The 115,343-nt window shown below is 40.9% G+C and carries 109 protein-coding genes, 1 tRNA gene and 1 other RNA gene; 47 read left to right on the top strand and 64 right to left on the bottom strand.

Annotated elements, in window-relative coordinates; all coding sequences use genetic code 11:
- Positions 1-137: 137 nt before the first annotated feature.
- Complete coding sequence (locus EHS11_RS06405) at positions 138-1,262, bottom strand: fatty acid desaturase (protein ID WP_135763566.1); 1,125 nt, start codon at positions 1,260-1,262, stop codon at positions 138-140.
- 190 nt (positions 1,263-1,452) lie between these two features.
- On the opposite strand from EHS11_RS06405, the gene EHS11_RS06400 reads away from it, so the two are divergent.
- Complete coding sequence (locus tag EHS11_RS06400; RefSeq protein WP_135763565.1) at positions 1,453-1,884, top strand: CBS domain-containing protein; 432 nt, start codon at positions 1,453-1,455, stop codon at positions 1,882-1,884.
- 36 nt (positions 1,885-1,920) lie between these two features.
- Here the strand turns inward: EHS11_RS06400 and EHS11_RS06395 are convergent, their stop codons facing one another.
- Entirely contained in the window at positions 1,921-2,682 is a 762-nt protein-coding gene (locus tag EHS11_RS06395; protein ID WP_135763564.1) for a ribonuclease H-like domain-containing protein, read from the bottom strand.
- On the bottom strand, positions 2,679-3,767 hold the full coding sequence (locus EHS11_RS06390) for a pyridoxal phosphate-dependent aminotransferase (protein ID WP_135763563.1): 1,089 nt from the start codon (positions 3,765-3,767) through the stop codon (positions 2,679-2,681). The genes EHS11_RS06395 and EHS11_RS06390 overlap by 4 nt, the downstream gene beginning before the upstream one ends.
- Positions 3,768-3,813: 46 nt before the next feature.
- Here EHS11_RS06390 and EHS11_RS06385 point away from each other — a divergent pair, with 46 nt between their 5' ends.
- From EHS11_RS06385 to EHS11_RS06370, 4 genes are read left to right on the top strand one after another with little or no spacing between them, the layout of a single operon-like run.
- Complete coding sequence (locus tag EHS11_RS06385; RefSeq protein ID WP_135763562.1) at positions 3,814-5,577, top strand: phospho-sugar mutase; 1,764 nt, start codon at positions 3,814-3,816, stop codon at positions 5,575-5,577.
- Positions 5,565-6,782: an aspartate aminotransferase family protein gene (locus EHS11_RS06380; RefSeq protein ID WP_425460552.1), complete on the top strand. Its 1,218-nt coding sequence runs from the start codon at positions 5,565-5,567 to the stop codon at positions 6,780-6,782. Before EHS11_RS06385 ends, EHS11_RS06380 begins: the two co-directional genes overlap by 13 nt.
- A 2-nt stretch (positions 6,783-6,784) precedes the next feature.
- On the top strand, positions 6,785-7,861 hold the full coding sequence (gene leuB / locus EHS11_RS06375) for a 3-isopropylmalate dehydrogenase (RefSeq protein ID WP_135763560.1): 1,077 nt from the start codon (positions 6,785-6,787) through the stop codon (positions 7,859-7,861).
- A gap of 21 nt (positions 7,862-7,882) precedes the next feature.
- Positions 7,883-8,293: a response regulator gene (locus tag EHS11_RS06370; protein WP_135763559.1), complete on the top strand. Its 411-nt coding sequence runs from the start codon at positions 7,883-7,885 to the stop codon at positions 8,291-8,293.
- Here EHS11_RS06370 and EHS11_RS06365 read toward each other — a convergent pair.
- Genes EHS11_RS06365 through EHS11_RS06350 form a run of 4 tightly spaced genes read right to left on the bottom strand, consistent with a single transcriptional unit; the run spans position 8,274 to position 13,568 of the window.
- On the bottom strand, positions 8,274-9,059 hold the full coding sequence (locus EHS11_RS06365) for a purine nucleoside phosphorylase YfiH/LACC1 family protein (protein WP_135763558.1): 786 nt from the start codon (positions 9,057-9,059) through the stop codon (positions 8,274-8,276). The two genes, EHS11_RS06370 and EHS11_RS06365, sit on opposite strands and share 20 nt — an antisense overlap.
- Positions 9,056-10,621, bottom strand: coding sequence for a hypothetical protein (locus EHS11_RS06360; RefSeq protein ID WP_135763557.1), 1,566 nt, complete (start codon positions 10,619-10,621; stop codon positions 9,056-9,058). The genes EHS11_RS06365 and EHS11_RS06360 overlap by 4 nt, the downstream gene beginning before the upstream one ends.
- A 34-nt stretch (positions 10,622-10,655) precedes the next feature.
- On the bottom strand, positions 10,656-11,741 hold the full coding sequence (locus tag EHS11_RS06355; RefSeq protein ID WP_135763556.1) for a hypothetical protein: 1,086 nt from the start codon (positions 11,739-11,741) through the stop codon (positions 10,656-10,658).
- Complete coding sequence (locus tag EHS11_RS06350; RefSeq protein WP_135763555.1) at positions 11,742-13,568, bottom strand: extracellular solute-binding protein; 1,827 nt, start codon at positions 13,566-13,568, stop codon at positions 11,742-11,744.
- Positions 13,569-13,687: 119 nt separating this feature from the next.
- Here EHS11_RS06350 and EHS11_RS06345 point away from each other — a divergent pair, with 119 nt between their 5' ends.
- Positions 13,688-15,004 carry an alpha-amylase family protein gene (locus EHS11_RS06345; protein ID WP_135763554.1) on the top strand — a complete coding sequence of 439 codons (1,317 nt, stop codon included), beginning with the start codon at positions 13,688-13,690 and terminating at the stop codon, positions 15,002-15,004.
- Here EHS11_RS06345 and EHS11_RS06340 read toward each other — a convergent pair.
- The 7 genes from EHS11_RS06340 to EHS11_RS06310 form a co-directional block, all read right to left on the bottom strand.
- On the bottom strand, positions 14,994-17,054 hold the full coding sequence (locus EHS11_RS06340) for a RelA/SpoT family protein (RefSeq protein ID WP_135763553.1): 2,061 nt from the start codon (positions 17,052-17,054) through the stop codon (positions 14,994-14,996). The genes EHS11_RS06345 and EHS11_RS06340 overlap by 11 nt on opposite strands.
- Positions 17,054-17,920: a carboxylating nicotinate-nucleotide diphosphorylase gene (gene nadC / locus EHS11_RS06335; RefSeq protein WP_135763552.1), complete on the bottom strand. Its 867-nt coding sequence runs from the start codon at positions 17,918-17,920 to the stop codon at positions 17,054-17,056. Before nadC ends, EHS11_RS06340 begins: the two co-directional genes overlap by 1 nt.
- Before the next feature lie 72 nt (positions 17,921-17,992).
- Positions 17,993-19,444, bottom strand: a complete 1,452-nt coding sequence (locus tag EHS11_RS06330; protein WP_135763551.1) for a LysM peptidoglycan-binding domain-containing protein — start codon at positions 19,442-19,444, stop codon at positions 17,993-17,995.
- Between the two features lie 58 nt (positions 19,445-19,502).
- Positions 19,503-19,838: an STAS domain-containing protein gene (locus EHS11_RS06325; RefSeq protein ID WP_109019137.1), complete on the bottom strand. Its 336-nt coding sequence runs from the start codon at positions 19,836-19,838 to the stop codon at positions 19,503-19,505.
- A 93-nt stretch (positions 19,839-19,931) separates the two neighbouring features.
- Complete coding sequence (tgt, locus tag EHS11_RS06320; protein ID WP_135763550.1) at positions 19,932-21,047, bottom strand: tRNA guanosine(34) transglycosylase Tgt; 1,116 nt, start codon at positions 21,045-21,047, stop codon at positions 19,932-19,934.
- Positions 21,047-21,481 (bottom strand): Fur family transcriptional regulator, encoded by a 435-nt coding sequence (locus tag EHS11_RS06315; protein ID WP_109019135.1) that lies wholly within the window; start codon positions 21,479-21,481, stop codon positions 21,047-21,049. The genes tgt and EHS11_RS06315 overlap by 1 nt, the downstream gene beginning before the upstream one ends.
- A gap of 60 nt (positions 21,482-21,541) precedes the next feature.
- A complete protein-coding gene (locus tag EHS11_RS06310; protein WP_135763614.1) occupies positions 21,542-22,093 on the bottom strand; it encodes an LPS assembly lipoprotein LptE in 552 nt (183 codons plus the stop codon).
- Between the two features lie 161 nt (positions 22,094-22,254).
- Between EHS11_RS06310 and EHS11_RS06305 the strand changes: the two genes are divergently transcribed.
- Positions 22,255-24,069: a M23 family metallopeptidase gene (locus EHS11_RS06305; RefSeq protein WP_135763549.1), complete on the top strand. Its 1,815-nt coding sequence runs from the start codon at positions 22,255-22,257 to the stop codon at positions 24,067-24,069.
- Here the strand turns inward: EHS11_RS06305 and greA are convergent.
- The 5 genes from greA to EHS11_RS06280 form a co-directional block, all read right to left on the bottom strand.
- Positions 24,042-26,807: a transcription elongation factor GreA gene (gene greA / locus EHS11_RS06300; RefSeq protein ID WP_135763548.1), complete on the bottom strand. Its 2,766-nt coding sequence runs from the start codon at positions 26,805-26,807 to the stop codon at positions 24,042-24,044. The genes EHS11_RS06305 and greA overlap by 28 nt on opposite strands.
- A gap of 190 nt (positions 26,808-26,997) precedes the next feature.
- A complete protein-coding gene (flaA1, locus tag EHS11_RS06295; RefSeq protein ID WP_135763613.1) occupies positions 26,998-27,975 on the bottom strand; it encodes a flagellar filament outer layer protein FlaA1 in 978 nt (325 codons plus the stop codon).
- A gap of 15 nt (positions 27,976-27,990) precedes the next feature.
- Positions 27,991-28,704: a flagellar filament outer layer protein FlaA2 gene (gene flaA2, locus EHS11_RS06290; protein ID WP_135763547.1), complete on the bottom strand. Its 714-nt coding sequence runs from the start codon at positions 28,702-28,704 to the stop codon at positions 27,991-27,993.
- Between the two features lie 42 nt (positions 28,705-28,746).
- A complete protein-coding gene (locus EHS11_RS06285) occupies positions 28,747-28,956 on the bottom strand; it encodes a DNA-binding protein (protein ID WP_246047628.1) in 210 nt (69 codons plus the stop codon).
- 87 nt (positions 28,957-29,043) lie between these two features.
- Positions 29,044-29,514, bottom strand: coding sequence for a cyclic nucleotide-binding domain-containing protein (locus tag EHS11_RS06280; RefSeq protein ID WP_135763546.1), 471 nt, complete (start codon positions 29,512-29,514; stop codon positions 29,044-29,046).
- 237 nt (positions 29,515-29,751) lie between these two features.
- Here EHS11_RS06280 and EHS11_RS06275 point away from each other — a divergent pair, with 237 nt between their 5' ends.
- Complete coding sequence (locus tag EHS11_RS06275) at positions 29,752-30,420, top strand: response regulator (RefSeq protein WP_246047626.1); 669 nt, start codon at positions 29,752-29,754, stop codon at positions 30,418-30,420.
- Here the strand turns inward: EHS11_RS06275 and EHS11_RS06270 are convergent.
- The 3 genes from EHS11_RS06270 to EHS11_RS06260 form a co-directional block, all read right to left on the bottom strand.
- Positions 30,412-32,835 carry a hybrid sensor histidine kinase/response regulator gene (locus EHS11_RS06270; RefSeq protein ID WP_246047624.1) on the bottom strand — a complete coding sequence of 808 codons (2,424 nt, stop codon included), beginning with the start codon at positions 32,833-32,835 and terminating at the stop codon, positions 30,412-30,414. The genes EHS11_RS06275 and EHS11_RS06270 overlap by 9 nt on opposite strands.
- The gene (locus tag EHS11_RS20095; RefSeq protein ID WP_135763544.1) at positions 32,813-33,100 is read right to left on the bottom strand and encodes a hypothetical protein; all 288 of its coding nucleotides are present in this window, start codon (positions 33,098-33,100) and stop codon (positions 32,813-32,815) included. Before EHS11_RS20095 ends, EHS11_RS06270 begins: the two co-directional genes overlap by 23 nt.
- Before the next feature lie 240 nt (positions 33,101-33,340).
- Positions 33,341-33,775: a hypothetical protein gene (locus tag EHS11_RS06260; protein WP_210413642.1), complete on the bottom strand. Its 435-nt coding sequence runs from the start codon at positions 33,773-33,775 to the stop codon at positions 33,341-33,343.
- A 126-nt stretch (positions 33,776-33,901) separates the two neighbouring features.
- Between EHS11_RS06260 and EHS11_RS06255 the strand changes: the two genes are divergently transcribed.
- The 4 genes from EHS11_RS06255 (at position 33,902) to groL (ending at position 38,496) form a co-directional block, all read left to right on the top strand.
- Positions 33,902-35,497, top strand: a complete 1,596-nt coding sequence (locus tag EHS11_RS06255) for a helicase HerA-like domain-containing protein (protein WP_135763542.1) — start codon at positions 33,902-33,904, stop codon at positions 35,495-35,497.
- Positions 35,498-35,543: 46 nt separating this feature from the next.
- Positions 35,544-36,362, top strand: coding sequence for a GGDEF domain-containing protein (locus EHS11_RS06250; protein ID WP_135763541.1), 819 nt, complete (start codon positions 35,544-35,546; stop codon positions 36,360-36,362).
- A gap of 180 nt (positions 36,363-36,542) precedes the next feature.
- Positions 36,543-36,830 (top strand): co-chaperone GroES, encoded by a 288-nt coding sequence (gene groES, locus EHS11_RS06245; protein ID WP_109019124.1) that lies wholly within the window; start codon positions 36,543-36,545, stop codon positions 36,828-36,830.
- A gap of 22 nt (positions 36,831-36,852) precedes the next feature.
- Positions 36,853-38,496, top strand: a complete 1,644-nt coding sequence (gene groL / locus EHS11_RS06240) for a chaperonin GroEL (RefSeq protein ID WP_135763540.1) — start codon at positions 36,853-36,855, stop codon at positions 38,494-38,496.
- A 53-nt stretch (positions 38,497-38,549) separates the two neighbouring features.
- Here the strand turns inward: groL and EHS11_RS06235 are convergent, their stop codons facing one another.
- From EHS11_RS06235 to EHS11_RS06195, 9 genes are all read right to left on the bottom strand, one after another.
- Positions 38,550-38,963, bottom strand: coding sequence for a DUF1564 family protein (locus EHS11_RS06235; RefSeq protein ID WP_167884372.1), 414 nt, complete (start codon positions 38,961-38,963; stop codon positions 38,550-38,552).
- Between the two features lie 133 nt (positions 38,964-39,096).
- On the bottom strand, positions 39,097-39,711 hold the full coding sequence (locus tag EHS11_RS06230; RefSeq protein ID WP_210413641.1) for a PP2C family protein-serine/threonine phosphatase: 615 nt from the start codon (positions 39,709-39,711) through the stop codon (positions 39,097-39,099).
- 92 nt (positions 39,712-39,803) lie between these two features.
- Positions 39,804-40,127, bottom strand: coding sequence for a hypothetical protein (locus EHS11_RS06225; RefSeq protein ID WP_135763537.1), 324 nt, complete (start codon positions 40,125-40,127; stop codon positions 39,804-39,806).
- Positions 40,128-40,229: 102 nt separating this feature from the next.
- Positions 40,230-40,619: a hypothetical protein gene (locus EHS11_RS06220; protein WP_135763536.1), complete on the bottom strand. Its 390-nt coding sequence runs from the start codon at positions 40,617-40,619 to the stop codon at positions 40,230-40,232.
- Between the two features lie 13 nt (positions 40,620-40,632).
- The gene (locus EHS11_RS06215) at positions 40,633-41,055 is read right to left on the bottom strand and encodes a peptide chain release factor family protein (protein ID WP_135763535.1); all 423 of its coding nucleotides are present in this window, start codon (positions 41,053-41,055) and stop codon (positions 40,633-40,635) included.
- Between the two features lie 56 nt (positions 41,056-41,111).
- Positions 41,112-41,807 (bottom strand): hypothetical protein, encoded by a 696-nt coding sequence (locus EHS11_RS06210; RefSeq protein WP_135763534.1) that lies wholly within the window; start codon positions 41,805-41,807, stop codon positions 41,112-41,114.
- Between the two features lie 50 nt (positions 41,808-41,857).
- Positions 41,858-42,910 (bottom strand): Mrp/NBP35 family ATP-binding protein, encoded by a 1,053-nt coding sequence (locus EHS11_RS06205; protein WP_135763533.1) that lies wholly within the window; start codon positions 42,908-42,910, stop codon positions 41,858-41,860.
- A 33-nt stretch (positions 42,911-42,943) separates the two neighbouring features.
- On the bottom strand, positions 42,944-43,819 hold the full coding sequence (locus tag EHS11_RS06200; protein ID WP_135763532.1) for a metallophosphoesterase family protein: 876 nt from the start codon (positions 43,817-43,819) through the stop codon (positions 42,944-42,946).
- Positions 43,816-44,064, bottom strand: coding sequence for a lipoyl domain-containing protein (locus tag EHS11_RS06195; RefSeq protein WP_109019116.1), 249 nt, complete (start codon positions 44,062-44,064; stop codon positions 43,816-43,818). Before EHS11_RS06195 ends, EHS11_RS06200 begins: the two co-directional genes overlap by 4 nt.
- A 78-nt stretch (positions 44,065-44,142) precedes the next feature.
- On the opposite strand from EHS11_RS06195, the gene EHS11_RS06190 reads away from it, so the two are divergent.
- Together EHS11_RS06190 and EHS11_RS06185 are read left to right on the top strand one after the other, a co-directional pair.
- On the top strand, positions 44,143-44,979 hold the full coding sequence (locus EHS11_RS06190) for a hypothetical protein (RefSeq protein WP_135763531.1): 837 nt from the start codon (positions 44,143-44,145) through the stop codon (positions 44,977-44,979).
- Between the two features lie 224 nt (positions 44,980-45,203).
- A complete protein-coding gene (locus EHS11_RS06185; RefSeq protein WP_135763530.1) occupies positions 45,204-46,844 on the top strand; it encodes a bifunctional chorismate-binding protein/class IV aminotransferase in 1,641 nt (546 codons plus the stop codon).
- A 31-nt stretch (positions 46,845-46,875) separates the two neighbouring features.
- Here EHS11_RS06185 and hslU read toward each other — a convergent pair whose 3' ends face one another.
- From hslU to xerD, 5 genes are all read right to left on the bottom strand, one after another.
- Positions 46,876-48,303 (bottom strand): ATP-dependent protease ATPase subunit HslU, encoded by a 1,428-nt coding sequence (gene hslU / locus EHS11_RS06180; RefSeq protein WP_135763529.1) that lies wholly within the window; start codon positions 48,301-48,303, stop codon positions 46,876-46,878.
- A 7-nt stretch (positions 48,304-48,310) separates the two neighbouring features.
- Positions 48,311-48,844, bottom strand: coding sequence for an ATP-dependent protease subunit HslV (hslV, locus tag EHS11_RS06175; RefSeq protein ID WP_135763528.1), 534 nt, complete (start codon positions 48,842-48,844; stop codon positions 48,311-48,313).
- A 58-nt stretch (positions 48,845-48,902) separates the two neighbouring features.
- On the bottom strand, positions 48,903-49,124 hold the full coding sequence (locus EHS11_RS06170; protein ID WP_135763527.1) for a DUF167 domain-containing protein: 222 nt from the start codon (positions 49,122-49,124) through the stop codon (positions 48,903-48,905).
- A gap of 262 nt (positions 49,125-49,386) precedes the next feature.
- Positions 49,387-49,821: an ATP-binding protein gene (locus tag EHS11_RS06165; RefSeq protein WP_135763610.1), complete on the bottom strand. Its 435-nt coding sequence runs from the start codon at positions 49,819-49,821 to the stop codon at positions 49,387-49,389.
- A complete protein-coding gene (gene xerD, locus EHS11_RS06160) occupies positions 49,821-50,717 on the bottom strand; it encodes a site-specific tyrosine recombinase XerD (RefSeq protein WP_135763609.1) in 897 nt (298 codons plus the stop codon). The genes EHS11_RS06165 and xerD overlap by 1 nt, the downstream gene beginning before the upstream one ends.
- A gap of 124 nt (positions 50,718-50,841) precedes the next feature.
- On the opposite strand from xerD, the gene EHS11_RS06155 reads away from it, so the two are divergent.
- Together EHS11_RS06155 and trxB are read left to right on the top strand one after the other, a co-directional pair.
- Positions 50,842-51,351 carry a tetratricopeptide repeat protein gene (locus EHS11_RS06155; RefSeq protein WP_167884369.1) on the top strand — a complete coding sequence of 170 codons (510 nt, stop codon included), beginning with the start codon at positions 50,842-50,844 and terminating at the stop codon, positions 51,349-51,351.
- A gap of 71 nt (positions 51,352-51,422) precedes the next feature.
- Positions 51,423-52,364: a thioredoxin-disulfide reductase gene (gene trxB, locus EHS11_RS06150; RefSeq protein WP_135763526.1), complete on the top strand. Its 942-nt coding sequence runs from the start codon at positions 51,423-51,425 to the stop codon at positions 52,362-52,364.
- A 93-nt stretch (positions 52,365-52,457) separates the two neighbouring features.
- Here the strand turns inward: trxB and EHS11_RS06145 are convergent, their stop codons facing one another.
- Genes EHS11_RS06145 through ilvB form a run of 3 tightly spaced genes read right to left on the bottom strand, consistent with a single transcriptional unit; the run spans position 52,458 to position 56,485 of the window.
- On the bottom strand, positions 52,458-54,233 hold the full coding sequence (locus tag EHS11_RS06145) for a peptidase MA family protein (protein ID WP_135763525.1): 1,776 nt from the start codon (positions 54,231-54,233) through the stop codon (positions 52,458-52,460).
- 60 nt (positions 54,234-54,293) lie between these two features.
- Positions 54,294-54,782, bottom strand: coding sequence for an acetolactate synthase small subunit (gene ilvN / locus EHS11_RS06140; protein WP_135763524.1), 489 nt, complete (start codon positions 54,780-54,782; stop codon positions 54,294-54,296).
- Entirely contained in the window at positions 54,779-56,485 is a 1,707-nt protein-coding gene (ilvB, locus tag EHS11_RS06135) for a biosynthetic-type acetolactate synthase large subunit (RefSeq protein WP_135763523.1), read from the bottom strand. Before ilvB ends, ilvN begins: the two co-directional genes overlap by 4 nt.
- Before the next feature lie 109 nt (positions 56,486-56,594).
- Between ilvB and EHS11_RS06130 the strand changes: the two genes are divergently transcribed.
- From EHS11_RS06130 to EHS11_RS06120, 3 genes are all read left to right on the top strand, one after another.
- Positions 56,595-57,701 carry a tetratricopeptide repeat protein gene (locus EHS11_RS06130; RefSeq protein WP_135763522.1) on the top strand — a complete coding sequence of 369 codons (1,107 nt, stop codon included), beginning with the start codon at positions 56,595-56,597 and terminating at the stop codon, positions 57,699-57,701.
- An 85-nt stretch (positions 57,702-57,786) separates the two neighbouring features.
- Positions 57,787-59,316, top strand: coding sequence for an Omp85 family outer membrane protein (gene omp85 / locus EHS11_RS06125; protein ID WP_167884368.1), 1,530 nt, complete (start codon positions 57,787-57,789; stop codon positions 59,314-59,316).
- Between the two features lie 139 nt (positions 59,317-59,455).
- Positions 59,456-59,860, top strand: a complete 405-nt coding sequence (locus EHS11_RS06120; protein ID WP_135763521.1) for a hypothetical protein — start codon at positions 59,456-59,458, stop codon at positions 59,858-59,860.
- 6 nt (positions 59,861-59,866) lie between these two features.
- Here EHS11_RS06120 and EHS11_RS06115 read toward each other — a convergent pair whose 3' ends face one another.
- The 3 genes from EHS11_RS06115 to EHS11_RS06105 form a co-directional block, all read right to left on the bottom strand.
- Positions 59,867-60,652, bottom strand: a complete 786-nt coding sequence (locus EHS11_RS06115) for a helix-turn-helix domain-containing protein (RefSeq protein ID WP_135763520.1) — start codon at positions 60,650-60,652, stop codon at positions 59,867-59,869.
- A 298-nt stretch (positions 60,653-60,950) separates the two neighbouring features.
- Positions 60,951-61,133 carry a hypothetical protein gene (locus EHS11_RS06110; RefSeq protein WP_135763519.1) on the bottom strand — a complete coding sequence of 61 codons (183 nt, stop codon included), beginning with the start codon at positions 61,131-61,133 and terminating at the stop codon, positions 60,951-60,953.
- A 12-nt stretch (positions 61,134-61,145) separates the two neighbouring features.
- On the bottom strand, positions 61,146-61,466 hold the full coding sequence (locus tag EHS11_RS06105) for a transposase (protein WP_167884367.1): 321 nt from the start codon (positions 61,464-61,466) through the stop codon (positions 61,146-61,148).
- 506 nt (positions 61,467-61,972) lie between these two features.
- Between EHS11_RS06105 and EHS11_RS06100 the strand changes: the two genes are divergently transcribed.
- From EHS11_RS06100 to EHS11_RS06055, 10 genes are all read left to right on the top strand, one after another.
- A complete protein-coding gene (locus EHS11_RS06100) occupies positions 61,973-63,025 on the top strand; it encodes a sulfate ABC transporter substrate-binding protein (RefSeq protein ID WP_135763517.1) in 1,053 nt (350 codons plus the stop codon).
- Positions 63,026-63,047: 22 nt separating this feature from the next.
- The gene (cysT, locus tag EHS11_RS06095; protein WP_135763516.1) at positions 63,048-63,875 is read left to right on the top strand and encodes a sulfate ABC transporter permease subunit CysT; all 828 of its coding nucleotides are present in this window, start codon (positions 63,048-63,050) and stop codon (positions 63,873-63,875) included.
- The gene (gene cysW, locus EHS11_RS06090) at positions 63,872-64,684 is read left to right on the top strand and encodes a sulfate ABC transporter permease subunit CysW (protein WP_135763515.1); all 813 of its coding nucleotides are present in this window, start codon (positions 63,872-63,874) and stop codon (positions 64,682-64,684) included. The genes cysT and cysW overlap by 4 nt, the downstream gene beginning before the upstream one ends.
- Before the next feature lie 6 nt (positions 64,685-64,690).
- Entirely contained in the window at positions 64,691-65,755 is a 1,065-nt protein-coding gene (locus EHS11_RS06085; protein WP_135763514.1) for a sulfate/molybdate ABC transporter ATP-binding protein, read from the top strand.
- 116 nt (positions 65,756-65,871) lie between these two features.
- A complete protein-coding gene (locus EHS11_RS06080) occupies positions 65,872-66,594 on the top strand; it encodes a phosphoadenylyl-sulfate reductase (RefSeq protein ID WP_135763606.1) in 723 nt (240 codons plus the stop codon).
- Positions 66,595-66,599: 5 nt separating this feature from the next.
- Positions 66,600-67,508: a sulfate adenylyltransferase subunit CysD gene (cysD, locus tag EHS11_RS06075; protein WP_135763513.1), complete on the top strand. Its 909-nt coding sequence runs from the start codon at positions 66,600-66,602 to the stop codon at positions 67,506-67,508.
- Positions 67,508-68,740 carry a sulfate adenylyltransferase subunit 1 gene (locus tag EHS11_RS06070; RefSeq protein WP_135763512.1) on the top strand — a complete coding sequence of 411 codons (1,233 nt, stop codon included), beginning with the start codon at positions 67,508-67,510 and terminating at the stop codon, positions 68,738-68,740. The genes cysD and EHS11_RS06070 overlap by 1 nt, the downstream gene beginning before the upstream one ends.
- Positions 68,741-69,063: 323 nt before the next feature.
- A complete protein-coding gene (locus EHS11_RS06065; RefSeq protein ID WP_135763511.1) occupies positions 69,064-69,471 on the top strand; it encodes a thiol-disulfide oxidoreductase DCC family protein in 408 nt (135 codons plus the stop codon).
- Between the two features lie 88 nt (positions 69,472-69,559).
- Positions 69,560-70,630, top strand: a complete 1,071-nt coding sequence (locus tag EHS11_RS06060; RefSeq protein WP_135763510.1) for a TauD/TfdA family dioxygenase — start codon at positions 69,560-69,562, stop codon at positions 70,628-70,630.
- A gap of 1 nt (position 70,631) precedes the next feature.
- On the top strand, positions 70,632-71,543 hold the full coding sequence (locus EHS11_RS06055) for a bile acid:sodium symporter family protein (RefSeq protein WP_135763509.1): 912 nt from the start codon (positions 70,632-70,634) through the stop codon (positions 71,541-71,543).
- 172 nt (positions 71,544-71,715) lie between these two features.
- Here EHS11_RS06055 and EHS11_RS06050 read toward each other — a convergent pair whose 3' ends face one another.
- Both EHS11_RS06050 and EHS11_RS06045 read right to left on the bottom strand, forming a co-directional pair.
- Positions 71,716-73,386, bottom strand: a complete 1,671-nt coding sequence (locus EHS11_RS06050) for an NADPH-dependent assimilatory sulfite reductase hemoprotein subunit (RefSeq protein ID WP_135763508.1) — start codon at positions 73,384-73,386, stop codon at positions 71,716-71,718.
- A gap of 12 nt (positions 73,387-73,398) precedes the next feature.
- Entirely contained in the window at positions 73,399-75,168 is a 1,770-nt protein-coding gene (locus EHS11_RS06045; RefSeq protein ID WP_135763507.1) for a diflavin oxidoreductase, read from the bottom strand.
- 314 nt (positions 75,169-75,482) lie between these two features.
- Between EHS11_RS06045 and cobA the strand changes: the two genes are divergently transcribed.
- Both cobA and EHS11_RS06035 read left to right on the top strand, forming a co-directional pair.
- Positions 75,483-76,277: a uroporphyrinogen-III C-methyltransferase gene (gene cobA / locus EHS11_RS06040; RefSeq protein ID WP_135763506.1), complete on the top strand. Its 795-nt coding sequence runs from the start codon at positions 75,483-75,485 to the stop codon at positions 76,275-76,277.
- A gap of 4 nt (positions 76,278-76,281) precedes the next feature.
- The gene (locus tag EHS11_RS06035) at positions 76,282-76,878 is read left to right on the top strand and encodes a precorrin-2 dehydrogenase/sirohydrochlorin ferrochelatase family protein (RefSeq protein WP_135763505.1); all 597 of its coding nucleotides are present in this window, start codon (positions 76,282-76,284) and stop codon (positions 76,876-76,878) included.
- Positions 76,879-77,050: 172 nt separating this feature from the next.
- Here the strand turns inward: EHS11_RS06035 and EHS11_RS06030 are convergent, their stop codons facing one another.
- Together EHS11_RS06030 and rnpB are read right to left on the bottom strand one after the other, a co-directional pair.
- Entirely contained in the window at positions 77,051-77,662 is a 612-nt protein-coding gene (locus tag EHS11_RS06030) for an LBF_1134 family protein (protein ID WP_135763504.1), read from the bottom strand.
- Positions 77,663-77,704: 42 nt separating this feature from the next.
- Positions 77,705-78,056: RNase P RNA component class A (gene rnpB, locus EHS11_RS06025), an RNA gene on the bottom strand.
- 83 nt (positions 78,057-78,139) lie between these two features.
- On the opposite strand from rnpB, the gene EHS11_RS06020 reads away from it, so the two are divergent.
- On the top strand, positions 78,140-78,628 hold the full coding sequence (locus tag EHS11_RS06020; RefSeq protein WP_135763503.1) for a hypothetical protein: 489 nt from the start codon (positions 78,140-78,142) through the stop codon (positions 78,626-78,628).
- A 14-nt stretch (positions 78,629-78,642) separates the two neighbouring features.
- Here the strand turns inward: EHS11_RS06020 and msrB are convergent, their stop codons facing one another.
- Positions 78,643-79,041, bottom strand: coding sequence for a peptide-methionine (R)-S-oxide reductase MsrB (msrB, locus tag EHS11_RS06015; protein ID WP_135763605.1), 399 nt, complete (start codon positions 79,039-79,041; stop codon positions 78,643-78,645).
- A 178-nt stretch (positions 79,042-79,219) separates the two neighbouring features.
- Between msrB and EHS11_RS06010 the strand changes: the two genes are divergently transcribed.
- The 7 genes from EHS11_RS06010 to EHS11_RS05980 are packed head-to-tail and all read left to right on the top strand — an operon-like array spanning position 79,220 to position 87,527.
- The gene (locus EHS11_RS06010) at positions 79,220-80,098 is read left to right on the top strand and encodes an NAD(P)-binding domain-containing protein (protein ID WP_135763502.1); all 879 of its coding nucleotides are present in this window, start codon (positions 79,220-79,222) and stop codon (positions 80,096-80,098) included.
- Positions 80,083-81,615, top strand: coding sequence for a type 2 periplasmic-binding domain-containing protein (locus EHS11_RS06005; RefSeq protein WP_135763501.1), 1,533 nt, complete (start codon positions 80,083-80,085; stop codon positions 81,613-81,615). Before EHS11_RS06010 ends, EHS11_RS06005 begins: the two co-directional genes overlap by 16 nt.
- 14 nt (positions 81,616-81,629) lie before the next feature.
- Positions 81,630-82,580, top strand: a complete 951-nt coding sequence (gene hemB, locus EHS11_RS06000) for a porphobilinogen synthase (protein ID WP_135763500.1) — start codon at positions 81,630-81,632, stop codon at positions 82,578-82,580.
- Entirely contained in the window at positions 82,577-83,866 is a 1,290-nt protein-coding gene (hemL, locus tag EHS11_RS05995; RefSeq protein WP_135763499.1) for a glutamate-1-semialdehyde 2,1-aminomutase, read from the top strand. Before hemB ends, hemL begins: the two co-directional genes overlap by 4 nt.
- A gap of 20 nt (positions 83,867-83,886) precedes the next feature.
- A complete protein-coding gene (locus tag EHS11_RS05990; protein WP_167884376.1) occupies positions 83,887-84,921 on the top strand; it encodes a uroporphyrinogen decarboxylase family protein in 1,035 nt (344 codons plus the stop codon).
- On the top strand, positions 84,908-86,257 hold the full coding sequence (hemN, locus tag EHS11_RS05985) for an oxygen-independent coproporphyrinogen III oxidase (protein WP_135763497.1): 1,350 nt from the start codon (positions 84,908-84,910) through the stop codon (positions 86,255-86,257). Before EHS11_RS05990 ends, hemN begins: the two co-directional genes overlap by 14 nt.
- 1 nt (position 86,258) lies before the next feature.
- Complete coding sequence (locus tag EHS11_RS05980; RefSeq protein WP_167884365.1) at positions 86,259-87,527, top strand: protoporphyrinogen/coproporphyrinogen oxidase; 1,269 nt, start codon at positions 86,259-86,261, stop codon at positions 87,525-87,527.
- 51 nt (positions 87,528-87,578) lie between these two features.
- On the opposite strand, the gene hemH is transcribed toward EHS11_RS05980, so the two are convergent.
- The 5 genes from hemH to EHS11_RS05955 form a co-directional block, all read right to left on the bottom strand.
- Positions 87,579-88,571, bottom strand: coding sequence for a ferrochelatase (gene hemH, locus EHS11_RS05975; RefSeq protein ID WP_167884364.1), 993 nt, complete (start codon positions 88,569-88,571; stop codon positions 87,579-87,581).
- Positions 88,572-88,607: 36 nt separating this feature from the next.
- A complete protein-coding gene (gene topA, locus EHS11_RS05970) occupies positions 88,608-90,455 on the bottom strand; it encodes a type I DNA topoisomerase (RefSeq protein WP_135763494.1) in 1,848 nt (615 codons plus the stop codon).
- A 32-nt stretch (positions 90,456-90,487) separates the two neighbouring features.
- Positions 90,488-91,402, bottom strand: coding sequence for a cysteine synthase A (gene cysK, locus EHS11_RS05965; RefSeq protein ID WP_109018484.1), 915 nt, complete (start codon positions 91,400-91,402; stop codon positions 90,488-90,490).
- Positions 91,403-91,570: 168 nt separating this feature from the next.
- Entirely contained in the window at positions 91,571-92,491 is a 921-nt protein-coding gene (locus tag EHS11_RS05960) for a HEAT repeat domain-containing protein (RefSeq protein ID WP_246047622.1), read from the bottom strand.
- Between the two features lie 46 nt (positions 92,492-92,537).
- The gene (locus EHS11_RS05955) at positions 92,538-93,086 is read right to left on the bottom strand and encodes a polyhydroxyalkanoate synthesis regulator DNA-binding domain-containing protein (RefSeq protein ID WP_109018434.1); all 549 of its coding nucleotides are present in this window, start codon (positions 93,084-93,086) and stop codon (positions 92,538-92,540) included.
- Between the two features lie 60 nt (positions 93,087-93,146).
- Between EHS11_RS05955 and EHS11_RS05950 the strand changes: the two genes are divergently transcribed.
- Complete coding sequence (locus EHS11_RS05950; RefSeq protein ID WP_135763493.1) at positions 93,147-94,031, top strand: hypothetical protein; 885 nt, start codon at positions 93,147-93,149, stop codon at positions 94,029-94,031.
- Here the strand turns inward: EHS11_RS05950 and EHS11_RS05945 are convergent.
- Genes EHS11_RS05945 through EHS11_RS05925 form a run of 5 tightly spaced genes read right to left on the bottom strand, consistent with a single transcriptional unit; the run spans position 94,020 to position 98,819 of the window.
- Positions 94,020-94,793: a hypothetical protein gene (locus EHS11_RS05945; protein ID WP_135763492.1), complete on the bottom strand. Its 774-nt coding sequence runs from the start codon at positions 94,791-94,793 to the stop codon at positions 94,020-94,022. The genes EHS11_RS05950 and EHS11_RS05945 overlap by 12 nt on opposite strands.
- Positions 94,794-94,811: 18 nt before the next feature.
- A complete protein-coding gene (locus EHS11_RS05940; protein WP_135763491.1) occupies positions 94,812-95,327 on the bottom strand; it encodes a redoxin domain-containing protein in 516 nt (171 codons plus the stop codon).
- Between the two features lie 10 nt (positions 95,328-95,337).
- Positions 95,338-96,237: a decaprenyl-phosphate phosphoribosyltransferase gene (locus tag EHS11_RS05935; protein ID WP_135763490.1), complete on the bottom strand. Its 900-nt coding sequence runs from the start codon at positions 96,235-96,237 to the stop codon at positions 95,338-95,340.
- Positions 96,238-96,245: 8 nt separating this feature from the next.
- Positions 96,246-97,271, bottom strand: coding sequence for a hypothetical protein (locus EHS11_RS05930; RefSeq protein WP_135763489.1), 1,026 nt, complete (start codon positions 97,269-97,271; stop codon positions 96,246-96,248).
- A 57-nt stretch (positions 97,272-97,328) separates the two neighbouring features.
- Entirely contained in the window at positions 97,329-98,819 is a 1,491-nt protein-coding gene (locus tag EHS11_RS05925) for a TrkH family potassium uptake protein (protein WP_246047620.1), read from the bottom strand.
- 166 nt (positions 98,820-98,985) lie between these two features.
- Between EHS11_RS05925 and fusA the strand changes: the two genes are divergently transcribed.
- The 7 genes from fusA to prmC all read left to right on the top strand — a co-directional run bounded on the left by fusA (position 98,986) and on the right by prmC (position 106,227).
- Positions 98,986-101,103: an elongation factor G gene (gene fusA, locus EHS11_RS05920; RefSeq protein ID WP_135763487.1), complete on the top strand. Its 2,118-nt coding sequence runs from the start codon at positions 98,986-98,988 to the stop codon at positions 101,101-101,103.
- 567 nt (positions 101,104-101,670) lie between these two features.
- Entirely contained in the window at positions 101,671-102,312 is a 642-nt protein-coding gene (locus EHS11_RS05915) for an LIC_10271 family cell wall hydrolase (protein WP_135763486.1), read from the top strand.
- A gap of 1 nt (position 102,313) precedes the next feature.
- On the top strand, positions 102,314-103,549 hold the full coding sequence (locus EHS11_RS05910; RefSeq protein WP_135763485.1) for an amidohydrolase family protein: 1,236 nt from the start codon (positions 102,314-102,316) through the stop codon (positions 103,547-103,549).
- Between the two features lie 24 nt (positions 103,550-103,573).
- A complete protein-coding gene (locus EHS11_RS05905; protein ID WP_135763484.1) occupies positions 103,574-104,629 on the top strand; it encodes a tetratricopeptide repeat protein in 1,056 nt (351 codons plus the stop codon).
- Positions 104,629-105,273: a Crp/Fnr family transcriptional regulator gene (locus EHS11_RS05900; protein ID WP_109018424.1), complete on the top strand. Its 645-nt coding sequence runs from the start codon at positions 104,629-104,631 to the stop codon at positions 105,271-105,273. Before EHS11_RS05905 ends, EHS11_RS05900 begins: the two co-directional genes overlap by 1 nt.
- Position 105,274: 1 nt before the next feature.
- Positions 105,275-105,347 (top strand) — tRNA-Arg (locus tag EHS11_RS05895).
- A 7-nt stretch (positions 105,348-105,354) separates the two neighbouring features.
- Positions 105,355-106,227, top strand: coding sequence for a peptide chain release factor N(5)-glutamine methyltransferase (gene prmC / locus EHS11_RS05890; protein ID WP_135763483.1), 873 nt, complete (start codon positions 105,355-105,357; stop codon positions 106,225-106,227).
- An 84-nt stretch (positions 106,228-106,311) separates the two neighbouring features.
- Here the strand turns inward: prmC and EHS11_RS05885 are convergent, their stop codons facing one another.
- The 7 genes from EHS11_RS05885 to EHS11_RS19990 form a co-directional block, all read right to left on the bottom strand.
- Positions 106,312-107,373, bottom strand: coding sequence for a glycerophosphodiester phosphodiesterase family protein (locus tag EHS11_RS05885; protein ID WP_135763482.1), 1,062 nt, complete (start codon positions 107,371-107,373; stop codon positions 106,312-106,314).
- Positions 107,374-107,659: 286 nt separating this feature from the next.
- The gene (locus EHS11_RS05880) at positions 107,660-109,024 is read right to left on the bottom strand and encodes a HAMP domain-containing sensor histidine kinase (RefSeq protein ID WP_135763481.1); all 1,365 of its coding nucleotides are present in this window, start codon (positions 109,022-109,024) and stop codon (positions 107,660-107,662) included.
- The gene (locus tag EHS11_RS05875) at positions 109,021-109,701 is read right to left on the bottom strand and encodes a response regulator transcription factor (RefSeq protein ID WP_135763480.1); all 681 of its coding nucleotides are present in this window, start codon (positions 109,699-109,701) and stop codon (positions 109,021-109,023) included. Before EHS11_RS05875 ends, EHS11_RS05880 begins: the two co-directional genes overlap by 4 nt.
- Positions 109,701-112,811: an efflux RND transporter permease subunit gene (locus tag EHS11_RS05870; protein ID WP_135763479.1), complete on the bottom strand. Its 3,111-nt coding sequence runs from the start codon at positions 112,809-112,811 to the stop codon at positions 109,701-109,703. Before EHS11_RS05870 ends, EHS11_RS05875 begins: the two co-directional genes overlap by 1 nt.
- Positions 112,798-113,616, bottom strand: a complete 819-nt coding sequence (locus EHS11_RS05865) for an efflux RND transporter periplasmic adaptor subunit (protein WP_135763478.1) — start codon at positions 113,614-113,616, stop codon at positions 112,798-112,800. Before EHS11_RS05865 ends, EHS11_RS05870 begins: the two co-directional genes overlap by 14 nt.
- Positions 113,617-113,621: 5 nt before the next feature.
- Complete coding sequence (locus EHS11_RS05860) at positions 113,622-114,962, bottom strand: TolC family protein (RefSeq protein WP_167884363.1); 1,341 nt, start codon at positions 114,960-114,962, stop codon at positions 113,622-113,624.
- A gap of 196 nt (positions 114,963-115,158) precedes the next feature.
- On the bottom strand, positions 115,159-115,343 hold a 185-nt coding region (locus EHS11_RS19990), incomplete at its 5' end, for a hypothetical protein (RefSeq protein ID WP_210413640.1).

Here is a 115,343-nt window from a genome sequence, read left to right as displayed (position 1 = left end):
TGGGATAGATACGCTCCAAAATCCTACCCCTTTTTTACATCTATTTTCCATTGGCATCTGTCACACTGTTTGGCGGGATCTTCCTAGTATAAGAAAAAAACCGGGAAGGGTTCCCGGTTTCGAAGGGTATTATTTTTTTAAGCGTGAACTTCCCGAAAACTTTTGTATCTGTTTTCTTTTTCGTCCCAAACATGGCACTGTTTCCACTGTTTATAGATATAAGAAATACTGAACTTACCTTCTTTGACATCGTTCGCATATTCGGATTTTAAGAGCTCCCGATAGGCTTCTTTCAAATGATAACATGGAATCGCGGTAGAGAGATGATGGGGAGTGTGAATATCAATATGAAAGTGCAAAAAAGAAATGATCTTCGGATTTAAAAAATTATAGGTGGAATGGATCTGCCCCTTATACGGGTTCCAATCTTCGGATCTATAAAAATGGATCTCATCTGAAGTATGATGGAGATAAGTATAATAACTCATCCAAAATTGAAACACAATGCCCGGTGCTATGAAGAAATGAAAGATGGAACTCAGTTTGCCTGTCAAAAGATAAGCTGAAACAAAAAGAACCGCAAGTCCCGAAAACAAAACTATGTAAGATAGATAGAGTTTTTTTCTATGTGTAGCAATGTATTTACCCGGATAAGCATGATTGATTAGATTATGCAATAGAGAACCAAAGGGTGGCAAGTATCTGGTCCATCTGTATATTGCAGCACGTATCGGCAGTTTTTTGCGTAGAATCAGATATTGATTCACTGTAAACGGCAGCCAGGCGTTGTCATAATAGACATCTTTATCATTCGAATCCAGATTATTCGTATGCGCATGATGCGCGTTATGTGAAAATTTCCATCCATAGTACGGATAAAAGGAAAACAGAAAGAAAAAGTGACCAAGTGTATCATTTATCCGATTGTTTTTTAGAAAAGAAGCATGGGCACAGTCATGTCCCAAAACAAAAAGAGAAGTGACGGAAGTGCCTGCGAGAATCCATCCCAAAGGCAAAAGGTATGTATAATCGTTTTGAATGAAAAAATAGAGCAACCCCAAACTCAAAGAGTGAAAAACAATTCCAACCATCATAAATAGAATCGCTTTTTTTGCGTTGGGGCGGTACAACTCGGGTCGAATGGATTTCACAGGCCCTGTTAAATTGACAGGTTCCCTCCTTTCTTTCGTTTCTATTTCCGAAATAGGAGTGGGTTTTTCCAAAATAGGAATCATGCAGAGGTCCTCAGGTGTTCCAATCATAATGAACACCGCTAAATATTTTTGTCTGAGATTAAAAATCTGCCCCTATCTGTCAAGAAAGCTTAGTTTCGAAGGAAATTGCCATTTCCCGAAATTGTCATCCCAACGCCATTCTTATGAAATAAGATGGGGTTTCCCTAGAAAAAAGGTCTTGCCTACTAGTGAATTTCGTTAGAAACCTGACGAAGCCATGTCAGTAAGAGATATTCTGAAAGAAAAACAAACCTCTCTTCTCACCATCGAAGAAGATCACAACGTTTTGGAAGCCACAAAGCTGATGGTTGCTTCCAAAGTAGGTTCCATTATGGTCACTTTCCAAGGAAAGTTGGCAGGGATTTTCACTGAGAGAGATTTAATGAGGATTGTGGCGGAAAAGCACGAAAGTCTGCACAAGATAAAACTGAAAGAAGTGATGACCACTCAACTGACAGTTGCTAGTCCGAACGACGAAGTGGATGATGTGCTCAATACAATGCTTTCCAAAAGATTCAGGCATATGCCCGTTATGGAAGACGATCTGATCATCGGACTCATCTCCATCGGGGACGCAGTCAAAGTGAAATTGAGTAAAACCGAAAAAGAAATGCATATACTCCGCGAATATATGTATGGCTCTCACTGAATCGATTTTCGCTCCGTAAATTTCATATCTTTTCGATTATAAATAAAAATTATCAAAACTCTTTTTTTTGCGGGATACTACTTCCCGCAAAATGGCTTCCAGGTTTTTCGTATCTTCCCTGTTGTAAGCAATGAGAAGATTCAGTTTTTCCAAATCATCATATTCCACATAATCTTTCCAAAGGAGAGGCGCCATCTTTCCATCCACAGATTGAATTTCTTCGGGGCGGACGAGGCCCAGTTGAATTTCCGATTTTTTAAGTCCTCCTTTGATTCCCATATCATGAAGTACATTCATCATATCCAGGTGCACATTGGGGATCTTTTGATTGAATTCCTTTTCTAAGAAAGGTATATCAAATCTTTTTCCGTTGTAAGTGACTAAAATCAGATCACCGGAAAGATCATCTAACATGAATTCCAGATTTTTTCCCCTTTCGAATGTAAACATTTCTCCATTCAAATAAAAACTGGCTACAGTGACAAAAGAAGATTCGTCAATTCCGGTAGTTTCTATATCCAGATAACAAAACTTATGTGAAAAATCCTCCCATAATCTCCAAAGTTCCTTATTGGGAAGTTTGGATACGAAATATGAAAAATCTTTTTCTTTCCATTTTGAATTCAGAAACCCGGCCTCTTCATGCAAAAAAGAAATGGACGGCAAAAACTGAATCTTCTCCCAATTTTCCACGCTTAAAGAAAACAAATCATCCCAATCCAAAATTCCGTTTTCCCAAAGTCTGGATTGAAGAACAGGCCCTATCCCAGAGATGATTTCAAAACAGGAACGTATCATAGAATCGGAGTGTTTTGGATCCAGCGCAAAATCCCTTCCCTAAAAACGGAAGATCTTTCTCCGAATCCGATTCGCAAATATCCTTCTTCCTCGAAGTTGATTCCGGGAAGCACAAAAACACCTGTTTTGTGAAGAAGGGAGTCGCAATATCTTTCGGAAGAGATGCCCGATTTTAATTTTGCCCAGCCAACAAGTCCCCCTCCTACTTCTCCGAAAGATATAATATCCCCAAGTTCGGACAAATGAGAATTCCAGAATGTCAAATTTTCCTTTAATTCGGATTGGATACTTGGTAAAAACAAATTTCGATTTTGCAAAAGCCCCAAGGCAATCCGTTCGGACACAGGGGAAACCGTATGAGTAAGATAATCTTTGAACGAACGTGCCCTTTCTATAACTTCTCTCTTTGCGATAAGCCAGCCCACCCGAAGCCCTGTTACACCGAAACATTTGGTAAAAGAACCTGTTCCCAAAAAACTATCTTTCGGAGAAACTCCTGTTTCGCCCAAACTAGAATTCAAATCGAGAAACCGGTAATGTTCGTCAAATAACATCGGTTTGTTTTTTAATAAAAGCACTTGTTTTAGATTTGCCCATTCTTCACGGGGAACACAAGCACCTGTCGGGTTATGCGGTTGGTTGAGTATGTAAAAATCAGCGGTGATAGACTCCCAATCCGATGAAAGGAGAAATCTGCCAACCGGAACTTTGATGATTTCCGCCCCCAACATTTTGGGAATCTCATACAGTGCCTGAAACGCAGGCCAGTAAAGAGCCACTTTCATCCCAGGTTTAAGGAAGAGATGAAATAACAAATAAAGCGCCTCACCCGTACCAGTTGTTACAAGCACCTCATCGGGAGAAACGCCGGGGTAGAGTTTGGCAATCTCTTGTCTAAGATCGACTCTCCCCCGATTGGGAGAGTCATTTAAGGGAATGGACAACATTTCTTCCTGCCTGAGTCCCGCATAGGACATCGCCTGGCCCAAATCCATTGGGTGAAATCCGCTTTCTCCCAAATTGCAAAAACAATTTGTCCGGTAAGATTCCAACCTTTCTTCTATGAAAAATTCTCTAGGTTCCAATTTTGATTTCCAGCTTTTCCAGTTTCAAAAGGATAGTATGTAAACTATGTTGAAACCAGAAGACCACATCCTTGCTTGGACGAAATCTCCTTTTTCTTCCGAAATCATAAACGAAGCCAAACTTGCTTTGTTGGAATTCGAAAGAGGAATTTCCACTCCTCTTACCGATGCATTTTCGATCCCCCTTGAATTCGGAACGGGAGGAATGCGCGGCAAAATAGGAAACGGTGTAGGACTTATGAATACCTACACTGTAGGCCGGGCGGCTCTGGGATTTGTACGTCATCTGGTTAAAACAAATAAAAAAGCATCCATTGTCATTGCCTACGATTCCAGAAGGATGTCCAAAGAATTTGCGGAAGTATCAGCCGGGATTGCCGCAAGCCTAGGTGTGAGTGTAAAAGTTTTTCCTGTAGTGACACCCACTCCCCTTCTTTCCTATGCAGTTCGTTATTATAAAGCGAGCGGCGGAATTGTTATCACCGCTTCTCACAACCCTCCTGCCTATAACGGTTTCAAAGCCTACCTTGCAGACGGAGGACAAATCGTACCCCCTGATGATGCAGAGATCATAGGAAATATAGTATCCGTTACCGATTGGAATCAAATCCAATTTGTAGATCCCAAGTCAAAACTTTATAAACAATATGTAACCTCCGTCGGAAAAGATTGTTTTGCGTCTTACTTAAAAGAATTAAAGAAAGCGAATATTCAATCCAAGGCAAAAGCCTCCGATAGAAAAAATCTGAAAATCGTATACTCTCCGTTACATGGAACCGGAGGAGAATCGATGAAAGCTACACTAAACTACTTCGGATATAAATCCGTATTCCTCGTTCCCGAACAAAAAAAACCGGACGGTGAATTTCCCACAGTCAAATATCCTAATCCTGAAGAAAAAGACGCACTCGCGTTATGTGAAAAACATGCCAAGATCAAAAAAGCAGCTGTCTTTATCGCAACAGACCCGGATGCTGACAGATTGGGAGTCGGGATCAGAAGAAAAGACGGAGAATACGAATATCTGAATGGAAACCAAATCGGTTCCATTATGGCCGCATACTTATGCGAAAAAGTATCCTCCAAAAAATCAAAAACCCGATTTCATCTGATCAAAACGATCGTGACTACAGACCTGCAGGAATCCATTGCAAAAAAAAATAAAATCAAAATGGCAAATGTGCTCACAGGATTCAAATACATTGCGGAAGAAATGAAAACATTGGACAAAAAAAAGTCCGACAAGTTTTTGTTTGGTGGAGAAGAGTCTTACGGCTATCTTCCCGTTCCTTTTGTAAGAGACAAAGATTCCCTCTCCAGTGCTCTTCTCTTTATTGAAATACTCGCGGAGAAAAAAGACCTGCTCTCCTATCTGAATGAAATTTATTTGAAATACGGACTTTATCGGGAGAGTTTGTATTCTCTCACTCTGGAAGGAAGTTCAGGTCAGGCAAAAATCAAAGAGTCAATAGAAAATCTGCGCAAGACCGACTTACTTGGATTAAAGATCGGAGATAGAAAGGTTGTTTCCGTGATGGATTACGGGAAACAGACAGCGGCAGGCATTGCCAAAGCAAGTATTTTCAAAGGAATGCCGAAATCAAATGTGATTCAATTGGAATTGTCAGGAAATGCAAAACTTACTATCCGCCCTTCGGGCACGGAACCAAAAGTAAAAGTTTACTCTTCCTTTCGCTCCCTTTCCTCTCCCAAAACGGAAGAACAGATTTCTCCTCTTTGGGATGAACTTGGGAAAGAGATTAACGTCGCTGAAAAAGAATTTTTAAAACTGGCAGGATTAACCAAATGAACGAAATAAAAAACAAATTTCAAGAAACCAAAGAACTCACCGAAAAATACTTACTCAATACATACAACAGATACCCGGTAGCTTTCAAATACGGAGTGGGTGAATTGTTGTTCGACCAGGACAACAAGGAATACATTGATTTTCAATCGGGTATCTCGGTTACAAACCTTGGACACGGAGAAGCCGATATTATAGAAGCCCTTAGAGAACAGTCGGATCGAATTTTCCATTCATCTAACCTGTATTACTCGGAAGAGCAGGCAAAACTGGCACAAGTGATCATAGAAAACAGTTTTCCCGGAAAAGTATTTTTGTGCAATTCGGGAACGGAAGCGAATGAAGCCGCCTTCAAACTGATACGAAGACATGGAATAAATAAAAACTTGGAAAAACCGGTGGTATTGGCACTTCATTCCAGTTTTCACGGAAGAACTTTCTCTTCCATGACAATGACCGGAAATTCCTCCATCAGAGAAGGGTTTGGCGAACTCGCAGCGGATGTTCATTTTGTTACTCCCAATGACGAACAGTCTCTGATTTCTGCATTTGATAAATACGGAGAAAACATAGCCGGTCTGATGATGGAACTTATCATTGGTGAAGGCGGAATCATTCCTATGAGCCAAGGTTTTGTAAACCTTGCACGAAAATTAACGGAAGAAACAAACTCGCTTTTAGTCTTTGATGAGATTCAAACGGGAATGGGAAGAACTGGAAAAATGTTTTGTTTCGAACATTACGGCTTTGCTCCCGATGCATTCACATTGGCAAAAGCATTGGGATCCGGATTTCCAATCGGAGCCATGATCGTATCCGACGAGTATGCTCCTCTCATAGGAAGAGGTATGCACGGAACAACGTTTGGCGGAAATCATCTGGCATGCGCTGTGGCGTATGAAACTTTCAAAATCATACTCAGCAGAAATTTATTGGAACATGTGGAAACTCTTTCCGTAAATATGTTTCAAAGATTGGAAAATATAAAGGCAAATTCGCCTCTTATCAAAGAAATAAGAGGAAGAGGACTTCATATCGGTTTGGAATTAACGCAAAGCTCAAGGCCGATTGTGGAAGAATGTTTGAAGAGAGGTCTTGTTGTAAACAGCACAGCGAACAACGTGATCAGAATCATGCCTCCTCTTACCATCTCAAACGAAAAAGCCTCGGAAGGTTTGGATATTTTAGAATCGGTATTAAAAGGATAAAAATGAAAAAGATAACAGTACTCGCAGGTGATGGGATCGGACCGGAAGTTATGGAAGTTGCTTTGGAAGTTGTTAACAAAGCACTAGGTTCTAAAAAAAACGACTTTTCCTTTGAACCGGCATTAGTTGGTGGAGCGGCGATCGACGCAACAGGATCTCCTTTACCTCCCGAAACTTTAAAATTATGCGAAGAATCGGCAGCGATTTTTTTCGGTTCCGTAGGCGGACCAAAATGGGAAGGTCTACCTCCCGACAGACAACCGGAAAGAGGCGCCTTACTTCCATTACGCAAACATTTTGATTTGTTTGCCAATTTACGCCCTGCAATTATCTATTCCGAATTGAAAAATGCATCCCCTCTTCGTGCCGATATCATCGGGGACGGATTGGATATTTTAATCTTAAGAGAACTTACCTCCGGAATTTATTTCGGAAAACCGAAAGGCAGAGAGGGTTCAGGCCCGGAAGAATTTGCCTATGATACGATGAAATATTCCAGAAGAGAGATCGAAAGGATTGCAAGAAAAGCATTCGAAGCCGCCCGCAAAAGAAATAAAAAAGTAACCAGTATCGACAAAGCAAACGTACTTACAACTTCCGTTCTTTGGAGGGAAGTTGTGATTGATTTGCACAAAAGGGAATTTTCCGATTGTTCCCTTGATCATCTCTATGTGGACAACGCGGCGATGCAGCTCATTGTAAAACCGAAACAATTTGATGTGATGCTTTGTGAAAATATGTTTGGTGATATTCTATCTGATGAAGCATCCATCATCACAGGTTCCATTGGAATGTTGCCATCGGCTTCCATTTCCGAATCGGGATTCGGACTTTACGAACCATCCGGCGGATCGGCACCGGATATTGCCGGAAAAGGAATCGCAAATCCGATTGCTCAGATTCTTTCCGGAGCTTTGTTATTACGTTACTCTTTCGGTCTGGAAGAAGAAGCTGTGAAAATCGAAAATGCGATCAGAACTGTTTTAAAAAAAGGCCTTCGAACCGGAGATATTGCGGAACAAGGCGCAAAAATTCTGGGAACCAAAGAAATTGGGAAAGAAATCCAAAACGCCATCTAAAGAATTAGGACAGAGGGACATATGCAAGCAGGAATAGCGCCAACGGGTAGACCGTATAATATACTTATCGCGGAAAACTCAAAGTTTCAGTCCAAACAATTGCAACAAATCTTGGAATCGGAAGGTTTCAAGATCATTGGAATTGCAGAAACCGGCAAAGAACTTTTACAATTGTACAAAGAACACAAACAGCAAATTGATTTGATTACCGTCGAAATCTTTTTACCTGAAGTAGACGGTTATGCTGCTTTCTGGGATATAAAAGATATGGGGATATTGCCTCGTATCATGTTTATCTCGGAAGAAAATACTCCCAGCGTAGTGAAAACTCTATTGGAGCACGGTGCAATGGAATATATCATCAAACCGATCAAAAGAGAAAAGATTCTGGAAAAGATAAAAGAAACTCTGGTTAAGATTCCCAAAATATAACATTAAAATTTCTTCCCTCTTCTTTCGAACGATGACTAAAGTACTTAGGAGAGAGGAACACTTCATTGTTTTGCGGATCCAACGCTAAATTGTGAAATTCCTTTCTCAGTCTAACGAGAATTGCCTCTTTCACACCAAGTAAGTATCCCATTCCGGGAGCTTCTATCACAACACCGGGCGGCATGCTCATGAAATGTTTTGCTACATCCCATTGGACGATATAATTCTTTTTGGAAATGGAAGGACCGGCAAACACTTGTAACTCTTCTTCCGTAAATCCCTGGCTCTTTAGCCAATGAATCAGTTTTTCAGAGATTCCAAGCAAAGCCCCTTTCCAACCGGAATGTAAGGCTGCAATCATAGGTTTTGTTTTGGAATAACAGAAGATCGGGACACAATCTGCAGACCGAATCACCAAACCGGTATTTGGCTGCAAAGTAACCAGTCCGTCTCCCGCCTTATCCGATTCATTCGGAAAATGATCTTCCATGATCGCGTCAAAATGGGACGGGTCTGGAATCCAATCCGATATCCGACCGGATTCCACCAATGCAATCTCTCTTTTGTGAACCTGATGCAGGGAAAAGATTTTATCCGTAGGAAGTTTTGTATATTTGGAAACGATGATATTTGTCGCAGACTGCCAGCCTGCATCTTCTTTTGGAAAAGAACCTCCGGGGAATGTATCCTTCCACGCATCTTTGCCGAGCGTTAAACAATGAATCTTGCCATAGGGAACTTCAATGGTGCGAGAATCTTCTATCATTGTAAAAAATCAATATCCTTTGATGTGTCCATTTTTCTCCGAGCGATCTCTTTGTAAAGCGGGGAACAATCCCAATGTTCCCGTTCGCATAAATTAGAAAACTTGAATGGAGTGTAATGAGTCACCATAATTTTCCAAGAAAAGTCCCGCCACTGGTATGTAATATAAGGCAACGAAGCGGAAGGGAAACGATCGTCCAAGACCAAATCCAATCTTCGTTCTTTCATTTCAAGAAGACTGGCGTTTTTTTCATGTCCAACCCGCCCGCGAGTACTAGTAGATTTACGAGCAAGCCTTTTGTCTGTTAGGCCGGTCTCCGCTTCCCATGCATAATCGGGGCGCATCCAGTATATAAAATGAGCCTGTGCTCCGAAAAATGCAACTCGAAAGCCATTCAAAGAATTTCGATCATAACCGTTATCGAATGTAAGTTTGTTCCCGTAAAATCTTCTCTCTTCCCCGATTCCATTCCATGTAGACTCTAATGAATTTTGTTTCCCAAAAGGATCTATGTACACCGCAAGAGAGATCAGAAACAAAAATAAAAAAAGATAAGCCGAGATCTTCTTTTGTTTCGGAAGAATTTGATTCTTTGCTGCCGAAGAATTTATCAATTTCAAATATTCATTCGTATGAGTGTATACGATCCAGGACAAATATGGGATAACGGGAATCCAAAATCGCATTCCCATAAAATCGCCGCCTATATAAATCACATAAGCAATGTACAAAAGCACTGCGGTCGATAAAAAACTTTTTCTCCTACGATAGAAAAGATTTCTACCGAGTAAACAAATAACCAAAGGAAAAATCAAAGTATAAATAGGATAAGCCCGAAACCAATAGAGAAGATAGCCTATCCCTTGCGTGAAATAACCGGAATGATTTGCCTTTGCATAAAAAGTATTCGGCAAAATCTCTCCGTAATAATCAATACGCAAGAGCTCCATCCCGACCAAGACTCCAAGTGGTAACAAGAGATAGTTGGACAATGTCTGTTTGAGATGGCTAATGGATTTGATCTGATCGAATTTAGATAAAAAATGAATTCCGAAAAACAAAACTCCTTCCGGGCGAATCAAGCTGACGACAGCAAGCAGAGCTCCTGTATATTTGGAATCTTTCTCCCATTCCCGCAAAGCAACACTTAAGAAAAATGTAAAACACATGGTTTCCAAACCGGACGTTGCAAAAATCCAATTATGGTAAAATAAAGAAAGATGGAGAGTGAAAATAGGAAGGAGAAGAGCAGGATATTTATTTTTCTCTTGGAAGGAAAAATAAACCAATAGTCCGAAAAAAGACAGGATACCGAAGAGAACGGAAATGTTTAATGAAGAGAAGGAAAATTTGATTCCCAAAGAAAGTAAAATCGTCCAGAGAAAATTGCTATATCCTTCGACTCTCTCTCCCGATTGAAATACAAGCCCTGCCCCTTCCGCCAAGTTTCTTGCATATACGAAACTGATAAATGCATCATCACAAAGCCAACGCAAAGAATACGATTTATAAATGGCAAACCCAATGCCAATTGCGGATAAAATAAAAAATGAATATCTCACAAAAAAGTTTTTCAATTTTATCATAACAAAAAAACTATTTATCCAATTCAAAAGAACGAATGAACTCTTCGATAAGTTTGATATGATCCATTTCCGGATTCGGATTTTCTTCGGAAGGTTCGTAAAGAAAGTCGTCAAACAAATGAAAATCGAATATTTTCAGTTCAAAGTCGGGAAGTGTGATGATTATATTTTCGGCATGTACGTCAAATATCAGTTTTTCTTCTTCTGCGAGAAACTTTGTCACTTCAATCACCCGGTTAAAATCCACGGCAATCTTTTTCAATTTGGAACGGGAAATGATTCCGAAACGATGCGTATCAAAATTCAATTTCCATTTGGGAAAAAATTTATCCAAAATCGCGTTTTGATCCAGTTTTTCATTTCTGATAGTGAACTCTTTCAGATGTTTTCCGGGCAACAAAGTCTGCTGGTCGCAAGGAGTGAGAGTGATAGACGGGACTTTCCATGGAGTATTTCGAATGCGAAGCCCCATAAAAAAACGGGTAGGAATTACCAAGTCGGGGATTAAAGATTTTAATTTCCAGTAATGCAATCTTTCCAATCCCAATCGTTTGAATTTGAATTCGATCTCATCCCTGTTGGATTCGAAAATGGTTTGTTTTTGAAGATAGTTTTTTAAATCTATTTCTTCTTTCTTCAAAAACTGATCCATATTTCTTCCCACTTGTTTGAAAAGGGAGCCGAACAAAGCGTCCGAAGGAAGTTTAGATTTGCCGATTTTGACTACCTGATTCCAGGGAAGTTTATAAACAAATTTATAAGAACCTCTTCCTATATAATCTTGCTGAGACAGAGGAAGAAAATTGTCCAAATACTCTCTGTTATATCGGTGCGTGATTCGGAATACATGGGATACAGGAAAGGCCCACTCGTAAAATTTTCTGAGAGAGCCGGATTGCCGTAAGACTTCGTCAACAGGAAGGTCTTCGATGGGAATCGGAATCGCCTGTTTTTCGTGGTCATGGAAAAGTTCCTTATCCAGTCCCTTTTCCAATAATTCCAAAAACTGAGGAATCTTTCCCCACCTGGGGTATTGATTCCAAAGGGAGAAGACCTTATCCTTAATCGTTTTGAAACGGCTTTCTCCCTCCGGCATCTACTTAGTCCAAGGAACGACTGCTTTGTATTCTCCCAAAGCTTTTTGAGATGCGATTGCTTCTTTCAATTGGGAATCCGCAGCTTCGTCAAACCACCAGTAGTCGGTGACGAAATCTTCCGTTCCGTATTTTCCAAGAGGAAGACTCGGAGCGGAAAACTTTCTCCAATACAAAATCCGTGTGCTCGGTAAATGCCATAAAAGAACATAAGGATATTCTTTATAAATGATCTTATCGATTTCTTTTACAATAAAGTTTCTTTTGTTCAAATCGAATTCGGACTTTTGTTTTTCAATCAACACATCCACAGCAGGAATTTTCAAGCCGGGTAGATTGGGTTGCCCTTCTTCGCTCGCATACTTGGAATGCCATTGTGCTTCAGGATCTTTGAAAACTCCCGAACCCCAAGCCGCCCAGGTCATATCAAAATCGTATTTATCTACACGAGCGCTCCATGCAGCCAAGTCAGTAGTTTCAATATTAGCATCTATACCTACTTCCTTTGCTTTTTCCAAAAAGACTGTAAAATATTTTTCCGTACTTTTGTCTCTGTCCAAGATCGTAAACTTGAAAGGTTTTCCGTTTTTTTCCAACAAACCTTGTGCATTCGGTTTCCATCCGGCTTCAGCAAGCAGCTTTCTCGCTTTTTCCACATTGAATTCGACAGGAGTGTTTGGATTTTTTTCTCCTCCGAAATAATAATCTGGATAATAACTGTTTGTAGGATCATATTCACCATATGCAAGTTTGTCGATCATGAGTTTGCGATCTACAAGAACCGCCATCGCTTCTCTTACCCGTTTGTCACTAAAGATCTCTCTCCTGGTATTCATTGCCCAACCCTGAAAACCGATCGGCTTTAAATTGAAAAAACGTTGTTTTGCGATCCAATTTTTATCAAATATCTCGCCCTTGGCCTCCTCTACCCAAACGGAAGCTTTATATACGGGATATACGTCAATATCTCCTTTCTTGAATGCTTGTAAGGCGACGGCTTCTTCGTTATAAACCTTATAAACTACCTGGTCAAAGTTATTGGTGGTTTTATGAAACGGATACGCTCTTTTCCACCAATCCGGCCTTCTTTCCAATTTGACATATCTTCCTTTCTTAGACTCAATCAATTTATAAGGACCTGATACGACGGGAAACTCGAAGTTCTCCTTATTAAAATCTTTTCCATCGAAATGATGTTTTGGTAAAATCAGGATGGAAGATGCCAAATCATTAAAATTGTTCCAATGCACTTCTTTAGCTTCAAAGCTAACTGTAAACTGATCTTCCTTTACCGGTTTTACAAATCGGGATAAGGAAATGCGAAACACTGCTGTGGCATTTGCAGGGTTCATGATCGTATCATAAGTAAATATCACATCATCCGCAGTGATGGATTTTCCATCCGACCATTTTGCATTTTGATCCAAGTAGAATGTAAACTTACGCTTGTCAGCTGATATCTTCCAGGATTTCGCCAAATTGGGATAAGGTTCAAGTGTTAAAGGATGATAGATCACCAAAGATTCGAACATGGAAGTAAATATTCTGGCGGTGGTAGTGAATTGATCCAAATAATAATTCAAAGACTTCGGGAATTGATGGGAATAGATGCTAATCCTTCCCCCTTTTTTAGCATCTTCGCTTGCGGCAGGATTGGCTGCCCGAAGAAGCGCTGGGATGGAATTTAGATCTCCGGTCCAAGGAATTTCCGGGAGTTTGGAAATCTTTCCGCCAGGGAAATCGGAGTCAGAGTCGGAACAATGGACAAAAACGGTAGCGAACAGAAACGCCGCTGCGAATATTTTTGAAACCAAAAGGGGCTTGCGCATTTATTTTCCTTCTAGAAGAATTTAGGTCGTCTCTTATGAAACACCCCTTCCATCAAACCTGGTTGTACGAGTTCCACTCAAGGATTTTTTGTAGAAGGCACCGATGTAAACTGGACCAAATGCCCAATTCTTTTTGGGAAAATCCTTCCGTTCTCACTGCGGACGAGATCTGGCCGATGGGTATTTGGAAAAAAAGCCCCGCATCCGAAAGAATTGCGAGCACTCATCCCGGTTTACAAAAAGAATACCGGAAAGCATTGGATGACTTCCAGGATTACGATGTCATCGGATCTCCTTATGCGGTTTTTTCTTATGAGCCGAACCCCGAAGTAAGTTCTAAACAAGGACTCATTGCATTTAGGAAAGAGCTTCATTCGAAAAATAAAAAACTGATTTTGGATTTTGTTCCCAACCATCTTTCCATCGATTCGCCTTATATAGACCGTTTTCCCGACTGCTTTTTAAAAACGGAAAAAAACGATCATAACTCGTTTCTCCATACAAACGGAAACAGGTATGTTCACGGAAGAGATCCTTTTTTTGACGGTTGGACGGATACAGTCCAATGGGATTTTTCAAAGGAAGAAACGATAAGGTTGCATAAGAATATTCTAATAGAGATCGCCTCTTTATGTGACGGAGTGAGATGCGATATGGCGATGTTAGCTCTGCCGGATGTTTTCGAAAGAACTCATGGGATCCGATCGCTCCCCTACTGGCAGACAATGATTGATAAAATAAAATCCATCCATCCTGGTTTCAAATTCTATGCAGAAGCCTATTGGGATAAGGAGTATGAATTGCAATGTTTGGGATTTGAAGGCACCTACGATAAAACTCTGTATGACAGATTTTCGGAAAGTTCCGGTGCCGGAGTTTTAAAACATTTGCAGGCTGACAGGAACTACCAAAACAAATCCATCCGTTTCCTGGAGAACCACGATGAAAAAAGAGCGTTCGCTCATTTCGGAAATTCATCATGTGATTATTTTGCCGTATTGAGTTTTCTACCGGGAATCATCCTTTATTACGCAGAACAGGAACTAGGTTATCTAAAAAAAAATCCAGTGCAAATGGGTAGAATGGAAAAAGAAACCGGTTCGATTTTTGTAGAACAATTTTACAAAAGAGCTTTTGAAATCATTCAAAAAAGAAAAGGGAAAATAGAAAGAACGATACCAACCTTACAAACGTTTGTTTCAGATTTGATACTTTGTTATATCCTGGAACATGAAGCCGCAAAAGAATTGTTGATCTGGAATCCGGAAACCTTTCCCGTCTCAGGTAGAATCGGAATCCCCATGAAAGAGTATTATAGGGAAAGCCTAACTGACCAAGTGAGCGGTGAAACATTCCAAATACCGGATTCGGAAAAAGAACAGGAAGGAATGTTTTTCAGCTTAAATGCAAAACAATCCCAATGGTTTATTTTTTAACTCTTTCTGCAAACACAACGCCTTGGATCATTCTGAGGTTTTCCAAAATTTCTTTCAATTGATCCAAGTGATCAACCTCTAACATAAACTTGGCGGTAAGCGTCCCATTCGGATGGGAACTCGCACCTGCTTCCAGAATATTCGTTTCTGTATTGGAAATGGACTCAACCATAGAAAGATAAATCCCTTGTACATCTTTGGCACGCACCTCGATCTGAAGTGGAATCGGTTCACCCGGACCGTCCCAGCGAACTGGAATCGTTTTCATCCATTCCTTTTGTTTTTCCGCAGTCGAACAATCTTTCTTATGAACGCTCACACCTCTACCGCGGGTGATAAATCCGATAATTTCATCACCCGGGATGGGAGTACAACAACTGGCAATCCGAACGGGAACATCATTCCAACCGGCAACAGAAACACCGAATTCTTTCGATTCCGGTTTGTTTGTGCCTGTTGTTTTGGAAACGGGCTTTTTGATTTTAACTTTTTTAATTTCTTTTAAAGTATTTTCATCAATGACCGGAGCACTGTTTTCCAATACGGAAGCAATTGTTTCCTTTTGAGATTCTTCCTGGATTCTTCTGAAATAGGCACGTAACTTCTGTCTGGCGGAAGATGTTTTTACAATCCGAAGCCAAATAGGGGAAGGTTTTGAATTCTTTTCCGTAATGATCTCGACTTGATCACCTGACTTAAGTTCGGTGCGAAGAGTCACCATTCTTCCGTTGATTTTACCGCCGCGGGCATGAAGCCCCACATCCGTGTGAATTCGAAAGGCGTAATCCAGAACCGTTGCACCTTTCGGCATTTCAACGATTTCTCCCTTGGGAGTGAAAACAAATACTTCGTCTTCGTGCAAATCATATTGAAGCTCTTCCATAAACTCTTTCGAATCCAAATTCGGATCCTGCCAGGATTTAAGAACTTCGAGCCATTTCATTCGGAATGCGTTTTCAACCCCTTGTTGCAAAATCGCACTAGTTCGGCTGATATTTGCGGATTCTTTGTAAGCCCAATGCGCTGCGATTCCGTTCTCTGCAATTGCATTCATATCTTTCGTACGAATCTGGACTTCCATAGGTCTACCGTCAGGACCAAAGACGGTCGTATGCAAGGATTGGTATAAGTTCGTTTTGGGAGTGGCTATATAATCTTTAAATCTACCGGGAATGGGAGTCCAGAGAGTATGCACGATTCCGAGTACACCGTAACAATCTTTGATTTCATTCGTTATGATCCGAACCGCTCGTAAATCGAAGATTTCAGAAAAGGTTTTTTCTTTTGTAACCATCTTCCTGTAGATGGAATAAAAATGTTTTGCCCTGCCGTCGATTTTGGCATCTATATTGATTTCAGCTAACCTTTGTTTGAGAATGATTTTGATCTTTTCAATATACTCGTCTCTTTCCGATTTTTTAGCAGCTACCCTTTTTTTTATTTCCTGATACTCGTCAGGATGAAGCGACTGAAAGGACAAATCTTCCAATTCAAACTTTACCTTATAGACTCCCAATCTTCCGGCAATCGGAGCATAAAGAGACAATACTTCTTTTGCAATTCGTTTCTGTTTTTCTAAGGGTTGAAATTTAAGAGTGCGGACATTATGAGTTTTGTCTGCAAGTTTGATCAGCATTACCCGCACGTCTTTAATGGTAGCAAGTAACATCTTTCTGATGTTATCGGCAGCTTCCGTTTCTTTGGATTGGGATTTGATTTCGGAGATTTTTGTAACACCTTCCACAAGATCGGCGATATCGTCTCCGAATTCACCCGCCATATCGTCTTTTGAGTATTCAGTATCTTCCACTACATCATGAAGAAGACCCGCTGCAATCGCCCTTTCATCTAACCCCAGTTCGTCTAGAATGGAAGCAACATTCAAAGGATGAATGATATAAGGCTCACCTGACAATCTTTTTTGTCCATCGTGCATCCTATCGGCAACATTAAACGCTTTTTTAATCAAGCCTGCTTTGTCAGGGCCCAACCTTCTGTCGACAGCTTCGAATAACTCGGACTTGTCTTTGATGTCTTGGTAGATTCCCATTACTCAATCTCCAGGCTGATATCCAGAAAGCGGACCGTATGAGTGAGATAACCCATACTCACTCCTATCCCTTCGAAAGAGGAAAGGAATTCCAGTTTTTCAGGAGTGATTCCTCCCGAACATTCTATCAAAATTTGCGGAGCCTCTTTTTTCAATAGAGAGATCGCGGTTTTCGTATCTTCATCGGAAAAATTATCCAACAGGATGATATCAGGCATTGCCTTAATAGCCTCGTTAAGCTGTGTTAAATGATCAATTTCCAATTCGATGCGATGATTAGGGCGCTGGTTTCGAATTAAAGAAACTGCAGTTTCTATGGAGCCGGCCTTGGCAATATGATTGTCTTTTAACATTGCCATATCGGAAAGATTGATTCTATGATTCCAACCTCCTCCGGTGTGAACCGCGTATTTTGCTAATTTTCGATAACCGGGCAAAGTTTTCCTAGTATCCAAGATCACCAAATTCGGATATTTGTTCACAACCAAATCTGCATTAGTTGCTATTCCGGAAAGGTATTGAATAAAGTTCAATAAAATCCTTTCCGTTTTTAAAATGGAGGAAAGATTACCGTAAAGCTCTCCGATCTTACTTCCTTTCCCCAAGCGGGCACCGTCTTTCAAAAAAGGGGAGTATTGGATTGTATGATTTGTTTTTTTTAGAAGGCAAGCGATTACATCTGTTCCGCAGAGAATTCCTGCATCTTTGGCAAGTAAGATGGCTTTCGTTTTTTCCGAATTGCGAAACAAAGAGTCCGTAGTAATATCTCCCGAAGGAAGATCCTCTTCCCAGGCAAGATCTACAAGGGAAGAAAAATCATCCGGTTCTACCGAAACAACCGGTTCTGTATAGCCTCTGTGCGTCATATCACCTTCTAAAAAGGCAAAAAAAAAGCTGCCTTAACGACAGCTTTTCCTTTCTTTCAAAAAACAAAAGACCTATTTCTTAGGTGGTTTTCCCAGTTTTCCTTCTTTCGGAGGAATGTTTATTTTTTGTTTCGGGAAGATCAAATCTTTGTTTTTGATCTTTCCTTTGTTTGCTTGGAAAATTCGTGGCCAAAGTTTTGAGTCATTATAGATTTCTTTGTTTTTCGCAATTCTCCAAAGACAATCAGCAGGGACACGTTTTTCCACTGTGTATTGTTTCCAACCTTTCCCTAAAGAAATAATACCGGAACCTGCACCAGTTTCATCCCCTTCATTTTCAGATGTTGATTTGGTAGAATCGGTAGTTTTTGTTGCAGTTTCAGAATCTCCATCGGTTTTAACGCTTGTTCCGCGATCTTTACCTTTGTCTGCAAGATTCGTTTTGGGAGATTTTAAATTTGCCACTTGGTCGATGGAAATTTCAGCCAAACGAATGGCTTCTTCCGATTGTCCGATGGAATCTTCGTATTTTTCCTGTTCCAACAAAGTGGAAGAGGCTCTCAAGGATTCATTGGCAGCACCCAAGTTTTCTTGCGCGCTTCCGTAAGCATCTTTGGATTGAGAAGACTTGATCAAACTATCGGAGTTTAACTCTGAAAAACGGGAATTTGCATCTTCAACAACATCGCGTGCCTGGCTGTTTCTTGCTTTGGCATGGTCTTTCACAACACCTGCGAGTAACGCAGACGATGCTGCTTTTGAAGTTTTGATTTTTTCGTCAGCGGATTTCAATTTTCCCGCGTCGATATCTTCCAATGCAGATGCAACTCTTGCTTTCTCTTCTTCGACGGCAGGATTGGTTCCGTTTGTATACTTGGAAGCTTTGTCCAAATTGGATTCGATCTCTTCGGCAGATTGTTTGAGTACATCCGATTTTTCAAGAGCAACCACTTTAGCATCTGAGCCAGCTTGTTTTGCATCTTTGAATAGATTATAAGACGCTTCGTATTCACTCAAAGCGAGAGTACGTTTTGTTTCTTTGCTGGATCCGTCTTTTTCTTCTCTCAAATAAGAAGCTAGAGAGGAATCGGCAGAAGCCAATTTTGCATCCCCTTCTTCTTTCAGAGCATTTGCCTTTTTAAATTCTTCCGAAGAATATTCGGCAGCGTTCGCTTCATCGGCAGCATCAATCAGAGTTACTGCTTCTTCACGGGTCTTAGCTACTAGTTTCGGAAGCGTTTTTTCCAAAGCATCATATGCTTTTGAAATTGCATAATCGGCATTCTTTTTGGAATCGGAAGCTTTCTCTTCCGCAGCAAAATCATTTGCAGCATTCAAACTTCTTTTTGCTTCCGCAAATTCTTCCGGAGCATAACTTTCGGCCTGTAAATTTTCTGCACGACTCACTTGCTCTTTGGCAAGGGCTAGTTCTTTTAGAGGCAATTCCTGACCGCAGTTGATAAAACCGGGTAGAGAAAATAGCACCGCCAAAAGAAAGACTATCGTCTTTTCCTTTTGCACCATTTGGGACTCCTTAATTCTTGGGAATTTTGATAGAAAAGAAAGCAAATTGCTTCCTTTTCTATTTAAATGCAGCTGTGGCTTCGTCTTCGCTATCGAAGATTTCGAAGAAAGAGGTCAGTTTAGTTAACTCGAAAACTTTACGAACAGAACCTGCAACATTGATGATTTTCAATCCACCTTGGTACTTTTTCAAGTTGGATAAACTTGAAATCAAAGCTCCGATTCCAGAAGAATCGATGTAAGAAACTTTCTCTAGGTTAATAACGATGCAGTATTTTTGCTCTTCAATCAATTTTGCTATCACATCCTTGATTTCTGGCGCGTTGTAAAGGTCGATTTCCCCGTTAATGTCGAGGATTACGATTTTATCTTTTTCCCTTCTAGTGATTTCCATGTGTGTCTAGAGACTCCTCAGTGAAGCTACAATCAATGTAGAAATGACGGTACAATTGCATGAAAAAAAATCAGATACGTCAACCTAATAATTTTAGGGAGTAAATAATTTTTTCCAATGGTCGTAATAAGTTTGAAACTCTCCTTTTTCAATGGATTTCCGAAGATTGTCCATGAATTGTTTCATAAAATATAAGTTGTGATAGGTGGAGAGTGTGAAAGCCAAGATTTCCTTCACCTTGTGAAGATGCCTTAGGTAGCCTAAACTATAGGTCTTGCATACCTTACATTCGCAGAGGGGATCTATCGGCTCCGTGGAGAGTCTGTGAGATTCGTTTCTCAAATTGATCTTACCTTTTGAGGTAAAAACCTGGCCATTTCGAGCATTTCTTGTGGGCAAAACGCAATCAAACATATCAATCCCATTCTTAACTCCGTCCAAGATGTCCACTACCGTCCCTACACCCATAAGATAGCGGGGTCTTTTGGTATCCAGATGAGGAGATAGGGCTTCCAGTATCCTTACATACTCTTCTCTCGGTTCTCCGACGGAAAGCCCGCCTAGTGCAATCCCTGGAAAGTCCATATTTTGCAATGTTTGTAAGCTTTCTAGGCGAAGTGCCTCATTCACACCACCTTGCACGATGCAGAATAAATTTTGGTTGTTCGGATTGTTTTGCCAATAGGCAACGGATTGTTTTGCCCAACGATGAGTGCGTTCCAAGGATTCTTTCAATCTTTCCGTCGAACTTCCATAAGGTGCACAATCGTCGAGTACCATCATAATATCGGATCCGATCGCTCTTTGCATATCGATCACAGACTCAGGCGTGAATTTATGATGACTTCCGTCGATATGAGATTGAAACCTTACCCCGTCTTCCTCGAATTTGAATAAACCGGAAAGACTGAATACCTGAAATCCGCCCGAATCGGTGAGCAAGGCGTTCGGATAAGCCATAAAATTTTTTAAACCGCCAAAGGTTTCCATTACCTCTTTGCCTGGTTTCAAATAGAGATGATAAGTATTTCCGAGAATTAATTTATAACCAAGTTCTAATATATCTTCGGAGGAGAGTGCTTTGACAGATCCCCTGGTGCCTACCGGCATAAACACAGGGGTTTCCACTTCTATGTCACCCAAACTGAGAATTCCTCCGCGCGCGAAGGAGTTCGGGTCTTTAGAAGTTTGAATGAAGGAAAGAGGCACTATTTCTTTTTATTTTGGCAAGCTTCGCAAATTCCGAAAATATTCAAACTATGGCCGGTGATGACAAATCCGTTTTGTTTGGCAGCGTTGGTTTGCAATTCTTCAATTCGATCATCCACAAACTCTACGATCTTTCCGCATTGGATGCAGATGATATGATCGTGATGCGCATGCCCGATGATATGTTCGTAATATTTGTAATCTTTCCCGAAATCATGCTCTTCCAAAAGGCCTGCTTCCACCATAATGGAAAGGATTCGGTAGATAGTTGCTTTGGAAATGCGATCCCGATTGTCCTTTAGTTCATCCAAAAGACCTTCCGCGGTAAAATGATTATGCGATGAAAAAATCTTCTGAGCAACGAGCAAACGTTGGTTCGTAATTTTTAAACCCTTCTCCTTCAAATATTCTTCGAAGGCCTGCATTTCTTTCATTGTGTCTTCTGTAAGCGATTCTTCCTCAGACAATGTCGTTCTCCCTACTTATAGTAAATATCAATTGATTTTTCCGGAAAGTGAATAGTACCAGGACCTTTCCGCTTCCTCAGCAATCCGCAAAGCCATGACTCTAAGGAGCCGATTCTGGGCTTCCACTTCCGATTCCCTGTATCCGATCTGAGTAGAATAAAACGCTCTACCCGGAATTTCATTTCTTTCCATAGGTAATTTCCGACCGGACTCAGCCTCTACAAGCTCAATTCTTGTGACTACAAATAGCTCCGTGGTAATCTGCTGGTCGGCTAGATCCATCAAATCCCCTACTGCCTGGTAGTGGACGATTTCAGAATAAAGCCGATAAGTTGCCTTGGATTTGTCTCTGGTTCCAAGAAATCTTCCTCTGCGGTCTATCTCTTCGACAATCATCTGTGTCAAACGGGTGTGAGTGCCTGCCGAATATGTATTGTTTCTGACGTTTTGGATGTAAAGAGTTCGTTTTATATCTGGTATGGGAACTCCGTCAATCTTTGGCGGTCTTCCCGGTTCCGTAGCACAGCCCATCACTAAGGGAATCATCAGTGCCAAAAGAAAGAATGGGAAAAATCGCATCATATTCAAATTTAAGGAGAACCCCCTACCATTTTAGGTCAGTTTCTTTTTCTGTCAAAGGTTTTGGGAATGGAATCGAATTTTGTGAATGCTTGAGACAGGATTTCTTCTTTTTCCTTGCGAGAACCATAGTATTTCCGCATTCTGCGGAGAGCCCTTCTATGATTCGCATTTTGTTTTTACTTATCTCCGGAATTTTATTTTTACAGCCGGATTTGTCTCTAGGTTCCGAACCTCATCCGATCCCGGAGATCCCCAAAGAAGATGTAGGTTTCCCACTTCCTTATTATTCCCCGGTCACCGGGACTTTCGCCGAAATCAGAAATCACAACTTACACCTTGGTTCCGATTTTAAGTCTTACGGGCTCAATGGACATAGCATTCTTGCAACTTTCGACGGTTATGTGGATGAAATCAGTTATTCCAAATTGGGATACGGGCTCTCTTTGAATTTTTATAGCCCTAAATATAAAATCAAATCCAAATACGCCCATTTACATTCGTTCGGTGGAGGATTTTCCGATTTGGAAAATTTGAGAATAGCACTTCTTATGATGGGAGAAAAGGAAGGTTTTCAGATCAAACTTCCCCAAGGGCTTTTTCAGTCCAAAAAAGGAAACCCGATCGGAAAAACGGGGGAATCAGGATCGGGGATTTCCCATTTACATTTGGAATTCAGAACCGAAAAAGGAATCATCAATCCTCTTTTTTTCCCAGACCTCCATCAAAAAGACAACACACCTCCTACCATAAGCTCCCTATTTATAGAAGGAGGCGGACTTCCCAAACCTTTGATTTTGGAAGCAAAAGAATCGGAAAAAGGAATCTATTTTTTGTTTGATGAAATGGGAAATCAAATCAAAGAACTTTCCTTAACAGGAAAAGTCAAAGTCAGATTGAGCGGATACGATATCATCCGTTCCCGCAATAAGAACAATGTGTACGGTATGGATTTATTTTTAAACGGAAAAGAAATCTTCCGAAGGGATTTTTCCTATCTCTCTTTTGAAGACGGCGCAAAAAAACATCAATTCTATGATATCAATAGATCTTCCCTTTCCCCTCCCGTTTATTTTTATCATATGTATGAACAACCCAAAGACTGGAAAGAAGAAGGATTTTCTTTCGATCTGGACAAGGAACCTTCTTCAGTAGGACAGATTCTTGAGGCGGGACTAAGGGATGCATCATCCAACAGATCCTATATCAAGATCATAATTAAAAACGAATCCCCTAACGGTTTCATTGTTTCAGGGACTTCCGGTTTCGGTAAAAAAGTAAGCTCTTCCGACAAACACTTCAGCTTTGACGTCTCCAAAAACGAATCCACAGGAAACGGAAAAATAGAAATCGAAGACAAAAAAGACGCTACGGATCTTCCCTTTTCCATTCCCAAAGGACTTATTTTAAAGAGTAAGATTTATAAAATAGAATCAGTCAATTTCACCTGGAAAGGAGATGGACAAGGGGAACTGATTTTGCCGGTTTCACCAACTAACAAAGATTCACTTTTCTTCTGGGATTCCTCCATTAAAAAATTCAGCTCGGTTGCCGGGAAAAGAAAAGCAAACGGTTTTTCTTTCTCTCTGTCCAAGTTGGGTTACCTTATGGTTTTGGAAGATATGTCTCCACCTTCCATCACTCCTATGACAAGTCTTGCCCGCCATATAGAATTGCCTGAAATCCGTTCCGGTTGTTTTGAAAACAGATATTATGCTTTGAATGATGTAGGAACGGGCTTCAAAACTACAGTAAATCTTTTGTTAGATGGACAAACATACCCCTACGAATACGACCCCGATCGAAAGGCAATCAAAGTGACTCTTCCGAAAAGCCTGTACAAAGAAAAGCCCTACCTTCTTTTGGAAGTTAGGGCTTTCGACTTTGCAGAAAATATTTCCCAGCCTTTTACCGATCTGATCGTTACCTCAGGCTGGAAAAACGATGTTTATGCTTCTTGTCCCGAAAGCGAATAACGGGAGATTTCCAAAACTTCATAAGTAGTTTCTGTAGACCCGAACACAAGAGTCGCTTCGCTGCCTACATGTTTTCCAAATAAAGATTTTGCAAGAGGAGACTGGTAAGAAATGATATTCTTTTCCGTATCCGCGTCCCAAGCACCTAAGATGGAATAAGTGACGACTTCGCCTGATTTTTTGTTCTTGAGTTTAACCGTATTTCCAATTCCTACTTTTTCCGATTTTACTTCGGAAATATCCAGAATTCGGGCACTCTTAAGTTCTGCTTCCAGTTTTTTAATGGCAGCTTGCAACTGAACTTGTTTTTCCATCGCAGCTTTGTATTCCGCGTTTTCCCGAAGATCCCCTTTCTCCTGCGCCTCTCCGATATCACGGGAATTTTCCAACATCTCTACGTTCACAAGATGTTCGAATTCTCCTTTTTTGGCGTTGAATGCCTGACGGGTTACGAGCACCACATCGGATGGAAGATTGGAGAGAGGATCATCATCCACTTCGTCTTGACCTTCATACTCATCCCAAACTACGTTCGGTTTGACTTCATTGATAAGAGAGAACAATTGATCTTTTTCCAAATCGGTAACATAAGTTACTTCTCTGAAAAGTGCGTAAAGTTTGCGAACATACTCATCATCCGCATTTTGCAGAATATCTTTCAAAAGAGTATTGTCTTTTCCGAAAAGAATATCCATTGCTTGATTTTTGAGTTTGGTTCCCTTGTCTTCGATTTTAGTCAAAGGTTTCAAGATACGGAAAACTCGGATGACCAAACCTTCTTCGGAAACATTCATCCAATCGAACTTCCAAGTATGAGATAAGATGGATTTTGCCACCCAAAGGAAAACTTCCGGATGTTCTTTCGACTTATTGGAAACAGTTTCAATGAATAGATTCAATTCTGCGTATTTTTCATCCGAGACAAGGTTCTGGAAAACAGAACGGTTTACCTTTACCGGAACTTCGAATAACAGGCCGATCAGAATATTGATCGATTCCGGGTGATGCGCTCGGATTAAATCTTTGAATCCTTTTTTGATATCCGTGTTTTCCAATGACTTGGAAATTTTGAGAGCTTCTTCTTTGGAAAGCCCCTGGATCAATGATTGCAATTCGGATTCTCTTATCTTATGGGAGAACTCTTCCGTAGGCCAGGCTTTCGCAGCTTCTTCCAAATAAAGATAAGCGGAAAGTCTGCGAACGGAATCTCTTGCATTTTCTTCATCCACATAATGGGAGATAAAAAATTCACCTGCTTCGTTGGCTTCATCCGCATCACGTACGGCTTCCATTGCAATTTCCAATTTTTTGTTCACGTCACTGGTTGCTTGGAATTTTTGAGTCAACGTTTCGGAATGAGTGATCGCCTTTTCATGGTAAACCACTTCATCCTTCTTTTTAGGATTCATACCGATATTAGCTTCTTTTTTCAGAACGGATTTTACTTTTGCCCACCATTTGGACCAGTCTTCCGCTTTTAGAAAAGTGCCGATGAGTTCGTTCTTCATATCGGCAACTAACATCTTATTATCATAAGATTTCAACAATTGAGTCAGGAACTCGGCCAAGTTGTCTTGGAAAAGCGAAATCACTCCCGCTTTGTTTTCGTAATGTTGCACCCAAATATGATCTTTCTTCAAAGGTTTGAGAGAAGTGATCGCCATCTGAATGGAAAGTTTGTGTTCTTTCTTTTCGGCAAAATCAACAAAGATGGAATCGCCTGTTTGGGAAATGGAAGTGATCTTACCGACTCCCCAATTTCGGTGCATTACGTAATTGTCGGTATCAAATACGATATTTCTCTCAAAGTTGGTGATACAAACCTTAACAGGCTTACGGTTGTTACCGAGCTCACTCATCTTGAGGAAGTCTTCAAGCAACGAGTGATTTGCGTATTTTTGTTTATAAGAACGGATCAGTTCGTTTCTTGCTTTTTGAGAAGCAGCTTCGTGTTCCAGGATCTTTTTAAGGAAGTAGATAACCTTGTCCCATTCTTCCATTTGTTTGAATGGTTCGACGATAGGATACAAAAGACCGACTAACCTTGTTTTTTCACGTTGAGATAATAAAATTCGTTCGATTTTGTCGAAGAAAGAAACATCTTCGTAATTGTTGGTAACGAGTATCGGCCAGATCTCTTCCATTTGCGCATAATCTTTGTTTTTTGCAAAGATCTCTGCTGCCTGTTTGAGATAGGAAATCGCCTTAGGTCTGTCCTCTTCCATAATGGTGAGGGCGTATTTTTTTGCGATCTCCGGATTCTTTTTGTCTTGTTTTGCTAATTTTTCCAGAACCACTTTGAGTTCTTTATTCTTTTTCAGTTTGTCAAGGGCTTCCGCTTTCACACGAAGAGCAAGTCTATGATCACCAAACTTCAAGATAGAATCAGTGATGTATTCGATGATGGTCCATTTTCCATGAGCCTTAAAGGAATCTAAAATATTCTTAACTAGGTTCGCATCGCCCATGGGATCTTCCATGAACGACAAAATCATCAGCATATATTTTGCTGAAATGGATTCCGGATGTTCTTTGAAATGGTCTTCTATCTTTTGTTTTGCTGCTGCTAGCTTATCTTCGGCTTTGTACGCCTCAATAATATCATCATAGATTTTGAATTTGGAAGCAGGAACAGAACTAGCGTCGGCGCGTACATAAATTTCTTCGTTGAATAGCGCTGTCAGTTTATCAGAATCGGCTGTTTTGTTCGTTTTGTCTTCAGTAATAGTCTCGGGCATGAGAAGAATCTCCCTCTTCGTATTTCCAATAAAGGGTGGTTAATGTTCTAACGTTGTTACGGTATTTTTAGCGATGAGTACGCAAAAAGAACAGTCCTATAAGTAAGAATCCAGCATAGTCTTGTTCTTGTAAAGTACAAAAAACCCAGCCGTAGAGCTGGGTTTTTCTTCGGAGGATGGGGATTTTAACTTATTTTCCTTGTCCACCGCCACAGTCACGAACCTTCGAGCCTGTAGAAATAGCACCGGATTTTTGGAGCATTTGCTCTAGCTTAACCTTGTTTTTGCAATCTTCGTCATCGAAATCCAGGTTCGCACCGTCAAAATGGACTTCAAACGTATCTGCCAAAACTCTCAGTTCATCAAAGAAAAGATAAACCATTTCCCCTCCGGTTTGAGGAGTGGATCGAATTTTGAATTGTTTGAAGATCAGGTTTCTTGTCGCCGGGAAAGCATTCGCTTCCTGCGGGATCGCAGGCGGAATATCTACCTGAAGAGGTCTCCAGCCTACGAAATCAAGAGAACCGAATTGAAAGATATGATTGTTGCCAGTGTAATCTTCAATCCAACCTTCCAAAAGATATTCATTACCACGTCCAAGCACCCAAACGGAAAGAGCTTTTACGTTACCCGGAGTTTCAATTCCGTATACTTTTTCGAATTTCTTTTGGTTGTTCTCGTCAATGTAAGGTCTGGCACGAGTGATCTCGTATTCGGGAACGCGAGGAGGACGTACGGTAACTACATTGTATCCGGGGTAAGTGAATTGAAACTTTACACCCAATACTTTTGCATTGCCGCTATCTACGTTCTTCACGTCTCCGGGTTTGCCCGGAACCAATTTTACTTCTCTAATTACAAGAGGAGACTTAACCGGATCATTTAAAGTCGGAGAGTATTTATTGTTCTCATCGAATTTAATATCTCCCGATCCGTCTTTATTCACACCGTCTTTGTCCGTGAATGCTTCCCAACCGTAAGGTGCAGAACCTGCAGGAACATCCCAAGATTCAATGGTGATTGCTTTCAATTCCATGGAAGTGATATCATTTCCAATGGATGTAGCCACTCCACCGGAAATCTGATATTGGGCTTGAGCAAACCCAATAAGAAAGATTCCCGTAATTGTGGAAAGAGCTATGGCTGTTAATTTTTTATTATTTTCCATCATGATACCGCCCTACTACCAGTTGTCCTTGATCTCGGATCCAGGGTATTTTGCTTCCGAACGATCTGTACGAACTTGTAAATCGTCGACATAGAAGTAAAAATCTCCCGCAACCTCATGAACATCTGAAGTTACAAATAATGATACAAAATGTAAGTTCTTATCCAAAAGAGCAAACCTTGTGCTTTGTGGAATGAAACCCGGAATCGTCGCGGTTAGTTTTCTCCAACCGAAAAAATCCAATTTCCCCAAACGAACATTATGCGTAGTATCTTTATAATCGCGAAATTTAGCGAAAAGAGTGTGACGGTATTTTCTGCCCAAAACCCAAACTGATATTTGGCGAACTTTACCTTTGATTATAAATTCGTGTGGTGGCATGAGCTCGACACGATCAAAACCTTTGCTCTCAAAACGTGTTTTCACACCGAGGATATGGTTTTTTTCGATTTTGTCTCCGCCGCTATCTGGAACAGTTTTTTCATCAAACACATCCTTAATGAGTCCACGTTGCACTAATTTTAGTGTTTTGGTTTCCCCAAGAGGAGTCGTTGATTTAACTCTCCAGTCTTCCGCCTCTTCAAAATCATCTAAAACGATTTTTTTGAGAGGACTATCATCATCATTTGCTGCCGCTGGTTGTGCATTGCCGGTATCGGCTTGTGCATACAACATTCCTATTGAAAGGAAGAGGCCTAACATAAGTTTGGTCATTCCTAATTTCCCCATGAAACTCACTCCTAAAAGGCTCCTAACTCCGGGTCTTTCGTATCATCCAGTATCGGATATTTGGCTTTTGAATTTATGCAAGATTTCGATCATTCGATCGATTCCTTCAGCAGGAAGAAAAATCGAAGACTTTTTGCTATTCGACCATTCCGAAACCTTCAGGTAAAAGCCAGCTTGGTTTTTCTTTAAATCCACCAGGAAGGTCTTATTCTGCGTAACGATCTTCTCGGTTAGGATTTCGGGGTCCACCATGCATTCCTTCTCCCTGCCTACACCTAATTATCGGACACCAATATCCATTCCTTAGCCGTTTTGTCTTTTTTATTCAATTTACTCCGATTAAGCAAATCGTTTTCGAAGTTCCCGCGCATAAGCCAAATCATTTGTCAATTTACGGAGACGTTTGATGTAATAATGAGTCACTTCTTTGTAGAATTTGGTCTCCATTTCCCGACTTTTGGCAAACATATCATGCAAATCCTTGTAACGGAGTTCATAAAGTTCGGAATTTTCCTTTGCTTCCACTTTCGCTACACGTTTTTCTCCGTCGAAAAAAGGCAATTCCCCGAAATGATCCCCTTCTCCGATTGTGATCAATTGAACGTCATCCCCTTGGCTTGTGGAAGTGGAAATTTGCAAAGTCCCGTATTTTACAATGTACATGGACTCAGCTTCTTCTCCTATATCATAGAGAACATTTCTGGTAGGTAGGTGGATTTCGTGAATTTTTTCAGCAATATGAAGAACTTCGTCTTGGTTTAGGGTATGAAAGAGGTATATTTTTTTTAAACTCTCAACTTTGGGATTCATGAAAACTCCTAGATTTCCTGATGAAGTGGATATTTTCTCAATTTGGCAAGAGAAAATTGGCATAATCGACGTCTCTTCCTATATAAAAAAAATCCCACATTGGAAATGCGGGATTTTTAAATGGAAACATAGAATAGGCTTAAGCCCAGAACCCGTGGGAACTAAGCTCTACAATTAATATACGAGGAATTTTAGTTACTGCCAAGCGGAGAAGTACTATAAAAATATGTAAAAACTATGGATTTTGCAGAAACTAGACAGGAAAACGAAAAAAATGGGGGAGCAATGAGCCATAAGAAGAAAGTGATCCTTGTAGAAGACCATGCTGTCACAAGGGTTGGGGTGAAACACGTAGTAAATTCCTCGCCTGATTTTGAAGTTGTAGGAGAGGCGGAACATTCCGCTCAAATTGCACCTCTCTTAAAAGAAAAAGACCCTGACTTCCTGTTGCTAGATTTACGAATCCCTGGAGAGAATGTCCTAAATATGGTAAAGGATTGGAAAAAAGAATTTCCAAACCTGAAAGTTGTCACTTTAACGATGTTAGATGAACAACCGATCGTTCATTCTGCGATAGAAGCAGGTGTGGACGGTTACCTTCTAAAATCGGATGATTTGGGAAGTCTCACTAAAAACCTAACCGATATTGCTGCCGGCAAAACAGTATATTCAAAAAATCTAAAACTGATCTTCAATCGCAAACCTCAAGACGGAAAGGTTGCAAATAAAAAAGAAAAACAAATTTTAACATTGCTCGGTCAGGGAAAAACTTACCAAGAGATCGGAACGGAAATCGGTTTGTCAAAACGTACAGTGGAATACCACGTAGGCCGCCTGAAAGATCGCTTCAATTCCAAAACGGTTGCCGAACTGATCGGACGAGCCAAAGAACAGATGTTAATTTAAAGAAAGAAGTTTTTTGATTTCGTTTAGTAATTTTTCATCGGAGACGGTTTTTTTCAGGAAAGCATCTCCTCCGATGGCAATTACGTCTTCTTCCAATTTTTTTCCAGTGTTCGGGTCCGTTTGAGAGCTGGACAATAGTAGAGAACGTATCTCTACCATATCGTTATCAGAATACAAATCCTTTAAAAACTGAATGCCTGTTTTCTCCGGCATAGCATAGTCCACGACAATCAAATCCGGTTTTAGTTTTCCAATGGAACGTATCGCATGATCGGGAAATTCCTCTTCCCATACAATACAAGGAAGATTCTTTAGTATTTTTCTAAGTTGGTTTCTATATCCCGGATTATCATCTAACAAAAGAACAACTTTCTCGTAATTTGGCAGATAAAATTTGAAAGTGGAGCCTTTTTCATTTTGAGATAGTACTTCCAGTCTTCCTCCGTGGCGATCCGTTACTTCTTTGCAGAAAGCAAGCCCCACTCCCGCACCGATCTCATCGTTGGTTCCTTTTCTGAGGTAGTTAAATCCCGAATCAAAAATGGTAGAAAGCCAAACTTCAGGAATTCCAATCCCCGAGTCCTCAATGGAAAAACACCAGTTTTTATCCTCTTCCGTGAGACTCAAACGGATCGAACCACCATTGGGAGTGAATTTGATGGAATTGGAAATCAGGTTCCAAAGAAGATGTTCTATCAAATTCGGATCCCCTATTCCTACGGAAGATTCCAGAACATCCGTTGTCAGACTGATTTTTTTTGCACCAGTAAGCGTTTTTGCCTTTTCCAAAAGAGATTCCGCCAGAATGTAATAGTCAAACAACTGATAATCGGGAAATACTGTGGCATTTTGAAACCGGGAATACTGGATCAACTCTTCCACCATGGAAAGCAGATTTTTCAATCCGGAAGAAGCATCTCCCAAAACCTGTTTGGTATTTTCAGGAGAAAGGCTAGGAGGACTTTCCGTAAGAAGATTGACTACGGAAGAAATTCCGAAAAGAGGAGAACGGATATCATGCGAAACTATGGAGATGAATTTATCTTTCATCTCACTTGCCTTTTCCGCCCTCTCCTTCTCACGACGAAGTTCGATTGTTTTCCAATCTACTTCCTTTCGCAAATTCAATGTTAGATATTCGGCGGTTTCCCATGCATAAGAATTTCTACTGGAAATAATAACGGCAAGACAGGTGGAATAAATACTGAATCCGAAGTCGGTTAGAAAAGGAAGATCCCATCTTTTTAGGAAAACGATGGAATCGAAAATCGTCGTAAAAAGAATTACGAGGGAGCCTAACAAAAATACGAATCCGCCGTATCTGGTATCTCTGTTTTGGATGGATTTTACTGCGGCATAAAGGGAAGACAAAAGAATGACGACCATATATGCCTGTGTTATTTGAAGCAATTTCGTATAATATTGATAAGGTGCCAAACTGATCACGATTCCGAAAAATGCAATGGGGACCAAATACCAGTTCCTTACTTTGCTCCGGAGAAATACTGCAAAAAAATCAAAGAAGAATAAAACGGAAAATAACTGCACGGAAATAAATGCCAGGTATTCCAGTCGAATCTGCAACATCTCCATAAAGTCGCTTGGTTCGAACCAATCCCTGGTAACCCTTTCAAATAACAAAATACGAATGAGCCAGGAGAAACAAAGTAAAGCATACCAAATCGTATATCTTTCCTTTGGTCTGTGAAAAAACAGAACGAAGTGATAGAGTGTGAGTAAAAAAAACACTCCTACAAAAAAAAGTTTTTTTCTCTCTTTGAATCTCAACCAAACAAGTGTTTTTCCCGAACTTCCCAAGAAAGGACTGTAATAAGGTCCCCCTCTGGAATAAAGGTAGTTGGAAACCAGCAAATATAAAACAGTTCCTTCCTGAACGCGAAAGGAACGTGCACTTTCGGTATAATAGCCGATGCTATCTTCTTTGTTAGTTGCGAGTTTTCCGGAGCTCCCCAATTCACTGAGTCCGAGCCCAGGGTTCCAGGAAAATAATTTATAAGCGGAAGATGCCTCCCTCAAATAAATCATGAGTCCGCCCGGATCATCCGCAAGTATTTTCAAACGATAGGTTACGAAACCATGAGCGGGAAGGTTTTGATTGACCCAATAACCCGGAATGGCAAGTGTCATCGGCTTTTCTTTTTCCAAGGAAAGAAATTCAGCCTCCGTCTTAGGAAGCTTTCCGGGAAATGCATGCCAATCTCCTGCCAGAGAAAGTGGTTCCAACTTGGTCAGATCCAATCCTCTTAGATCCAAAACCCCTTCCTTCGGTTTGACCGATGAAACTATACCATTTTCTTTTTTACATGAGTTCAGAAAAACAAAGAAAACAAGAATGGAGAAAGAAAAACATAACTTAAGTAAGTTGGTAAAATCACCAACCGCCTCCCCCGCCACTTGAGGAAGAACCTCCTCCTGAACTGCCGGACCAACCCGAACTTGCTCCGGCACCTGCAGAAAGTCCGCCCTTTCCCGAAAATACAGAGGAAGAAAATGCAGTCCGGCGGAAAAAAGATCCGGCTTTCGTTTGCAAAAAAGTAGGAGCGCCGTCCAAAATGATTTCAATGTTTCCGTCAGGAACAGGCAGTAAATGAGCGCAGTCTTTTTTAACATTTTGGCGGTGTAGTACATCATCATTTAAATCCAGCGCAGGTAAATACAAACCTATTTGCGAAGGAATAGAACATTTTTTTCCTCCTTTAGCAAATTTTTAAAATACTCCCGAACCTGACAGACTTCCCTTGTTTTGGAATTTTCTTTCCGATGTTTCCAATCACTTCTCAAGTAGACGTTTGAAACTCTAAAATCAGTGCTGAAAAAATATAATATAGAATCCCGCCCAAGGAAAATCAGGAATTGAAAATTATGAAATATGCATATGGCCACAAAACGAGCGTTTGTGTCATATATAGGATGATGTATCTGATTTTCTGATCCTTCTCAAAATAAATATATTTCTTATAATCCCCAACAGGAAAGGCAAAACTGAAGATAGAAAAAAGATTGCAAAAAATATCTGTAAAAAAACAGATTCTATTGAAATTCCATTCGAAGCGAAAAAATTCCTGAAAATAAAAATCAAAGAGGCAGTTAGAACCAAACAATCATAATCCGAGAAATTTTCAAACGGGACATTCCCTTCAATGATCGATTCCGATTTTGATTTTTGCAAAGTAAGAAAGCCCGCTTTCAACAGAGGCCCGAACCAGGATTCCGCCGTTCCGTAATTGGTAAAATAGGAAAATTCCGAAGGAGAAAGATCTTTCCATATTTCCGTAGCCTTCTCCCTATCCGAAACTTTTTCTCCTCTTTCGAACAAACCGTTTTTATTAGCCAAAAAAAACAAAAGGAAAAAACAGTAAGAAATAGAGAATAGTTCGATTCATTTCTGATTCCTAAATCCGATCTTTGCTTGCCGATTCCAGCTCATTGTTTCAAGTTTCGAGAATCGCAAGGATTACAAATGGCAAAAAAGAATAACAAAGAATTTATCGAATCGATTCAATCAGGTTACCCGGACAAAGAAAAGTCCATTTTTTTAGGAAGCGGTATGTTTGAAGAGAAAATTGCCGCCGAAGCTCATGTCTCCATTCCTCTTTCAACTTTAAACAGACACGGACTCATTGCCGGTGCCACAGGAACCGGAAAGACAAAAACCTTACAGTTGCTTGCGGAAGGTTTATCCCGCGCGGGAGTTCCCGTGTTACTTATGGATATCAAAGGAGATCTTTCCGGAATTGCCGCGGAAGGAGAAAAGAAAGAATCCGTTGAAAAAAGAGCAGAAGAAATCGGTGCCGCTTGGAAGGAAGAAGGATTTTCCGTAGAGTTTTTAACTTTATCTGCAGAGCCCGGAGCAAAACTACGAGCAACTGTAACCGAATTCGGTCCCATCTTATTTTCCAGAATTTTAAGCCTCAACGACACACAAACAGGCGTTATTTCTTTAATTTTCAAATACTGTGATGATTTGGGAATTCCACTTCTTGATTTAAAGGATATAAAAAAAGCACTCCAATACCTGACCAACGAAGGAAAAGAAGAAATAGAAAAAGAATACGGTGCCATTTCTTCCAGTTCCGCTTCAACCATTCTCCGTAAAATCGTTGAATTGGAAAGCCAGGGAGGAGAGATTTTTTTCGGAGAACCTTCTTTCGATGTGGAGGATTTGCTTGTGAAAGACGGAAAAGGCAGAGGAAAAATCAACATCATCCGCCTAACGGATATTCAATCCAAGCCCAGATTGTTTTCCACTTTTATGTTATCTCTTCTGACGGAGATTTACGGAAATTTTCCGGAAGAAGGAGATTTGGAAAAACCGAAACTTGTCATTTTTATCGATGAAGCTCATCTGGTCTTTGACGAAGCTTCCAAAACATTGGTCGATCAGATAGAAAGTATAGTCCGCTTAATTCGTTCGAAAGGAGTGGGAGTCTTTTTTTGCACACAATCCCCGACGGACGTCCCCTCTCCGATCCTTGCACAGCTCGGCTTGAAAGTGCAACACGCCTTACGGGCGTTCACCGCCAACGATAGAAAAGCAATCAAAGAAGCTTCAGAAAATTACCCTATCACTGAATTTTATGACATAGATGAAGAAATAACTAAAATGGGAATCGGAGAAGCGTTTATCACCGCACTCAGTCCCAAAGGAGTTCCGACTCCTCTCGTTCGCACATTTCTTTTGCCACCCAGCTCCAGAATGGATGTTTTAACCAAAGATGAAATCGACAAAATCATTGATGATTCCCCTCTCGTAAAAAAATATTCCAAGGAATTGGATAGAGAGTCCGCATATGAAATCTTAGAAAAAAAACTACAATCCTATGCGGAATCCGAAGAAGAGGAAGAAAAAGAAACGAATGGAAATTCTCCCAAAAAAGAAAAACGGAAAAAACAAAAAGAAGATCCGAGCTTTATAGAACAACTTTCCAAAAACCCTCTTGCGAGAGACGTAGGAAGGACGGTAGCCAAAGAAGTAACAAGAGGACTTTTGGGAATGTTAGGAGTTTCCTCCACTAAAAAAACACGTAGAAAAAAAACGGGGCTATTCGGACTTTAACCAAAACGTTTAATCCGTCAGATCGCACATACCAACTGAAAAAAATATGAAATATGAAAAAGAAATCCAAGATGCCACAGCTTTACTAGATGTTATTTTAAATGAGCTGTTAAACGAAAAAGAATTACCTGCGATATTTACGAAAGAACCGACTGCGGAAGACGATCTTCTGATTTCGCAGCTTTTGTATTTACTAACAAACATTAACTTTCCTGCGGAAGAATCCAGAGATATATTGAAAAGAAGTTTCGAACTGACTTCCAGATTGATTGAATCTCTGGGAAGACCTGTGGATTTCCGCGTGGCTTTGCTTGATATTCTGTTAAGCAAGGACAAACGGATGAACAATCCCAAAGTCATAGAAATTAAACTTTATCTGGAACAGGAAAGAATGACGGTCATAGACCACCTAACAGGACTTTATAATAAAAGGTATTTCGATGAAGCGTCTTTCCGTCTATTCAATCAGGCAAGAAGGCATAATAGGATTTTTTCCGTTGTAGTGATTGATATTGACGATTTTAAAAAAATCAACGATGAGTTCGGCCATCCTATGGGGGACGAAGTTTTAAAAAACTTAGGTAAAATCATACTTGGCAATATCAGAAAAGAAGACATCGCCTGTAGAACGGGAGGAGAGGAATTCACTCTGTTATTGTCCGATACTTCCGCCCCGGGAGCGGTAATAGTCGCCGAAAAGATTCGAATCGAATTCAATAAGGAAACCCTGAGAAAAAAGAATCTGTCTTTTTCGGGAGGAATTTCCTCCTTCCCCGAGGATTCCCTCACTCTGGATGATCTGGTTCTCAAAGCGGACAAAGCAATGTACAAATCGAAATTTTCCGGCAAAAACCGAATCTCCTAATAACCAAACCCATTTCTAGGTCCAACCCTACTGATTGTCAACAAAGAGACATTTAGCACTCTTTTGTTCTAAGTGCTTGACGCTAGGAGAGAGATTTTTTATTCTGGTATGTAAGTTTAGCACTCTTTTACCATCGGTGCTAAACCAAAAAAGAATCATTATACAAGGAGACTGACCCAAATGGCATCTATAAAACCGCTAGGAGACAGAGTCGTAGTTGAACCCAAAACTGAGGGTGAAGAAAAAATCGGATCCATTATCGTACCTGATACTGCAAAAGAAAAACCCCAAGAAGGAAAAGTAACAGCAGTCGGACAAGGACGTTACGAAGATGGAAAGCTTGTTCCATTGGAAGTGAAGGTCGGTGATACGGTTCTTTACGGAAAATATTCCGGAACTGAAATCAAACAAGGTGGCAAAGACTACCTTATCATCCGTGAAAGCGACATTTTAGCAGTCGTTAACTAATCATAAAATAGAGGAATCATTTATGTCAAAAACAATAGAATTTGATGAAACAGCACGTAGAAAACTTTTAGCCGGAGTTAACAAACTTGCTAACGCAGTTAAAGTTACCCTAGGACCAAAAGGAAGAAACGTTGTTATCGATAAAAAATTCGGATCTCCAACCATCACCAAAGACGGTGTAACAGTTGCAAAAGAAATCGAATTGGAAGATGCAATTGAAAACATGGGCGCTCAAATGGTGAAAGAAGTTTCCACCAAGACGAACGACATTGCCGGTGACGGAACAACTACTGCAACCATCCTAGCTCAAGCAATCGTAAACGAAGGTTTGAAAAACGTAACAGCCGGTGCAAACCCGATGGCTCTTAAACATGGTATCGACAAGGCAGTGACTGCTGCCGTTGAAGAAATAAAAAAAAGATCCATTAAAATCAACAGCAAAGCTGAATACGCAAACGTAGCAACCATCTCTGCAAACAACGATAAAGAAATCGGAAATCTGATTGCACAAGCTTTTGATAAAGTCGGTAAAGAAGGTGTAATTACAGTTGATGAAGCAAAATCAATCGAAACCACCCTTGATATCGTTGAAGGTATGCAATTTGACCGAGGATATATTTCACCTTATATGGTGACTGATCCGGAAGCAATGATTGCAACTTTTGCAGATCCTTTCATTTTAATTTACGATAAAAAAATCTCTTCTATGAAAGACCTTCTTCCTGTATTGGAAAAAGTAGCTCAAGCAGGTCGCCCTCTTGTGATCATAGCGGAAGAAGTGGAAGGGGAAGCTCTTGCAACTATCGTAGTAAACACTCTTCGCAAAACCATTCAATGCGTGGCTGTAAAAGCTCCTGGATTCGGTGACAGAAGAAAAGCAATGTTGGAAGACATCGCAGTGCTTACCGGTGGTCAAGTGATCTCCGAAGACTTAGGTATGAAATTGGAAAACGCCGATGTTAAAATGTTAGGCCGTGCAAAGAAAATCGTAGTAGATAAAGAAAATACTACAGTGATCGAAGGCGCAGGTTCTTCCAAAGACATCCAAGGTCGCGTGGGCCAAATCAAAAAACAAATCGAAGATACTACTTCCGATTACGATCGCGAAAAACTACAAGAACGTCTGGCAAAACTTGCCGGTGGTGTTGCAGTGATTCACGTTGGTGCAGCGACTGAAGTGGAAATGAAAGAGAAAAAAGCACGCGTAGAAGATGCATTATCCGCAACTCGCGCAGCTGTGGAAGAAGGAATTGTTCCCGGCGGCGGACTCACTCTACTTCGTGCCCAAGATGCCGTAAAAGCATTAAAATTAACAGGGGACGAACAAACAGGTGCTAATATCATCCTTCGTGCATTGGAAGAACCGATCAGAATGATCACTTCCAATGCAGGTCTGGAAGGTTCCGTAATCGTAGAACAAGCAAGAGCTAAATCCGGAAACGAAGGATTTAACGCGCTTACTATGGTTTGGGAAGATTTGATCAAAGCAGGTGTGGTAGATCCGGCAAAAGTGGTTCGTTCTGCACTTCAAAACGCAGCTTCCATCGGTGCAATGATCCTCACTACTGAAGTGACAATCACTGACAAACCGGAACCAAAAGACGCAGGCGGCGGCGGAATGCCAGGCGGTATGGGTGGAATGGGAGGCATGGGCGGAATGATGTAATTTATTCTTCCTTTGCGACCTAAAAGGCTCGAAGAGAAATCTTCGGGCCTTTTTTATATCCGGTACACCAATTGGGTTTGGTATTTACGGAAAAAAAATTGGGTTTTGAGGAGGAGGGTGGGTGGTTTGGGTAGAGTTCTAACCACCCCACCCTCCTCCAACACTCTCCCCCATCCTAACTCATCCAGTTCCAACAGTTTTGCAAAAAGCAAACAATAGGAAATTCCCAAACCGTTTGCGACCGTCTTTAATTCAATCAAATCTTCCAATCTGACCTTCGCGCCAATCCGTAACAATAATTGTCCTTTCTCCTGGTATTGTTTTCCAAGAGAACTATGACGATTCCAATGGGAAAATACGATAAACTCGGAATACTGAGTCAACAAACGATGCAGTATTTGATGGAAAGTTTTTCGTGATAACAATCGATTCAAATGTGTCCGTAAGTGTGAGGGAACAAGAAACATAAAGGATCTTGTTCCAGAAATTTTCGGAATAGAAGAAATGCAGTGCGCTCGACAAACGGACAATCCGGACGAGTTTCTAAAAGTATCCATAGCCTGTAATGGTTGAAAATTACCTGTTTTGGTTCGAAAAAAATCAACAAACTTCCAAAACAATCAAAGTGATATCATCGTGCGGAAGGCCTTGCAAATTCATAATGGATTTAAATTCAGCGATCATTTTGGCAACAGCCTGATCCGGCAAAAGATTCGAAAATTGATTGAATAGAGTTTTCAAGTTTTGAATCCCAAACTCTTCCAAACCCTTGCCTCTTTCTTCCGTCAAACCGTCCGTATAAAATAAAAAACGATCCCCTAACTCTAAATTGTATTCTTCTTCGACGAAGGTCAGATTTTCGAGTATCCCCAAAGGTTTTCCTCTCGGTTTGATCTCATTGATCATTCCGTCTTTTTTTGCCAAATGAAAAAACGAAGGATGGCCGGCACTCGCAACAATAAAGCGCATTCTTTCCCGATCCAAATAAAAATAAGAAGCGGTGGTAAACCGCCCTTGCGATCTTTTCACCAAATCATCGTTCATTGACGAAAGTAGGAAAGAAGGGTTTTCCCAATAATTATGATTCTGAAAAAAAGAAAATTTGGATAAGGAAGCCACAATAGAAGCACCTAACCCATGACCTACGACATCTGCAATCAATAATCCGTATTTTTTATTTCCCAATGCCTGGAAATCGTAAAAGTCCCCGCCCACTTCCTGAGAAGGTTGGAAATAAACGGAGATGTTTATATTTTCCCATTTAGGGGGACTAGGGGGTAAAATCGCATTCTGGATTCTAGCAGCTGTTACAATTTCCTTTGCAAAGGCATGAACTTAACTTCAGAATCCCTGAATAAATTTTCCCCGTATAAGGATAACAATATGACAAATATGAAAAAGCCCCAAGGAGCCAATTTGGTAATAGACTGTAATACATTCATAGCGACCAATATGTCATGACCGTTGAATACCAGTAAAAAAACGCTGCCCAAAGCCAATATCCACGCCTTCGGTTTTCCTGCTGCAATCTCCCCCCAGGAAATCAACACTTGCAAAATCAAAGACGGCAACGTCACCCATCCAAATGTAATCAAAGCCAATGAAAAAGGAATCACATCTAAAAATGCCAAGTGTTATAAAAAAGAAACCAAGCCCCGCAAAAGTTTGATTTCTATTTGTCATTATCATATAATTGGAAACCAAATCGGAATAGACGGGAGTCTCGCTGAACCCTATAGGAAAATTCCGTTCGGATAAAAATAAAACTGTCTGGCAACAAGCTGATTTCCCGAGTAAAGACCAAGCATCCGAACTCCTCCTCTTAAAAAAAGAGAAGGTGATTCGATTTCTCGGAGTTCTTCCCATTTACGCCTCGCCACAAGTATTTTGTTATGTGGTTGTGTAATGGATAAATAAGGAATCCGATAAGGCAGATAAGACTTTGATGCATTTTCCTCCGATACGGAAAAACGATCGATCTCATCCATTTCCAACCAACGCATTTCCCAACCGAAACGCCAATCTTCAATGATTTTTGTTTTCGCAAAAGGATTGCAGGAAAAGAAAACAAAAATAAATCCGAGATAGGTTAGGTTCTTTTTAGAGAATATTATAAAGTCCATGTAGTCTTCCCTTTCATTCCTCCGGAGTGAGATGATCATTCTGAATCGAGTCCGCAGATTCTTTGTTTTTTGAATCCGTCAGCTTTGACTTTTTTGTTTTGCGCAGTTTATCTTTTTTCCGCTTAATTATTTTCAGGCGTTCCGCTTGCTTGGAAGACTTTTCAGGATGATTTAAAATTTCAATTTTTTCGCACAGTAGAACTCTCGCCTTATAACGGTTCAGTCCTTGGGTACGATATACGGAACATTTCACATCCATTCCCGTCGGTTTATGTAATAAATAAACTGCGGTTGAAACTTTATTTACATTCTGCCCGCCTTTACCGCCGGACCTGATAAAGGATTCTTCCAAATCCGATTCGAGCAAATTCAAACCGGACATTCTTTTCCTCAAGGATTCGTTTTTTTCAACAGATACGGGAAAAGACAGGGGCATGCGAGTATGATTTCAAAAACAGGGATTGACAATAAATTTTTGACAATCCCTTATGCTTATGCTTGAGGAGACATGGATTCGATGGCAAGAATACGACGACGCAAATCAGATGCGCCTTCATAATTCTCGATTTGAATCGCGTTGAATTTTTGGATGTAAAGACTCACCAGTTCATCTCCTAACTTTCCGGGAAACGCCAGAGCTTTCTGAAAATTGTCGATGTCCAGTTGAGGATGATGATTTTGAAAGTAATCCACAATACGATCCATCTTCAAACGGGTTGCTTCTTTTGCGATCCCAGAAGAACTTCTGAACTCTAGAGACAAATTGGCAAGAGTTTCCAAAGGTTGGTTGAAGCCTTCCAATTTCTCCGTCCCGCCTGTTGCCTGTTTTTTTTCTTTGGCTTTGCAGTATTCAACATAACGCATAACCATCGAATTGAACTGTTCCATTCTTTCTTGGATGTATTGGTTGGACTGATCTTTATTGTCCGGCATTTGAAAGTCAGGCAATTGGACCACATCATAAAGATGTATGTTCTCAGTTAGAATTTTCAACAATTCCTCTTTGGAAGAAAGTGCCACAGGAGGAAAAGTCACAACCGGGTAATTGTCTCCGATTTTTAGAAAACTCACAACCACGTTGGAGGCAATGATTTTGCCTCCCGGAGCGATCGGATTTTCTCCAAACACATGGCAATAGGCAATCAGGTTGCCAGTCGGATTCGGTTTTGAGCCTCTTTCAAAATTCATAATGATTCCTTATTTAGACTGTCAAAACCACTCCAGGGAACAAGTGATTTTTAATCTTCCCAGAGGGCTAATTGACTTTCCAGATTCTTCACTATGGTAGAATAAGACTCAATTAATGCTTTATTTCCATCTCCCAAAACAGCTGGAATTCCGGATTCCCCAGATTTCATTACCTCTACGGTAAGAGGAACCTGACCCAACTGAGGAACGGATAATTGGGTTGCCAATTTTCCTCCTCCTCCTTTGGAAAATAAGTCTGTTACATGACCGCAAGAAGGACAAGCAAACCCGGACATATTTTCAACGATTCCGAGTATCGGAACCTTCACCTGCTTGAACATCGCCGCGGCTCTTCCTGCATCAAGCACTGCCACTTCCTGAGGCGTAGTCACGATGATCGCCCCGTCCAAATCAATGAGTTGGGCAAGGGATAATTGAACGTCTCCCGTACCGGGAGGCAAGTCTATCAAGAGATAGTCCAATTCTCCCCAAACAACATCGTATAAGAACTGTTCAATGGCTTTGCCAAGCATGGGTCCCCGCCAAACAACCGGTTGATCATCCGCAACAAGGAAGGCAAAAGAAATCAGTTTCAATCCGTGTTTTTCCAAAGGATAAATTTTGTCTTCTTCCGATTTTAAAGCAACACGACCGTTTACCCCGAACATTTTTCCAAGGGATGGACCGTAGATATCCGCATCCAAAATCCCCACCTTCTTTCCTGATTTGAGTAGTGCTGCGGCAAGATTTGCGGTTACAGTAGACTTACCTACCCCGCCTTTTCCGGAACCTATAGCGATGACTTTTTTGACACCGAAGATTCTGTTTCCGTCTTCCATCTTCATGGATTGGTCCACTTCGAATTTGATTTTTACTTTTCCGATTCCTTCGATCTTGGATATAAGCTGTCTCACTTGCGCTTCCAAACCGATCTGTAACCGTCTGTCATTATTTGGTGTTTTGATCAGGATATCGATTCCCTCTTCACCATTATCCACTTTTGCAACCATTCCCAAACTAACGATATCCTTCTTGAGTTCAGGATGTTTTACTTGCATCAGTTGTCTTTGCACTGCGGAAAGATCCGCTTTTGAATTTGCCATTTGTTTTCCCTAATCCAATTAAATTGCTAACGATTAAATCACACCGTCTTCTTCATCGTAAATAAGAAGTGGGCTTTCCAAAAATTGATTTGTTTCCGTATGATAACTGAATCTTCTAAAAGCTGCCTTACCGTTCCCGTTCAGGTCTATAATATGAAATCCCGAGATATGTTTCGAATCCGACAAACGAGTACTAGATGCCGAATTTACAACGTAAAACGGAGCTTTTTCTCCGGGTCGTTTGATCCAATTCGTATGAGTATGACCATGAAGATACAAAACGGGAGGTTTCTCTTTCAAAAGGGATGCTACTTCCTTTCGGTTTACCATCTTATGGCCGTTTGATTCTTCTTGGAATTTGGGATTCCAAAGAGGGTGGTGACAAACCAATACATAGGGTTTGTTCACAAATGAATTTGTTTCGGAGATAATTTCCGGCCTTACCGATCCGTTCGCTTTTGCAATAGGAAGTGGTCGGTTGGAATCCCATCCGATCAAAGTAAATCCTCCGATTTCTTTTTTTCTCAAATAGTTTGTTTTTGAAACTTCTTCACCTAAGAAAGGCGCAAATTCTTTTTCGAATAAAAGTACAGGTTGTACGGATTCCTTCTTGTAACGATCGTGATTTCCCGGAATGATAAAAGTACGATCATCTAAGATCGGCTTCAACCATTCTTTGGCACGGGGAAACTCCGAAGGATGAGATACGTTTGTTAAATCTCCCGATATTATCAATGCATCGTATTCTAATTTTTCAATAGTTTGAATTAAAGTTTCGATTAAAACAGGCGGATACTTTTTTTGCCTGCGAACGGCATAATTCAAATATCCTATGACGGATTTTCCTCTTAATGAGGAAAACGGAATCTTAGTCGGAAAATGTAGATCCGAGATATGAACAATTTTCATTCTATAATTTCAAGAACCCCTAGTATTTCCCCTTTTTTCACTACAGAACCAGCCTTAACTCTCACTTCTTTTAAAAGTCCGGCGTAAGGAGATTCCACGGGAAAGGCGGCTTTGTCCGTAACCAATTCAATCAACTCTTGCCCTTTGGAAACTTGATCACCCTGATTACATAACCATTGAATGAGTTCTATTTTTTCCGTATCACCTAAATCGGGAGTTTTAAGAAAAAAATCTTTATCACTCATAAACCCTCTTCTCTTGGAAAACTGGTTTACAAATACCACTTTCCCTAGTTTTTTAACATAAAAGTTCTGATGAGCCTTATGGGAAACGAGAAAATCAAATATAAGGGTCAAGAAATTCTAGAAAACCTTGATTCTATCATAGCAAGAGACCATTTTCATTTCGAATTAAAAGGTCTAACCAAATCAACCAGAGACGTTGTAAACGAAATAGTTCAAAGGATCTTAGATAAAATCGGAGCCAATCCTTTGACCTCTTTTCATTTATTCAGCGGCTTAATGGAAGTACTTCTGAATGCAGTCAAAGGTAACACTCGTTTCGTGATCTTCAAAGACGAGCTTTTATCAAAATTGCAATCATCCGGTCAGACTCCCGAACAGGAAGCGGAAGAATTATTAGATACGATTCTTGAAACGGAACCTCTACGGGATGCAATGCAACGTTATATTGTCCCGGACAAGATAAAAAAGAATGTTCAAAAGATCCTGACTTTACAGGACAAAAAAAGAACTAGAAAAATCAATCTTTCTCCGCAAGATCAGGAATTCCTGGAATTGGTTCGTGAAAAATCCAAAAAATACAATCTAAAGATCTCTATGAAGATTGAAATCAGGGAAACAGAACTTTATATTCGAATCAGAAATGATTCTCCCATTATGGGTATGGACTTATCCAGAATTCAAAAAAGCAGGCAATTGCACGCTGAGCTTGCAAAAGAAGGCAAATCAGCTGAGTTTTTTCGCCCCGATTTTTTAGATGAAAAAGAAAGCGCCGGATTCGGGATTGCAATGGTGGATGAAGGGTTTTATAACTTGGGATTGGATCCTTTGGAATGTTTCAGCATTCAAACTAGTAAACATACCACTTCCGTCTATTTAAGTTATCCGATAGAAGCATTGCAAAAAATGGAGTTCTAACTACGAATAAATTACTCTCCTGGCAAGAGTTTCTAAACGAATACAGGAAGGAGGGAGGCGTTCTTTTTGAAGATTGCCTCTCTTCTCCCGGATTTACGAAGACAGATTGGTTTCACAACTCTGTCGCGCAAATTCAAATTACAAATTCAGATCCCGATCCCGGTTTCATACGTTCCGAATTATTAAAAGCAACTCAGGCAGCCGAAAATTACTCCAAAGAAAATTTGTTTGTAACCGGTGCTATATTTTTTGAAGCAGGATATTTTTTAGAACCGAACCTACACCATCTAACAAAAGATATAGCAAACGATTCTCTCTTGCTTTATATCCAAATATTCGGTTCAAAAAAGCGGATTACCTACCAAACTCCGAATTTGCCATTACTGGAAACCGAAGGAATTGAAGAGCTTTCACAGCCTATCTCCAAAGAAACTTATCTTTCCCAAATCAAAAAAGCGCAATCCCATCTGCAAGAAGGCGACAGTTACGAACTCAATATCAGCTTTGAAACAAATTTCAAATTGATTGCAGATCCTTTTTTATTCTTTCAAAAGCTGAAAAGAAAGCAGAAAACAAAATATTCCGCCTACTATCCCATAGGTGAAGAAGTCATCTTAAGTCTTTCCCCTGAGCTTTTTTGGTCTGAAAACAATGGGAAAATCATCACCAAACCGATGAAAGGTACGGCCAAACGGGGAATCAGTTTTGAAGAAGATCTGAATCTTAAAAATCAATTGCAAACTTCCGAAAAAGAAAGAGCGGAAAATGTAATGATCACGGATCTATTTCGAAATGATTTGGGAAAAATATCAAAGATTGGAACCGTAGAAGTGACTTCGCTTTTTGAAACCGAAGCACTTGATTCGGTTTGGCAGATGACTTCCGAAATAAAATCCGAACTACTTCCCGAAATCTCCTTTTCCGAAATGGTAACAACCCTCTTCCCCTCCGGTTCGGTCAGCGGAGCGCCTAAGATACGTTCATTGGAGATCATCAAGGACATTGAAAAAAGAGAAAGAGGGATTTATACAGGTTCTTTGTTCCGTTTGGAGAACATCGAAGGCAAACAGGAATCGCTTGCCAATGTTTCCATTAGAACGGTTCACTTAAGAAAGGATAATCTCGAATACAAGGGAAGTTATTCCGTAGGAAGCGGGATAACCATATTATCCGACCCTGAAATCGAATATGAAGAATGTCTTTCCAAATTATCCTTTTTAACGAAGGAGAGTATTCCTGATTTTGAAATCTTGGAAACGATCAGATTTTTCAACGGCAGACTTCGGTTTCTGAATTTGCATTTGAATCGAATGGAAAAATCGGCTTCCCGCTTCGGATATCCGTTTGATAAAGCAAAAGCCCTGGAATCACTCGATTCTCTATCCCATGTAGCTTCGGGACTTTTGCGGGTAAGACTTCTTTTGAATGCAAAGGGAGAGTTTAAAGCGGAAACTTATGCTTATACCAGAACGGATAAGAGAAGAAAAATCACTTTAAGCTGGGGAAGAAAAAAAATTCCAAGTTCCGACCCGATTCTTTATCACAAAACAACAGTTAGAGGATTTTATTTACAATCACTCAAAGAAGCGCAGGAATTAGGCTGCGAAGACTCGATTTTGTTAGCTGAAGACGGCACAGTATCGGAAACATGCATACGAAACCTGTTTTTTCAAAAAGGGAATCGGTGGTTTACTCCAACCCTTCGTCTGGGAGGACTTGCCGGAACTCTTAGGGAAAAATTGATTTCCAAAGGTTGGGTGAAAGAGGTAGATTGTTTTCCGAAAGATCTGATTAACTCCAATTATGTGCTCGCAGGCAATTCACTCAGAGGTCTGGAACGTGTAAAGATCAGACCTTGGGAATGATTCTAACGAGTGAATAAAGATTTGAGCAAGTTTATAAAATATATCTGCTCAAATCTTTGTCTTCGATGATCCCTTTCAAAATGGACTGTACAAAGTTTCGGTTCACTTCTATTTTCTTTTTATCTTCCGCAAGATCAGGTGCTTCAAAACTGGTTTCTTCCAGCAATTTTTCCATGATCGTATTCAGACGACGAGCACCTATGTTCTCGTTTTTTTCATTCATTTCAAATGCAAGATTTGCGATTTCATGGATTCCATCTTCCGTAAAAGATAATTGAACTCCTTCCGTTGCAAGTAAAGCTTCGTATTGTTTGGTGAGAGAAGACTTCGGTGTCGAAAGAATTTTAACAAAATCCTCCCTGGACAATGTATCCAACTCCACTCGAATCGGAAAACGTCCCTGCAATTCAGGAATCAAATCGGAAGGTTTGGACATATGAAATGCCCCGGCCGCGATAAACAAAATATGATCCGTTCTTAACGGACCAATCTTTGTCGATACTGTAGATCCTTCCACAATAGGAAGAAGATCCCTTTGCACACCTTCCCGGGATACATCCGCACCTTGTCTTCCTTCCCTTCCTGCGATCTTGTCGATTTCATCCAGAAAGATAATTCCCATTTCCTCGGCTCTACGAACTGCTTCCGATTGCATTTTTTCCAAATCTATCAATTTTTCAGCTTCGGATTCGCTGACCAGTTTTTTTGCCTCGGTGATTTTGATCTTTCGTTTGCCCTGTTTTTTAGGCATCAGATCACCCAGAATATTTTGAAGTTGGTTATCCATCTCCTCCATATTCCCAGCACCAAACACTTGCAACATGGGAATTCCGGCAGGTGCCGAAGATTTGGGAATATCAATTTCAATTTCCTGGTCGTCAAGCTTTCCCGCTCGGAGTTTTTCCCTGAACTTTTCGCGAGACTGCTTGTAACTTGCGAAACGTTCTTTTTCTTCCAAGGTAAGCTCTTCTTCTTTTTTATAAAAAATAGGAGGAAGGATGATATCAAGAATGGTTTCTTCCGCTTTTTCGAATGCTCTTTCCTTCACCTTTTCTCTAAATTCATTTTTAACCAAATTGAGAGAGATTGTGGCTAAATCACGAATCATTGATTCCACATCACGACCTACATATCCGACTTCCGTATACTTGGTAGCTTCGATTTTTAAAAAGGGAGCGCCACATAACTTTGACAGACGGCGAGCTATTTCGGTTTTCCCTACCCCTGTCGGTCCGATCATAATAATATTTTTAGGATAAACTTCTTCCCTTAATTCTTCGGGAAGTTTTCTGCGCCGGGACCGATTGCGAAGTGCTACAGCAACCGCTCTTTTTGCTTTCGATTGCCCTACGATGTATTCATCCAAACGAGTCACGATTTCCTTTGGTGTTAAATCAAAATTAAAACTTTCCTCTTCGGGATTAGGAACGACTTCTGCTAAAATTTCTTTCGGTTCCATTATTCTCCTATAACTCTTCGAGCACCAAATTATGGTTAGTATAAATACAAATATCAGCGGTGATTTTCATTGCTTTTTGAATGATCTCCGTCGGGCTAAAAGAAGTATTTTCGGATAATGCGCGTGCGGCGGACAGTGCATAATTTCCACCAGAACCGATAGCGAGCACTCCGTCATCGGGAGAAATCACATCTCCAGTTCCTGAGATCAAAAAGGATTCGGTGGCGTCACATACGATCAGCAAGGCTTCCAAACGGCGAAGCATACGATCCATCCTCCATTCCCGAGCAAGCTCCACCGCAGCACGGGAAACGGAGCCGCCATGTTCTCCCAGTTTTTTTTCAAATAACTCGAATAAGGTGAACGCATCCGCTGCAGATCCGGCAAAGCCCGCGAGCACTTTTCCACCATGCAGCCTCCGCACTTTGCGTGCAGTATGTTTCATTACGGTTTGGCCCATTGAAACCTGGCCGTCTCCGCCCATGGCTACTTTTCCGTCTTTTCGGACACTCAATATCGTGGTCGCATGTATGGCTTCCATATAAGGATATAATCTTTAAGTGACGGAGATTGTCGAGGAAAATGGATTCGGATTCTTTCTAGATATCTATGAGAATTTTCTTTTTCTTGCCCGTCCCCCCTTGGAGAATTTGCACCTTGGAGGGAGAAGTGCCCAGTTCATCCGCGATCCTTTGAATCAGTTCCTCGTTGGCTTTGCCTTCCACCGGCAAGGATTTGATGCGAACGACCCATTCCGTTTCGGTGAGTTTTTCGATTCCCGGTTTTTTGGAATTCGGCTTTGCGTGAATGGATAGGATCATGGAATATAAAAATTGCGATAGTTAGTCGGTGAGGGTAAGTAAGGAAGTGGTTGTAACGAACCGTCTGGATCGAAGGTATACCATCCCCGCCCCTCCCTCGCGCCAATAGAAGCAAGAAGTATCTAAAGGATCATCAGCAAGGCTGATCTCCTGGGTGGGGAAAACCACAAAGCCAACCAATGACTTCCCTTTACCATTGTTCGGAACAAAAAACAAATTCTTTCCCGAATTTGGATCATTTTTAGAAAATAAGTTCGCCTTTTTACTTCTTTTTGATCAAAATGATTTGGTTGCCCACTTCGAACGACTCATCCAGAAAATAATAATCGGTGAGTTGTTTGATCAGAAATAATCCGATCCCGGATTCCCTATAATCACTTAGATCGGAACTTTTCAAATCCCGGGGTTTTGTTTTGATTCCGTAGTCCCGGATCTTGACCTGAACCTTCTCCTTTTCAAACAAAAAATCGATAAAAATCGGTTTGTCCGTATGACCGGCATACGCATGTTTAATGACATTGCTGATGGCTTCGCCGAGAATCAATTTCAAATCCACAGCTTCGTAAAGTGTGAAACCATGATCCAGGGCAAGATTAAAAAAATAATTACGCGTATGGGAGATGTATCTGGGATGAGAAGGAATCTGTAAGCGGACTAATTTTCCGTAGTCCGCCTTTTTAGGAGAATTGGGAGTCATCAACCACGCGGATGAAACTTCTTATGGACTTCCTTAAGAGTTTTATTCGCCATATGAGTGTAGATCTGAGTTGTAGAAATATCAATATGACCGAGAAGCTCTTGCACAGATTTCAAATCTGCATGGTTTTCCAAAAGATGAGTTGCAAAAGAATGTCTGAGAGTATGCGGAGTGACTTTCTTTTTGATCTTTGTTCTTTTGATATAATGGTTTAAAAGTCTCCAAACCGACTTACGATTGATATACGATCCTTTTTTGGATACAAATACAAATTCGCAAACACGTTTTTTCAAAATTTCAGGACGGCTCTCTACCAGATATTTTTTCAAAATCTCCAAAGATTTTTCGCCGAAAGGAACAAGTCTTTGTCTTCCGCCTTTTCCTTCCACAGTGATCGCCATATTGTCCATATCGATATCGCCTATACGAAGGTTACACGCTTCCGAAATACGAAGTCCCGAAGAATACAAAAGTTCAAAAATACACTTGTCTCTTAATTCGTAAAGGTTGTCTTCCTTTATGTTTCTGAAAAGTTCATCAATCTCTGCTTGTGTGAGATAATCGGGAATGGTTCTTGCCACTTCCGGAGTTTCGATTTTCTCCGTAGGGTTCGAATCCAATCGTTTTTCATCACGTAGGTATTTATAAAACTGCCTGATAGCAACCACTTCACGTGCCAAGGTTTTAGCAGAGATTTTACGTTCTCTCTCTTCTTCCAAAAAACGCATAATATCGTTGGCCTTTACTTCTAGAAAATTGATATGTTGTTTTTCTAGAAAGATCGCAAATTTATTGAGATCATAACCGTAGGAATAGATCGAATTATCGCTTAACCCTTTTTCAACGGAAAGGTATTCTTGGAATGTTTGCAATAGCTGATTTTGAGAACTTGGCAATTTGGAACCCATTGTGACTCTCTTAAGTTACTTAAAGGGTCGGACAAAAATGCTAAAGAGACTTATTATTTTTTTTGCCACATTAGCTACTTACGAGAAAAAAGGAGAAAGGGCCATCGTTTTTATGAAATTTTTTCAAATTGCACTTATCGCTTTGTTAGTTGCTTCCTGCGTGGGAGAAGAAAAGGCCCTGTTCCAAGAAGGCAAAGCCTGGGAAGCCAAGGGAGAAAAGACAAAAGCACTTTATTTTTACGAGCAGTCCCTCCGGGAAAATCCCGATTACGAGCCAGTTCTGAAAAGAATGGGCCTGCTCCTTGCCGAGTCCCCCCGCTCTGTCGCTACATCCCTATTCTATCTGGAAAAATATTACAAAACCCATAAGGACGACCCGGAAATCCAAAGGGAGCTATTCCGCCTGCTTCTTACCACTGGGTATGAAAAAGAAGCCTTGCATATCCTGGAAGAGATGCGTTTTGAGGGGAAAAAAGAGACCGTGGATTTTTTTGAATCCACCTACCTTTGTTTGACAAGAAACTACAAACAAAAAGATTATCTTAAGCTCCTGGAGATAAGCCCTCTTGCCGGGGATCCTTATTATGCTCCTTGGGTGCGAGCCTGCGAAGCCAAAATCTGAGATTTTTTTCCGATTTACAGTTTACGGTTTAAGCGTCTAAGAATTAGAATCATTTTAAATTGGAGAAAAACATGGCATATAAAGTCGTTATTATAGGATCGGGACCGGCAGGACACACTGCTGCTATTTACGCGGCGAGAGCCAATCTGAGTCCAGTTATGTATGAAGGCTTTATGGCAGGCGGGGTGGCCGCAGGCGGACAATTGACCACAACAACGGAAGTTGAAAATTTCCCTGGTTTCCCCGAGGGAATCGACGGAACCGAACTCACTGAGCTTTTCCGAAAACAATCCACAAAATATGGAACCACAATTCACACACAAACCATCACCAAAGTGGATTTTTCCAAACGCCCTTTTGTGATCTGGTCTGATGATGAAAAAATCGAAGCGGAATCCATCATCATCGCAACAGGTGCCACTGCCAAACGTATGCATGTAAAAGGCGAAGATCTATTTTGGCAAAGAGGAATCTCTGCCTGCGCTGTCTGTGACGGAGCACTTCCGATCTACCGAGGCAAAGAACTTGCCGTGATCGGCGGGGGAGACTCGGCGGTAGAAGAAGCAAACCACCTTACCAAATTTGCCTCCAAGGTTTATTTGGTTCATAGAAGAGATCAGCTTCGTGCTTCGCAAATCATGCAACAGCGTGCCATTTCCCATCCTAAAATTGAAATACTTTGGAACAAAACCATTGTAGAAGCCAAGGGAGCGAACAATGGCTTAACAGCCATTACACTGGAAGACACTGTCAACAAGGCAGTGACTGATTTGCAAGTGGGCGGACTTTTTTATGCTATTGGCCATGTTCCTAATACTCAAATTTTCCAAGGTCAATTGAACTTGGATGAGACGGGATATATCATCACAAAACCGGGAACAACCAGGACCAATATCGAAGGTGTGTTTGCTGCGGGAGATGTACAGGACAAAACCTACAGACAGGCGATCACTGCGGCAGGTAGCGGTTGTATGGCGGCACTCGAAGCGGAGAAATGGCTGGAAGGCCACTAAGAACTGACAATCATAAACTAAACCAAAACACCGATTGAAATCGAAAAGGTTAGAGAAAGGATGACAGTTTCATCATCCAACTCTAACCTTTTTTTATTTTTTGATCTGTTTTCCCGCAGAATCGAAATATCCTTTTTGGTCTTTTTTCCAAAACATAACAGATGTTCCATCCGAAGAAACCACCCTTCTTTTTCCATCTTCCCACTCAATGACAGACCAACCGTCTTTTTTGAAAACAGTTTGATTGCCCGGAAAGTAAGTCGCCTCCCAAGTTTTTCCCTGCCATTTATAGATTCCGGATTTCCATAGGAAAAAAGTGGATTCCCCCGGACCGTCGAAGTCCCCTTCTATTTTTTTAAAAAACGGTTCCACGGAAGCAAGGAAGGTCTCCCGAACGGAAGGGATTTCCTCATAATTTTGAATGTCAAAGGGAGACGCGGGCAAAGAAAAACCTTTTTCGAGAAAGTTCTGAAAGGCTTTTACATTCACAGGCGCCATCACCGTATAACCTTGCAGCGTTTTCTTTTTAGAATCGGAGAATAAAACTGATTTTTTGGATTGAAAGTCGGCTACCGCAAGGGAAATAAATTGATCTGCCGAGACTCCTGTTGCCTTCTCCAAAGCGAGAGCGGAATCCGTTCCCAAACAAGTATCCTTATTGTAGTTAACTACCGTTTTGCTGCCGTAACTTTTATGCATATACTCGACCATATAAGCGCCGAGTGAATAAGGAAGCAAGTCCTGGTATCCATGTTTCAACAAAGCCGCATAGCTGGAAGGAATTTTGCCTGCTTGGATTTTTTTGTCCAACTCCTCGTAGATATAATATTTTTTTGAAATAGAAAATTGACCGGCAATGTAATTGGCAATCCCTTCATCAAACCAAGGATCAGGGAGATTTTCTTTCGGTAAATTTGCCAAGCCGGACTTATAAGAAAGACAAGTCATTTGTTCCAAGTTGTGAATTGTTTCGTGATAAAAGGTTCCCAGAAAGGCTCTTTTCTTAGCATCCTCATCCAAAACGGAATTTCCGGTAGGTTTTATCTGCTTTTCTCCACAACACAGAGTGATTGAGTTTTGACCGCCAAACCCTCCTTCTTCGGAGCCGCCCGGCAATTCCTTACCTTGGTACGCGGACATCTCCCCGTTTTTATCAAATAACAAGACAGGCACCTGACCTATATTTTCCATATCGAATTCTTTTTTAGCAAAAGCGAAAAATTCATCAGCGGGAAAATTCTCTTTTAACGCCTGTAAGTATAAATCCCAATCTGAAGAATGATAAAAACTGTATTTGGAAACTTGAAAACGACCCGGTTTTGTTTTGGAAGGATCAATCAATTGCCAGTTTAAGGCAGGCGATGCGTTATTTTTTTGAAATACCCAGGCGAATTCTTTTCTATGAGGAACCCAATCCCGTATCAACTTGGAGCCGTCTTTCCAGTCCAATTGGATTTTCGGTAAACAACCGCTACACGAACCAAATACTCCGAAGGAAGTAAAATTAGGACCGTCCGGCGTCTCCAATTTCCAAGTTCCGTTTTCCCATTCCGTAAGTATGCTTCCGTCGGATCTAGTCCATCTGTAATTGTCTTTTTTCCAAAGATAAACTTCACCTCCGTCCGGTCCCGAATAGAAGGAAGGAGTGTTGACAGGAAACTTTAAACGTAACTCACCAATCTGAGGTATAGGAACACCGGAAATATCTTCAAAGCGGTTGGGAGCGGTAATTCCCCATTTGTAGCGGGTGATATCGGTTCTATTTGTTCCTTGGAGATAAGGCACACGAACCCGACTCGGATCCTGTGCAAAAATAGGAAATAAATTAATGACAAAAATAAATAGTAAAATGATTTTTTTTTGAAACATACCGATCCTTTGTCCAAACGCCGATATGTTTTCGGTATTCGGACAAAAGTCAAGCAGGTTCTAAAAAGAATTTTGATTTCTATATGCGATTGCGATTTGACCGGTGCGGGAAATCTCTCTGATTCCAAATTGTTTCATAAGGGAGATCATATTTCCGACTTGTCTTGAATTTCCCGAAAATTCCAAAAGCAAAGAGTCTTCCGTAATTTCCAAAATCTTAGCACCAAACCCGTCACATACGGTGAGGGCTTCGGTTCGATTGGATTCCGTGATCGTTACTGAGATAAGTACCAACTCCCTTTGGACGGAACTAGCATAAGCCATGTCCTGAACTTTCAAAACGTCAGGAAGTTTCAATAACTGGTTTTTTACCTGGCCTACGATGAAATCATCCCCGTTTAACACAATCGTCATCGAAGAAATCTCGGGATTGTCGGTAACACCTACCGCAATCGAATCGATATTATAAGCTCTTCTTGTGAAAAGACCCGAAACATGGCTCATCACTCCATGATGATTGTTCACTAAAATGCTGAGTGTATATTTCATTTCTTTAACTTTGCCAAGTCCTTAAATTCAAGTAGATCCTTTTGTGATTTTCCGGCAGGGATCATCGGAAAAACTTTTTCTTCCGCAGGAATCATCACTTCGATGAGAGCGGAACCTTCGTCATTTAGGAAAAAATCTATCCCTTTTTGAATTTCCGATTTTTTCTCAATTCGCATTCCGGGAATGTCGTATGATTCGGCAAGCTTCACAAAATTCGGGTTATACGTCCATTGAGACTCGCTGAATCTTTCTTCGTAAAACAATTCCTGCCATTGGCGGACCATTCCGAGAAAATTATTATTGAAGAGTAAAATCTTGACACCTAACTTTGATTGGGCGATAGTTGCCAGTTCCTGAATGCACATCTGGAACGATCCGTCCCCCGTAACACAGATCACAGTCTTGTCGGGATTTCCGAATTTCGCTCCGATGGCTGCAGGGAGACCGTAACCCATAGTGCCAAGTCCGCCGGAAGTAAGCCAAGTATTCGGTTCATCAAATAAATAGTATTGTGCCGCCCACATTTGGTGTTGGCCTACATCCGTGGAAACAATCGCTTTTCCGTTTGTTTTTTCATAAACCCGTTTCAGAAAATCCTGAGGTTTGATCACATCAGTGGAATTATCAAAATCCAAAGGATGATCATTTTTCAATTGTGCAATTTTGCCGATCCACTCGGATCTGTCCGTTGTTTTGATATAAGGTAAAATTTCACGAACTGCATCTTTCAAATCCCCGTGAAGTACATGATCGACATTCACCCGTTTATTGAATTCGGCTGCATCTATATCAATATGAGCTCGGATTGCATTCGGAGCAAAATCATATTTTTTTGCAACCCTGTCATCAAACCTGGCACCCAAGTTCAGAATATAATCGCATTCGAGGACCGCCTTATTTGCGTAAGCCGTTCCGTGCATCCCGAGCATTCCAACGCTGAGAGGATGAGTGGCAGGGAAAGCCCCTATCCCCATAAGTGTTGTTGTAACGGGGGCATTTGCTTTTTCCGCAAGTGCCTTGATCTCAGCCGAAGCAAAAGAATTGATCGCTCCTCCCCCTACATAAAGTAACGGTCGTTTTGCGGCATTCAGAATTTCCGCAAATTCCTTAGCATCACCTTTTACTTTTTGCCGCTCGTAATGGTGGGTTGCGATCTTAAGGGAAGGTGCTTTACGAACAGTTGTTTTTCCGGTTTGGACATCTTTCGGAAAGTCGAGTAGTACAGGACCAGGTCTTCCTCCCATCGCAATTTTCATCGCTTCTTCAAAATGACGGGCAAGATCGTCCGCAGATTTAATCAGAGCATTGTATTTTGTGATCGGAATCGTGATCCCGTAGATATCCGCCTCTTGGAAAGCGTCGGTTCCAATATCTGTTGTGGGAACTTGTCCCGTAATGGCTAAGATCGGAATGGAATCCATCTTGGCATCAGTGAGCCCTGTGATCAGGTTTGTAGCACCAGGTCCGGAAGTAGCAATGCAAACACCTAGTTTTCCGGTAGAACGTGCGTACCCTTCTGCCATATGTATGGCACCCTGCTCATGGCGGACAAGAATGTGTCGGATTTTTTTGCTATGATAGAGTTCATCGTAAAAAGGAAGGATGGCACCACCGGGATAACCAAACACAATCTCCACACCTGCCTCTTCCAAGAGTTCGACCATCAATCTGGCACCTGAGATAGCTTCGGTATTTGTAGTCATGTTTTCCCCCAATGCCATTTCTGCAAAAAAGGGCATTAAGTCAATGTTCTCTCGTTTTTAACTCGATTTTTGCTGTCCAAATTTTCAACCTAGATATTGAGCCTATCCGATGGACAAAACAGAAATAGAAAAACCCCAAGAAGATGAAAAATTTTCAAAAATAAAATCTTTAGCCAAGGAAGCGTATCGATTCTTAGACCAAGGAAGGTTTCGAGAGGCGAAAGAACGTCTTGAAATCCTACTGGAAGAAGATCCGTCCAACACTTACGGGCTAGTGGGCTTAGGCGATTATTATGCCAAAACAAAACAACCTGCAGAAGCGATTATTTATTATCGCAAATGTTTAGCACAAGATTCAACAAATAAATTTTCCCTAATGGGGCTTATGAATTGTTACCGCGATCTTAACAGCCTGAAAAAAATAATAGAAGTAGCGGAAGAATTTCATCATATAACAATTACAGATGCAAGTATTCTCTCAAGAGTGGCGGACGCCCATCGCAAGTTAAAAAACTTCAAAGAATCGGAAGTTTATTATATGGAGGCGCTGCAGATCAATCCGAATGATCAGTATGTGATCGTAGGTCTTGGTCATTTGTTTTTTGCCTGCCAACGTTATACGGAAGCGATCCAATGGTGGGAAAAACTTTTGTCTACCCAACCGAACAATATCAAGATCCTGACGGAGATAGGAAACAGCTACCGAAAGATCAAAGAATTTGACAAGGCGATCATTTATTACGAACGAGCCAAAGAATTGGACGGACGCAATTTTTTCGCTCTATACGGACTTGCGGAATCCTATCGGGGCAAAAAGGCTTTTGAAACTGCGATCCTTTACTGGGAAAAAATTCTGGAATTCGATCCTGAAAACAAACTGATTATCAATCGTTATGCGGACTCGCTGCGGGGTCTCGGCAAATATGACAAGGCATTGGAATGTTTTAATAAAATCCTTGCGAACGGAGACGACTACTTTGCCCTTTTGGGAAAAGCAGCAGCCTTAAAATTGATCGGGGACTTGGACAAAGCGGAAGAAATCTACGTCAATCTTTTGGCCAAATCGCCGAATGATCCGAGACCGGCCCTGGAATTGTCCGATCTCTGGGATTTGATGGGCAAAAAAGTCCAGGCCATTAAAATGTTAGAAGACCTTTCCAAAAAAATTCCATCCAACGAAAGCATCCGAGAAAGAATCGAATATCTAAAAGATTAAAGATCCTCCCGTTTTAGAACTTTTTAATATTGACTAAATCCATTTTAAGATGATCTCTAGGACAGCTTTACCCTTAGAGACATCGATGATGCACAAACAACTGAGCTTTTTTCTATGTACTATATGTACATTATATTTCGCTGGTCTGGAACTAAAAGCGCAGGAATTCGCGCCCTCGGACGGGTGTGAAAAGCCGGCACCTAGAAAAGACCTCCCCTTTCCGATGGATGCCTCAAAACAGCTTTGCAAAAAGGACCTAGCGCAAAAAAACGAGGGTTGGTATCCGACCGGTCTGCCATTAATCAACTCGGATCCGAACGAAGGGATTGGATACGGAGTTCGCGCCTATATGTACAATAACGGCAAAAAAACCGACCCCTTGTTTGAATATACACCTTACCGGTTGCGGTTTTTCGCCCAATATTTCAATACAAACAAAAATGCACAATACCACCAATTGAGTTTGGATATGCCTTTTATCGCAGATACCAAATGGAGGCTGCGGGCGGATGCATTTTTAACAATCACTCCCACCACTCTTTATTTCGGGTTGGGGGAAAATAGTTTAAAACCCCTTTCCTATCTGGATCGAAACCAATCGGACGGAAGATTGATTCAAAATGCAAGTTATATGGATCAGGAAAGAAATTTAACCTATTTCCGACCTGGCATGCCTTCCGACTCCGTGATGTTTGGCGGACGAAACTATTCGGGAATTCCCAGCGGCCAAGGTTATCTTGTGACGGATCGAATGTACAATCGTTACCAGATAGAAACTCCGATGGCGACTGCCAGTGCGGAAAGATCCTATGTGGGAGGGACAGTACGTTTGGTAACCGGCTTGAAGTTTTCAAATAACATTGTCCATACTTACGACGGAAAACTGATACAGGGAAAAGACCCTTTGCTCGGAGGAGATCCGCTCAATTACGGAGCCGAAGTCCCGAATGGAAAGACAAGACTTACGGAAGACAATGAAGCCGGCAAACTTCGCGGATATAATGGTGGTTATGTGAATTCGGTTCGGGTGGGAATTGTTTACGATACAAGAGACTATGAACCGGATCCGAACAGTGGGGTGTTTCTAGAAGCCACTTATGAGAAAAACTCAAAAGCAATGGGCTCCAACTTCGACTTTCAAAAGTATTTTGTTCAGGGTAAATTTTTCTGGAGTCCGTTTCCTAAAATATTTGATAAATTGGTCATCGCCAATCGTTTCGCAATGGGACTTACCGACGGAGATACTCCCTTTTTCGAATATAGAAACCTTTGGGGAACGGAAGGTATGATAGGAGGACTCGGAGGACTTCGAACACTCAGAGGATTCAAACAAGACCGTTTTGTGGGTAGAACGATGGGTTGGGGAAACTCGGAAGTCCGTTGGAAATTCGCAGAAACAAAAATCGGAAGTGAGTATTTTGTATTCAACCTGGTTCCTTTTATGGACTACGGGCGTGTTTGGGACGATGAACACAAAATCGGCTGGAAGGGATATAAATATTCACGAGGGATAGGGTTAAGGATAGCTTGGAATCAAGCGACTATCATCATGATTGATTATGCGAAATCCAGAGAAGACGAACAAACGTTTGTTAACTTCAGTCACGTATTTTGATGAAAACACGGGTAGGGAAATAAAAACCTAAACTTATTTTATTTTTCAAACAGCCGGAATAAAACATGCAAATATTACCTCTCAGGTAATCGACTTTGTCCCCGTTTGGACATTATACTGTTACCTATTGGAGAACAATATGAATCATTCGAACGGGTATTCCCTTTTAAAAAACACATTTCTAATCAATGGATTTCTTTCCGGGGCGACCGGAGTTATCTGTTTGGTTCTGGCAGATTATTTATCTACTCTTTACGGAAACCTTCCCAGCTTATATCCGGAACTAATGGGAGGAGGGCTTGTAGGTTTCGGTGGATTTGTATTTTTTATGGGCAAGAAAGAAAAACCGAATCTTACGATTTCTCATATTATCTTCTATCTGGATGTGGCTTGGGTTTTGGGTACGATAGGACTACTTTCCGCTTTTTTTGAAAACATCCACATCTTCGGATTTGCATTCGCTACTGCGGTGGGCCTTGCCGTTTTAGGATTTGCCATTTTTGAATTCAAAGGAATTCGAAACATAAAGACCCCGGCGAACTAAACTAATCTAATTTTTAATAGTGGAAGCAAGGTATGCCATTGTTTCCGCTGTTTCAATATTATTCGGAAAAAAAGTTTCTATCTTTAACTCTTGTAAGCCCACATCCAAAGGTGTTCCGAACGCGGAAATAACGGATAAAAATGACAAAACCTTTCCTTCAAAAGAAATATCAACCGAAACGAGAGGTAAATTTTCCTTTGGCAAAAACTCGATCTGATCCTTGGGTAAAAATTTGGAAATCCTTTCATACAATTCAAAACTTTCTCTTTTCCCCAAACGAGCTTCCTGTTTCAATCTTCCCAAGAGGAAAGGACACACTTCATCCCAGTTGATGATATGCTTTCGAAATCCATCGGGGTGAAATAATAATTCCATGAGATTTTGGCCGATGACGGGAGAGTCTGAAAAGAAAAACCCGAACAAAGATCGGGCGGCAGTATTGACCCGGAGCACATTCCAACTACCATTTGTTAGTATAGCCGGGTAAGGTTCTTGTTGCTTTAAAATAAAATGAATGGCGTCCGAAACGGACTTCATTTCCGGATCGTCTATCTTCTGATCAGAATACAAGGGAGAAAGACCGGCACCTAACATTAATAAATTTCTCTCACGGAAAGGAATCTCCAAAACATCGGAAAGCCGATGGATCATTTCCTTGCTGGGATTGGCCCTCCCCGTTTCCAAAAAGCTAATGTGTTTGCTCGAAATTTCCGCATCCAAAGCAAGTTCCAATTGGCTTTTTTTGCGAAGCTTTCTCCATTCTCTAAGTTGGTCGCCAAATCCGTTTTTCATTTGGAACTAAAGTATACCAAAGATATGAGTTCGAATCAATGCCTGACTCAGGCAAAAAGGCGAACTTTTTGAAATTAAAAGAATGGATTTTGGAGATCAGATTGATTTTTGCGCAAGGAAATGGTAAAGGGATATTGCCATCTCCGACAATTTTCTATAAATAAGTTCGCCTTTTTGCTAATTAACTAACTTATCCACGATTGATTCCCCACGCCACAGCTTACTATGCGGATTGCGTCAATAAAATTTTATGTGTAAGGGGTTTTTTGAATAGAATCGGCGAATAAAGAGAACTCTTTTACCAAATAGTAAAAATGATCTTTGCCCACTTGTTGGAAAGTGATCGAAGAGCAATAGAATTTGCTTTTCCTTTTGCTCTCTGTGCGTCGTAAAATTGTCTAGCCCATTCCACACGAGTCAATGAATTGAATGCAAGCCAATAAAGAGCGTGTCGTAAATGTTTGTTACACGCACGTCGCATAACAACATGCTTCTACGATTTCCCGCTTTGCCTGGAAATTGGAGATGTTCCTGCATATGCCTGAAAAGCCCGATAATCCCGGAACCTTCTTGATTCATCGGAGAGTTCAGCGAGAAGAGTCGCACCTATCATGGTTCCCATTGCAGGAATGGAACTGAGAATGCGGCTACCGGAATGATTGTTGTAAAGACTATCAATATCTGAATTCATTTTTGCAATCTGATGATCAAGAAGATTGATCTGCTCTATTAAGAGAATACTTTCATTTTCACTCAGAGCTGTTAGATTTATGAAATCACGACTCCAATCAATTCCAATGTAAATAGTTTTCATAAAAAATCTCCGAAAACGGTGCCAAACCCCGAGATCCCATGAATCAAATAATGAAGTTCTTAGCATAAGAAACATCTTACTATGAATGGTGATGATCAGGGAAAAGGCTTCGGGAGAAAGTGAGCCCTGGCAAGTCCTGTGTGCGGACAGATCGCAGCGGAAATCAAACGGAAAACATTCCCCGCTCTTTTTCGCGGAACATCCTGTTCCGACGAAAAAACTCCGGCCATCCTTGGCCTCCGTTACCGCGAGAATTGCTTTCCGTATTTAAGAATGGATCACTTTACTTGTTTTCCGTCTGATTGAAGCGAAGAGCCCGGTCTCCCACCTAATGGATCAAAGGTGAATATCCGATCAATCGGTCGGAGAGGCGCCCAAAACTTACAGAAAAATATTGATCGAAAGATTGCGAAACAAATTGACAACGGAGGAGTATACTGAAATATAGCCAAAAGCTCCAATAAATTGGATAAAAAATCCGATTTAGCAGCATAGGTGGCACGAAAATGGACAATAACACTAAAAAATCGAGAATCGGCAAAGTCGGGCGAGGGATTTCCTTCCTTGCGCTTTTCGCGAGTCTGTCTTTCTCCGGAATCTTCGGGCAAACACTTCTGAACGTCTCTTTTGATCCTACAAGAGAACTTTATGAAGATGTGAATAAACAATTTATAGAAATTTGGAAAAAGAAAACCAAAGCAACCTTGGAAATCCAACAATCCCACGGGGGTTCAGGAAAACAAGCTCGCGCCGTAATCGACGGATTGGAAGCGGATGTGGTAACACTTGCGCTTGCTTATGATATAGACAGTATTGCCGAAAAATCGAAGTTAATCGACGAAAATTGGGAAAAACAATTTCCAAACCACTCCACACCCTACTACTCTACCATCGTATTTTTGGTTCGAAAAGGAAACCCGAAAGGAATCAAAGATTGGGATGATTTGGTAAAACCGGGAACAGGACTCATTACGCCTAACCCGAAAACTTCGGGAGGAGCTCGCTGGAATTATCTGGCCGCTTGGGGATATGCTAAAAACAAGTATAAAACCGAAGAAAAAGCTACAGAATTTATCAAAGCTATTTTTAAAAATACATCTGTGTTGGATACGGGAGCTCGCGGATCCACTACTACATTCGTGCAAAGAGGAATCGGTGATGTCCTAATCACTTGGGAAAATGAAGCCGAACTCGCGTTAGCTGAATCAAGAAAGGAAAACGGCGGAGTTGCCAACTACCAAATCGTATATCCTTCGGAAAGTATCAAAGCGGAAACTCCTATTGCAATCGTATCCAAAGTGACTGCAAAAAAAGGAACTGGCGAAATAGCAAAAGCTTATCTTGAATTTCTCTATACAAAAGAAGGACAAGAGACTATAGCTAAACATTTTTTCCGTCCGATTGATCCTGCCATTCTAAAAGCAAATGCTTCAAAATTCCCGGCTGTAAAGGTTTTTGATATTCGTGAAATCGAAGGATCTTGGAAAAACGCACATAAGAAACATTTTTCTGATGGGGGAATTTTTGATTCGATTTATGAGCAAGGACCAGGAAAGTAACAATTAATTACACTTTTCGCAAATGAATTTAACAATTCGACCTTACTCCAAAACGAGTTTCGGTTTAACCCTCGGAACAACTGTCTTTTACATCAGTATCATGGTGGTTGTTCCGCTTCTGGGACTCTTTTTTAAAACCGCTTCCATCGGCTGGACAGGGCTTTTCGATGTTTTCCAGGAAGATCGGATTCAAAAAGCACTTGTCTTAAGTTTTACGGTGGGGGGAATCTCCGCTCTGATCAACTTGTTCCTCGGATTTTTATTTGCCTGGGTTTTGGTCCGTTATGAATTTCCAGGCCGCAAACTGATCGATACTTTGGTGGATTTACCTTTCACCTTACCAACCGCAGTGGCAGGAATCGCACTTGCTTCCATCTATTCTCAAAACGGATGGATCGGAAAATTATTTGCACCTTTCGATATCAAAATCGCATATACCCCCGCAGGTATTATCATCGCTCTTGTATTTATCGGATTTCCCTTTGTCGTACGTACCGTCCAACCGGTGTTAGAAGATCTACCCAAGGAATTGGAAGAAAGCGCCTATTGTTTGGGTGCGACTCCTTTTCAAACATTCAGAAAGATCATTTTCCCGGAAGTTTGGCCTTCCCTCCTCGCAGGCACGGGAATGGCGTTTGCCCGTAGCATAGGTGAATACGGATCCGTGGTTTTTATCTCAGGCAATCTACCCGGAAAGACGGAAATTCTACCTCTGCTGATTGTCACCAAACTAGAACAATACGAGTATGGAAAAGCCACGGGAATCGCGGTGGTAATGCTTGTGCTTTCTTTCGCCATTATGTTTCTAATCAACTACTTTCAAAGTAGATTCACAAGGAAGTTGTCATGAGAAAAAACAAACTTCCTTTTTCCAAATTTCTACTGATAGGGCTTGCCTATTTTTTTGCCATTTTAGTTCTCATTCTACCGATCGCCACTGTATTTATAGAAGCATTCGCACACGGAATAGATGGTTACGTAAAGGCATTGCAGGACAAAGACACTCTATCTGCTGTTTGGTTGACCATCAAAGTTGCACTCATCGCGGTTCCAGTGAACACATTGTTCGGATTGATTGCAGCATTCACCCTCACTCGCTTCGAATTTCCAGGCAAAAATACAATCATCACCATTTTGGATTCTCCTTTTGCAGTATCGCCCGTTATCTCCGGTCTTATTTTTCTACTCATCTTCGGAAGGCAAGGTTGGCTCGGGGAAACACTGATGGAATACGATATCAAAGTTGTTTTCAATACACCGGGACTTGTTATCGCTACTATTTTTATCACTCTTCCGTTTGTGGCCCGTGAGCTTATTCCTCTTATGCAAAGCCAGGGAAAAGAAGAAGAGGAAGCAGGCATCTTACTCGGGGCGTCTCTTTTTCAAACGATAAGAAAGATCATCCTCCCCAATATCAAATGGGGACTTATGTACGGGATCATTCTATGCAATGCGAGAGCCATGGGGGAGTTCGGGGCGGTTTCCGTTCTTTCCGGACATATCCGCGGAAAAACAAATACTCTTCCTTTGCAGATTGAAATGCTTTATAATGAATACAATTCGGTCGGTGCTTTTTCTGCTGCCACCTTACTCGTGTTTTTATCTTTGCTCACTCTTGTGTTAAAGATCTTTCTCGAAAAAAATATAAGGGTCAAGTAAAATCATATGTCTATTGAAATTCAAAATTTAAACAAATACTTCGGAAACTTCCACGCCCTAAAAGACATCAATCTCTCCATCAAACACGGAGAGCTTGTTGCCCTACTCGGGCCGTCGGGGAGCGGAAAGACGACTCTCTTGAGAATCATCGCAGGACTAGAAGCACCTGACACAGGCAAGGTGGTTTTTCATGATGAAAACCAGTCCGCTTCCGAAGTAAAAAACGGAGAAGTGGGATTTGTATTCCAACACTACGCACTTTTCCGCCATATGAATATTTTCGAAAATGTTGCATTCGGTTTGAAAGTAAGATCATCCAAACTAAGACCTTCCAAATCGGAGATAGAAGACCGGGTTTACAAACTTTTAAAGCTGGTCCAGTTGGAAAATTATCACAAAAGATATCCGAGCGAACTTTCGGGAGGGCAAAGACAAAGAGTTGCTCTCGCCCGCGCACTTGCCATAGAACCGAAATTTTTATTACTGGATGAGCCGTTCGGCGCACTGGACGCAAAAGTCAGAAAGGAACTTCGAACTTGGCTTAGAAGATTGCATGACGAGATCCACATAACAAGCGTTTTTGTTACGCATGATCAGGAAGAAGCTCTGGAAGTAAGCGATTCCGTTGTTATCTTACGAACCGGAAAAATAGAACAGATCGGTAGCCCGGACGAAGTTTACAACAAACCGAAAAGTCCTTTTGTATTCAACTTTCTGGGTGATGTGAATTTGTTTCACGGAAGAGTTCAAGAAGGCAAAGCAAAAATCGGAGACATACATATGGAGACTCCGGAACATTCCGAAGTCAGAGACTCGGAAGCGGTTGCCTATGTTCGTCCCTATGATGTCGAAATCCTTCGTTCCGCACAGGATGGAATTCCCGCAGACATCCAATACATTCATTCCACAGGTAGAAATGTTCGCATCGAGCTGAAACGTTTGGACACAGGCACTCTGATCGAATCCGTTTTGGAGCAGGAAAATTTTCGGGAGCTCAACCTTTTGCCGGGAGAAACTGTCTACCTTAGGATACGAAAGGCCAAAGTATATGTGGACGATTTTACAATTTGATTCCCTGTTTCCCTTAAGCGCGAAACTTCACTCAATATACTTTACAATTCATCCAATAAACAATAGATTGTTTAATATATTGATTCTTTGCCACAGAGATCCTTTCTATGACTATGATTGATCCCGCACCTCTTGAAGCTAAACTGCAAAATCTCGGATTGGAAGAGTCCCTCTCTTTCCTAGACGGGGAATATGGAAGCCAAGCAGTGTTTTCCACAAGTTTCGGTTTGGAAGACCAAGCAATCACACATGCCATCCTTTCCCAAAATCTGAAAATCCGAATCGTCACACTCGATACGGGCAGACTCTTTCGGGAGACCTACGAACTTCATCAGATTACAAATGATAAGTACAAAACCAGGATAGAAACTTATTTCCCGGATGCGGAAAAATTGGAAAAGTTTGTAAACGCAAACGGACCAGATTCATTTTACGCTTCGGTGGAAAACAGAAAAGAATGTTGTCATATCAGAAAAGTAGTCCCCTTGGAACGGGCATTAAACGGTGCCAAGATTTGGATCACAGGAATCAGAAGGGAACAGTCGGGATTCAGGACAGAGATGTCCAAATTCGAAATCGACTCCGCCAAACAAATCATAAAGTATCATCCCATCCTTGATTGGACCTGGGAAGATACGAAAAAATACGTCAAAGATAAAAACATTCCCTACAACCCCCTCCATGACAAAGGTTATCCCAGTATAGGATGTGCTCCTTGCACAAGAGCCATCGAACCCGGAGAAGATTTTCGGGCGGGAAGATGGTGGTGGGAAAACGAATCCGCAAAAGAATGCGGTCTCCACTGGGTGGATGGAAAATTAACACCTAAAAAAGGATAGAACTCATGACTACAAAATCCAAACTCTCCCACTTACAACAGTTAGAAGCCGAATCCATTTATATCCTCAGAGAAGTAGCCGCCCAGTTCGAAAGACCAGCCCTCCTTTTTTCCGGAGGAAAAGATTCCATCACTTTAGTTCATTTGGCTTTGAAAGCATTTCGTCCGGGAAAATTTCCTTTTCCCCTAGTCCATATCGATACAGGACACAACTTCCAGGAAGCATTGGACTTTAGGGACGAATTGGCTGCTAAAATCGGCGAAAAACTAATCGTACGTTATGTACAAGATTCCATCGACCAGGGAAAAGCAGTGGAAGAAAAAGGGAAATTTCCAAGCCGAAACGGAATCCAAACAGTAACACTTCTCGATACAATCGCCGAATTCAAGTTTGACGCTTGTATCGGCGGAGCAAGACGTGATGAAGAAAAAGCCCGAGCCAAAGAAAGAGTATTTTCCGTAAGAGATGAGTTCGGAAGTTGGGATCCGAAATTGCAAAGACCCGAGCTTTGGAATATTTATAACGGCAAAATCCATGTGGGAGAAAATGTAAGGGTATTTCCCATCAGCAACTGGACCGAACTGGACGTATGGGAATACATCCGTGCGGAAAATATCGCATTACCTTCGCTATATTTTTCCCATAAAAGGGAAATTGTATGGAGAGACGATTTGGTTTTTCCTGTCTCGAAATTCATCACATTGGACAACACGGATAAAGTGGAAGAAAAAACGGTCCGATTCAGAACAGTCGGAGATATGACTTGTACTGCTGCAGTTGAATCCGAGGCAAATCATATAGATGATATCATTCGCGAAATTCAGATCTCCCGCACAACGGAAAGAGGCTCCCGACTGGACGATAAAAGATCCGAAGCCGCCATGGAAGATAGAAAAAGAGGGGGTTATTTTTAATGGACTTATTAAGATTTATCACGGCAGGCAGCGTTGACGACGGCAAATCAACGTTAATCGGTAGACTACTCTACGACAGCAAATCGGTTTTCCAAGACCAATTGGATGCGATTGAAAAAGCAGGCCAAGTCAATGGGGAAATCAATCTGGCTTTACTCACAGACGGACTCAAAGCGGAAAGAGAACAAGGTATCACAATTGATATCGCCTATAAATATTTTTCCACACCCAAAAGAAAATTCATCATCGCTGACGCACCCGGACACGTACAATACACCCGCAACATGGTAACAGGAGCCTCAAACTCTGATTTGGCGATCATATTGATTGATGCGAGAAAAGGCGTCATAGAACAAACTTACAGACATTCATATATTGTTTCCTTGCTTCGGATTCCTTATGTGGCCGTTTGCGTCAACAAAATGGATCTGGTTGATTTTTCAGAAGCGAGATTTGAAGAGATTAAAAACCAATACACGGAATTTGCAAAAGACCTTGGACTTGAATCCATAGAATTCATCCCTATCTCCGCATTAAGGGGAGACAATGTAGTCGATCCGTCAACCGATATGAGTTGGTGGAAAGGAAATACATTACTCGGTTACCTGGAAGAAGTGGAAATTCTTTCTGATGAAAAAAAACACCAACCTCGTTTCCCGGTTCAATATGTAATCCGCCCCCAAACGAACGAACATCATGATTACAGAGGTTATGCGGGACAAATTCGCAGTGGAAGTTTCAAAAAAGGCGATGCTATCACTGTTTTACCTAGCGGGTTAAAATCCAAAATCAAATCTATTGATACATTCGCCGGTTCCGTTGATGAGGCCTATGCACCAATGTCAGTTACTATATTACTGGAAGATGATATTGATATAAGCCGGGGAGATATGATCGTTCCTGCGAGCGAGGAACCTTCCGTTTCTCAGGAATTGGAAGCGGATATTTGTTGGATGGATGCAAAATCCCTTTTGCCCGGAAACAAATACCTTCTTCGCCAAACCACAGGTTCGGTGAAATCCGCAGTCAAAGAAATCAGTTTCCGAATCGAAACGCAAACTCACGAAAAGAAACCCGCCGATGGGCTCTCTTTGAATGAAATCGGTCGAATCAAACTAAAAGTCGCCAAACCGATCGCATACGACCCGTACGCGCACAACCGGGGAACGGGAAGTTTTGTTTTGGTGGATGAAGGAACGAACAATACCGTTGCCGCAGGGATGTTGATTTAAAGAAGTAAGTCTTTGTTCGTTCAGAACCAGAATCAACGAAAGTTCGATTTCCTGATCAAAAAGGCGAATGTTTTGCGAAAAAATTAAAGAGAAAAGGACTCCGCATTGGCAAAGATGATTTTTTGTGTTAGGTGTTGGAGTGCGAGCCCACGAGCCACACCCCTATCCCCTTCTTCTGTGCCAATAGAAGAAGGGGAAGTATTCGAAGAATCATCAGCGAAGCTGATCTTAAGGCGCGGGGGCTACCGATTCGCCTAAACAAATTATGTCTCTTAATACTTTACCCGAATACACAGTCCGACCAGTCTAAACGATAGCATTCCATGACAACCGAACCCCAAAACATACTTCTTTTTGACGGAGTCTGCAATCTTTGCAATAATGTCGTTCAGTTCACAATCAAAAGGGATAGAGTGGGCAAATTCAAGTTTGCCGCCTTACAATCCGAAGCTGGCCAAACCCTTTTGAAAAAATTCAACTTGCCCAAAGAAGACTTCGATTCTTTTGTTCTGGTTCAAGGCGACAAATTCTATCTTCGTTCCACGGCCGGGCTTCACGTATTAAAAGAGTTAGGTGGTCATTGGAGAATATTTTACATTCTGATACTTTTTCCATCGTTTCTCCGTGACTTTGTTTATACCCTTGTTGCAAAATCCAGATATAAAATCTTCGGTAGAACGGAATCCTGTATGATGCCAACTCCCGAACTTAAGTCCCGCTTTTTAGATTGATCTGCTAGCCCGTCCAATATCACCAAAAAAATATCCAATATAGCAGAAATGACTTGTAATAAAAAAACAGTCTTTTGAAACTGGAAAAATGGTAGTTCGTAGTACAGTCAAAAAACCTTCGATTTTCGAGAAGACTTTCCTATCCCAAGAAAAACTTCCCATTGTTTACCAAGCAAGAAATGATTCGGATAAGGATTCGATAGCAAATTGGATCAGTAAAAACGAAAAAGAATGGCAACGGGATCTGGGTCTTTACGGCGCCATTTTGCTCCGGGGATTCGGGCTAAAAACCGCCTTGGACTTTGAAGCGGTGGCACTTGCCACAAAAGATAAGTTAGGCGATTTTTACCTGGGAACATCTCCGAGAGACAAACTAACCGATTATGTTTTCACAGCAAGCGAGCTTCCTCCCCACTACCCGATCATGCAGCATGCTGAAATGAGTTTTTTAGACAACCCGCCAAAAAAACTTTTTTTCTTCGCCAAACAAGCAAGCTATTACGGAGGAGAAACTCCTCTTACCGACCTCAGAAAAGTTTATAACCTGATCGATCCTGAAATCAAAAAGAAAATCGAAACAAAAGGGATTCGTTATCAAAGAAAATACGATGGCCCTAGTTCCGGATCAAGATTTTCTTTATGGAAAACAAAACGTTGGGATGAAATGTTTAACACAACTAACATTCCTGAGGTGGAAAAAATTGCAAAAAAAAACCGATTTGAATTGAAATGGGAAGGAGTCGATTCTCTTACCATATTCAATAAACAATCCGGTTTCAGAAAACATCCGAAACTGGGAACCACGGCTTGGCACAACCACACTCAAGTGTTTCACTTTGACACACCGGTGATTGAAGTTTGGAAAATTTTCAAAAGACAAAAAACGTTACGTTCCCTGGGAGTAGCTCTCCTATTAACAGTCATTACTTGGTTTAAAAAACTAGGTGATTCTTCAAATTATGCAATGCATGTTACTTATGGAGACGGAGAAGAATTCACTTCAAAGGAAATCTCTGCCATTTGTAATACATTCTGGGAAAATTTATCGGCATTTCGTTGGGAAAACGGAGATGTTCTCATCATTGATAATTTTTCGGTTTCCCATGGTCGTATGCCATTCAACGGAGATCGGGAAATTTTAGTAAGTTGGACCGTATAAAATGGATCTAAATGATGTTAGGTTAAACTTCAACAAAGACAGTTTATTTTTACTCAATTTGTTTGTGGCTTTTATTATGTTCGGGATTGCACTCGACTTAAAAAAAGCCGATTTTCTCAATTTACTGAAAAACCCGAAACCGGCCTTTGCGGGGATCTTCAGCCAATTTATAATATTACCACTGCTAACGCTCGCTATACTATATACACTCAACCCGCATCCTGGTTTGGCCTTGGGTATGATACTTGTTGCTGTTTGTCCCGGCGGAAACATGTCAAATTTTTTCAGTTTGTTGGCGGGAAGCAATCTGGCTCTTTCGATCGGACTCACCGCTTTCTCCTCTACAGTTTCCGTCTTTACAACCCCGCTTGGATTTTTCTTTTGGGGAAGTTTATACCCCCCTTCCCAAACTTATCTTCGCTCCATAGCTTTGAATCCGAGTGAAATGTTCGTATCCATTTTGTTTATACTGATTACACCGTTGCTTCTCGGAATCGTATTCAGTTACTTCTTTCCCAGAGTCTCAAACAAACTGAAGAAACCGATTCGATATTTCTCCTTAGCATTGTTAGTTGTATTTATCATAGGTGCACTCGCTGCCAACTTGAAATATTTTTTAAGTTATATCCATATCCTTTTCGGATTGGTATTCCTAATGAACGCGGCCGGTTTGTTCGGAGGTTACTTCTTTGCTAAAATCCTAAAGCTACCGATAGCAGACAGGAGAACGATCGCGATTGAAACCGGGATTCAAAATTCAGGACTGGGTCTTGCCCTTGTTTTCGGATTCTTTGACGGACTCGGGAGTATGGCTTTAATTTGCGCTTGGTGGGGAATTTGGCATCTTATCAGCGGTTGGTCGCTTGCTACTTACTGGAACTACCAAGCTAAGAAGGCAAATCAAACCATATAACAAACTACAGACGCCCTCATAAAAAATGAGATCCATCGCGGATTTTCGGGCGCCACTTCCGGCTGTCAGTCGACGGGGCGCTCCTTCCATCCGGGGCGCGAAAAAAGAAACGAATTCAAAAAATAGAATCCGTTTCTTTCCTGAGGCTCTTCTTTAAATGTCAAATGGGGAATTAATTCAAAATTCCGATTCGATTGGTAAAATCACCGAAGGATTCTTTACCGTTACGATCTTTGGAAAAACGTCCGAACAAATTGTCCAGTTCTCCAAGGATTGCAGTCTCATCCAAATTCTCTTTGTATTTTTTATTCAATCTCATCCCTTCCCAATCCGCCCCCAGATGAAGATTGTATCTTCCATAAGCCGTTCCTACAAGCCCAATCTCGGAGATATAAGGTCTAGCGCATCCGTTAGGGCAACCTGTCATCCGAATCGAAATCGGTTCCGATTTCAAGTCATGTTTGGAAAGCAGATCTTCAATTTTATCCACCAAAATGGGAAGGTATCTTTGTCCTTCCGCCAAAGCCAACGAACAGGTGCTTAATGCCACACAAGCTATCGAATTTTTTCGAATGGGAGATGCTTCCGTGGTTTTTTTGTGAACACCGTATTTCACAAGTATGGATTCGATTGTATCTTTATCTTTTGGAAAAATATCGGAAAGAATTACGTTCTGATTGCAAGTGAAACGGAACACAGCCCTTCTTGTTTTGGAAACTTCCAAAAGAGCCGTTTTTAAAAGATAACCGTTTTCATCCAATACCCTACCGTTTTCCACGAAAACAGTATAATGCCAGTTACCTGCTTTATCTTGCGACCAACCGAACTCATCAGTACGGGTTGTGAATTTAAATTCACGCGCCTTTTCAAAACCGATTCCGGTCCTTTTTTCCACTTCGGCTTTATAAAAGTCCAAGCCCAAACGATCAACTGTGTATTTCAATCTGGACAGTTTTCGATCTTCCCTGTTTCCAAAATCTCTTTGAACCGTTACGATCTCATATACGACTTTTAAAATATCTTTTTTAGGAATGTATCCGATTACGGATCCGATCCTCGGATAAGTATCCGGATTTCCGTGAGTAGTTCCGAGTCCGCCCCCGATGGAAACGTTAAATCCCTGCAATACGTCATTTTCAATGATTGCAATAAGACCTATATCATTCGTGAGAATATCAACATCATTATAAGGGGGAATCGCAATTGCTATCTTAAACTTACGGGGCAAATAGAGTTCCTTGTACAAAGGGTCGAGAGGCTCTTCCTTCTCAGCTAACTTCTCTTCATCGAGCCAGATTTCATAATAAGCTCTGGTCTTCGGCAAAAGGGAACGGCTGATTTCTCCCGCGTATGAAAATATTTCTTTGTAGATAGGAGAAGTGGAAGGATTCGCAGTACATGTTACGTTACGATTTACATCCCCGCAAGCGGCAACCGAATCCAGAAAAACCTGGTCAAATGCTTTGATCGTCGGCTTGATCTTTGATTTTAAAATCCCATGCAATTGAACCGTTTGTCTGGTCGTAATTTTTATCGTCCCGGTTGCATTTTGCCCTGCCACATTATGCAAAGCTTCCCAATGAACCGGTCCGATCATTCCGCCGGGGATTCGAAGACGAATCATAAAAGAATACAGTCTTTCCAGTTTCTTTAACGCGCGTTCGTCTCTTCTGTCACGGTCATCCTGTTGGTACATTCCGTGAAACTTCAATAATAATTGATCATCGGAACGAAGGGAACCTGTGTGTTCATCCTTCAAACTTTCAGTCAAGGTTCCGCGTAAGCCCCGACTCAATCTCTTGACTTTCTCGGCTAATGATTCTTTTTTTTCAGGTGTGGACATATGTATTTATCCTTAATAAACGTCTTTTTTATATCTTCCGGACTCTTCCAACTCTTTTAAAAAATCGGAAGCGTCTATCTCGGTATGAAAGGTTCTTCTGGAAAGTATATCAATGAGCTTTGCATCTACGTCTTTACTCATCGGGTCTTTCGATCCGCAAAGATAAATATAGGCGCCTTCTTCAATCCATTTCAAAAGTTCCGCCGCATTTTCTTCCATGCGATCCTGAACATATACTTTCTGTTTGGTGTCGCGGGAAAAAGCGGTATTTAGCCTGTTCAAGAGACCGGTATCCATAAAAGCCTGGAGCTCGGTTTGATAGTAGAAATCGGAGACAAAATTTCTTTCTCCGAAAAACAACCAGTTTTTACCATTCCCTCCTGTAGATTCCCTTTCAAAAAGATAGGAACGGAAAGGTGCAATACCGGTTCCAGGTCCGATCATAATTAAATCGGAGTCAGGCGGAGGAAGCCGGAACGAAGGATTTTTCTGAATAAAAAACTGAATGGACGAACCTTCCGCAAATGAAGAAAGATAGCCCGAGCAAAGTCCCGGTTTCGTACCGGTTCTAGTTTCGATCTCCAATTCGGCAACCGTTAGGTGAACTTCCTTTTCTCCATGTGCGGCGGGAGAAGAAGCAATCGAATAATATCTTGGAACCATAGGTTCCAAAATCTCAAAGATTTTTTTTGAATCAAAACCAGCATCAAATTTAAAATCGGTAAGAAGCGCATCCAAATCTTTTCTACCTGGAACGATAGTCTTGCCTGTTAAGTCCTCGTATTTTTTAATCACTCTTTCCGGTAGAAACCGAATGGAAAGTTTTTTTGTTAAAAGATCTCCGGCCATCCAAGTTTCCCCTTGCCATTGGATTCGATCTTCTTTTCCCAAGCCGAGTAGCCTCAAAACGTCTGCAACTTCCGACTCTGAATTATGCGCAAAAAAACCTGCGCTATCCCCAGGCTCGTAGACAACGGAAGAATCCGCTTTCAATTCGATATGTCTGGTCGATTTGGTAGCGCCAACATCATTTAACACTAAATTGGTGATTACTTTTGCGTCATAGACGGCTCTTCCCGCAGGTTTTGCTGCTTTCTGGTTGGCAGTTGTTTTTGCAGCTACCGTATTCGAAGAACTAATGGCTAGCTTACGAACAACATCGTCAATCCATGGCAGTGCAACCGCTTCATAATCCACGTCACATTTGCCCAGTTCATGAATCCTCGTTCCGCCAAGAGTATTTAACATCGAGTCTACGTCTTCTCCCGTTTTGCAAAATAAAGGATAGGACGTATCACCTAATGCGAGTACAGCGAACTTGAGATTGGACAAAGGGTCCTTCCTTTCTTGCAAACCGGTTACGAAGGATTTTGCAGCTGCAGGCGGATCTCCGTCTCCATGAGTGGAGATAATTACAAAAAAATAAGATTCATCCTCCAAGTCGGAAAGCTTATACTGTTCAGTACTTTTGATTTTTGCAGAATGGCCGGCCGCTTTTAGTTTTTTTACAAATTCAGTGGATAGTTTTTTGGAATTTCCTGTTTCCGTTCCGTAGACCACCGTACAGGAAATAGGTGTCGATCTGACGGATTCAACTTCCGCAGGTAAAAATGCGGTCGTCGCTTCTTCTCCCGCTGAACCGACGACCCTCGTCGCAGTAGGAGGAAGCGCACCTAAGGTTTCCGTAAGTGCTGATAAATATCCATTCATCCATACCCACTCGTCTTTTGTGGTTTCTTTTAAAAGCTGAAGGAATTTGGCTCGTTTGTCATCCGAAAGCATGGAACAGAGGGGTCCTTAAAGATAAATTTAATCCGATGGAGCGAGAATTTTGCGCGAAAGTCCCGAAGGTTCTTAGCGTAATTTGAAATTTGCAGAAAAAATTCAGTAAAACGTCCAAAAGGTCTTATAAATTAAATGATCCATGCAATTCCACCCTAGGGTAAATAAAAAAATGGAAGAATTGTAAAAAATATTGTCATAGTAAGCAATTTTATTCGGATCTTTTAGAAGTTCTTCTGCTCAAACGAACGTTGCATTCAACTTCACAGAGAAAATCTTGACGAAGAAAAGAAACCTAAGTAAACTATATTTAGATGAACACCAAAACCAAGACAGAGGTTTTTGCAAAGTCCGGTCGAGGCTTTGTTAGCTTTGTAGGTGGTGGACCTGGCTCGGTCGACCTATTAACAATTCGCGGGCTTGATCGGATTCAAAAAGCCGAAGTGATTTTATACGATGCACTTCTTGATCCTTCTTATTTGGAAATTTTTCCAAATCATGCAGTCTGTCTCTATGTGGGAAAACGCAGCGGGCAACACTCCCGCACACAGGAAGAAATCAATTCCTTACTTATCGAGTATGCTTTGTCGGACAAAAGGATTGTCCGTTTGAAAGGAGGCGATCCCTCCATATTCGGCCGGTTAGCTGAAGAGTTGGAAGCACTGAAAAAAAATAAAATTCCTTTTGAAATCATTCCGGGGATCAGTTCTGTTACCGCAGGCGCGGCCGCTTTGGAAACATCTCTTACTCTCAGAGGAGTTTCCAGACAAGTGATCATTCTGGACGGCCATACGATTTTAGAAGATGATAAAAGTTGGGCAGGTATGGAAAATTTTCAAGGAACCATTGCCATTCTTATGGGAGCCGGAAAAATTAAAGAACTTGCCGAAAAGCTGATCGACAAAGGGATTTCACCAAACACTCCGATGGCGCTTATAGAAAATCTGTCAGGCAAACATGAAACATTCTCCGTCACAATTCTTGCTGACGCAAGAACCAACGGGATTCAAAAAATTACAACTGGCCCGGGCATTCTTTATATCGGCGAAGCGATTCGTAACCTATTAAATCAAAAAAACCAAGAACAAGTTACAGTTGTAATACGATAACCCTTTGACAAAGAAATACCCCATCTTCCTGAATCTTGAGAATAAAAACGTTCTGTTGATCGGAGGGGGGCTTGCCTGCCTGGAAAAACTCCAAGGTTTGGAGGGGACTCTTGCCCGCATAACAATAATTACTAAAGAAACAAATCCTTTCGTTCAAAAATGGATTGAAGAACACTCGGATATTATTCCGGAAATCAGAGAAGCGAAAGAAGAAGACCTAGTCGGGCGGGATTTGATTTTTATTGCAACAAATGATTCCGAAACAAACAAACGATTCCGACTGCATGCAAATTCCCTCGGGATTTTGGCAAATGCCGTGGATGATCCCCCCAATTGCGATTTTTATTCATCCTCATTGGTAGATTTGGGACCTGTCCAATTTTCCATTTCCACTGACGGGAAATTTGCCGGACTGACAGCCACATTGCGTAAGTTATTCGAAGATATTATTCCCAAAGAAGACGGGGAACTTTTCGAAAGATTGTTTTTGATTCGAAAAACATTGAAAGAAAGATTGCCCGACCAAAATGAAAGACGGGGAGTTTTAAAAAGGGTCATTCGGGAGCTGGAAGAAAAGTATTTCGGAAAATCGGATTTGTGACATAATACATGCGCGGGCGAATCGGTAGCCCCCACCCTGCATAGGGATTGGGGGGAGTGGATCGTGGGCTCGCACCAAAACGCCTAACACAAAAACAATTTCTTGCCAACGCGAATTCTTATTTCACCGATTTTTTTAAAAACAAGTTCGCCTTTTTGCCAATGATCTTCCCTTACTCCTTGAACTTAACGATAATGCTCGTTTGCTGAAACTCATTTTCCCAAAAAGAAGCAAGGGGCAAATTCACAACAACCTTCCCTCCCCCGTCATGGCGGGCAGTCCAATCTCCGGGAGTCCGTGCTTCGGCAAAGACCACATCCTTTATGTTAAACGGTAAAAATATCTCAAATTGAATGTGTTCGGCCAAATTATTAAACCGATAAATATCATCTCTGGTTTTTGCTTCTTTTACCAGGGCCAAAACTTCCTCTCTATTGATTTCAAGAGCTTTCAATAAAGGAGACCCGGAGGATGTATCGATTGTAAAAAGAAACGTGGAATGATCTTCTTCCGATTCTTTATAAATGACAAATCGAATTCCGGGAGGAAGAATAGATGTTATGTTTTTGAACTGAAAGGTTTTTTCCCGTAAAATCAATTCCGTTTCGGAAACAGGAGAAAGATGAGATCCAAGACCAATTGTCGACGGAGTTTTGTTTTTAATTTTTTTTTGGTAAATGGAAAAATTGCCGGAAAGATCCGGATTCAATTTAATCTTAATATTCCCACCCGCACAAAAACTAAGTCCAAAGAGTAAACAACTTAGAATTAGGTATTGTTTCATAAAACAATAATAACGACCGGCGGAAAAGAAATGAAGTGAAAAAAGTAGCCTTGGCCCGTAAGCCGGATTCTGTTCTATGTGATCATTTATCTAATGCTCTCTACCCACAACCTGGCGGGACAGGCTCATAACGGTTGTTTACTTGAGATTGCACATCGGAGGGTTTACCATGCCTTGTTTTTTACAAAACAAGCGGTAGGCTCTTACCCCACCCTTTCACCCTTACCAACTAAAATAGTTTCGGCGGTTTGCTTTCTGTTGCACTTTCCGTATAAAACAGGTCTCCCCGTTTCACCCCGAGGATTACTCGGTCCGATTGTCCCCTAGTGTCCGGACTTTCCTCCCCTTAGGAAACGTTACCGTTTTTCTAAAAGGCGATCACTCGACCAAGGCTATCTTACAGTTTCTTATGTTACCAAAGAAAGTCTAGCCGATTTATTTGGACTTGTTTGGCATGATTACTGCAGTAGATACATTGTGCAACATTCTCGCCTATTATTCCGAATGATCCTCTACCTATTTGCCGTAATAATAGGCGGGTTGCCCAGTCTTTATGCAAATCCTGTCCTGGACAAGACTGCCGAAGAGATTCTGCACGAAGTTCGCCTTTCCCGTATTCCCCAGATCATCGAAGATTTGGAAGAAAAAGCAAAACATTCCATGGGTGCAAACCGTTTCTCGGAAGCTAGAGACTATCTGAAAAAAGCTATTGTGCTCAAATCGGCAATCGGAATGAAAGATTCGGAAGGAAATGCGGAATTATTAACCATGATATCCCTTATTGAATCCAAGCTGGGAAATCAATGTGAAGCGAATCAATTGTCTAAACTAGCTAGAAAAATTTACCATAGAATCGGTGTTAACTTCGGAGCTGTTAGCTTTGAAGAAAAGCCGAACGCTCTTCCTACTGCCGTTGTGGCTAAAAATTGCGGCGAAACAGTAACTTGGCTCTCCGAATCAAAATAATATAATTTAGTTATTTATCCTTCCTTTTTAAAAGTTAAGGATAATGAATTCACACAATATCTAAGTCCCGTAGGTTTCGGGCCGTCCGGAAATACATGCCCAAGATGAGCATTGCACTTGCTGCAATGAATCTCTACCCTTTGCATGGAGTGACTTTTGTCCGTTTCCGTTTCAATCGCAGATTCATTTATAGCTTGGTAATAGCTGGGCCAACCGCTTCCTGATTCATACTTTGTTTCCGAATCAAACAACTCCTGTCCGCAACATACACAAAGATAAGTTCCTTTCTCTTTGTGTTGGTAATATTCACCTGTAAAGGGACGTTCCGTACCTTTATTTCTTGTTACATGGTATTGCTCGGGAGTGAGTTTTTGTTTTAATTCATCTTCAGAGATTTGGATTTTATCAACCATAGTTGACATTAGACTGAAAAAACCTTCTTCTTAACAAAAAGAAACTGATCGAACTTTTCAATTTTTTATAAGTGATTTCACTCAAGAAGATGAGAATGAGAATCAATTAAGAAAATTATTTTTTCAAGGGCTGACAATCCCGTGACAAATAGAGGCTTAATTTTGATAAGATAGAATTATGTGGGGAAACTTAATTGTATTGCATGATGACACAGAAGAAAGAACCGCGAAAGAACTGGACGGTTTTGTTTCCTGGCACACCTGCATGCGTTCGGTCTATATTGGTGATGATAGATTGGTTTCTCGGGAAGATATCCCGGAAAACATTTCCTATCACTTCGGCTTTGCCGCTTATCAATTGATTCTAGAAATAGTCACGGGAGTCCATTCCCGACTTTTCGGAGAAAGTGAGATTCTCGCCCAATTTCGGGATCGTTTTCGAAAGGAAAATCTGAACGACTCTCCTTTTTCAAAAAACTTACATAAGTTACGCGATCAAATTCTGGAACAGACTAAAATCGTTCGTTCCAAATTATTGACGGGACAAGGAAGACAAACTTACGGCAGTATTGCCGATTCCTTTCTCAAAGAGAAAGAGTCCGTTAGTTTATTCGGAAGTGGTAAATTAGTAGAGTCCATTCTCCCTTACCTGGTTCAGAAAGGCAGATCCGTTACGGTCGTAGCGAGAAATTCGGAACGATTGTCCCAATTAAAATCACGTTATGCAGTTCAAACCTCTCTTTGGGAAAACTATACCGACAGATCGGAATCTTTGGTGATTGCATCTTCCTATTTTCCCGAAACATTGATTTCAAACATAAAATCTAAAAGATTGATAATAGATTTTCGAGCTGAAACCGAATTACAGCATATTCCTGCGAATACTAAGTACGTATCCTTTAAGGATATTTTAGCCAATATTACTGAAACGGAAAATCATCTGACAAACCTTCGTCCGCAAATTCTTTCACTGATTGAAGAACTAACACGAGAACGCGAAGAAGAGCAAATTCATCTTTTACACGGATGGGAAGACTTAGCTTGTTTAGAAAAATAACAATCGGTGCAAGATCTTCCACTCTGGCCAAACTCCAAGCTTACACCGTCGGTAAAAAACTAAAAGATACAAACCCTGAACTGGAAATTGTTTACAGATTTAAGGAAGCCTCCGGGGATAAAGATCTGACAAGTCCTCTTTGGCAAATCGCCGGAAAAGGAATTTTCACAAAGGACTTACAAGACGATTTATTAAACAATGAAGTGGATGCTATTGTACATTCCTGGAAAGATTTGGATCTTGAAAAAAGAAAAGGAACATCCATCATCTCCGTATTACAGAGAGAAGACCAAAGAGACGTTTTATTATTCAAAAAATCTTCCTGGAAAAATCCGGATAAAGATTTGAAATTTTGCACTTCTTCCCCTAGAAGAGAATTCAATTTACAAAGATTTTTTTCAGAATACCTGCCCGACCCTTTGACAAAATCAACTCTGTCCTTTTCGCCCATTCGCGGGAACGTGCAAACCAGGATCAGAAAATTTTTAGAGGGTGATGCTCACGGATTGATTATTGCAAAAGCTGCGTTGGATCGTTTGTTAAATTCCGATTTTTTAACCGAAGATATTTCCGAATTTACAGAGATTCGGAATTTTTTATATGATTCGTTAAATCAATGTTTGTTTATGATCCTTCCTCTTTCTTTGAATCCGAACGCACCCGCACAAGGAGCTCTCTGCGTCGAAGTTCGGGAAAGCGAAAAGGAAATTTATGACCTATTTTCAGAACTAACTGATATGAAAGCAAAAATATCTTCGGAAACGGAAAGAGAAATCTTATCTCAGTTTGGCGGAGGCTGTCATCAGAAAATCGGTGTTGCCGTAATCATCCGCCCTTACGGTCAAGTCAGGTTTTTACAAGGTGAAACCGACGATAAAGAGAACTTATCCAAAAAAGGGATACTACCGATGCCGGATCTTCATTTTTCCATTGATGAGGTCTGGCCTTCCCAGGCAAAAATGGCGCAGAGACAAAGAGAAAGAATCAATTACAAAATACCGCCTAATTCCGATTTATTTATTGCCCGCGGTTACGCATTTCCACAGGATCTGATCATAAACTCGGAAACGCAGATCATTTGGACATCGGGACTTACGACTTGGAGAGAACTTGCAAAAAGAGGAATATGGATTCACGGTTCCGTAGACGGCCTTGGAGAATTGGAAGACCTGAAAATAGACACCTTATTCAATCGAAAACCGAACTTTGTCAAACTATCACATCAAGACTCGGATCTTTCAAAAACCACTTATCCGTTGGTGCCTACTTATAATCTTTCCGCTCCTGAAATTCCCGCAAACTTCGATCCTGAAAAAATCAAGGCCGCTTTTTGGAGAAGCGGATCCGAATTCAATATCATTACATCCAAATATCCCATCTTGAAAAAAATCATTCATTTTGTAGGCCCGGGTTCCACTTTCTCTAAAGTTAAATCAGAGTTAGGTGAAGAAGCGGCAAATCGGATTCATGTATGTCTTTCGTTTGAGGGATGGATCGAAAATCATATTAAAAAATAAAATACTTGGAACCAATGAACCATTTACGAAGAATAAAAAAATCACATCATCTAAGAGAACTTTCAAGCAGCAGTTCCTTAAATGCAAAAAAATTCATTCAACCACTCTTTATCGTGGAAGACCTGAAAGAAAGAGAAGCCATTGACGGGATGTCCGGAGTTTACAGGGAATCGGAATCTTCCCTATACAAACAAATTGAATCGGATATGAATTCCGGGGTGGATCAATTCCTGCTATTTACGGTTCCAAAAAAGAAATCGGATACGGAATTCAGTTCTTCTTTCTATAATAAAGCCATATCAGGTATCAAAAAGAATTTCCCGGATATTTTTCTCTGGCTGGATACCTGTCTTTGTTCCGTAACAACCCACGGTCATTGCGGTCATTTGGATTCGGACGGAACGATTCATAATGAAAAATCGGTGAAACGATTATCCAACTTAGCATTGTTATTTGCCGAATCGGGAGCGGACGGAATTGCACCGAGTGATATGATGGATGGACGGGTCGCCTCACATCGAAACATTCTGGACTCCAACGGTTTTAATCAGATACCTATCATGAGTTATTCGACAAAATTCAAAAGTAATTTTTACGGACCGTTCCGTGATGCTGCGGAATCCACTCCCAGTTTCGGAGACCGTTCCACATATCAATTGGATGTAAGAGATAGGGAATCCGCAATTGCCGCATCCGTTCGGGACGAAAAGGAAGGCGCGGACTTCCTCATGTTAAAACCCGGAATGACATCAATTGATTTGATCCTTCCCATCAGAGAAAAAACCAATCTTCCTTTAGGGGCCTACCAAGTGAGCGGTGAATATGCATCAGTCGAATTGCTTGCAAAAAACGGATTTTTAAAAAGAGAAGAAGGTCTCGTTGAAACCTGGAACGTCTTCAGAAGGGCGGGAGTTTCGTTTTTGATCAGTTATGCGGCGAGAGAAGCCAAGAGATTATTTATATGAATTCCAAAGATTTATTTGAACGTTCCAAAAAAGTTTCCCCGGGAGGAGTTCATTCGCCTGTTCGCTCATTTGCCTCAGTAGGAGGAACTCCCGTCTTTTTTCAAAAGGCGGAAGGTGCCAAATTATTCGACGTGGAAGGCAAAGAGTATATAGACTATTGCCAAAGTTTCGGACCGTTATTATTCGGTCACAGACATCCCGATATAGCGGACGTTGTGCGGGAGACTGTGGAAACCGCATGGTCATTCGGAGCCTGTGAACCTTATTCCCTGGAACTTGCCGAGTTTATTACCTCAAGGATTCCATGGGTAGAAAAGATACGGTTTGTAAATTCAGGTACGGAAGCGGTGATGAGCGCCCTGCGTGTTGCACGTGCTTCTACCGGAAGAAATAAAATTCTTAAATTCGACGGATGTTATCACGGTCATTTGGATGCGCTTTTAGTAAAAGCCGGATCAGGACTTGCCGGACAGAGCTCAACCGATAGCGCGGGAATCGGAGAAGAAATGATTAAAAATACATTGGTTTTACCCCTTGATGATGAGTCTGCCCTGGAAGCATTATTTCAAAAAGAAGGGGACCTAATTGCTGCTGTGATCATAGAACCATTACCAGCGAACTATGGTTTGCTCATACAGAGAAAAGAATTTATACAAAAGATAGCTGCCCTTGCGAAAAAACACGAAGCCTTGCTTTTGTTCGACGAAGTCATCTCCGGATTTCGGGTGGGGTTCCAAGGTATGGCAGGAGAATTAGGAATTGAACCTGACCTGGTTTGTTATGGGAAAATTTTAGGTGGAGGATTTCCGGTAGGAGCATATGCAGGAAAGGCAGTATATATGGATCTCGTCGCTCCGAGCGGTCCTGTCTACCAAGCCGGCACATTATCAGCCAATCCCTTCGGAATGAGAGCCGGGCTGGCTTGTTTAAAAAAAGCATGGAACGAAAATCCATACAAGACATTGGAAAAGAACTGTTCCGATTTTACCCATGAGCTTTCTCGCATATTTGACCGTTATACGGGTATAAAATGGCAAGCAGTGAGCTACGGATCTCTTTTTTGGTTTAAGGAATACAGTGATACTTCGATTCGGAATTTAACCCAGATCCCCGGAGGACATAAGAATAATTTTGCAAAATTATTCCATGCCTTGTTAAAAGAAGGTGTTTATCTGGCACCTAGCGGATATGAGGTTGGATTTCTTTCTACAGTTCATACAAAAGAAATCCTTCAGGAAACCTTAAACAAAGCTGAGTCCGGTTTAAAAAAGGAATATTCCAAATGAATCTAAAATCCGTCACTCAAATCAGAAACCCCCGTTTTGCAAATGCTCTCGCAGGAATCCCGCAAGACATACCTCCTATCTGGTTTATGAGGCAAGCGGGAAGATACCATTCCCATTACCGCAACTTAAAGGAAAAATACAGTTTTTTAGAACTCTGTAAAAATCCGGAGCTCGCCGCAGAAGTAGCGTTAGGTCCCGTAAGGGAATTCGGATTTGACGTATCCATTCTTTTTTCGGATATTCTTTTTCCATTGGAAGCATTAGGAATGGGTTTGGATTACAATCCTGGTCCTATGCTTTCCTTTCGTCTGGATTCGGAAAAAGACCTTTTGAAACTGAGGTCCGGTCCCGAGGCGATTTTCCAATTGGAATTTCAAAAAAAAGCAATGCTTCTGACTCGCGAAGTTTTACCGAAAGAAACCTCTTTGATAGGATTCTTAGGTGGACCATGGACTCTTTACACGTATGCATCTTCCGGAAAACACGATGGCAACCTGACTCATTCCAAAGTGAATTCAGGTCTAGCTTCCGGTTTTTTCGAGATGATCATTCCATTGCTTTTGGAAAATCTACGCCTTCAATTGGAAGGTGGCGCGGAATTGGTTATGATTTTTGACACCGCTGCAGGAGATTTGAGTCCTGATTATTTTAAAGAGTATGTTGCCAAACCTTTGCAGACGATTGTTTCCCGGTTTCCCGGCAAAGTAGGTTATTATGCAAAAGGGACCACCGAACATCAATTAAATCTCATAAGAAATACCGAAGGTCTCGCAGGATTCGGAGTGGACCATCGATTCTCAATGGAAGAGTTACTAAAAGGCGGTTACTCCCGGGGATTCCTGCAGGGAAATTTCGATCAGTCTTTGCTCTTTTTGCCCAAAGAAGAATTCAAGAAGGCCTTGCTGAATTATTTGAAGCCGATCAAACGTCTAACTAAAGAAGAAAGAAAAGGTTGGGTATCGGGACTTGGGCACGGGGTATTGCAAGGGACACCTGAATCCAATATCAAAGAAATGATCGCAACCATCCGCGAGGAATTCCATGTTAGCGCATAAAGATTTACTGAGAAAATACGACATACCGGCACCAAGGTACACCAGTTACCCGACAGTTCCCTACTGGACGGATATGCCGACCTCGGAGGAATGGATTCAGTCTTTGGAAAGAGACCTTGCAAAAAAAGATTCTTCCCTTGCAATTTACGTTCATATACCTTTTTGCGAAACTCTATGCACTTTCTGCGGATGCAATACTTCCATTACAAAAAACCATTCCGTAGAAGAACCATATGTGGAATCGGTAATCAAAGAATTGGATCTTTATATTTCCAAGATTTCAAATTTAAAGAACAGATCACTCGATGAACTTCATTTAGGTGGTGGGACCCCGACCTATTTATCCGAAAAACATCTGGAATATTTGATATCAAATATCACCGGCAAATTATCACCCAACAAAAACGCCGAGTTTTCCATTGAAGTGGATCCCCGCAGAACGAGAAGAACTCAATTGGAGATTTTATACAAATACGGATTCAGAAGAATCAGCTTGGGAGTTCAGGACTTCGATGCCGAAGTGCAAAGATTGGTCAATCGAATCCAACCGTTCGAAAATACCGAAAGTATTACGGAGACCGCACGTGAATTGGGTTATACTTCCGTAAATTTCGATCTGATCTATGGCCTTCCCAAACAAACGATTGCTTCCATGGAAAAAACCATTGAGCTGACCCTTTCCCTTCATCCGGATAGAATTGCTTTTTACTCCTATGCGCATGTACCTTGGATCAAGTCTTCGCAAAGGCTTTTTACGGAAGAAGATCTTCCGAAATCTGAAGAAAAACGGGAGTTATACGAACGAGGCCGAAAATTACTGGAAGCCGGGGGCTATCAGGAAATAGGAATGGATCATTTCGCATTAAAGACGGATTCTCTCTGGAAAGCTTCGCAGGAAGGGAGATTGCATAGAAACTTTATGGGTTACAGCTCACACAAAACAGATGTTTTGCTGGGACTCGGAACTTCTTCCATTTCGGAAACATCCGACTCTTTTCACCAAAATGAAAAATTGGAAATCAAATATAGAAGGATCGTGAACGAAAAAACCATTCCCAGCTTTAGAGGCCATAAACTGAATGATTCCGATAAAAAGAGAAGACAACTGATTTTAAAACTAATGACCACTTGGGAAGTGGAAATTCCTAGCGAGTGGAAAGAGGATCTAAAAAATTACCTCTTGGAAATGGAATCGGATCATTTGGTCGAATGGGCTGAAAATAAGATAAAAATCACAGAAGATGGTCGCCCTTTCCTGAGAATCGTATGTACTGCGTTAGATGAAAAGCTGAGAAATTCTCAGCCGAATTTTCCAATCTTTTCAAAAGCAATATAAAGTGTCGGATTCCGTTTTAATCGTAGGAGGAGGGATCAGCGGGCTCATCGCTGCGCATTCCTCCCTAAAAAAAGGTAAAAAAGTTACCCTAATCGAAAGATCCGATCGTTTGGGGGGAATGCTTGATACTTACAAAACGGAATTCGGGTTGGTCGAAACAGCTGCAAACGGTTTCTTGAATTCCTACGCAACGGAAGAACTGCTCCAAGACTTGAATTTAAGCTCCATTCAACCGCTAGCCTCTTCGAAAAAAAGATACTTCCTGATTCAAAATCACCTGAGACAAATCCCAATCTCTTTCTTTTCCATCGTGCGTACACTCATCGGTTTTTTGTTTTTAAATGCAAAGCCAAAAGAAAACGAGTCCTTCGAAAGCTGGAGTTTTAGGATATTCGGAAAACAAGCCACCATACATCTCATTGAACCGACTTTAGGCGGAATCTATGCTGCAAAATTAAAAGACATGGACCCGAGGATGGTGTTTTCCCGATTTTTATGGAAAGAGGGAGATTCTGTTTATCGCAATTTTAAAAACTCCAAAAATAAATCCCGAAAGAAACCAAACAAAAAAGGACTGATCTCCTTTCAAGGCGGGATGTCGGATCTGATTTCAAATCTGACGGGAACCTTGGATGGTAAAATTGAAATCCTTACTAATTCAGAAATTACCAGCCTGGAAAAATTAAAAAAAGAATACCCCGATCACAAAATCATATTTTGTATGAATGTTCAGTCCACCTATCGAATATTAAATGAAAATAAAGTCACCCAATCGGCGCTTTCGAAACATAATATAAAATCTATCCCCCTTCTTTCCCTTGCTACCATCACTTGTTTTACAAAAACAAGTCTCCTAAAGAAACCTGGCTTCGGAGTTTTATTTCCAAAAGACTCTGAAGTATCAGCGAATGGAGTATTACTAAATGATTTTATTTTTGAAGGGAGAGTGTTCGGAGAACTTCACTCGGAAACCTGGATTTACGCAGGTGAGTTTTTAGACCACCTAACCGAGGAGGAAATCCGAAACTTGGTAATAGCAGACAGAAAGATCGTATCCGCATCTTCCGGCGAAGAAGATATCGTTTCCTTCCATCCTAAAATCTGGAAACAATCTTTTCCTATCTACGGAACCGAACTACTCAAATTCAATCGTTATCTTGATGAGATAGAAAACGAATCCACCGCCTCTTCCCAATCAATTCGTTTTTTAGGAAATTACAGATACGGAATCGGGCTCAGAGGACTCATCGAAGCCGCTCTGAATCCGTAGTTATCTTTCGCATATCTATAAAAAATCAATATAATAAGACCAAGATTTCCATCAAACGGATTCCAATATAAGATCGGAAAGTAGATCAACAAACAAAGGATAGGTTCCGAAAGAAGGAATTCTATAATAGGAAGCCGCGCCCGACTTCAAAGCCAAATCCCGTAACTCGACTCCTATCTCTTCCAGAGTTTCCAAATGATCGCTTACAAAACTGATAGGATAGACTGCAATTCGTCTTCCTTGCCTACCAAGCTCATGCAGGGTAATCTTTGTATTCGGCTCTGTCCATTTGGCAGGGCCTACTCTGCTTTGATAAGATAAATGTATTTCTCCTGAAAAACCTTTTTCTCTCAATCGTTTGGTAATTTCCAAGACGGATGTTTCTATTTCATTCACATATGTATCTCCTTTTCGAACAAGCCTCATAGGAATTCCATGAGCGGAGAAAACCAAATCCACCGTCTTCCAATCGTCAATTCCTTTCGCATTTTCCAGGTGAAGAAAATGGTTTTCGGAAAGTTCACCTTGAAAATAATCCAGAATCAAAGAAGCGGACACATCCAAAAAACGAGGATCCAATCCAAAAGGCCGCAGCCAACCCTTTTCATTTAACGGATATTTATCGATGATGGATTCGGCAATCTTTGCAACGGACAAAACGGTAGAACGCGAATACTGAGGAAAGAGAGGGACCCAAATATGATTGGGACCCGGGCCGTCATCTTTTTTCAGAACATCTTTCAAATTCGGATAACCGCAGGCCATAGCGACCTGACCGAACCATTGATCTGAAGTTTTTTCGTTCAGAACTTTTACAACAGCCGCAGTCTGTTTGATCGTTTCTTCAACAAGAGGACTTCCGCCTCCGAACCCCATGGATTCGTAGGTCGAACGCACCTTTGGTGCTCTCTTTTTGGCAATGTATTTAGCAAGTATTTGGCGGAGTGGTTCCCAAAGAGGAAGGTCGAATACATAAGGATCCAAAAAAAGATCCCTTAAAAAAGTTTCGATTTCAAGAGCAGTCCTAGGACCACCCAGATTCAATAAAGTAATTTTACGTCTCAGGTGATTTTCCTTCGATTATTCTTCGTAAGAAGCATAATCACAATGTGGGTAACGAGAACAATAATAGATCGTTTTTCCGGTTTTCGAAAACTTGGTTAAAATCATTCCCTCATTACAAGTTGGACAGGTCCTGGTTCCTTTTTGCGGAACCCATTTCCCTTTGTCCTTAGTTTTTTCTTTTTTAACCGCCGATGTTAATTTTTTTAATTCCAAGACCCTATGATAAAACGTTCTGATCAGTTTGACACGGGCACCACTGCCCCCGGCCAAGAGATCCAATTCTTCTTCCATCGACTTTGTGAAATTCTCTCCGACGATTTCGTCAAACCGTTCAACCAAAAGATCATTTACACTTTCACCTAATGCGGATGCTCCTATCTTTTTTTGATTTTGGGAAACATACTTACGTTTCATAAGCGTAGCAAGAGTTTGCGAATAAGTAGAAGGTCTCCCGACTCCCGTTTTTTCCATTTTTTGGATCAGACTTCCTTCCGTATAACGAGCAGGCGGTGAAGTTTTTTTATCTTCCCAAATCCATTCTGTGACGGGAACTTTTGTTCCGGGCTTCAAACCTTTTCGCAGATCCACGGGAGGTTTATCTTTTCCCAGAAATCCTTTGAATCCGGGCGATTTCCCTTCTTTTTCTTTGGTATTCCATCTCTCTCCTTTGGATTCGAAAATATAACTTCTTTCGATTCCCGTTTCAGGCAACAGAAAACTTTCCAGAAACCTTTGCCAAATCAGTTCGTACAATTTGAATTCGTCCGGTTTCAAAGAAGATCGTAAACTTTCGGGCATAAGATAAGGATCGATCGGAAGGATCGCCTCATGTGCTCCCTGGCTATGCAGTTTTTCTTTTCCTTTGGTGGGAACACCCCGGACAAGATCCGAAAATTTTTCATTTAAGAAACGTAATGCGATCTTTTTTTTGCCGTCCGTGACATGGGTCGAGTCGGTTCTCATATAAGTGATGAGCCCCTGGTATTCCCCGTTCTTCATCCGCTTTCCTTCGAATAATACTTGAGCGATCTTCATCGTATGAGATCCGCTAAATCCGAAAACCCGCGAAGCTGTTTCCTGTAGTACGGCAGTAGTAAAAGGAGGAGGAGGATAATTTTTATATTCCTTCTCATCAATTGATTCCAATGTTAAAAAAGTATCGGGCCGAGCTTTTCCTTTTCCGGATACACCGTATTTGGAAAGCACCGATTTTGCTTCTTTTTCGTTTAACCTCTCTTTCGATTTGGGCAAAACATAATCCAATTCGAAATTTTCTTCCTTATTAGTCATCTTTGCCTTTAGAGAAACATAAACTTCAGGAATGAAATTCCTTATCTCTGCCTCTCTTTCGCATATCCATCGTAATACGGTAGACTGAACTCTTCCAGCGGAAAGTGAAGATCCTCCCAAATACTTCCAAAGAAAAGGAGAAATTTCAAAGCCGAAAATACGATCAATCACTCTCCTTGCTACCTGGGAATCAACCAATTGCCGGTCTACCGTAGAAGGGTTTTTTAAAGCGGATATGACTTCCTGTTTGGAAATCTCTTTCAAACGAATGCGAAACATATTCCCTTTTTTATCACCGAGCTCGTTGGATATATGTTCGGCGATCATCTCCCCTTCCCGATCCGGGTCCGAGGCAATATATATATGGGAACTGGACTTGGATAATTTTCGAATATTAGAAAATAATGTTTTTTTGCCTTTCAGCCATTCGTAACTGGGCTCAAAGTCGTTGGCAAAATCGATTCCGTATTGTTTGGGAGGAAGGTCTTTGATATGACCCTTGGTTGCAACGACTTTCCAATCTCCGTCAAGGTAAGATTGTAAAGCCGCCGCTTTGGTAGGAGACTCAACTATGATTAGTTTTGTGATAGTTTTTGTCCTGAAAACTAAACGAACAATCCTTCAATCGACAGATATCTTTCTCCCGTATCATAACAGAAAGTAAGAACCTTTGATCCTGCAGGAATGTCTTTTAATTTTTTAGCCACTGCCGCAAGACTTGCGCCGGAAGAAGTTCCGATAAAGATACCTTCTTTTTTTGCAATCTCAACAGCCATAGCAAATGATTCATCTTTTCCTACAGTGATGATTTCATCCAAAAGTTCCGTTTTACAGTTTTTAGGAATGAAACCGGCACCTATCCCTTGTAAGGGGTGTGGTCCGGGTTTACCGCCACTGAGAACAGGTGAACCTTCCGGCTCCACTGCAATGATTTTCAATTTAGGAAATTTTTTCTTCAGGTTCTCAGCACAGCCTGTGATATGCCCGCCAGTTCCCACACCTGTAATGATATAATCCAAACCTTCCGGGAAATCTTTTGCAATCTCTTCCGCAGTGGTTTCTCTATGAACTCTGATATTTGCCTCGTTCTCAAACTGTTGAGGCATCCATGCTTTCGGATTGGAAGCGAGTATTTCTTTCGCTTTTTCAATCGCTCCCGGCATTCCCTTTTCACGAGGGGTAAGTTCGAACTTGGCACCGTATGCCGCCATGATTCTTCTTCTTTCGATCGACATATGTTCCGGCATAACAAGAGTGATTGGATACCCTTTTACCGCAGCAACCATAGCAAGCCCTATCCCTGTATTTCCGGAAGTAGGCTCCACAATCATGGAATCCTTTGTCAACTTACCTGTTTTTTCCGCATCCTCGATCATAGAAAGAGCGATCCTATCTTTGATGGATCCGCCCGGATTTTGACGCTCTAACTTCAGCCAAACTTGGTGGTTTTCTCCAAAAAGACGAGACAGGCGAACATGAGGGGTGTTTCCGATTGCTTCTAAAATACTATTTAACTTCATAAGAACTCCGCAAAAGTTATTACTTTTGGGAAAACTGATTTTGTCCACGAAGAAAATGAGAAACAAGTTTCTCATCAGATTCAGCCTCTCTCACCCGGGCGAAGCCGCAGGCGAGATAACAGAATCCACAGGATGTTTAAAATACTGGAGAAATCCGGCCGAAGTGCTTTAAGGAACCCGAAAGGATTGAATTTGTTTATAATCCTCTTTCATTTGCAAAAGTACCCTTTGGTCATTTTCACTCGCAATGGCATTCTCCAAATGAGGTGCAGCAAGAGTCAGATCCATTCGAACCAGTGCTTCGGATGCTTTTTTTCTGATTTCAGGATCACTGTCTTTTAAAGTATCCACCACTGCCTTGAAATTTTGATTGGGTAGTCTTTCAAGTCCTGCGAGTGCACTCAAGATGGAGATTTTAGCATAAGGATCTTTTTCATGACTTAAAAGTTCGGGAAGGTTGGACATCGTTTCTTTCTTTCCGGCCAGATAGATGGCATCTGCGGCAGAAGAACGAATATAGAAATTTTTATGAATGAGCGCCTGTTTGATTTCTTTTTCGGAGTTTTCTGTCAATGGAAGAGTTCCGAGAGACCTCAGCATTTCGCCGCAAGCCAGAACCATGGAGATATCATCCTCAGCAAAAAAATAAGGACTGGATAAACTCTCTGATCCGTAAACACCGTCTTTCAATTTGCGGGGTTTATTTTCTCTTTCCACAAGAGCTTCGGATTGTTTTTTATATTCAATTAACAAAGGTTCAATGGCAACGGTCTCGCCTTTGCGCCCGAGCGCCTTTGCAGCATAAAATTTTACAACCGGTGAATTTTGAGTCGAACTGGGAAAATTCGGTGCTCCTCTCAAGGCAGCGATCAAATCTCTGGTTCCCAATTTACTTTTAACATAAGTTAATCGGTCGATAGCATCTCTGATTTCTTCAGGGTCGGCAGAAGCGATCCTTTTTTGCTGCTCGGCAAAAAAGGCCAACCTTTCTCTGGGAACTGACACTCCTTCATCTGCATTTAGTACTAATCCTGGGGAAACAACAACCCCTAGAATGGAAATAAAAATAAGCTTCACTAAACGTTTCACAGAGAACCTCTTATATTAAAGTCTGACGGTTTTTTATCCTTATTGATTACGTATCTTTTAATTTTTCTGCGACTTCTTTTAATTTTTCAGAAAGGTCACCGAGAGTAGGAGTTTCTTTTTCCTGTAAGCTGATGGATAATTTTTCCAAGTCCTTTTGAATTTGTTCTTTTTTCTCACTGGCACGAGAAGCCATTTTACGAAGCAGGTCTTCTCTGTAGTGGCTGAAATCCGCTTCCTTCAATTCCCCCAAATCCACCATAGAGGTGACGATCTTTTCCAATCGTTCCGAGGTAAGATAATTGGCACCGATCCCCCCTAGTACCAATCGTTCAAATAACCCGGAGATATCCCTTCCCGTTTCCCGGATGAGAGAAGTGAGCATAAAATTTGAAAAGTATTCATTACGTTGGCCCAAACTTACCTTGAGAAAAGTCTGGCCTAAGATCTTAGGGGTGATATCCTCACTGGACATATTGTCCAAAACTTTAATTTCTTCTCCACCGATGATCATCCTAGCCACATCTTCCAAAGTGATAGTGGAGCTGGTCTCGGGATCGTAAAGTCTGCGATTGGCGTAACGTTTTAGAATCTTCATAGAAGAACGAATTTTAAAATGTCTTTTCGAGAACAGGGGGTCAACCAAAATACAATCTGAATGATTCCTCTATTTGGAGCAGTTTTGATTTCCCCGGGTTCCGAGAAAGAAGGAAAATTACTACATGCTTGGCTCAAATACCACTCCCTCCAAATTACCGAGGTGCATTCGAAAAATTGGAAGGATCATTCCTCAGGGATTCTTTTTTTTTCCAAACCGACACCGGAGCTTGCAAAAGAATTATTGGAATGGAGCATTGAACCATTGCTATTTGGTCTCTTTACGGAAGGGGAAAGGGAAAATTACAGAAAGGCAGGTGTGAGTTTATTGTGGCAAGAAGACGGCAGCCATTTTTCCGAATTCCCCATATTTCCAGCTAATTCTAGTTCTACGAACTGGGCGATCTTTTCCACTCAGGCAAGGTTTGACAAACATATCTTCAGCCTACTGCGTGCTATGGGAGAAGCGGCGTATACAGAAGGTGTATTCGAACATTTGGTAGCGCGAATCAAAACAAGCCCCATCCATCTGGTTTTGGTGGATTGGGACGCAGTGCCTTCCCCCATTTCCAAATCGGTTGAAATCTTAAAGTCGGTTCAAAAAGAAAAACAAGTTCTGTTTTTGGGATTGAAAAACTTCGACAAGGGAAATCTATACAGAGATCTTTCCCAAGGGATTACCGAAATTTCTCCCTCACTTTTCAATTATTCCGAGATCTTGGAAGTGATTTCCAATTCCCTTCCCATAACCAAAAAAGAAAAAATACCCAGGTCGGGTTCGGTGAATTTCAAAAAACTTACGTTCGAATTCCAAGAAAAAAAAATCCCGGTTCGTTACAAACTGGAAGAAAGATTTGTTGAAAATAATTCGGGAGACAAGGAACAAAAAAATATAGAAAACATCCGTAAACTTTTTACTTGGTTGTATGGAAATTCATTCGACTAAGCGCAGGTCGTCCGTGGAAAGTTCGCTTGCCCCTCGGTTCGGGAAAGCCTGTTCAAAAAACAAAGCGGCAAGCAAATCGAAATCTTCATCCTCTGCCCGATTTTCTTCTTCCCAAACTTCATTTCTTCTTTTGATCAAAAGCGATACTGTGGCGTCTTCCAAAGAAAATTCGATCTTTGCTTTATTCAATTCGCGGATAAAATAATTCAAATTGAAAATTACATAGTCTCGAAAGAAACGAAGACTCGCAAGAGTAGGCTCATACTTAAGCAATGCTTCCGTCAAGTAACACGCAATTTTCAATTCTTCTGTGCTTTTTGTTTCAAGATAAGCTGTAAAAATATGACTGATCGTTTCATGCATGGAAATCGTACTATGATAAGATCCTTTTATAAAATCCAAATGTTCCCTGCTTTCATTAATGTAAGTCCATACATCAATGATTGTCTTTTTCTCGATCGCTTCCTTCAATGCGATGTCGGATTCTTCCTCATTGGGAATTGGATCAACGAGCAGTATGAATAAAAATTTTGTTTCATAGGCAAATCTGGATTCCTTAGGAATATAATATTCGATCCAGATGGGTTCTTTATAATAATGAACTGCTTCCGTCGGGCTGAGGTCGGGAGTAACTTTTAAGGATTTGAGCTTTCTTACGTCATCAGTAAGGACTTTTTTACCTTCCACGCGCGTCCGACTGCGCTTGATTTGGCGGAGCTCGGATTTATTAAGTAACGGCTTTGGCTTGAATGGTTGCTCCATAATAGATTCATCGGTTGTTTAAAAGAGAGTCGTGAGAAAAGAACGAAGCCAAAAACTGAGAGGGCTGATAATTCCCGTATCCGCAAAAACAACTTCTCCTTTTGCATTTAAAAAAACCGTAGTTGGGAAAGCGGAAATTCCCCAATCGCGGAGAAGTTGGTAATTTCCTTTTAACACAGGGTATTTGATATCATGTTCTTGGATGTATTTTTGGAGTGCGTCCGGCGAACCTTCTTCATCCGGGGCTACTACGGATAAAAACGGGATTTTGTCCTGATTCAGCAGATTCAAATTGGAATTCAGAATATAGGAGTAACCTTTGCAAACGGTGCACCAGGTGGCCCAAAAGTAAATCACCTTCGGCTTCTTTTCCCAGGAAATCGCTTCGGCCGGGGTTTCGGCAAGTGTTTCGATCGGAATGCGAGGATCAAATCCTCTTCCTTTGAAAAATCCGAACACCAAAGTTGCTACAAAAAAGATAAAAAAAGCAGAAACAACTTTGAGCCGATAAGGCCAATTTTTCCAAAAGATCATTTTCAGTCCCCTATTGTATGACTGGCAGAAGGACTGATAAGTTTCCGAACACCAAAAATAACACAAGGCATAACCAAAGGAACCCGGAAGCCAATACGGATTTGTCCGTTAGAATCGCCTTAGTCGGATCATGTCCCATATTTTTGATATAAATGATATAAAGGCTTCGAAAAATCGCATACACAACGATGGGAACGGTATAAACCAGATTTTCAGTGCCTAGATTTTTTGCAGTCGTAGGGCTGACAGAATACATGACATAGCTAACAAGCGTTAAAGTAGAGGTGATCGCCATCATCAGATCCAAAAATTCCAGAGAGTATTCGTCCAAGATTTTTCTATGTTTGCCGGCATTTTCCTGAAGAATATTGATCTCTCCCCTTCGTTTGGAAAATCCCCAAAACAATGCCAAGGTAAACGTACAAAGTAGTAACCAATGGGAAAATTGAACATTGATCACAACCGCTCCGGCGATCGCACGAATGACAAACCCGATGGAAATACTCATCACGTCCAAAATCACTATGTGTTTCAAAACCTTGCTATATAGTACATTGAAAACCAAATAGAATAATGTAAGAAAGAAAAAAGTAGGAGAAAGCCAGTACGAACCGATCAGCGCAAATGGCAGTATAACACCGGTAATAGCAAGGGCGAGACCCGCATCCAATGCGCCACTGGCAAGAGGACGGTGTTTTTTTTCAGGATGTTTTGCATCTTCCTCTTTGTCTAAAAAATCATTAAACACGTATTGGGAACTTGCAACAAAGGAAAATAGCAAAAATGCAGCGCATACCCGGGTAAAGGAAGTTTGATCGAATATTTTTTTGGAAAAGATAAGTCCCGCAAACAGGATCACGTTTTTGATCCATTGCGGAAGCCTCATCAGTTTTAAATAGAGTAGAATCACGATATTATTTAGTTAGTAAATTTTTTATGTGCTTCCAAATGGCGCATTTTCAATTCAACGGAAGATGCATCCTTTACTTTGGAAAAATAAACAATGAAATAAGGATCGTTTCCGGTAGATTCCATTTCAATCGGGGAACCTGCTTTCGCTTTTCCGCCAGTCTTCATATCGCTGATCTGACCGAATTTATCTTTGTCTTTAGGAAGCAATGTTTCATCCAATCGGAAATCCCTTTCGAATAGAACGGAACCTTTCGAATTCAAAACTCTCAAAGTATCTACAGAATAACGCATTTTTTTCTGCTGTATCGGATCAATTCGAATTCCATTTAACTCTTGATTTGCGGAGGTTGGAAATTTGTAAACCACCCACTCGCCCTTTTTGGTCAGATCAATCGGAGCGGTAGCCAAAGCTTCATCTACTGGACTCGGATTTTTTTCGGATAAAAAATAAACCTGAATATCTGTTTGTTTCATATCAGGGCGAGTGATCTTTTGATAAGTATAAGATCCGACTGTTGCCATTAAAATCAAAACCACTGCGACTGTTTGAACGAGGATTCGGTTTTTATACTGAGTGAGAGTCGTATAAAGATCAGATTTTTTGATTTGTTTGAAATGACTGTTGAGTTCGGAAATCAAATTGGAAAGTTCCGTTTCCAATTTTTCCAAATCCTCTTCCTTTAACGAAACGGAAGCGGATAGATTCAAAACATTCGGATAACTTTCGTAAATTGATGTTAGCTTGTCATTGCCTAGTTTCGAAATTTCGGATTTCCAATCGGCACCCGTCTTAGCTTTCGGTTTTCCGAAAAAATCCAGGGAAAGATTGATCGTATCTAAGGCGAGCGAACCGGAAAGAATCGAACTATCTTCAAACTTTTCGTTTGAATTCAGAATTTCAATCGACTCCAATCTGGAATAGATCTTTTCGAATGATTCTTCCAGTCTGTTTTTTTTGTTTTCTTTTTCTATCTCATCAGGTGAGAGATTCGGTTTTTTAAAACCGATTTTGATATAATCTGTAAATGCCATAACCTTTTCCAATCCTTCAGATTTTTAAATTCATACAAGCTAAGTAAAGTGATTTTCTTAGCCGACCTGGATCTTCACTCCATCGTCCACTCCGCCCATCTTAGGAACACCGGAATGTCCCGTAGCGGAAATCAAAATGGTAAAAATCCCGACTCTGCCTACAAACATAATGAACGCATAAAGTAACTTTTCCACATCGCCCAACTGAGGTGTCAGATTGAGACTGAATCCGACCGTTGAAAATGCGGAAATCATTTCGAAAAATATCACATGTAAGGAGTGTTGATTTCCGTCCAGAACTCCGAGTACGATAAATGCAAAAGCCAAAGCGAGAGTTGCCAAAAAATAAACCCGAATCGCAACTGCCACGGAATTTTTAGAAACAACTTCTCCGAAAAGCATTACCGGTTTGTAAGGTTGGATCACGTTTTTCAAATAAGCAAGAAGCAAAACGAATGTAGTGATCTTGATCCCTCCCGCAGTACCTTGTGGACCACCACCGATAAACATCAGTACGGTGATAATGATGACCGATGCATCATTTAAATTTCCCAGGTCCATTGTTTGAAAGCCTGCGGTTCTCGCACAAGTAGAGATAAAGATAGCGTTTGCGATTTTATCAATCGGTCCGAGAGAACTGAACGTGTGAGGATTTCCTTTTTCTAATAAATAAACCCCTACGGCACCAAACAAAAGCAAGATGGCAGATCCGAATACAAGCAATCTCGATTGGATTCGGGTAGACTCTCCTCTCAAATGCTGATTGTAATTTTCAATCCGCCCTTCCAAGAATGCAGACACTTGTGCAGGCAAAAGAAATAGTTTGGGAATCTCTCCTGTGGTTAGGGTTTTTTTCAAGAGGACAGTTTCCGCCGCAATTTCAATTTTGCTTACAATTCTGAATATAACCGTCAGTAAAAATTTTTCGAGTAGTATGATAACCGGAAAACCGATACCTCCGAGAATTACAAGGCCGGAAACTATGTACAAACTGAACGGGTCATAACGTAAAGCGGACAAATCGTTTGTAATCGAAAAACCTGCGTTATTGAATGCTGAGACTGCCGTAAAAATGGAAAAAAACCATCTCTCGTTTCCGCCTTCCACACCGTCAGGCATATGAAGATACAAACCGATGGCCCCGAGTAATTCCAGAGTGAATGAAATATTGATAATGGAAAGAAGCATTCTATTCACTTCATTCGATTTTAATTTTTCCGTTTCTTCTCCCTTGTCAATGGCGGCAGTCACGAATGCGTTGAATTTTGAATTTCTGGAAATCCCTTTTATGATTAAAAACCCGATGATTACGGTAAAACTAATGATCCCGAGTCCCCCCAACTGGATGAGAGAGAGAATGATCCAATGGGTTCCGTGATTCAGATCGGAAAGATTTACGGGAGAAAGTCCCGTCACGCAAAGTGCCGAGGCGGATAAATACAAGGAGTCAACATAGGAAATCTCCCCCCTCTCACTGCTATAAATGAAAAAAGATCCAATTATGATTGCCGATAAAAACCCAAGGCAAACTACCCTGGCAAAGGACATGGTTCTAAAAAATCGCCTAAGACGTGATAAGATCAAATGGATCAAATTTCTCCCCAAAGTCCTAGGATTTTGCCCTACCTAAAAAGCCCAAGTACTTTACAAATGAGCTTAATTTCAGAATTTGGTAGAATCTAAATTTTTTTCATAGAATATTTTCGAGGAAAGTATGACCTCTGCTGCTGCAACCAAACACGACCCAAAAATTGAGAAAATTCGTAATATCGGGATTTCCGCCCACATCGACTCGGGTAAAACTACCCTGACAGAAAGGATTTTATTTTATACAAACAAAATCCACGCCATCCACGAAGTACGTGGAAAAGACGGTGTGGGTGCGAAGATGGATAGTATGGAACTCGAAAGAGAGCGCGGAATTACAATCCAGTCTGCGGCTACCTATACCACTTGGAAAGACATCCAAATCAACATCATCGATACTCCGGGCCACGTAGACTTTACGATCGAAGTAGAGAGATCCCTTCGTGTACTTGACTCGGCGATTATGGTTCTCTGCGGTGTGGCGGGAGTTCAATCCCAGTCCATCACTGTAGACCGCCAAATGAAAAGATACAGTGTTCCACGACTTGCATTTATCAACAAATTGGACAGAACCGGTGCCAACCCGTTCCGAGTTATCGATCAACTCCGGGAAAAACTATTCCTAAACGCACATGCGGTTCAACTACCGATCGGACTTGAAAACGATCTAGTGGGAATTGTAGACCTTGTGGAAATGAAGGCTTATTACTTCGAAGGTGCTGCCGGACAAGATATCCGAATCACCGATATTCCTGCGGAAATGCAAGAACTTGCCAACGAAAAGAGAGAAGCACTTCTGGATGCGGTTTCTCTTTTCAGTGACGAACTCACGGAAGAATTGCTGGAAGGTGCTCCTACGGAAGCTCGCGTCAAAGAAGCAATCCGAAGAGGAGTTCTTGCACTTAAATTCGTTCCCGTATTTATGGGTTCCGCTTTCAAAAACAAAGGGGTTCAAAGACTTCTGGATGGAGTGATGGATTACCTAGCTTCTCCTTACGATGTTGTAAACAAAGCAAAAGAAGTAGGAAACGAAGCCAACGAAATCATTATGGATTCCGAAACGGACAAACCGTTGGTTTGCCTTGCTTTCAAATTGGAAGACGGAAGATACGGTCAGTTAACATACGTTCGGGTGTACCAAGGTCGCCTGGAAAAAGGTATGACGATCTACAATTCTTCGAATAACAAACGTCATAATATCGGTCGTTTGGTGCGAATGCACTCGGATGAGATGGAAGATATCACAAAAGCGGAAGCGGGTGATATCGTTGCTCTTTTCGGAATCGATTGCGCATCCGGGGATACATTCACTGACGGTAAGACAAAACTGACTATGGAGTCTATGTTTGTTCCTACTCCGGTGATTTCACTTACCATCGAATGCAAAGAGTCGAAACAACTTCCCAACCTTGCGAAAGCTCTCAACCGTTTCACAAAGGAAGACCCTACATTCCAAACGGAAATCGACAAAGAGTCAGGCCAAACCATCATCAAAGGGATGGGAGAGCTTCACTTGGAAGTTTATATCGAAAGGATGAAACGTGAGTATGGTGTGGATCTGGTAACAGGTGCACCACAAGTAGCTTACAGAGAAACCATCACGAAAGCGGCAGAATTTGATTACACTCATAAAAAACAAACGGGTGGTCAAGGTCAGTTCTCCCGTGTTGCAGGTATCATAGAACCGATTCCTTCCGAAGAAGGAAAAGATTACGAATTTGTAGATAAAATCGTAGGTGGATCCATCCCTCGCGAATACATCGGATCTTGTGATAAAGGTTTCCGTTCTTGTTTGGAAAGAGGATCTCTCATCGGATTTCCGATCATCGGAGTTCGTTGTATCGTAAATGACGGTGCTTACCATGATGTGGATTCATCCGATATGGCGTTCCAAATCGGTGCTCGTTACGGTTTCCGTCAAGGATTCTCAAAAGCAGCTCCGATCATTCTAGAACCGATCATGAAAGTAGAAGTGGAAGGACCGACTGAGTTCCAAGGAGCGATCCTTGCTTCCATCAACCAAAGACGTGGTATGATTCTAAATACTACGGAAGAAAACGGTTACGCGAAAATCGAAGCGGAAGTTCCGCTTGCAGATATGTTCGGGTATTCAACTATTCTTCGTTCTTCTACACAAGGAAAGGCTGAGTTTGCAATGGAATTTTCCAAGTATGCTCAAGTTCCAAGAAACGTAGCAGACGAGTTGATGAAAAAATACAAAGTAAACAACAGAGAAGAAGAGTAAGCGTTCGATGCTTCCGGCTCCTGTGCGTGTGATCTCCTGTCACAACGCACGAGCTTCGGCCGTCCTGGCCTCGCCACCGCGCCGGGAGCATCTCACTTGTTTTTAAGAAAAGAATGGCTTTATTTATCTTAGGGATGCCTCGCATCTTTTGTTTTGTTCGAAGCAAGGCTCTCCTTATAAGATGGGATTTTGGTATCCCCGCCCTGATTTGGGTGGGGTGAACCACCCGCCACCCAATGAGTTCCAACTAACACATTCCAATCGAATTTGCAATTCCTCTTTGCATTTTCCCGAAATTTCTCGAAATAAGTTCGCCTTTTTGCCAATTTGTCTTCCCTCGCAAGGCTCCATCCAGGGAGTCTTCCATGAGAAAAAATTCAAATCTTTACGATAGGCCAGGGATCGGAGAGGGGCGACAAAGTCGCCGTCCGAAGGACCGCAGCCGACAGGCGGAGTCGCGGAAGAGCCCGGTCGAAACGAAGTTTCGAGGCCCCCATCATCTCCTAATTCGAACCCAAAAACAAATGTATGAAATCGTAAAAATGTCGAAGTTAATACTAGATTCTTATGCGAAATCTACTGATACAAATCTGTCTTTTGTTCCTTTTTTTAGAAATCACCCCGGATAGGACTTTCGCAAAACAAAAACCGACAGATAGGAACACCTATCGAGTACAAGCTGGTGATTCCTGGTGGGGAATTGCCAAAAAATTAAGAACCACACCGAAGGAACTTGCCGCGATCAACGGAAGAACGGAAAAAGAAGCACTCTACCAAAATGAACTTTTGCGAATCGGAAATACAACGGTTTCCAAGTCGGAAGTGAAAAAAATAGCTCCGAAATCAAAGCCGAATTCTCCCCTTCCCGGTTTTGAAAAAATTGCAAAACCTTATTCGGAATTAACCTATGACCCCCACAGAGGAGTTCGTTACTCCAGAGAAAATTCCGGCTGGGTGCGGGCGGCACTTCCGGGAAAAGTAGTGCATATCGATTATATGGATGGGTATGAAAATTATATCATTCTGGAACATGAGAATGGCTGGTATTCCGTATATGGAAATTTAGAAAGAGTGCAAGTGACGGAAGGACAAACCCTCGTTGCAAAAGAACGTTTGGGCACTCTTATAAAAGACAAAGGACTGTATTTTCAAGTGAATCATAACAAATCAGCAATCAACCCCGTTCTTTTTCTGCAGCAAGGAAGCTAACATGAGTTCTTGGACAATTTCGAATGCCCAAGTGTTCCAAAACGGAAAACTGACCGATCTTGATTTAAAACTGGAAGGAAACAAAATCGGTTCCTTGCAAAAAAAAGAACTTTCTTCCCGCGTTGAACCCGGTTCCAAAACATTTGATTTCAAAAACAAAAAGATCTACCCTGGTTTTTTCAATTCTCATGACCATCTTCTCGCGAGTTACCTTCCTAAAATCGGAGGTAATACGAAGCACAGTTCTTGGCTCGCTTATGATAACCTTTATAAATCTTCCGGAGTATTTGCGGAAAGACAACAATTGGATAGCGAACTACTCTATTACCTGGGAGCTTATAAGAACCTACTGGCGGGAGTAACATCTGTTCATGATCATATTCCCCATTCCATTCAGAAATCATTTGTTGATGTATTGCCCGTTCGTTTGCTTTCCGAATACACTCTGGCTCATTCCGTAGGAAATTACAATTTGAATTGGGGGGAAGGTTCTGCCCTGGAATACAAACTCGCCGAAGCATCTAACCTGCCTTTTGTGACTCATTTGGGAGAAGGCTTGGACGAAGATTCTCTCGGCTCTTTGAAGAGATTGGAAAAAATGGATGCGCTCGGTCCTCATTCCGTGCTGATTCATTGTTTGCCGTTCGGTCCCAGAGAAGTGGAGAGAATTGCAAAAGCAAATGCTTCCGTGGTATGGTGCCCGGGATCCAATTTGCATATCTTCGGTAAAACAACTAACATCAAATTGTTTATGGATGCAGGGATCAATGTTTGCCTGGGAACCGATTTTTCCCCTTCGGGGTCTTTGCATATATTAGAAGAATTGAAACTAGCTAAATCCCTGTTTCAGGATTTATATGAAGAAGAATTGCCCGAATCGACACTACTCCAATGGGTAACGGAAAACCCTTCCCGAGCCTTTCGAAAACCGGACTTGGGAAGCATCAAGGAAGGGCAAATTGCCGATTTAGTTGTCATAAATGACGGGACAAATTCGTCTGAGATTTCAGTTTCCCAACTCGGATGGGAGAATGTGGATCTGGTGGTCATCGATGGAATGCCTGTTTACGGGTCTTCCACCTATAAAAAACTTTTTTCTGAGCTAGGAATAGAATCGGAACTGATTTCTGTGAAAGGTTCTGAAAAGATAGTCGCAGGGTCTCCAAAAGCATTATTAGACCAAGTTTCTTCGAGTGTTGGGTACAAAAAGGATTTGGCTTTTTTACCTATTTTATGAATTTTATACGCTAAGAGGATAATCTTGTCTGGCCCCATTGTTCGAAATTATAAAGGCGGTTCCATTGTCTACTTTGAGAAAGACAAAGCGGAAGATATTTTTGTTCTCCAAAAAGGACGAGTAGTTCTCACCTACTCCAACGTAAACGGCGTCGAACTGAAAGAAGACGTTAAGCTCGGAGAATTTTTCGGCGTGAAAAGTGCGCTAGGAAGATACCCTAGAGAAGAAACAGCTCAAGTGATAGGAGCTGCCACTGTACTTGTATTTAAAGTTCCTGAATTTGAAAGATTCGTAAGTGATAAAACACATCTTATCATCAAGATGTTAAAAGTTTTTTCAAGCCAACTTCGCCAAGTCCACAGACAAGTAAGAGAAATTTTAGGCCAAGGGGAGGCAAAAAACCCTCCCTTCGAACTTATGAATGTCGCCGAAGTGTTTTTCAAAAACGGAAACCACGAACATGCCGCGTATGCATTCAGTCAATACCTGCAACATTATCCGGACGGCCAGTACATTGACCGCGCAAAACAATTGCAAGACTTGGCGGTAAGAAAAGGCACTTATCCTCTCACCTTACCCGAGTTAATTTATAAACCGGAACCTGGTGCTGGGAACGGAAAATTGCAGGAAATGTTAAAAACAATGGCGATCCAAAAAGATCCGTCCACTTCCACAGTAGATCCGAATTCCATTCAGTCCCAACATGACAAAGCCTCCACGATGATGAGCGCAGGTAAATTCATAGAAGCGAGTTCCATTTACAAAGAGATTTCGGAAAGAACCGACTCAGTTACCCAAGAAGAAGAACAATTAGTGGAAAATTCCTTATTCTACCTGGGAAAGGCGCATTACAAAGCAAAGGACAATGCTTCTGCGATTAATACTTTTTCCAATTTTATCAAAAGATATCCGAAAGGTCAACTGTTGAAAGAGACTGTTTACCATTTAGCACTCGCTACAGAAGCAAACGGGGAAAGAGACAAAGCATTACAGTTGTATCAGAAAGTTATTCTTCTCCCTCCTACAGATGACAGCATTTCCGAAGATGCAAAAGCAAAAGTCAAAGCCGGTAAATCCTAATGAATGATCAAATGCTGGAAGCAATGTTCGGAAAATTCGGAAAAGTTTTTGAGCCGAATGATGTCTTGTTTTGCGAATACGAACCGGGAAACGATTTTTACCTGATCAAAGAAGGAAAGGTAAAAATCACAAAAACAATCGGAAATTCGATCAAAACCCTGGATGTATTGGAAGCAGGCGACATCTTAGGTGAGATGGCTATTCTGGAAGAACAACCTCGTTCCGCCACAGCCACTGCGGTCACAGAAGTAAAAGCACTCAATTTCAATCGTGCCAATTTTGAAATGCTGATGACCAAAAACCCTGCATTAGCGATGAAATTACTCCACATCTTTTCCTTTCGGATCTACGACCAAAAACGCAGGTTGATGATCCTTCTTATGGATGATATATTGGGGAAAGTATGCGATGTATTCGTTATGCTTTACGAAAAACAATATTCGAACGATGTCTATAGCGAGATCGTTTTGACTTCTACCGTCGAAGACATTGCCAGTTGGTGTGCGCAGCCCGTCGGAGAAGTACAAAAAGTCATTATGCAATTTGTAAAAACAGGCAAATTGGATCTATATCCCGACAAAATAGTTATTCACAATATCAATGATTTCCAAAGGATTGTGAATCAGAAACGAAAACCAGGCTAAAGCTCCCGTAGTTCAGGTGGATAGAACAATAGTTTCCTAAACTGTTGACACAGGTTCGAATCCTGTCGGGGGCAAGGTAAAATGACCGAACCAAACACACTACTTTATTACTTAAAAAGATCCACGGAATTTTTAGAAAAAAAAGGCATCCCCAATCCAAGAATTGACGCCGAATGGTTGTTATCCGATCTCCTAAACCTCCCCCGCATCAAACTCTATTCCCAGTTTGAAATGCCCTTAAGTCCGAAAGAAATCGAGACTTACCGGGAACGCATTGTCGAAAGAAGCAAAAAAAAACCTGTCGCCTACATCACAGGCAAAAAGGGTTTCCATAAATACGATTTCTATGTCAACAAACATACGTTAATCCCCCGACCCGAAACCGAGGAATTGGTGGACTGGTTCTATAAAGATTCCAAAAATATTTTCTCCGAAATACAAAACCCGAAGATACTCGATCTATGTACCGGAAGCGGATGCATTGCAGTTTCTTTGTCCCGGCTGATCCCTCAGGCGGAAATCTGGGCCACAGATATTTCAAACGATGCTTTGGAAGTTGCAAAAACAAACGACGAAAAAGTCATTCCCCACGGAACCCGGCAGATTCATTTCCTGGAATCAGACCTTTTCAAAAACATTTCTCCTGATTTGAAATTTCACGCCATAGTTTCCAATCCTCCCTACATACCTTCGGAAGAAAAAAAGGACATCATGGAAGATGTATTAAACTTCGAGCCTCATCTCGCGCTCTTCGTGGATGATTTTAAAATATTTCATTCGCACCTCCTTCAGGGAGCTCTTTCCCATTTGGTGATCGGAGGAATTCTGGCGTTGGAAACCCATCCTGACTTTGCAGAATGGATTATGGAAGAAGGGAAAAAAATCGGCTATAGCGAAGGGGAAATCAAAAACGATTCCTCCCACAAACAAAGATTTGTTGTCCTGAAAAAATAAACGTTCGATTTTTTTTTGACTTGTCTCCGTTCTTTGTAGCAGAAAGTTACAAATTTATTTTTGGATGAAAGAAACAACCTCTCATTAATGAACATTAATGAGCATACGAAGAAAAGGTCCGAAAAAAAGACGAAGGGACTTCATTTCAAGATTATCTTCTTCAGGAAATTTCCATCGGCTCGAACTGCGGAATGTTTTGATTGCACTAGGCGAATCCATCATGATTATATCAGCACCTAGTTTTAGGGATTTTTCGTAAGCTTCCTTTGAATTGACGCCGAAAAACATAATCTTCACATCACCATTGCTTCTAAAACAGTCTATGGCAGGGCGAGTCCACCACTGTGCATAAATATTCGATCTTCCCTCACCTAAGGTAAATTTTTCGATGACAGTAAGTTTTCTATCCAGTTCGATTCCTATCCATGTACCGGCAGGAGGAGGTGTATCACATTCCCCGGACAAAGATACACCTAACAACCGATTGCGGGTAATGTCACGTGTTTCGAAAAGTTTCGCCTCAGGATAATATGTTTTCATGATATAAAGCGACAACGCATCCGTAGAATAAAAACGTACTCGTTGCCAGGCGTTTTTCGAGTCGATGACTTTTGCAATCCCGTGTACAAGAGGTTCTACCGGCAACTGTTTCATGTCTACCAGCATCGGCACAGATTTCGGAATGAATCGTAAAAAATCTTCTAAAGTGGGAATCGGAACCGGCCTATCACGATAAGGATAAATTGTATTTCCAAGGGAATCCGTTCTGGCGAAAGTATATCCTGCATTGAATGTCTTGAGCTCTTCGGCAGTAAACTCGCTGATCGCACCTTTGCCATCCGTCAGCATGGATAGATCGGTTGGGCGATACAACATTGGTATACCATCTTTGGATAATTGAACGGTTACCCACAAAATATCCGCACCGTTTTTCAGTGCATTTTCCAAAGCTATGATTGTGTTCTCCGGATAATCTCCCGTTCCTCCGCGATGCGCTGCAACAAGAGGTTCGACCTGTTTGTATCTAAATAAAACGACCACAAAGATGGAAAAAAGAATTCCTACAAATATAAAAACGAACTTGTACGGATTTTTCCCTGCCAAAGGAATGCAAAAACTATTAAACCTGAAAAAAGAAGTTCCCATTTGCGCTAACTCCGGAGCGAGCGATAGAGCCACTCATAAACGAGAATAAAAGAAAATTTATTCTACAAAGCAAATATATAATAATCAAGCAGAAATTGTCAACTGTCTTTAGAAGATTCGAATATAAAAAACAAAAATTAATTATAATCTAATAATATTATAATATATTTATTTATAGCAGTCAACAGTTTACAAAAAATCAGTTTGAAGAATAAAACAGGCAAAAAGGAAGATAATCGCATTTTTACGATCCGGGAAGCTAGAAGTCATTTGTATTTTTTGTAAATCAGTAAATTGAAAAATCGACGCTAAAATTACTGCCCTGATTGACAGTTGAGCTTACACTAATCCTTCCCTTGTGAAGTTCTATTATCTTTTTTACGAGGGTCAATCCGATGCCATTTCCCTCTGCAAAAGCATAATTTGTTCCTCGATAAAACGGATTGAATATATTGCCCAAGTCCTCTTCGTTAATACCTATTCCCGTATCAATAAAATTAAGAATAGTTCCTTCATTTCGGAAAGATATTAATACGGTACAACATGCATCGCCGGAAAACTTGCATGCATTTTCCATTAAATTCATAAAAGCTGTTCGAAGTAAGTATTCATTTCCGTTGATAATGATTCCTTCGCGTATTTTTTCTTCGCCGTAACCTATGCGAATCTTATAATTTGAATACAATCTTACAACATGTTCCTGTGCATCCAGAAGTATTTCATCCAAACGAATTTCCCTAAAAGATATTCTGCCCGGATCATAACTTGCCTTAGAGAAATCGAACAAATTTTTTACCAGCTTGGACAATTTACGGGCATCATGTAATACATCATTAATAACCGACTGATATCCTTTGATTTCCAGATCATTCTTACTAAGAGTCAATTCCAGTTCGATAATTACCGCAGCCAATGGCGTATTTAATTCATGAGAAATATTGGATACAAAATGTTTTTGATTCTCGAACGAACTTTGAAGGCGATCCAGCGTTTCATTGAAAGTATTTGCTAACTCGGATAATTCGTCCTTACCTGTGCTGCTCAATCTTAAATCGAGATTTGAAGCATTGATTTTTTTTACCCTTTTTACAATTTTACTTACCGGCAAGAGTGCCTTTTTTGAAAAAAAACGACCTGCAAAATAAATCATCAATATGGAGGCCATAAAGACGATCAACATTGTCTTATTAAGGTTTTCCAATTTATCATAACCGTATTGATCGTATGCAGTTGCGGTTACGATGTAATTCTTTCCGTTAAAAGGGAATAACAGTCCGACCACCTGCCTTTTTTCTTCATAGAATGTTATTTCTCCTTTTGAGTTTATATCGCCGAACATTTGATCTGTTTCTTTGACAAGATCTATTTCAATTGCATCATGATATAATAAATTGGCAGAAGTATCGTAGATTGCGACTTCAACTTCATTTAGAATTTTTCTGTTATTTATATAGATGGCCTGGAGCACTTTAGCATCCACTTTAGCTGTGAAAAAAATATTTGCTTTCGTTATTGCTTCTTTTCGCAAACTTTTGTAGAACTCACTCTCGCGGTTTTTGTCTGCGGAATAATAAGTTATACCTGCGAATCCTAAAAGGATCGCCGCAGTTATTGTTGTAAAAAGAAGACTGAGCTTATTTATTATCTTCATTCCTTTTTAAAAACAAATCCCATTCCTGATTTTGTATGAATCAGTTTTGTTTCAAAACCCTTGTCTATTTTTTTGCGCAAATAGTTAATATAAACATCTATAAAATTTGTTCCGGTATCGAAGCGGATATCCCAAACATTCTCCGAAATCTCGCTTCTGGTTAATATCCGTTCCGAATTTTGCATCATATATTCAAGCAATCTAAACTCTTTCTTTGTAAGATTGATTTCAATGTCAGCTCTTTTAACAGTCTTCGCCTGGCTATTCAATTCAAGATCGGAATATTTAAGAATAAATCCATGTGAAGCCGTTTTATTCAACTTTCGTTTCAATAAATTTCTAATTCTAACATGTAACTCACGAAAATCAAACGGCTTCACCATATAATCATCTGCCCCCGCATCAAAACCTTCGACTTTATCATCGGTCGTTCCCAAAGCCGTTAATAGAATGATGCTTATATCCGGTTTTGCGGAACGAATTTCCTTACAAAAATCAATTCCGTTCAGCTTAGGTAAAATGATATCAGCGATGATAAGATCGTAATCATTTTGAGAAGCCAGTTTCTTTCCCGACAAACCATCGTAAGCAACCGTAACTTTATAATCGAATTCCTCCAGACCCCTCTTGATCAGAGTCGCAATTCTCTCTTCATCTTCTATAATCAAGATATTCATTATTTCTCTTTCCTTGCAAGGTTCCATTCTTCTAAAAAGGAATAAAATACAGGCAATATAATAAGTGTTAATATGGCAGAAGAGAATATTCCCCAAACCATTACTGTCGCGATCGGTCTTTGGATATCAGATCCAATTTCAGTTGCAAGCGATGCCGGCAAAAGACCAATAAATGCGACGAAGGCGGTCATAAGAACAGGGCGAAGCCTGATTTTGGAGCCTTGGATAATCGCAGAATTCAAATTTAATTCGGAAGCTTGAACATGCATTATATTACTAATCATCAAGATTCCATGCATTGTTGCAATACCGAATAATGTAGTCAAGCCTACTGCCGCCGATACGCTTAAATGCATTCCTCTTAAATACAATGCGATAAAACTTCCGGTCATGGCAAACGGAACGGAAAACATCATTAATCCCGCCTTTAAATAAGATTGAAACATAAAATTCAAAACGATAAAAATGATTGCGGCGGAAATAGGAATGAGTATTAGAAAATGAATTCTAGCCCTTTCCAAATTTTCAAACATACCCAACCATTCCACCTTATATCCTTTAGGTATTCGTATCCTTTTTTGAAACTGCAGTTTCGCTTCATCCACAAAATCACCCTGTGCTTTATTGCGGATATCGCAACGGACTGTTAATCGCCTTTCCCCCCTTGCTCTGGCAATTATTGTCTCTCCATCATTGACGAGAACTTTCGCAATCTGGCCGAGCGGAACCGCCTCTCCCTGTTCGTTGAAAATAGGAAGAAGTTTGATGCTTGTGATCGTATTCCTAAACTCGGGCGAATATTTGACCAAGATATCAAAACGTTTTTCATTTTCGTAAATTTCACTGATAGGGAGACCGCCTACTGCGGTATTTATCACATTATTCATACTATCAGCTGATAGCCGGTATCTTGATAACTTATCCTTATCTATCAAAATTTGCGATTGTGCCTGCGGAGCTTCCTGTTCGATATTTACGTTTACCGATCCCTCAATGGATTGAAGGATCGAAACGGTTTGCGATGCAATTTGTCTAAGCATTCTCATATCAGGGCCTGTAATATCTACTGCAAGATCAGCTGAGGTTCCATTTGTATCTTCCGTAACGGAATCTATAATCGGTTGAGTTAAATTGAGTTTTACTGTTGGAAATTGGGATTTTATTTTTTTACGTATTGCCGTTTCAAGTTGAGATTTGGTCGAGTAATCCACCCAATCCGCCTTGTCTTTAAGGCCGATCATAAACTCAACACGGTTCAAAGGAAACGGATCGTTTCCCAAATCATTTCTTCCCGTTTGAGATGTAACGTAATTTACCTCTTTAAGATTCCTCAATTCTTTTCTGATCTCGGCCGAGTATTCGGTAGTTTCAGCAATTGAAATTCCCTCAGGAAAGTTGGCTCTTAACCAAAAGGTTCCTTCATCCATATAAGGCAAAAATTCGGTTCCCAGTTTTGGTATAATAACAACCGAAACAAAAATAAAAAAAACGAAAAATACAAAAGCCACCTGTTTTCTTTTTTTCAGAATAATAGGCAGTAGCCGAGCGTAAGAAACTTCAATTTTTTCAAATAAGCCTCTTTTTTCTTCAAGATTCAAATAATCCGCACTGGAAAAAAAACTTTTGATAACAGTCGGTGCAATGTACAGAGCAAACAGAATGGCACCGAACAACGCAAAACATAGAGTAAACGCCATAGGGCGGAACAAAAGGCCTTCTATCTTTGTAAGTGAAAGCAGAGGTATATAAGCCAGAATTACGATCACCATAGAAAATAACATCGGCTTTTGTACTTCTTTCGATGCTTTCAGAATCAAATCCGCCGGTTTATTTTTTGCTTTCATGGAAAAATGCCGCATAACATTTTCCGATATGATTACAGAACCGTCAACGATGATTCCGAAATCAATGGACCCTACCGATAAAAGAGAAATAGGAATATCCGCAAGATACATCATTAAAAGTGCAAATTGCAGAGAAAAAGGAATCGTTAGTGCGACTAAAACTGCCATTCTTAGGTTTCCGAGAAACATAAGTAACGTTATTATCACAAGAATGATCCCCAGGAGCGTATTTTTTATTACAGTAACCAAAGTATTCTCAATAAGAAAAGTGCGATCATAGAACGGTTTGATTTTTATATTCTCTGGAAGAACATTGTCATTCAATTCTTTGATTTCCGAATGAATCCGATCGAGAACCTGAGAAGGATTTTCGCCTCTCCGCATCTGCACTATTCCTTCGATCGAATCGTTTTTCTCATCCTTCCCGAAAACACCCGTTCTTGGGCGATGGTCGATTATTACGCTTCCTATATCACGAACATAAACATTGGTTCCGAATGAATTCTTTATAAGAATATTTTCCAATTCTTTATAATCTTTTATTCTACCCAGTCCCCTGATTACCGTCGCGGAACTTCCCCGTTCAAGTATTGATCCGCCTCCGTTGCTATTATTAATTTGTACCGCATTTATGACATCCTGTAAGGTAACTCCATACCTCAGCAGATTAACAGGTATTAGCTGAATTGAATATTGTTTTCCGAGGCCTCCGAAATTTGCAACACCGGCAACACCTTTGATTTTTGATAACTTGGGAATAACGGTCCAGTCATGTATCGTTCTCAATTCAAGCGGATTCGTCTCTCCTCCTTGAGTCAATTCGTACCTGTAAATCTCGCCGTAAGCGGTAGTCAAACCACCTAACGTAACAACGGCTGTAGAAGGAACATCGACCTCAGAAATTTTTTCAAAAACCTGAGAGCGGGCAAAGTAATCGTTAGTTCCTGATTCAAAAATAACTTGAACCAGAGAAAGCCCGAAAATCGATCTAGAACGGACGATTTCAACTCCTTTTATCCCGTACATTACTCTTTCGATCGGAATGGTTACCTGTTGTTCCACCTCCTCTGCAGCTCGTCCGGTATACTCGCTGATGATCTGAACCTGAACTCCCGAGATATCCGGATAAGCATCAATATTCAAATTCAAGAAAGCAACCACCCCTAAAGCACCGACAAGAGATGCGGCAAGTATCGTTAATCCGCCGTTTTCATAAGCAAATTCAACCGTTTGTAATAAAAAAGATTTACCTTTATTTCGCTTCACTCTCAATCTCTCTTAAAACAGGTTTTAATAGAATCGCTCCTCCGGTTAATATCCTTTCACCCGGAAAAACTCCCGAAACTTTGAAATGTGACGGGGTTTCCTCCAACACATGAATGTTACGCGATTGGTATATGCCTTGATTCTCCTCGATAAAAACATAATCGCGAAGCTCGTGATGTATTACCGCTCTTGATGGAATATATGTGAATACGGAAAGAATATTAGGAAATGTAATTTCACAGTTTGCACCCGGATACCAGCCCTTTCCATTCTCGATTTTAAAAATTATAACACTTGATTGTCGACCATTGCCTTTTGAAAAAATTTTGTAAACCGTTGCAGTTGCAACATCTTTTCGCAGTCCGTATAACGATAAAATAAGCGGCTGTCCCTTTCGGATCTCTTTAATCAACTCGCTATCCATTTCAACTAAACCAAAAGCGTTCCCCGGAACACCTTTTACATGATCAAGATCGTATTTTTTAGATCGATCGGGATCCAAATGCAGTAAATTTATTTTTTCACCGATCAAAGCTCCTGATTTTTCCAATACCAAAACGATCTGACCTATAGCTTTTAATACCTGTTTGCTTTTTTCAGCGGAAACCGCAATATCAGTTCGGGTGTTTTTGAGAAATTCCGAATTTTCGCTGAAATAAACCCTATTTCCTCTGATAGAAAACGAAGGTTCTAACGAAGGTTCCGGGTCATCAGAAAATAATATTCCACGAAAAAACAAACAAACAACAGTTAATACAAAAAACAAGATTACCTGAATATATTTTTTTAAAATTAAAATCGGCATATAATTTATTTACCGCCATGAAATCCTGTTATCGAAAGCAACTGTATGAAGTTCTTTCGATATTCCGAAACTATATTATAATAATTAACAAGTGTTTCGTTATAAGCGGAAATGGAATCAAAATATTCCAACAGATTCGAGCCGCCGGTCCCAAATAATCTTTTTTGAGAATTCAAAACCTGTTGCGCTCTCGGTAATTGTTCTTTTTCTATTTCAATCATAAATTTCTTATAAAGAAGTATATTTGAATGCAGTTTTTGTATTTCCTTACCTAACTCGAGTTCAAAAGCATTTAAGCGTTTTAAATTCTGTAATTTCAAAATCTCAGCTTTTTTTATTTCACCCTCGTTTCGGTATAATACCGGCAATGGGATATTGAATCCGAAGGCAAACGAAGATTCTCCGGGTAATTTCGATGACCCGGTGTCACTCGGATTTGCATTTTGCGCATATTGCCTTGATAAACCGAAAGAAAAATCAAAGTCGTCCCATACCTCGGCTTTTGCCAACTCGACCGCTTTCTCCGAATACTCCGATCCTAGTTTTAAAGCGATAAAACCCGGCAGACTGTCTTTTGAACTCGCCATAAGAAATTCATAATCAGGCAAATCATATGGGTGAATTTCACGAAGAGGAAAATTTAAAATTATTTCCTTCTGATCATATATTCCCAGTAAGGTGATTAATTTCCTTGCAATCATGTCTCTTTGGAGTTTTACAAGACGTAATTCGATAGAAGCATTATTTACTGCAAGTTTCGAACGACTTAGTAATAACGGTTGTATATTGGAACCGCCGATTCTATTTTCTATCATCCTTACCATGCCCGTTAAATTGGATTCTTTTTCCTTTAAGAGTTTACGTAATGCGTCATGTAAAATCAAGTCGATGCAAACAATCTGGATCTGCATTGATACATCACGAATTTGTTCATGAAAAAGAATTTCGGAGATTTTTAAATTTGCATAAGCAAGATCTTTTCTCGATTTGATTTTTTGTGAAATGTCCAACGGAACTGTAAAAAGCAAATCAAGTTGTTTGGGACCGGCGCTTGTTGTTTGATCGTAATTCTTACGAAACGGATTCAAACTGGATAACGCATTCAAAGAAGGATTCTTCCTTGAACCGGCTGACAATACTTCTGCTCTCGATATCTCTATATCAAACTTGGATGCAATCAAATTTAAGTTTTGTTTTAAACCAAGAGTAGTTGCTTCCTCAATGGAACTTAAAGTGATTGTTTCCGAAGAGTTTCTTTCATTACCGGAAAGAGCGGATTGCTGCGCATAAATATATGCAGGATGAATGATTATAATCGAAAGCAAAAATCGGATTTTTCGTTTCATACACATAAGCAAAAACCAGAAACACCATTGTTTCCTTTTGAAAAGATTATGTAAAAGAAAATTCCCTAAAAATCATTAGATGCACTTTAAAATAGAATTAGAATTTTATTAGATTTGTTAGTGTAGTATTTGTTACCAGATAGGCAGTGTGCAAAATATTTCGCAAAACCAGAATTAGACTCTCGAAATCGAATAGCTATTGGGATTCAAATTTTAACTTTTCAATTTTTGTAATGTCAAGGTATTTTTTAGATCCCCACTGGGGACTTGCCAGATGACGCAATCGTGCAGTAACCAGCATTAATGCTGTATTGATATAGTATTCACCTGACAGCTTCGAAGAAGCAGTGGTCACACATCCTGTAAACGGAAAAATGATTT

This window comes from Leptospira ilyithenensis, assembly GCF_004771005.1.
GTDB lineage: Bacteria > Spirochaetota > Leptospiria > Leptospirales > Leptospiraceae > Leptospira_A > Leptospira_A ilyithenensis.
Note: the sequence above shows the minus strand (reverse complement) of the source record. Positions and strands in the feature narration are given on the sequence as shown.

Bases quoted from the DNA above. Each gene is read 5' to 3' on its own strand.
- EHS11_RS06405 (WP_135763566.1), bottom strand. From the start codon at position 1,262: ATGATTGGAACACCTGAGGACCTCTGCATGATTCCTATTTTGGAAAAA.
- EHS11_RS06400 (WP_135763565.1), top strand. From the start codon at position 1,453: ATGTCAGTAAGAGATATTCTGAAAGAAAAACAAACCTCTCTTCTCACC.
- EHS11_RS06395 (WP_135763564.1), bottom strand. From the start codon at position 2,682: ATGATACGTTCCTGTTTTGAAATCATCTCTGGGATAGGGCCTGTTCTT.
- EHS11_RS06385 (WP_135763562.1), top strand. From the start codon at position 3,814: ATGTTGAAACCAGAAGACCACATCCTTGCTTGGACGAAATCTCCTTTT.
- leuB (WP_135763560.1), top strand. From the start codon at position 6,785: ATGAAAAAGATAACAGTACTCGCAGGTGATGGGATCGGACCGGAAGTT.
- EHS11_RS06370 (WP_135763559.1), top strand. From the start codon at position 7,883: ATGCAAGCAGGAATAGCGCCAACGGGTAGACCGTATAATATACTTATC.
- EHS11_RS06365 (WP_135763558.1), bottom strand. From the start codon at position 9,059: ATGATAGAAGATTCTCGCACCATTGAAGTTCCCTATGGCAAGATTCAT.
- EHS11_RS06355 (WP_135763556.1), bottom strand. From the start codon at position 11,741: ATGCCGGAGGGAGAAAGCCGTTTCAAAACGATTAAGGATAAGGTCTTC.
- EHS11_RS06350 (WP_135763555.1), bottom strand. From the start codon at position 13,568: ATGCGCAAGCCCCTTTTGGTTTCAAAAATATTCGCAGCGGCGTTTCTG.
- EHS11_RS06345 (WP_135763554.1), top strand. From the start codon at position 13,688: ATGCCCAATTCTTTTTGGGAAAATCCTTCCGTTCTCACTGCGGACGAG.
- EHS11_RS06340 (WP_135763553.1), bottom strand. From the start codon at position 17,054: ATGGGAATCTACCAAGACATCAAAGACAAGTCCGAGTTATTCGAAGCT.
- nadC (WP_135763552.1), bottom strand. From the start codon at position 17,920: ATGACGCACAGAGGCTATACAGAACCGGTTGTTTCGGTAGAACCGGAT.
- EHS11_RS06330 (WP_135763551.1), bottom strand. From the start codon at position 19,444: ATGGTGCAAAAGGAAAAGACGATAGTCTTTCTTTTGGCGGTGCTATTT.
- EHS11_RS06325 (WP_109019137.1), bottom strand. From the start codon at position 19,838: ATGGAAATCACTAGAAGGGAAAAAGATAAAATCGTAATCCTCGACATT.
- EHS11_RS06315 (WP_109019135.1), bottom strand. From the start codon at position 21,481: ATGAAAGAAATGCAGGCCTTCGAAGAATATTTGAAGGAGAAGGGTTTA.
- EHS11_RS06310 (WP_135763614.1), bottom strand. From the start codon at position 22,093: ATGCGATTTTTCCCATTCTTTCTTTTGGCACTGATGATTCCCTTAGTG.
- EHS11_RS06305 (WP_135763549.1), top strand. From the start codon at position 22,255: ATGATTCGCATTTTGTTTTTACTTATCTCCGGAATTTTATTTTTACAG.
- greA (WP_135763548.1), bottom strand. From the start codon at position 26,807: ATGCCCGAGACTATTACTGAAGACAAAACGAACAAAACAGCCGATTCT.
- flaA1 (WP_135763613.1), bottom strand. From the start codon at position 27,975: ATGGAAAATAATAAAAAATTAACAGCCATAGCTCTTTCCACAATTACG.
- flaA2 (WP_135763547.1), bottom strand. From the start codon at position 28,704: ATGGGGAAATTAGGAATGACCAAACTTATGTTAGGCCTCTTCCTTTCA.
- EHS11_RS06285 (WP_246047628.1), bottom strand. From the start codon at position 28,956: ATGGTGGACCCCGAAATCCTAACCGAGAAGATCGTTACGCAGAATAAG.
- EHS11_RS06280 (WP_135763546.1), bottom strand. From the start codon at position 29,514: ATGAATCCCAAAGTTGAGAGTTTAAAAAAAATATACCTCTTTCATACC.
- EHS11_RS06275 (WP_246047626.1), top strand. From the start codon at position 29,752: ATGGATTTTGCAGAAACTAGACAGGAAAACGAAAAAAATGGGGGAGCA.
- EHS11_RS06255 (WP_135763542.1), top strand. From the start codon at position 33,902: ATGGCAAAAAAGAATAACAAAGAATTTATCGAATCGATTCAATCAGGT.
- EHS11_RS06250 (WP_135763541.1), top strand. From the start codon at position 35,544: ATGAAATATGAAAAAGAAATCCAAGATGCCACAGCTTTACTAGATGTT.
- groES (WP_109019124.1), top strand. From the start codon at position 36,543: ATGGCATCTATAAAACCGCTAGGAGACAGAGTCGTAGTTGAACCCAAA.
- groL (WP_135763540.1), top strand. From the start codon at position 36,853: ATGTCAAAAACAATAGAATTTGATGAAACAGCACGTAGAAAACTTTTA.
- EHS11_RS06235 (WP_167884372.1), bottom strand. From the start codon at position 38,963: ATGTTTCTTGTTCCCTCACACTTACGGACACATTTGAATCGATTGTTA.
- EHS11_RS06220 (WP_135763536.1), bottom strand. From the start codon at position 40,619: ATGGACTTTATAATATTCTCTAAAAAGAACCTAACCTATCTCGGATTT.
- EHS11_RS06215 (WP_135763535.1), bottom strand. From the start codon at position 41,055: ATGCCCCTGTCTTTTCCCGTATCTGTTGAAAAAAACGAATCCTTGAGG.
- EHS11_RS06210 (WP_135763534.1), bottom strand. From the start codon at position 41,807: ATGAATTTTGAAAGAGGCTCAAAACCGAATCCGACTGGCAACCTGATT.
- EHS11_RS06205 (WP_135763533.1), bottom strand. From the start codon at position 42,910: ATGGCAAATTCAAAAGCGGATCTTTCCGCAGTGCAAAGACAACTGATG.
- EHS11_RS06200 (WP_135763532.1), bottom strand. From the start codon at position 43,819: ATGAAAATTGTTCATATCTCGGATCTACATTTTCCGACTAAGATTCCG.
- EHS11_RS06195 (WP_109019116.1), bottom strand. From the start codon at position 44,064: ATGAGTGATAAAGATTTTTTTCTTAAAACTCCCGATTTAGGTGATACG.
- EHS11_RS06190 (WP_135763531.1), top strand. From the start codon at position 44,143: ATGGGAAACGAGAAAATCAAATATAAGGGTCAAGAAATTCTAGAAAAC.
- hslU (WP_135763529.1), bottom strand. From the start codon at position 48,303: ATGGAACCGAAAGAAATTTTAGCAGAAGTCGTTCCTAATCCCGAAGAG.
- hslV (WP_135763528.1), bottom strand. From the start codon at position 48,844: ATGGAAGCCATACATGCGACCACGATATTGAGTGTCCGAAAAGACGGA.
- EHS11_RS06170 (WP_135763527.1), bottom strand. From the start codon at position 49,124: ATGATCCTATCCATTCACGCAAAGCCGAATTCCAAAAAACCGGGAATC.
- EHS11_RS06165 (WP_135763610.1), bottom strand. From the start codon at position 49,821: ATGACTCCCAATTCTCCTAAAAAGGCGGACTACGGAAAATTAGTCCGC.
- EHS11_RS06155 (WP_167884369.1), top strand. From the start codon at position 50,842: ATGAAATTTTTTCAAATTGCACTTATCGCTTTGTTAGTTGCTTCCTGC.
- trxB (WP_135763526.1), top strand. From the start codon at position 51,423: ATGGCATATAAAGTCGTTATTATAGGATCGGGACCGGCAGGACACACT.
- EHS11_RS06145 (WP_135763525.1), bottom strand. From the start codon at position 54,233: ATGTTTCAAAAAAAAATCATTTTACTATTTATTTTTGTCATTAATTTA.
- ilvN (WP_135763524.1), bottom strand. From the start codon at position 54,782: ATGAAATATACACTCAGCATTTTAGTGAACAATCATCATGGAGTGATG.
- ilvB (WP_135763523.1), bottom strand. From the start codon at position 56,485: ATGACTACAAATACCGAAGCTATCTCAGGTGCCAGATTGATGGTCGAA.
- EHS11_RS06130 (WP_135763522.1), top strand. From the start codon at position 56,595: ATGGACAAAACAGAAATAGAAAAACCCCAAGAAGATGAAAAATTTTCA.
- omp85 (WP_167884368.1), top strand. From the start codon at position 57,787: ATGATGCACAAACAACTGAGCTTTTTTCTATGTACTATATGTACATTA.
- EHS11_RS06120 (WP_135763521.1), top strand. From the start codon at position 59,456: ATGAATCATTCGAACGGGTATTCCCTTTTAAAAAACACATTTCTAATC.
- EHS11_RS06115 (WP_135763520.1), bottom strand. From the start codon at position 60,652: ATGAAAAACGGATTTGGCGACCAACTTAGAGAATGGAGAAAGCTTCGC.
- EHS11_RS06110 (WP_135763519.1), bottom strand. From the start codon at position 61,133: ATGCGACGTGCGTGTAACAAACATTTACGACACGCTCTTTATTGGCTT.
- EHS11_RS06105 (WP_167884367.1), bottom strand. From the start codon at position 61,466: ATGAAAACTATTTACATTGGAATTGATTGGAGTCGTGATTTCATAAAT.
- EHS11_RS06100 (WP_135763517.1), top strand. From the start codon at position 61,973: ATGGACAATAACACTAAAAAATCGAGAATCGGCAAAGTCGGGCGAGGG.
- cysT (WP_135763516.1), top strand. From the start codon at position 63,048: ATGAATTTAACAATTCGACCTTACTCCAAAACGAGTTTCGGTTTAACC.
- cysW (WP_135763515.1), top strand. From the start codon at position 63,872: ATGAGAAAAAACAAACTTCCTTTTTCCAAATTTCTACTGATAGGGCTT.
- EHS11_RS06085 (WP_135763514.1), top strand. From the start codon at position 64,691: ATGTCTATTGAAATTCAAAATTTAAACAAATACTTCGGAAACTTCCAC.
- cysD (WP_135763513.1), top strand. From the start codon at position 66,600: ATGACTACAAAATCCAAACTCTCCCACTTACAACAGTTAGAAGCCGAA.
- EHS11_RS06070 (WP_135763512.1), top strand. From the start codon at position 67,508: ATGGACTTATTAAGATTTATCACGGCAGGCAGCGTTGACGACGGCAAA.
- EHS11_RS06065 (WP_135763511.1), top strand. From the start codon at position 69,064: ATGACAACCGAACCCCAAAACATACTTCTTTTTGACGGAGTCTGCAAT.
- EHS11_RS06060 (WP_135763510.1), top strand. From the start codon at position 69,560: ATGGTAGTTCGTAGTACAGTCAAAAAACCTTCGATTTTCGAGAAGACT.
- EHS11_RS06055 (WP_135763509.1), top strand. From the start codon at position 70,632: ATGGATCTAAATGATGTTAGGTTAAACTTCAACAAAGACAGTTTATTT.
- EHS11_RS06050 (WP_135763508.1), bottom strand. From the start codon at position 73,386: ATGTCCACACCTGAAAAAAAAGAATCATTAGCCGAGAAAGTCAAGAGA.
- EHS11_RS06045 (WP_135763507.1), bottom strand. From the start codon at position 75,168: ATGCTTTCGGATGACAAACGAGCCAAATTCCTTCAGCTTTTAAAAGAA.
- cobA (WP_135763506.1), top strand. From the start codon at position 75,483: ATGAACACCAAAACCAAGACAGAGGTTTTTGCAAAGTCCGGTCGAGGC.
- EHS11_RS06030 (WP_135763504.1), bottom strand. From the start codon at position 77,662: ATGAAACAATACCTAATTCTAAGTTGTTTACTCTTTGGACTTAGTTTT.
- msrB (WP_135763605.1), bottom strand. From the start codon at position 79,041: ATGGTTGATAAAATCCAAATCTCTGAAGATGAATTAAAACAAAAACTC.
- EHS11_RS06010 (WP_135763502.1), top strand. From the start codon at position 79,220: ATGTGGGGAAACTTAATTGTATTGCATGATGACACAGAAGAAAGAACC.
- hemB (WP_135763500.1), top strand. From the start codon at position 81,630: ATGAACCATTTACGAAGAATAAAAAAATCACATCATCTAAGAGAACTT.
- hemL (WP_135763499.1), top strand. From the start codon at position 82,577: ATGAATTCCAAAGATTTATTTGAACGTTCCAAAAAAGTTTCCCCGGGA.
- hemN (WP_135763497.1), top strand. From the start codon at position 84,908: ATGTTAGCGCATAAAGATTTACTGAGAAAATACGACATACCGGCACCA.
- cysK (WP_109018484.1), bottom strand. From the start codon at position 91,402: ATGAAGTTAAATAGTATTTTAGAAGCAATCGGAAACACCCCTCATGTT.
- EHS11_RS05955 (WP_109018434.1), bottom strand. From the start codon at position 93,086: ATGAAGATTCTAAAACGTTACGCCAATCGCAGACTTTACGATCCCGAG.
- EHS11_RS05950 (WP_135763493.1), top strand. From the start codon at position 93,147: ATGATTCCTCTATTTGGAGCAGTTTTGATTTCCCCGGGTTCCGAGAAA.
- EHS11_RS05945 (WP_135763492.1), bottom strand. From the start codon at position 94,793: ATGGAGCAACCATTCAAGCCAAAGCCGTTACTTAATAAATCCGAGCTC.
- EHS11_RS05940 (WP_135763491.1), bottom strand. From the start codon at position 95,327: ATGATCTTTTGGAAAAATTGGCCTTATCGGCTCAAAGTTGTTTCTGCT.
- EHS11_RS05930 (WP_135763489.1), bottom strand. From the start codon at position 97,271: ATGGCATTTACAGATTATATCAAAATCGGTTTTAAAAAACCGAATCTC.
- EHS11_RS05925 (WP_246047620.1), bottom strand. From the start codon at position 98,819: ATGTCCTTTGCCAGGGTAGTTTGCCTTGGGTTTTTATCGGCAATCATA.
- fusA (WP_135763487.1), top strand. From the start codon at position 98,986: ATGACCTCTGCTGCTGCAACCAAACACGACCCAAAAATTGAGAAAATT.
- EHS11_RS05915 (WP_135763486.1), top strand. From the start codon at position 101,671: ATGCGAAATCTACTGATACAAATCTGTCTTTTGTTCCTTTTTTTAGAA.
- EHS11_RS05910 (WP_135763485.1), top strand. From the start codon at position 102,314: ATGAGTTCTTGGACAATTTCGAATGCCCAAGTGTTCCAAAACGGAAAA.
- EHS11_RS05900 (WP_109018424.1), top strand. From the start codon at position 104,629: ATGAATGATCAAATGCTGGAAGCAATGTTCGGAAAATTCGGAAAAGTT.
- prmC (WP_135763483.1), top strand. From the start codon at position 105,355: ATGACCGAACCAAACACACTACTTTATTACTTAAAAAGATCCACGGAA.
- EHS11_RS05885 (WP_135763482.1), bottom strand. From the start codon at position 107,373: ATGGGAACTTCTTTTTTCAGGTTTAATAGTTTTTGCATTCCTTTGGCA.
- EHS11_RS05880 (WP_135763481.1), bottom strand. From the start codon at position 109,024: ATGAAGATAATAAATAAGCTCAGTCTTCTTTTTACAACAATAACTGCG.
- EHS11_RS05875 (WP_135763480.1), bottom strand. From the start codon at position 109,701: ATGAATATCTTGATTATAGAAGATGAAGAGAGAATTGCGACTCTGATC.
- EHS11_RS05865 (WP_135763478.1), bottom strand. From the start codon at position 113,616: ATGCCGATTTTAATTTTAAAAAAATATATTCAGGTAATCTTGTTTTTT.
- EHS11_RS05860 (WP_167884363.1), bottom strand. From the start codon at position 114,962: ATGAAACGAAAAATCCGATTTTTGCTTTCGATTATAATCATTCATCCT.